We start from the raw sequence: 114,683 nt of genomic DNA on the forward strand, positions 1-114,683 counted from the left end.
GGTTGACACGGTTGACACGGTTGACACGGTTGACACGGTTGACACGGTTGACACGGTTGACACGGTTGACACGGTTGACACGGTTGCTGATGCTGATGCTGATGCTGATGCTGATGCTGATGCTGATGCTGATGCTGATGCTGATGCTGATGCTGATGCTGATGCTGACGCTACCGATAACGGTGCAGCAGACGGTGGTAGCCCGGCGAAGCCAGGCAACGGTGGAAAGGGGCAGCTACCCAACACTGGTTCGGCGCTCACTCTGCCGATCGCGGGCGCTGCTCTTCTCGTCCTTCTCGCTGGTGCGGCCGTGCTCATTGCACGTCGCAACAAGCACGAGGAAGAGCTGAGCTAGCTCAAAAAATAAACCGGGCTGGGGCTCTTGGCGGGTCCCAGCCCGGTTTTACACGCGGTGATAGCTCATCATTACACAAGCTGCAGGGGTAGCCGTTGCTGATAGGCGCGGCACGGTACAAGGGATAAGGGAACGATGTCAAAGGATTTGAGATCAAAACAGCGCAGAGGCGGTGGTGAAGCTTCGGTATTAGCTACGAGAGTCTCGGCAGTTACTGCGATGGTGCTTAGTCTCTTGGTCATGGTCGGTACGGTGATCATGGTTTTGCCTGCTGGCACGCCTATGAAGAAGGAATTGCAATCGGTGGCCTCCCCGTACTTTTCCCAGACATGGCGGGTTTTTGCGCCGAATATTATGAAGGCTAATTTTTCGCTTGAGATGCGAGCTCAGTGGTTTGATGACGATGTGATGGTGAAGTCAGACTGGGTCTCCATTACAGATCTCGAGACCAAAGTTGTTCCCGGCAACGTCATACCCTCTCGCATTCAAAAGAGCAGCTGGAACCTCAGTCAAACATTTCGTAAGCGATTCAATGCTCTCGACGATGAGCAGAAGACTCGTGTCAAAGACACCTTTATTCAGAGAGGTGAAGAAGGGTTCGAAGCGATCCCTAGCGAAGAGCTCATCGCAGAACTCGGCAAAAACGACGCTAATGTAATCCGTTTCTTGCGCATGGACTACATGACAATGCGCTATCTCTCGTTCTATGCGAGAGCAGGCTTCGGCAAAGACATAGAACGGGTCCAGTGGCGCATTGTGCTTGATCGCCCGAATGATTTTACCCATCGCTTTGATGACGAGAAGCAGTTTAAGCCGACGGTGACGACCTTTGGGTGGCGTCAGTCAAACGTGCGTGCCCCCAAAGTCGTAGTCGACGAATACCGTGCGGTGATACACCGTATGGGGGCAGAAAGGTTGTTTAAGGAGGCGGCTGCGAATGGTCAATAATTCACTCTTTGATCGAGCTGTTGCGTGGTTTACCGACCGGCAGCACAATTTGCGAAGCTTTTCGATGCTGCGCATTCTGTACGGTGTTGGGCTGTTGGCGATGCTTCTCTCAAGCTCAGCTGAACGTGCATTGCTCTGGGGGCACGCATCGTTATGGGTAGATCCAGAGGCGAAACGACGGGGTTTTCACACCTTCGACTTCATTTTCACGAAGTCATCACCAGTACTGTTTGACATAGCGTTTTTCGGCCTGATTCTTGTTGTGGCGCTCTTTATTGTTGGCTGGCGCACCCGCATAATGACGTTCGTTTTGCTGGTGATGCTCGTCTCGCTACAAGCAAACAATCCATACGTGCTAAACGGCGGTGATACGCTCATGCGCATCACGCTCTTTTTCATGCTTTTTGCAAACCTTGGCGAGTTTTACTCGTTAGACGCGAGGCGTCGTGCAAAGCAACGACGCGCAGGAAAAGTAACACGTGCCTGGTTGCCAGCGCACGTGTCGAACGCGGCGCATAACGCTGCTTTGATACTGGGCTGTTTTCAAATCATTGTGGTCTATGTCACATCAGGGGTCTGGAAACTTCTGGGCGATGAGTGGCTCGATGGTACCGCGCTCTTTTATGCGTTAAGGCTCGATGTGTTTATGGCGTACCCAATGGTTAACGAATTCATTTGGCAGTCTTCGCTCGTAATATATGTCGCGACCTTTATTGCCCTGTGGGTACAAACGCTCTTTCCGCTCATGCTTCTGTGGCGGCCCACGAGGATCTTTGCCCTGGCGAGCCTGATTTTCATGCACCTGGGTATCGCTGTTTTGTTGGGGCTCTGGCCGTTCTCGCTCGCGATGATCGCTCTCGATATGTTGTTCGTGCGGGATGCGTCGTGGGTTAGTGCTTTGGCGTGGGTACAACGCAGTAAAGCGTTCAACGCAGCCCGTGATGCCCGAAATCGCGCCATGCTCGCTATGAAACGTAGCGCCAGCGCTCGAAAGGCTGGCCGACACAAGCCTGTGCTGTAGGGCCCTGCCCACCGCACCTCCAAGCCGAGACCACCTGCTTCAACCCCCATCCCAATTCCCGAAGCAGGTGGTCTCTTTTATGCATTCACGAGCCGGGATGGAGCGAAGTTGACCGCTCATTGAATCCTGAACATTGAGTGTGAGTGACTCAAGTTTTGCGTGACGAGCTTGACATGGCCCCGGCGATCTGTAAACTTGAGTTCATCAGGCTCAACTTTAGATTTTCTAGCATGAAGGAGAAGCACATATGTCACGTGCAGTAGGTATTGACCTCGGTACCACGAACTCGGTCGTGAGCGTTCTCGAGGGTGGCGAGCCCACCGTTATTGCCAACGCAGAAGGCTTGCGCACCACCCCCTCGGTCGTTGCGTTTACGAAAGATGGTGAGGTGCTCGTTGGTGAAACCGCGAAGCGCCAGGCCGTTACGAACGTTGACCGCACGATCGCTTCGGTGAAGCGTCACATGGGTACCGACTGGACCCAGCAGATCGACGACAAGAAGTACACCCCACAGGAGCTCAGCGCTCGTATTCTCATGAAGCTCAAGCGCGATGCAGAGTCGTACTTGGGCGACAAGGTGACCGATGCGGTCATCACCGTTCCCGCATACTTCAACGACGCTGAGCGTCAGGCGACGAAGGAAGCTGGCGAGATTGCTGGCCTCAACGTGCTGCGTATTATTAACGAGCCAACCGCTGCGGCACTCGCTTACGGCCTCGACCGCGGTAAAGAAGACGAGCTCATTCTCGTGTTCGACCTCGGCGGCGGTACCTTCGACGTTTCGCTGCTTGAGGTGGGTAAAGACGACGATTTCTCGACCATTCAGGTTCGAGCAACCTCGGGCGACAATCGCCTCGGTGGCGACGACTGGGATCAGCGCGTTGTCGACTGGCTCATCGGCCAGTTCAAGAGCTCAACCGGTGTTGACGTAGCGGGCGACAAGATCGCGCTGCAGCGCCTCAAGGAAGCCGCTGAGCAGGCGAAGAAGGAACTCTCGAGTTCAATGAGCACGCAGATTCAGCTCCCCTACCTCTCACTCACTGAGAACGGGCCTGCAAACCTCGAAGAGACCCTTACTCGTGCGAAGTTCGAAGAGCTCACGAAAGACCTGCTCGAGCGCACCCGTAAGCCCTTCGAAGACGTGATTAAGGAAGCCGGCGTTAAGGTTGGCGACATCGCGCACGTCGTGCTCGTTGGCGGTTCAACCCGTATGCCTTCGGTGACCGAACTCGTGACCAAGCTCACGAACGGTCGCGAGCCCAACAAGGGTGTCAACCCCGATGAGGTTGTTGCTGTCGGTGCCGCACTGCAGGCCGGCGTGCTGAAGGGCGAGCGTAAAGACGTTCTGCTCATCGACGTTACCCCGCTCTCACTCGGTATCGAGACCAAGGGTGGCCGCATGACGAAGCTCATCGAGCGCAACACGGCTATTCCGACGAAGCGTTCAGAGACCTTCACGACGGCCGATGACAACCAGCCTTCGGTATCGATCCAGGTGTTCCAGGGCGAGCGAGAGTTCACCCGCGACAACAAGAACCTCGGTACCTTCGAGCTGACTGGCATTGCCCCGGCACCCCGTGGCGTTCCACAGATCGAGGTCACCTTCGATATTGACGCGAACGGCATCGTTCAGGTATCGGCCAAGGACAAGGGCACTGGCACCGAGCAAACCATCACGATTTCTGGTGGATCATCGCTGTCGCAAGACGACATCGATCGCATGGTGCGCGAGGCCGAGGAGCACGCTGAGGAAGACAAGCAGCGCGCCGAGACGCTCGAGAAGCGTAACGCGGCCGAGAACCTTGCCTACTCGGTAGAAAAGCTCATCTCAGAGAACGGCGACAAGCTTCCTGAAGATGTGAAGACCGAGGTTCAGGGTGACCTTGACGAGCTGAAGCAGGCGCTCGCTGGCGAAGACGAGGCTGCGGTTCAGACCGCCTTTGACAAGCTCAACGAGAGCCAGGGCAAGCTCGGCCAGGCCATCTACGAGGCCGCACAGCAGGAGGCCCCAGCGGCTGATGCTGAGGGCCAGACAGACGAAGAAGACGTTATCGACGCAGAGGTTGTCGAAGATGACGAGGAGCAGAAGTAGCCATGACACAGCACGAGGATCTCACGCCGGAGAACGGCGAGAACCCCTCAGCTGAAGAGCAGCAGCCAGGGTCGGGAGCAAGCGCTCCCGGCCCTGAGCCGCACTCGGCTGAAGAGGGCGACCTGACCGTCGAAGACATTCTTGGCGCTGAGCAGAGCGCAGAGGCTAAGGGCGAGGGTGCGGCAGCTGACGAAGCGACCGAGGAAGAAAACCCCTACCTTGAAGACCTTCGTAGGCTTACCGCCGAATACGCGAACTACCGTAAGCGCACGGAAGACAATCGTGAGCTTGAAGAGCAGCGGGCGAAGGCTAAGGTCATCGAATCACTGCTCACCGTGCTCGATGACCTCGATCGCGCAGAGGCCCACGGCGATCTTGTCGAGGGCACCGCGTTCCTCACCATCGCGCAAAAGATTCGTACCACGCTCGAAAAGCAAGGGCTCGAATCGTTCGGTGAGAAGGGCGAAGCCTTTGATCCGCAGCATCACGAAGCTATCGCGCAGGTGCCGGTTCCCGGCGCAGAGTCAGAGACGGTTCTCGATGTTGTGGAACGGGGGTATCGCATCGGCTTGGTCGAACTTCGCCCCGCGAAGGTTGCAGTGGCGGTGAGTGCCGATGGCTAGTCAAGATTGGCTTGAAAAAGACTTCTATAAGATGCTCGGTGTCTCAAAAGATGTGAGTGATGCCGAACTCAAGAAGGCCTTTCGCAAGCTTGCCAGGAAATACCACCCCGACTCGAACCCTGACGATGCAAAAGCAGAGGCCCGGTTCAAAGAAATCAGCGAAGCCTACGATGTGCTGAGCGATGCCGAACAGCGCGAAGAGTACGACCAGATTCGTGCGATGGGCGCCGGTGGTGCACGATTCACCTCGGGTGGCCAGGGCTTTGAAGACATGTTTGGCGGTCCCTTCGGGGGCGGTGGCGGGCACTTCTCTTACCAGGGTGCCCCGGGTGGCTTCGAAGATATTTTTGGTGGCATGTTCGGTGGCGGGGGCGCTCGCGCCCCACAGCGCGGGCGAGACATCGCGACTTCAACCGTGCTCGATCTGGAAACCGCGGTTGAAGGCTCGACCCTGACGCTGCGCACCTCGACGGGAGAGAGCACGCGGGTGCGTATTCCCGCCGGTGTTAAAGACGGGCAGAAGATCAAGGTGCGGGGCAAGGGAGAACCAAGCCCCGACGGCGGGCCAGCAGGCGACATCATTCTCACGGTCACGGTGCGCAAGCACCCGGTGTACCGGCGTGAAGACAACAACCTGAGGCTCACCGTTCCCATTACCTTCACCGAGGCCGTGCTCGGCGCCACGATCGAGGTGCCAACGCTTGGCGGTGGTTCGGTTAAGCTGCGAGTGCAGCCGGGAACCCCGAGCGGGCGCGTGCTGCGCGTCAAAGGTCGCGGTGTGAAAACATCGAAGGTCACCGGTGACCTGCTCGCAGAGGTGCAGGTGGCCGTTCCGGCTCATCTCACGAGTGAGCAGCGCAAGGCGCTTGACGCCTGGCATACGGTTGAACCCGAAGAAGATCCGCGCGCAGACCTTGTTTCGCGAATGAAGTAACCACTGTCGGTGGCCCTCTTGTCAGGGCCACCGACACCACACACGTAAGGGAGGTGCACCATGGCACAGCGTAAGAAACTCGTGGTCGATAAATACAGCCCCGTGTTTGCCGTCGGTGCTGCTGCAGAGCTCGCTGAAATGCACCCCCAGACACTGCGCCAGTATGACCGTATTGGCCTCGTTGTTCCCGGTCGCACAAGCGGCGGAACAAGGCGCTACAGCCTGCACGATATTGAGCGACTGCGGCAAGTCGCGAGCTACTCAGCCGAGGGACTCAGCCTCGAGGGTATTCGCCGAGTGCTGCAGCTCAACGATAAGGTTCGCGGCCTCGAAGAACGGGTTCGCGAGCTCGAACAGGCCCTCGCTCGCGAGATGCTCAAACACCCAGAACGGCGTGTGTTTGCTGCCGGTTCAGAGGGTGAGGTCGTCACGCTCAGGCGCGGCACCCGAACCCAGCGTCGCGCCGAGGTCGTTGTCTGGCGACCCGACCGCGGGTGATCGTAGCCGTGACGATTGACTACGAAGCGCTGCGGCGTGAGCCTGACCTTGAGGCCCACGATCTCATCGCGTATGACGCAACCGACCAACTGCTCGTCCAGCGGGCAGTTGAACTGCGTGACAACTTTTCTGGCGAGAAACCCGGTGACACCGTTGTTATCGGCGAACGCCACGGTGCCATAACCCTCAGCCTCGTGCTGCCCAAAGAGCAGGGCGGGCACGGTCTTAGCGGGGTGCGAGTGTTTCAGGACACCCTGCTCAACGAGCGTGCGCTCATGCGCAATGCGGCAAGGCTTGGACTCGAGGGCGAGCTCCCCTTCACGCATGAGGAGCTCGGCCGTGACCTGGTCAAAGGCGCGAAGACCGTGCTCCTGCAACTCCCCAAGTCACTCGACGAACTCGCTGAAATCGCCTACTGGGTCGCGACGAACGCCGACCCAGAGGTCACCCTCATCGCCGGGGGGCGAGTGAAACACATGACCCTCGCGCAAAACGAGGTTCTCTCACGATTCTTCACCACGGTGCGGGCCGAACGCGCCGAACGAAAATCGCGACTGCTCATCGCGACGGGGCCGGTCGATGACCCGGCCGATCCGCCGTTTCCAGTGACGGGGGTCGATGCCGACCTACCGTTTGCACTGCATGCATACGGGGCAACGTTCGGTGGGCCGACACTCGACCACGGGAGCCGGTTGCTGCTGCGACACCTCCCAGAGATCGCGCCAGATGTCACACGCATCGTCGACCTCGGCTGCGGTAACGGCTCGCTCGCGGTCGCTGCCGCCCTCGCCAGGCCGACTGCGCAGGTGCACGCGACCGATCAGTCGTGGGCCGCGGTCAACGCGACGAAAGCGACCGCCAGGTGGGCCGGGGTCAGCGACAGAGTGACGGTCACGCGCGCAGACGGGGCCGAGGCGGTCGGCGACGGCTGGGCAGAGCTCATGGTCGTGAACCCACCGTTTCACGCCGGCCAGGTGGTTTCGGAGGAGATCGCCAGAACCCTTATCAGGGGAGCCGCGAGGGCGCTGGCTGAGGGGGCAACCATACTGGTCGTCTATAATTCACACTTAGGGCATCGCGCCGTTATTGAACGTGAAATAGGCCCAACACAGCAGGTAGCGAGAGACCGCTCGTTCACCGTTGTGCGGGCAACGAAGCGTTGAAGAGTGAGGCTTTGGTCTCGCTTTCGGCCATGCCGTCATCCGCGAGTATGAGGCAGCCCGAATATCGCTAGTACCTAGGTACCAAGAATGGCTGGTCGGTGCACTTTTCGACGTGAAAGCAGTGCGACCGAACTACACTGAAAACGATTCAGTAGCCTAGTGCAGGAGAAATTTTTGGCCGCTTTACCCACCGACCGCCCGCTGCGGGTGCTTATCGGTTGTGACACGCTGACCCCCGACGTCAACGGCGCTGCGCGCTTTACCGAGCGACTCGCGGCAGGCTTGAACGAGCGCGGCGTCGAGGTGCACCTCATGGCCCCGGCTCCGAAGGGCGTGCGGCCCGGCGTGCACTACGAAACGATCGAGGGAGTCGAACTTCCCGTGCACCGTATCAAGAGCCAGAAGCTCTGGGGGCACGAGTGGGTTCGCTTCGTGTTTCCGTGGCGTGCAAAGCGTGAGGCCAAGCGCGTGATTGACGCGGTGCAGCCCGACGCGGTGCACATTCAGTCGCACCTGCTCATCGGCAGGGGGCTCGCTCGCGAGGCACACGCTCGCGGCATTCGCCTGCTCGCGACAAACCACATCATGCCCGAGAACATTCTCGACCCGAAGACTCCTAAGTTTTTCAGCGTTCCGCTGCTCAAATGGGCGTGGTGGGACGAGGGGCGGGTGCTCTCACTCGCCCAAGAAGTCACGACGCCAACCCGCAAGGCCGCCGATTTTCTTGAGCGCAATACCTCGCGCCGCGGTGTGGTTCCCGTGAGCTGTGGCATTGACCAGGCGAAGTACCGCGCAAACTTTGAGCCTCGTGGCTCGCAGCGCATCGTCTTCGTCGGGCGGCTCAACCAGGAGAAGCAGATCGACACGATTCTGCGCTCGCTCACGCACATTCCCGAAGACCTCAACGTGCACTTCGATATCGTTGGCGGCGGCGATCAACGAGAGCCTCTCACGGCGCTCGCGAACGAACTCGGCGTCGCTGATCGGGTTGTCTGGCACGGCCTGCTGCCCGACGATGAGCTACGGCTCACGCTCACGAACGCATCGATCTTTACCATCGCCTCAATTGCCGAGCTGCAGTCGATCGCGACGCTCGAGGCCATGGCATCGGGGCTCCCCATCATCGCGGCCGACGCGATGGCGCTGCCTCACCTCGTCGAGGTGGGCAAGAACGGCTACCTCTTCACCCCGGGCGATGACCGGCAGCTCGCAGCGCGCATCACCGAGATTCTGCGTCTCGACCAGCCCGAATTCGAGGCGATGCAGCGCTCGTCACTCGAGATGGTTAAGGCTCACGACATCTCGACAACTCTCGACACCTTCGAACGCATGTACCGGGGCGAGTAACGCCCGTGCACATTCTGATCGTCACCGACCAGCACCCCGACACCATCGGGGGCGCTCAGGTGTCGATTCGAGTGCAACAGACTTTTCTCGAGCGTGCGGGGCACCGCGTCACGATTGTCGCGCCAAGGCTCCTCAACCCGGGCGAAGCGAAAACTACGACGCCAGGCGTTATTGAGCTCCCGGCAATGCCCATCACGAGCGATAAAAGCTACGGCGCAAGCTGGCCGGGGCAGGCCTCGGTGCGACGGGTGCTCAGGCGTCTCGAAGCCTTGCCTCCCGTCACGCTCGTGCATGTGCAGGGCGACTTTTGGGGTGCTCTTATCGGTTACCAACTTGCGAGACGGTTGAACGTGCCCGCGGTCAACACGATGCACAATAATCTTGACGCCGGAACGCGGGCCGTCACGCCCTTTGCGCCCGCGGTATTCTGGGCGTTGCGAGCGGTGCGGCGCTGCGTGCTTGGCAGGCCGCGCTGGCCGGGTCGTCAAACCGTGGCTGCTCGCCGCCGCCCGAAGCCCCGCGGGGGCTGGGCCTACCTCGCGCAACTCGCTGCTGACTCGAATGCAGTGGTTGCGCCTTCGCGACACTTCGCGGGCGACCTTGAACGAGCGGGTGTTCCCGGCCCCTTCGCGGTCATCGCGACCGGCGTACACGACGATCTTGTTGACGAGATCAAGGCTGAGAGCTTCTCGCGAGGCCCCGGCGTGCGCATGCTGTGGTGCGGGCGAATGAGCCCCGAGAAGCGTCTCTTCGAGATGCTCGAGGCCTTCAGGCTGTTTATTGCGGCGGGAGGTAGCGCGCACCTCGTGGTCGTTGGTGCAGGCCTGCAGTACGAACAAGCGGTGCGCTTTGTGCGCGAGCACTCGCTGGGCGATCTCGTGACCTTTACGGGTGCCCTCTCACACGAGCAAACGCTCGCCGAGATCTTTCGAGCCGACGTACTCGTGCAAACCTCACGGGGCTTTGAAACGCAGGGAATGACCCCCTATGAGGCCGCGCTGCTCGGTACCCCGACGTTGTACTGTGACGCCAACATTGCGTCTGCGGTCGACGTTGCGCCGGCGTGGATCGAACCCAGCGGATCGGCGCAAGAGCTCGCCGCGGTTCTCGCGACCGCCGCGACAGAGATCGCCTCTGGCGCTCCGGGTGAGATGCGCGTGCCCGAGCTGCTCACCGAGGGGATGCGCCAGTCAAGCCGAACCGAAGAGATGCTCGAGGTATACCGGGCGTTGTGCGAAAACGCGTAACGTAGCGCGCGAAGGTACCCAGCTCCGGTACGGTTCAGGCGCTGGTGCCTGCGGTGAGAAAGGTGCGCGGCTTAGAAGCGCCAGGGCACAGCTTGGAAGCCTGCCGGAGGAATCGGAGTCCAGTTCTCCTTCTTCGTCACGAGACCTGAACCGTAGGGGTTGTTCGACTCGATGATCGTGAAGGTGCCGTCATCGTTGACCTCGGTAACGAGAACGGTGTGAACGCCCATGACCCATGCGTTGGGGGCCTGCAGGTTTTCGTACTGGATGATGTCGCCGGGCTCGACCATGTCGAGCGTGAGGCGAGCTGCGCCAACGTAGTTTGAAACGGGTGTACCGCTGCCGGTCCACTGTCCGCCGCCTGCGTGCACCCAGCGCTTTGCTGAGATGATGCACTCGCCAGGCTGGCTCCAGCCGGTGGGGCGGCTTGTGCCGACCTCGGCTTCTGCCGCGGCGATCGTCGCCTCGACGTTGTAGCCGTGGCTTGGTGCAGAATCAATGTCGACAACTTCAAGCATGGTGTCGAGGTCGTGTGACTGCGTGAGTGACGCTTCAGTGTTGAGCTGCTGGCCGATAGATGCGAGTACCTCGGTACTCGTGGCTGGCTCCATGGGAGAAGCGAGAGCTGGTGTAGCGCCGAGAGAAACCGTCAGTAGTGAGACGAGGGAGACAATGAATGTCTTACCAGTCTGTTGCTTCAAAAGTTGTTCCTTCGGTTGCCAACAAGAAAAGTCCAAGTAAATTGAACCTTCCCTAGTATGCGTTACCGTACCGTTATAAAGCAAGTTGTCGACGAAACTCACAGGCTTTGGTTGCGCGTACTGCGACTTCCCTATGGTACCCGAATTGCCGCTTCCGTGCTCGTTTGGCGGGCTCGAGGGTAGCTTCGATGGCTTCGCGGCCGGCTTTGGCGCCCGAGTCGGTGCCTACGCGCGGCCCTTGACGCTCGGCCCAGACAGGGCGCTTGCCGATCGGGTACTATTGCTCAAGTGCCGGTGTTCGCATCGGTTCAGGAGGATTCGCCTAGCGGCCTATGGCGCACGCCTGGAACGCGTGTTGGGTTCACGCCCTCGAGGGTTCAAATCCCTCATCCTCCGCGTAACGAAGAAAGCCTCTGAGAAATCAGGGGCTTTCTTTTTTGCCCAAAACTGAGATAAACAGTAGGAAGTACAGGCATCAAACACCCCACAACGAAGGTCGGGTTCAAATCTCCGCAGGTGTACTCGTAGCTGTACGTGCAAGTGTGTGTGCGTGCGATCATTAGGGTCGCTATCCCGGGCCCTTAGCCGAGGCTCAGCCGCACTTCCTCTGTGACGTGACCGAACTGCGATCGTACTCGCCCCATAGGTTCCACATCTGAACTTCATTTCTGGAGCGCGCTCAACACGGGGCTGGCGCGCACAGTGTGGTCACTTTCCACCTCGAGTGGTCAAAAAGTGTCGAAAATTCGAGAAAAATCGACACTTTTTGACCACTCGACGAGTGCGAGGGGAGGAGCGAGCGCGAAACGAGTGCGAAACGAGCGCGAAACGGCTCAGAAACCAAGAAAACAGCGAGACACTGTACTTCTGTAGAAGCGGTTACTCGCTCACACCTCCGCACACTGCTACAACAGAGATATGACTTACGAGACGCACATCGGCCACCTGAGCAGCATGAGTTCCGAAACACTCTACGAGGTACTGCGGCTGCGCACCGACATCTTTGTTGTTGAGCAGGCTTGCGCTTACCCAGAGCTCGACGGGCGAGACCTCGAGCCCGAGAGCAAGCAGGTGTGGGTGACCGAGGGTGGAACGGTTGTCGCGACGCTGCGCATTCTGCGCGACCCTGAAGCCCTGCGGATCGGCCGAGTCGCAGCACACCCGAGTGTGCGGGGCCTGGGCGTTGCAGGCCGCATGCTTGAGTTCGCCATCGAAGCGGCGAGCACAGAACCGGCGAGCACAGAACCGGCGAGCACCGGAGCGGCGACCACAGAACCGGCTGGCGAGGATCCCAAGCTGCCCATCGTGCTCGACGCCCAAGAACCACTCGAAAGCTGGTACGGCCGCTACGGGTTCGTGCGCGACGGCGAAACGTTTCTCGAAGACGGGATTGCACACGTGCCGATGCGGCGTGACCCGGTTCTGGCTTGACCCTGGCAGAGAAGCGCGAGTGGGCGTGCAGTTCAGCATCCGCTAGCAGCTCGTGACAGGGAGCGCACCGCAGACATCGCCAACAGGTGGGGCGCCGCAGGCGCATCGGCAGGGAACGCGCCGCGACGCCGCCACACAGCAGCGGGGCCCCAGCGAACCAGTCGCCGGGGCCCCGCACCGTGCGGCGCGCTTCAGTGTGCGCGCAGGAGCGTTTAGTGCTTGCCCTCTTCGTCCTCTCCGAAGCCGGGCAACGTCACGGCCTGCGTGAGTGGCCTGCCCTCGCGGGTGAGCTTGCGCTTGCGCAGCTGCCACATCGCGATGATGATGACGAACCAGACGGGGGTGCAGAGCAGCGGCATGCGGGTGTCTTCGGCGAGCAGGAGCGTGAACGCAATGAACGCGAAGAACGCGAGAATGACCCACGGCATGATCTTGTGCAGCGGCATCTTGAACTTTGAGGCCTCGTGGCGCTCGGGGTGCATGCGCGAGTAACGAATGTAGCTCACGACGATCATGCTCCAGATGAAGATGATGAAGGCCGAGGCGACCGAGGTGACAAAGGTGAAGGCCTCCATGACCGTATCGCCTGCGAGCAGCAGCGGGATCGCAGTAAAGAGGAACACTGCCGAGAAGAAGACGGCCTGGCGGGGCACGCCACGCTCGTCGACGATGCCGAAGCGCTTGGGCGAGTGGCCGTCTTTTGCGAGGGCGAACATCATGCGGGTGCCCGAGTAGAAGCCTGAGTTCGCACTCGAGGCCGCCGAGGTGAGCACGACGATGTTGATGGCCATCGCCGCGACGCCGAAGCCCGCGTAGGCGAAGGTCGTGACGAATGGGCTCGCCTCGGGGTCGAGTTCTCGCCACGGCGTGATCGCCATGATGACGGTGAGCGCGCCGATGTAGAAGATGAGTACGCGCAGCACGATCGAGTTGATCGCCTTCGGCAGGTTTTTATGCGGATCGGCGGTCTCGGCCGCAGCGGTACCGATGAGCTCGACGCCAATGAATGAGAAGATGCCGAGCTGGAACCCGAGCAGGAAGCCCGAGGCGCCGAACGGGAAGAGCCCGCCGTCTGACCAGAGGTTCGCGAGCGAGGCTGCGGTGCCGGTGTCGGGGTTGTGGAAGCCCGTGACGAGCAGCACGATACCGGTGACGATGAGCGCGAGAATCGCGATGATCTTGATGAGTGAGAACCAGAACTCGAACTCGCCGAAGAACTTGACCGGCTGCAAATTGAGCAGGAGAAGGGCGAAGGCTGCGACGAGGGCGGGGATCCACGTGGGAATCGACGCGTTAATGTACGTGACGTAGCCGGTGATCGCGACGATGTCGGCGACGCAGATGACGACCCAGGTGAGCCAGTAGGTCCATGACACGACGAAGCCGGCGCCGGGGCCGATGAGGTCTTTGGCAATGTCGCCGAAGGTCTTGTAGTTGAGGTTCGAGAGCAGGATCTCGCCGAGCGCCCGCATGATGAAGAACATCATGCAGCCGATGACGGCGTAGATAAAGAGGATCGACGGGCCGGTTAGGCTGATGACCTTGCCCGAGCCGAGGAACAGCCCCGTTCCAATGGCTCCGCCGATCGCGATGAGTTGTAGATGGCGATTATGCAGGCCGCGTTGTAGCTGCTGCTCTGATGCTGGTTCTGTCGGTGCAGACACGTGAGTTACTCCAGAAATACTGTCTTACGGGGCTCAGGGTGGGCCACGTTGCTCGTTTGAGTCCGGTTTCGCGAAACAAACGTAGGAAAGTCTAACTGTTGTGTGCGCATTCTGAGAAAAGAGCGCGAGTGAAGAAACGGTAACCATTGTTTTAGTGCCCTGCCAACGCGCACGCACATGCGCAATAATGGGCAAAATGCTGGCGAAGGTTTTCGGGCAGGGGAGGAGCACAGAATGTGGTTGAGCAAGGGCGCGTCGCGCCGGAGGCACGAACGCGCAGCGGTGCAGCAGGCCGTGAAAGATGTCGCGAATGAGGCTCAAGAGGTGACCGATAAGAAACCGAGCGTGGGAGCGTTATGGGCTGACAGCTTCGGTGTGTTCGCGACCCGTGCGGTGCAAACCATCGTGATCGTAACCTTGCTCTTTGGCCTCATCTTTGGGCTGCACGCGCTCACGATGGTCGTCATTCCTGTGCTGCTCGCACTCATCTTTGCGAGTGCTTTCGCCCCGGTCATGCGCTGGATGCGTAGCAAGGGTGTGCCGAGCCTGCTCGCGACCCTGATCGTGCTGGCTGTCGTCGTGTTCGTGTTTGGTATGGTCGGCTGGCTCATGGTGTGGGCCGTGAAAGAAGAGTCAGACCAGCTCGTCGATCAAGCGACCGAGGGCTGGGAACAGGTCATGGCCTGGGTGCAAGACCTGCCGTTTGCCCCGACCGATCAGCAGATCAAAGACTTTCAAGACACGGTCATGGATTTTGTGACGAGCGCCTCGTTTGGTTCGGGAGCACTCGCTGGCGTCGGCGCCGTAACTTCATTCATCACGAGTCTCGTACTCATGGTCGTCATTCTCTTCTTCTTCCTGAAAGACGGCCCACAGATTTGGCTGTTCCTGATCCGCCCATTCCGCGGCTCACAGCGTGAGCGCGCGCACCGCGTGGGCGATAAGGCCGTGAGCACGCTCGGTTCGTACGTGCGCGGCACGGCGACCGTTGCCGCGGTTGACGCGGTCGGTATCGGTATTGGCCTCGCCATCGTGGGGGTTCCTTTGGCGCTGCCGCTTGGCGTGCTCGTCTTCTTTCTCTCGTTCATTCCGCTCGTTGGTGCGACGCTCGCCGGCATTCTCGCAGCGCTCGTCGCGCTCGTGTCGAATGGCCTCGTTGACGCGCTCATTGTCGTCGCCATTGTGATTGGTGTGAACCAGCTCGAGGGCAACTTCTTGCAGCCGGTGCTCATGGGCCGCACGCTGAAGCTTCACCCGCTCGTGATCTTGGTCGCGTTGACCATTGGTACGCTGCTCGGCGGCGTGCTCGGCGCGGTGCTTTCGGTGCCCATTACGGCCGTCGCGTGGGGCGTGATTCAGGTCTGGGACGGCAGCGACAAGCCCGCGAACTGGGCGAGAAAGCAGCCTGAAGAAGAGCAAGAGTTCAAGTAGCGCTTGGGCCCGTCGGGGCCTCATCACCGCACGAACTGGGGCCGGGGGCCAAGAAAACTTCGCATTTACTGTGAACTTTTGCCCCTGGCCCCGAATTTTCGGCCGAGAAGCGGATTCACGCAATACGCTTTTTTCATGTGTGGAATCGTAGGATACGTAGGTTCGAAAAACACGGTTGAACGGCTGCTGCCCGGTCTCGAACGACTGGAGTACCGCGGCTACGACTCGGCTGGTATCGCCGTTGTGCCCGAGGATCCCGGCGAACCAATCGCGCTTGAGAAACGTGCGGGCAAGCTGCGCGTGCTCAAGGAAGCGCTTGAATCTCACCCACTGCCCGCTTCGAGCGCCGGTATTGGGCACACCCGGTGGGCGACCCACGGCGGGCCCACTGATCAAAACGCGCACCCCCACCTCGATGAGAGCGGCAGGGTCGCGCTCATTCACAACGGTATCGTCGAGAACTATGCCGAGCTGCGCGAAGAACTCGTGACGGCCGGGGTGCGCCTCCTGAGCGAGACCGACACCGAGGTGGTTGCTCAGCTCGTCGGCAGGGCCGTCGTTGAGACTGGCTCGCTTGAGAGCGCCTTTCGGCTCGTCGTGCCGAGGCTTCGCGGCACGTACACGCTGCTCGCGATTCACCGGGGCGAGCCGGGAACGATCGTTGCCGCAAAGCATCACTCACCGCTCGTCGTGGGCTTTGGTGAGGATGAGTTCTTTCTGGGCTCAGACGTCGCCGCGTTTGTGAGCGAGACGACCCGTGCCGCGGTGATTGATGATGACCGTATCGTCGTGGTGACCGACGCTGGCATTCGGGTGACCGATTACGCGGGTGCCGCGGTCGAGCCCGAGCGCTTTGAGATGTCGTGGGACGCTTCGACGGCAACACGCGGCGGGTGGCCGTCGTTCATGGCCAAAGAGATCAGCGAGCAGCCCCAGGCGGTCGAGCAGACGCTCGTGGGGCGCGTGCACGAAGGTGCTGACGGTGCTGCCTACGTTGAGGTTCCCGAGCTGACCGAGCTCGGCGACGACGTGCTGCGGTCGGTGACGCGCATCATCGTCATCGCCTGTGGCACCGCCTCATACGCGGGGCACGTTGCCAAGTACCTCATCGAGAGCTGGGCGAGGGTGCCCGTCGAGGTGCAGCTGAGCCACGAGTTTCGCTACTCAGAGCAGATCATTACTCCCGAGACGCTTGTCATTTCGGTGAGCCAGTCGGGCGAAACAATGGACACGCTCATGGCGGTCAAGCACGCGGTCGCGCTCGGCGCGCGAACGATCTCGGTGTGTAACACGCAGAGCGCGTCCATTCCACGAGACTCAGATGCCACGGTCTACACCCATGCCGGGCCTGAGGTGGCAGTCGCATCGACGAAGGCCTACACGGCGCAGGTGACGGCGCTCGCGCTGATCGGCCTGCACCTCGCAAGAGTGCGCGGCGAATCGCACCCGCTCGTGGTTGCGACGCTGGCCACGCTGCCAGAGCTCGTGAAGCTCGCGGTCGAGACCCACGAGTCGGTTCGCTCGGTTGCTCATGAGCTGCGCGACACGACGTCGATCATTTTTCTTGGCCGCAACGTCGGCTACCCGGCTGCACTCGAGGCGGCGCTGAAAGTCAAGGAACTCGCGTACATTCACGCCGAGGGCTTCGCGGCGGGCGAGCTCAAGCACGGTCCCATCGCGCTCATCGAAGAAGGGCAGGTCGTCGTGGTCATTGTTCCCTCGAAGGATGCCGCGCCACTCATGCACGCCAAGGTGCTCTCGAACGTGCAAGAGGTGCGTGCGCGAGGTGCCCGCGTGATCGCGATCGCGGGTCACGGTGACGCGCTCGCTGCCGACGCCTGCGACGCGGTCATCGCGGTGCAGGAGGTCGATGTGGCGCGGGTCGCCGAGACCGCTGGCCTTGCCGGTGCAACCGGTGGCGATTCGGCAGCAGAACCGCAGCTCGTCGCTTCGGGCGCCGATCTCGCCGAATCTCTCACGAAAATTGTGCCGCTGCAGTGGCTAGCCCTCGAGATCGCCGCGGCGAAGGGGCTTGACGTTGACCAGCCTCGCAACTTGGCAAAGTCAGTCACGGTAGAGTAGTCGGCATGACAGTGACGAGCGTGAGGCCGATCAGGCTGCGTACCGCAGCGGTTGTCGCCGCCCTCGCGCTCGCCTTGAGTGGTTGCGCGGCAGGCGGCGAGGCAGGCGAAGGGCCGAGCCCGCAGGCTGTGGCTGAGCTCGAGACGTTCGGGCTTGAGGGGCTTGACGCGCGCGAGGCGATCACACGGCTCGACGCAATGACCGTTGCAGACCGCCCAGAGAACCTCTTCGCTTCGATCACGCCAGCCGAACTGCAGCTGACGGTCGCCGCGGGCGAACCCGGAGAAGAGGTCGTGGTGCTGCCCATGCCCGACGACGCGTTCTACGTCTCCATCGCGCCCTTTGCGACCCAGACGCACGAGTGCTTTTACCACTCACTCACGACGTGCCTCGGTGAGTTCGGCAACCTCGACGTCGATGTAACGGTGACCGACCGCGAGACAGGCAAGGTCGTCGAGCAGACGACGCTGACGACATTCGACAACGGGTTTCTCGGTCTGTGGCTGCAGAGGGGCTCGAGCTACGAGGTCTCGATGGTGAGCGAGAAGGGCGCGGGGAAGGTCGTGGTGGAAACCGATGATGACGACCCGACCTGCATCACGACGCTGCAGCTCAGCTAGAGAGACAACCCGCTCTGTGCGGGGCTGCGATCTGTCGTATGGTTATGGCATGGCAGATTCATCGTTTGACGTAGTAAGCAAGATCGACCACATGGAGGTCGAGAACGCGACCAACCAGGCGCGCAAGGAGATCGAGCAGCGCTACGACTTCAAGGGCGTCGGCGCCGAGGTCACGCTCTCGGGCGAGACGATTCTCATCAAGGCGAACTCTGAAGAGCGCGCACTCGCAGCCCTCGACGTGCTGCAGTCGAAGTTCATTCGCCGTGGCATGTCGCTGAAAACCCTCGACTCGGGCGAACCTTTCGCGAGCGGCAAGGAGTACCGCATCGAGTCGAAGCTTAAAGAGGGCATCGACCAGGCATCGGCGAAGAAGCTCAATAAGCTCATTCGCGACGAGGGGCCGAAGGGCGTCAAGAGCCAGATTCAGGGCGACGAGTTGCGGGTGAGCTCGAAGAGTCGCGACGACCTCCAAGCGACCATCGCACTGCTCAAAGAAGCCGACATTGACGTTGCGCTTCAGTTCGTAAACTTCAGGTAGCACGCCGCCTGAGCCGCCAGGCAACGCCCGGGTGCCGCGCAATGTGCCGTAACTTTTTGAGTGGCCGCGCGGTACTCGGGTAGACTGATGCCCGTGATCGGCGAGAATTTGCTCGGCCCAGAGCCCACGAGGCTCCCTGCCGAGGTAGACGTAGTACGGGCTCTCGAGAACGAAGAAACTCTCGAGAGCGTGGTTCGAGCACACCCAGAGTCACCACTCGCGTGGGCGCTGCTCGCCGACCAGGCTGACGCCGAGGGCCGCGAGGTCGAGAGCTACGCGTTTGCTCGCGTGGGCTATCACCGCGGCCTCGATGCGCTGCGTCGCGCGGGGTGGAAGGGCCACGGGCCCGTTCCCTGGAGCCACGAGCCGAACCGCGGTGTGCTGCGCGCGCTGTACGCACTGCGCCGATCCGCCGCACACATTGGCGAGACCACCGAGGTCGAACGCCTCACCGAATTTTTAACCGGGGCTGACCCTGAAGCGGTCGCCCACATTGAAGGAAGGGGCTGAAATGCCCGCAGTTCTCATTACCGGTGCCCAGTGGGGCGACGAAGGCAAGGGCCGGGCAACCGACCTGCTCGGCAGCCGCGTCGATTACGTCGTGAAGTTCAACGGCGGCAACAACGCAGGGCACACCGTCGTCGTGGGCGACGAGAAGTATGCACTGCACCTGCTGCCCTCGGGCATTCTGACGCCCGGCGTTGTTCCCGTGATCGCCAACGGCGTTGTCGTCGATATTGAGGTGCTGAAGGGCGAACTCGATGCGCTCAGCAGCCGCGGCGTCGACGTTTCGCGCCTCAAGGTGAGCGCCAACGCGCACGTCATCACCCAGTACCACCGTACGCTCGATAAGGTCACCGAACGCTTCCTTGGCAAGCGTCAGATCGGCACGACCGGTCGCGGCATTGGGCCTGCTTACGCCGACAAGATCAACCGCGTGGGCATTCGCATTCAGGACATCTTTGACGAGGGCATCCTGCGCCAGAAGGTCGAGGCGGCGCTCACGCAGAAGAACCAGATGCTCGTGAAAATGTACAACCGTCGCGCCATCGAGGCCGACGAGGTTGTTGAAGAGCTGCTCTCGTACCGCGAACTGCTCGAGCCCATGGTCTGCGACACCGGTCTGCTGCTGCACAACGCGCTCGAAGAAGACAAGACGATTCTCTTTGAGGCTGGCCAGGCAACGATGCTCGACATCGACCACGGCACCTACCCGTTCGTTACCTCGTCAAACGCGACCGCTGGCGGCGCCTCGACGGGTTCGGGTTTGCCCCCGCACGCGATCACTCGCATCATCTCGGTCGTCAAGGCTTACGCGACGCGTGTGGGTTCGGGCCCGTTCCCGACCGAGCTCTTCGACGAATCGGGTGATTACCTGCGCAACCAGGGCTTCGAGTTCGGCACCACGACCGGCCGCCCACGTCGTTGCGGTTGGTACGACGCCCCGATCGCGCGCTACTCGGCCCGCATCAACGGTGTGACCGACTTCGTGCTCACGAAGCTTGACGTGCTCTCTGGCCTCAAGAAGATTCCCGTGTGCGTCGCCTACGACGTGAACGGCGTGCGCCACGATGAGATGCCCGTCAACCAGACCGACTTTCACCACGCGAAGCCGATCTACGAAGAGTTCGATGGCTGGGATGAAGACATTTCTGACTGCCGCGAATTCGCCGATCTGCCCGAGAACGCCCAGGCGTACATTCGTGCGCTCGAGGCGATGAGCGGCGCCCGCATCTCGGCAGTGGGCGTTGGCCCCGAGCGTGAACAGGTGGTTGAGCTGCACGATCTGCTCGGCTAGAGCGGTCACGCAGCCGGCCTCGATAAGGAGTACTGATGCCCGAAATCGATCCGCAGGCAGAGCTTGAGCGGTTGCGCTCAAGCATCGATAACATTGACGCCTCGCTCATGTATATGCTCGCGGAGCGGTTTCGGTGCACGCAGCAGGTCGGCGAGCTGAAGGCCAAGCACCAGATGCCGCCCGCCGACCTTGCTCGTGAGGCGCGGCAGACGGCGCGTCTGAAGGAGCTCGCGGCCGACGCGCATCTCGACCCTGTCTTCGCCGAGAAGTGGTTTAATTTCGTGGTCGCCGAGGTGATTCACCACCACACCCGCATCGCAGAGCAGGGCGTTCCCGAAGCATAGCGGTGCGGATCAGGCCGACTTGGCCGGCCCCCACAGCGCCTGCGCGGCGAAGACCCATGCGGCGACGATGAGAAAGCCGCCGAGCACATCGCTCGGGCGATGCCACGCGCTCACGACCGTGGCGATGCCGATGAGCGCGGCCCAGATGCCGGCGAGTGCGGTGAGTGTGCCCGCAACGTTTCGGTGCGAGGTAGAGAAGAAGAGCACTCCGGCCGCCGCCGCCGCGATCGTGACGTGGCCAGAGGGGAATGAGTTGCCGTAGACCCCGAGGTGCTCGACGAGGGTTGGCCGGTCGATGAGCACGTGCTTGAGGAGCTGAGCCGTGAGGTTTGCTCCCGCGAAGACCACGATCACCTGGGTGAGCGTGCGCATCTTGCGCTGGAAGAGCGCGATGAGGGCAACGATGACGAGCACACCGACCGCGACCGGCACGGTGGTGTCGAGCATGCTCCTCAAATACGAGGCGACGGTGCCCGTCTGCTCGCTGAGCGCGGTCATGACGTTCTGGTCGAAGCTCTGCCCTCGGGCCGTGTGAATGGCGAAGTGTTGCAGGGCAAAAACCGCCGCGAGGCATGCGAGGCACAGCACCACATAGAGTGCCCTGAGCGCAACCTGCCCTGAGCGTGCACTGCTGCTCGGGGCCAAGCGTACGCCCTGTGTTTCTCGTGCCGTGTGATTCATCGTGCTCCTCGCATACCCGTCGTATTTTTGCAGAGCAAGCTGTTAAAACCGGGCGGGAGGGTTCAGAATGCCAGCCCACGCGTGGCGTTTGCGCGGTTCGACGCTACGGCAGGCTTCGCGCGCGCACGACCTCGCCCGCCTTCACCGCGGCGACACCACCGATGATGAGGGCGGCGCCGATCCACTCGGTAGTCGTTGGAGCGATGCCGAGTAGCATGATGCTCCACGCGATGGCGAAGAGTGGCTCAGAGTAACCGGTGAAGCTCGCGACCGTTGCGCCGAGCCTGCGGGAAGCCGCGACGCCGAGCACGTACGAGATGACCGTCGAGATGAGTGCCATGCCTGCGATGGGAACCCAGAGCGGCACCTCGGCGCCGGCGAGAGTGACTGGCGCGGTTGACGTGGTGAAGGGCAGTACGCCCACGGCGCTCGCGGCTATGAGAAACAGGCTCGCGACACCGAGCCCGATGCCAACGAAGGGCAGGGGAGGGATGCCGTGCTCGGTCGTAGCCCCCGTTGCGAAGTAGGTCGCGTTGCCGACGGCCGCGATGAGCGCGAAGAAAATGCCGAGTGGGTGCAGGCTGCTGCCCACGGCGAGGCCCGAGATGGTGACGAGACCAGCGATCGCGATGACGGCGCCGAGCAACGTGAGCTGGTGTGGGGCGACGCGGGTGCGGGCCCAGAAGAAGAGCATGAGCAGCACGGGGCCCATGAACTCGATGAGTAGTGCGAGGCTCGGGGCGATGTGCTCAACCGCGAGAAAAAAGGCGAGCTGGCAGCCCGCGACCGCGAGGATGCCGAAGAGGAGCACCTGCTTCCATGCTGCGACGACGAGGCGCCACTTGCCACGCATCATGATGAGAGTCGGGGCAAGCAGAATGAGTGCCGCGAGCGTAATGCGCGCGATGACTGCCGCGCCGGGTGACCAGCCGGCGCTGATGAGCGCGCTCGCGAAGATGCCCGAGAAGGCGAAGCTGCCTGCCGAAGCAAGCGCCAGAACAAAACCCGTGAGCGGCGAGGCACCCACGGTCACGGTGGCACGATTCACGGCACTCCTTTGGGACAGCTGATATCGCCATAATATCGGGTTGTTTGTCGGGAGTCGCAGGGCAATTTGACGATGTGGCGAAGTGCATTTACAGTGGGAGCTAATCCGAAAAGTTCGGTGCACCTAACTTTAAGTTTCGCCATGACTCAAAATACCTTGCAGCCCGCGGTTCGCGTTCGTGATCTCACCGCGGCCTACCGCCACGACACCGTGCTCGACGGCGTCTCATTCGACGTGCCACGGGGCGTCGTGTTGGGCGTTGTCGGGCCCAACGGCGCCGGTAAATCAACGTTGCTCAAAGCCTCGCTTGGCCTCTTGCCAGAGTCGTCGGGGCACGTCGAATTTCTCGGGAGCCCCCTCGACGCGGTGCGCTCAAAGGTGGCCTACATGCCACAGTCGCTCACGCTCGACCCCACCTTTCCCGTCACGGTGCTCGACGTCGTGCTCATGGGAACCTACCCAGGCCTCGGCTGGGTGAAGCGCCCGCGAAAAGCGCACAAGCAGCAGGCGCGCGAGGCGCTCGAGCTCGTCGAACTGGGCGATCTCGCCGGTCGCCCCATCGGCCAGCTCTCGGGCGGCCAGCGCCAGCGTGTGCTGCTCGCGAGGGCGCTCGTGCAAGAGCCAGAGCTACTCATCATGGACGAGCCGTTTCAGGGTGTCGACGCCGCAAGCGAGCGCAACATCGTGAGTGTGCTGAAGAGCCTCAAGGCCCGCGGCGTAACCGTCGTCTTGGTGCACCACGATCTCATGACTGTGCTCGACTACTGCGACTGGGTCGCGCTCGTCAACCGGGGCATTCAGGCCATTGGCCCCGCCGAGAACACGTTCACCGCGGGCAACCTCGAGCGAGTCTTTGGCATTCCACATCTCGGCGCAGGCCACGCGCCGGCGGGAGGCGCGGCCGCATAATGCAGTTTCTCATCGATATCTTTGCCTACGAGTTCTTGCAAAAAGCCCTCGTCGTCTCGATCATCACCGGCGTCATTAGCGGTGTCATCGGGAGCCTCGTCATGCTGCGTGGCCTCGCCCTCATGGGTGACGCGATTTCGCACGCGGTCGTGCCCGGCGTCGCGGTCTCGTACCTCTTAGGCATCAACTTCTTCTGGGGTGCGATGGTCGCGGGCCTCTGCGCGGCGCTCGGCGTAGGCTTCATTCAAAACCGCACCCGCGTGAAGCAAGACGCGGCCATGGGCATTATGCTCTCGTCAATGTTTGCGCTCGGTATCGTGCTCATCGCCCACGCCAAGAGCGCGATCGACCTCAACTCGATTCTCTTTGGCAACGTGCTCGCCGTGCGCACCGAAGACATGATCGTCTCGATCGCCGTTGGCACGATCGTGCTCGTCACCGTGCTGCTGCTCTACAAAGAGCTCGTCGTCTCGAGCTTCGACCCAGCGAGTGCCGAGGTGTACGGCTTCAAGACGAAGCGCCTGCAGTATCTCGTGCTCGTCATGCTCACCCTCGTGACCGTCACCTCGATGCAGACCGTGGGCGTCGTGCTCGTCATCTCGTTGCTCGTGACCCCGGCCGCCACTGCCCTGCTGCTCGTCAAACGGCTGCCCGCGATGCTCGTGATCGCCGCGAGCCTCGGCGCCGTGAGCTCGTTCGTCGGGATCATCGTCAGCTTTGAGCTGAACCTCCCCTCGGGCCCCGTCATCGCGCTCGTGGCCACCCTCTTCTTCCTGGTCGCGCTGCTCTTCTCGCCGAGCCAGGGCATCATCACCAGAAATATTCGAACAACCGAACGAAAAGGAGTGGCGCAATGAAACGCCTCTTGGGGGCGCTCATCGCGGTGCCCATGCTCTTTGTCATGGGCTGCAGTGCGAATGCCGAGCAGAGTGACGAACCGGCCGAAAAGCTCAAGGTCATCACCTCATTCACCATTCTTGAAGACATGGTGCAGTCGATCGGAGGCGACTACGTCGAGGTACACAACCTCGTGCCCACGGGCACCGATCCGCACGAGTATGAACCGCTGCCAGACGATCTGAAGGCGGTCTCGCAGGCCGACGTGCTCTTCTACAACGGGCTGAACCTCGAGGGCGGCGACACCGGCTGGTTCTCACGCATGGAGGCCTCAGCGGCACCCGAGAAGAGCACCGTGGTCGAGGTGTCACGAGACGTCGAACCGATGCACCTCGGCGAGGGCGAAGCCGACTCGCAGGTTAACCCGCACGCCTTCATCGACCCGAACGTGGGCTTCGTCATGGCCGAGACGATTCGTGACGGGCTCATCGAGGCTGACCCCGACCACACCGACGAATACCAAAAGCAGGCCGACGAGTACCTCGAGAAGATCACCGCGATCGAGGCCGAGTACGACGCGACCTTTGCCGAGATTCCCAAGGAGGAGCGCGTGCTCGTCACGAGCGAGCGGGCCTTCCAGTACCTCGCCGATCAGTACGACATCACCGAGTACTACATCTGGGAGATCGACACTGACGAGAATGGCTCGGGCCAGCAGCTCGTGGCCCTCATCGACCAGCTCAAGGGCGTGAAAGTGGCAAACCTCATCGTTGAATCGAACGTTGACCGCCGCCCCATGGAGATGGTCTCTGCCGAGACCGGAGTGCCCATCTTCGACCGCCCCATCTACTCTGACGAGATTGGCGGCGATGACGCACCCGAGGCAAACACCTACCTGCGGTACCTCGAGTACAACCTCGGCGTGCTCGGTGATGCGCTCACCGGCAAGTAACGCTTAGTGCAGCTCGCCCCACCAGTAGGGCGTTCGCGCGGCGACACACAGGGCGCCCTCGTACTCGTAGACCACCCCGATGTTCTTGTTCGGGTGCACTGCGGCGAGGGCGCCCTCGGCGTATCGTACCTCGTGCCACTCCTCAGCAGTGAGCGAACCCGCAAGCACCTTCCAGTCGACTGGCTCGGCAGGTAGCACGAAGCAGTGACCGACCATGAACCCGTAGTGGTCAGAGGTCGTTGAGCCATCAGCGTACGTGCTCCTGAAGTCAGGGGTGTCGAAATCGAGCGCATCGCGCCCGTTTTCTAGCGGCGCGAGGGTCTCGACGCCAACCTTCTCGGTGAGATCGGTGAAGAACCCCTGAAGGTTTTCGGCACGCTCCTGCTGGGCCTCAGGATCATCGGCCGCGAGGCCCTCGGCCCGCGTCAATCCCGCGGCGTCGAGGCCGCCATCTTCATCGAGCTCTGCAGCGTTGTACGGCAGGTAGCGGGTCCACAAGATCTCGTCCCAGTCTCTGACGAGCCACGAGGCCGAGACCGAACGGAACCCGGGAAACTCGTCGGGTGCGTACGAAGCCGCGTCTATCTCGTCGACCTGTGCCTGGGCTGCCTCGTTCACCTTGTGGCGGTCACCCCACCAGGCGCGGGTTGTGAGCCGCAGCTCGGTGCCATTGGTGTGTTCTTCGACCTCGAGGGTGTTGCCCTTCGGAGTGCTCCACTGGTGACGCGTTCCGGCGCGCTCATACCCGAGCGCGGCGAGATCGTGGGCGAAGGCTTCGATGTCGAGTGATCTCTCGCCCGGAAGCGTGAAGATGAGCTCGATGCTGTACCACTCAATGCCGCCCCATAGTGGCCCTTCGAGCCGCCACAGGGGGTTGCTCCAGCGAACATCGCCCGCGAGCGCTCTGGCCCCGCTCAGCTCCTCTTGCGCTTCGAGGTAACGGCCCTCGAGCAGGCTGACCTGCTCTTCGATCGGCATCTGCATGACCTGACCAAACCGGTTACCCGCGGCGTCGCGCTTGAGACTCGTGGCCCACACCGCGGCTTGGGGCGTGGCAATGACAAGCGCCACCGCGAGCGCCGCCGATACCGCCGGAGCGGTGCGAAGCTTTGGCGCCCCAGCGACGACCATCGGCTTGAGCACAATTGCGAGCACGAGCAGGGCGATGCCGGTCGCAACCGTGAGCAGCGCGGCGCCCGCCCCGATCGTGTTCTCGATGCCGGGCAGTAACGGTTTGCCCGAAAGAATACTGAGGCCCGACCTGGTTGGTGCCGAGTCGGTCGAACCCCGCGCGCTCATCACCGCAACGACCAACAGCGCCCAGTGCAGCGGGGCGAGACACGCCATCGCCACCGGAATCACCGTGTGCCCGCGCTTGCGCAGGATGAAGCGGGGCAGCATCTCGAGCAGCCCGAGCGCCGGCACGATGAGCGGCGAGAACATCAGCAAGAAGAGCGTCTCCCACCCGCCCTCGAACAGGAAACCATGAAACGTAAAGAAGAGGGCGAGGCCCCAGCTCATCCATGGCCAGAGCTTCCAGAGGAGGTCGCGCTTGGGGTGTGTGCTGTTCATGGGCTTAGCGTAGCGAAATACCGCCCGCTCTCCGGAATGTGTCGCATAGTCGTTATGTGGTTGCCTGCGCAGCCGCAGCTGGCCCCCTTAGGCTTGGCCACCTTCAGTGCTCGGCAAACACCCTTGCCCGGTGGATCGCCGCAAGCACCCGCTCCCGCAGCGCATTGCCCCGTTGCATGAACCCGCGCTGCAGCCTCGCGTACTCGCTCTTGCCCTCTGGCGTCTCGATCGCGACCGCTGGCAGCCCGAAGCTCGACACATCGTAGGGCGAGGCCTGCATGTCGACAACGCGAATCTGCATGGCGAGCTCGAACGCGTCGAGCAGCAGCTCACCCGGCACGAGCGGGCCGAGCTTCATGGCCCACTTGTACACGTCCATGCCCGCGTGCAGGCAGCCGGCTTGCTCAAGCTCAGGCTGCGTCTCGCGCGTGGGCGTGATCGTATTGAGCGGAGCCGCTGGCGGAGTGAAGAATCGGTAAGCGTCGTAGTGCGTGCACGCGATCGGGTTCGTCTCGACGACGAAGTCGGTCGCCGCGGGGTCGAGCCTGAGCGGCAAACCACGATGGCGGATCTCTTCGGGGCTCAACCGGTACACCATCGCCCACTCGTGCAGGCCGAAGCACCCGAACGAGGGCGGTCGCTCCATCGTGCGCCGCATGAGGTCGTCGACGTAGTCGACGGTCGCCCCGCGCCGTGCAAGAAACGCGGCAGCGTCGACGGTGAGGCTGGTCGCCTCGGACCGCGGGCTTGCCGCGCGGGCATGGGGTGCCGCTGGGGTGGGCTCGCGATGATCCGCCGCGGGCTCAGGCGCAACGACGTAGTCGCGCCACTCGCGCCGCGCCTCATCACCCTGAACGCCTTCGAGCACGACGCCCGCGCCCGGATGCCAACGCCTGAGCTGCGCGGGCTTCAGGTTGTAGTAAGTGAAGAGGAAGTCTTCGATGGGGTGCTTCTCGCCCGTCTGGCGGCGAGCGCGGTGCCCGGCGGTGAGGCGGTTGGCTCGCTCAATGTGTGCTGCCTCGCGGGCACGCCAAGCATCGGCCGTGAGCGCGGTGGGCGCTACGGGCTGCGGGGCGAGCGGGGTGAGAGGGGCGTGGGGCACCCACACATGGTATCGGGCCGCGCTTTGAGCGGGCTGCCGTCTGCCGATCTCGCCCTGGCGAGCCTAGGTCCAGGCGGTAGGCTGGTCGCATGCGCGGTGAATACCAGACCATCGTGAGCCCCGTGAACACTGAGCTCGAGATTCAGCGTTCGCGCTTTCTCACGCGGCTCGTGCGGGTCGAGAGCGAGCAAGAGGCCAGGGCCGAGATCGCGAGCGTGCAACACGAGCACCCCAAAGCGAGGCATCACTGCACCGCTTTCGTGATCGGCGCGCGCAGTGACGTGCAACGCTCGAACGACGACGGCGAACCCGCCGGAACCGCCGGCGCACCCATGCTCGAGGCCCTCAACCAGGCTGAGCTGAGCGACGTCGTCGCGGTCGTGACGCGCTACTTCGGGGGAATCCTCCTGGGGGCCGGTGGCCTCACCCGCGCCTACCGGGCCGCCGTGGCCGAGGCGACGGCGAGCGCCACCCGCCTCACCCGCGCGCTGCGGCACGAAACCCAGGTGGTCGCGGCCTACGACGCTGCCCCGCAGATCGAGGCGTGGGCCAGGCGTCAGGAGCTGACGGTGCTCGGCTCGGAGTACGGGGCCGACGTGACGCTACACCTCGGGGTCGCCCCCGAGCTTGTCACGGCGCTGTGCGAGATGGCTGCCGAGCTGAGCGGGGGCCAGGCCCGCGTGACGGTCGGTGCTGCCGACTACCTCGACCTCCCCTGAGGCTCCGGGCTCGCGCAACCCACCTCCGGCTTTCCACCGGGCCTTCTGCGCCAAACTATTGCCTGATTTTTTCCTGTTTTCAGTCCAAATGGGGGCGTTTCGGCCTCAAAATCAGGCAATGGTTGAGCGCAGGCGTGCGCAGGGGTGCGCAGGCGTGCGCAGGGCGGTGGATCGGCGGGGCCGGAGGCCTGATCCGCAGCCCCCGGCCCCGCCGTCATACCCTGGTACCGTTTTTCGCGCCGAAAACGGGGGTAAGAGGGTACTCGCGGCTGATCCGCTGCGGGTGTGGGGTCTCGTAGCGTAGGGAGCGTTCAGACAACGACCATGCTCAGCAGAGAGGAAGCGACATGATTGAGACGAACGCCCTCACGAAATCGTACGGGCCGAAGCTTGCCGTCGATCACGTGAATTTCACGGCAAAGCCCGGGGAAGTGACCGGTATTCTCGGGCCGAACGGAGCGGGAAAATCGACCACGATGAGGCTCATCATGGGGCTCGACGCACCAACTTCAGGCAGTGCGACGATCAGCGGCAAGCCTCTTCGTGACCACGATGCGCCGCTGCACATCGCTGGAGCCCTGCTCGACGCGAAGGGTGTGCACCCGGGCCGCACGGCCACGAGCCACCTGCAGGCGCTCGCCGCAACGCACGGCATCGGCAACAAGCGCGTGACCGAGGTACTCGAGCTGACGGGCCTCAGCGAGGTTGCGAAGAAGCGCGTTGGCGGCTTCTCACTCGGCATGGGGCAGCGGCTCGGCATTGCGGCGGCGCTGCTCGGCGATCCGCAGACTCTCATTCTTGACGAGCCGGTGAACGGTCTCGATCCCGACGGCGTCATGTGGGTGCGAAGCCTCCTGCGTCACCTCGCCTCTGAGGGCCGCACGGTCGTGCTCTCGAGCCACCTCATGAGCGAGATGGCCCAGGTCGCCGACCACGTGGTGGTGTTTGGCAAGGGGCGCATCGTCGCAAACGCGAGCATCGACGAGTTCCTGAACAACGGCACGACGCGCACGAGCATCGTGACGCCGCAGGCCGAAGAGCTCGCGAGACTGCTGTCGTCGCCCGAGGTGACGGTGCAGTCGGCCGCGGCTGGCGCGCTGACGGTGACGGGCCTTGACGCCCCCGCGATCGGCGAGATCGCGGCGAAGCACGGTCTCGTGCTGCACGAACTCACCCCGCTCAAGACGAGCCTCGAAGACGCATACATCGAACTCACCCGTGACCACGTCGAGTACCAGACAGGAGCCGCATCATGACGCAGCAAGTTGAACAGACCATTCGCGTGCCGCAGGCGGGGCGCAATACGCTCGGCGGCGTGATTCGCAGTGAGTGGATCAAGCTCATGTCACTGCGCAGCATGCGCATCACGCTGCTGCTCACGTTTCTCGCGGGCGTAGGCATCTCGACGCTCGGCGCCATCGTGATGGTGCAGTATTCATCTGACATTACCTCGCTCGAGAATGGTGCCACGTACCTCTTGCAGGCGATGCAGCCTCCGATCATGTTCCTCGGGCTGCTCTTTGGCGTGATTGGGGTGTTCGCGATTTCGAGCGAGTACTCGAGCGGCATGATTCTCTCGACGCTCGCGGCAACGCCGAGGCGCGGCCGGGTGTTCTCGGCGAAGCTCTTTGTCGTGACCCTCATCTCGCTCATCGCGGCTGTTTTGACGCTTGGGGTCGGGCAGCTCATCGCGATTATGCTCGCGCCAGAGGCGATCAAGGGCATCGGCAATGAGCAGTACCTCACCGCCTGGGCTGGCTCGGTACTGTTTCTCGTCGCGATGACGCTCTTCGCCTTTGGCGTCGCGGGCATTCTGCGCAGCACCGCCGGTGGTATCGCGGTTGTCGCGGGGCTCACCTTCGTCGCGCCGATCGCGCTGAGCTTTGCCTCGATGGCCGGGAAAGCGTGGATCGACTGGATCATGAACCACTTGCAGCTCATGCTTGGCAACGTGCTCTCGATGGGCAACGTCGAGGTCCCGGTAGACATGGGTGGCACGGGCGTGACCTGGGGCGAGGCCGCAATCTCGATCGTGGTGTGGGCCCTCATCGCGCTCATCCCAGCATGTTTGCTCTTCCTGAAGCGCGACGCGAAGTAAACTCTGCCCTAGAGGCCTATGCAACACGTAACGCGAACTGCTCCACCTGACGCACCGCGCCCTCCCGGCGTGGTGCGTCGGTGGTTTGCCGCCCACCCGGGCGTGATCGACTGGACGATCACGATTTGCTACCTGCTGGGGTCTGCCCTCATGCTCGTTGTCGGGGCGACGGTCGACGTGCGAACCGGCATGCGGGTTCCGCTGCCGCTCGTCGTGATCTTTCACGTTCTGAGTACGGCGGTCATCAGCTACTTCCTGGTGAATCGTCGCAAGATGCACTTCGTGGGCTTCGTCGTTGTCGCCGCGATCTGTTTCTTGCAGCCGGGCAACTCGGCGCAGATCGTGGCCGATTCGACCGCGATGTTCTTTCTGCTCTACGCGGTGCCGGTGTACGGTTCGGTGCGGCTGGGGTGGATCGCATTCGCGGTGGGCGCGGTGCTCAACACCGTCAATAGTTACCTGTGGCGATTTATCGAAGACAGCGTCGCCCTTGAGGTGGCGAGCACAGGCAGCAGCATCGTGTTCATGCTCATCATCGTGCTCATCGGCATCAACATCGGTAACCGACGGCGCTACGTTGAAGCGCTCGTTGACCGCGCTGACATGCTCGAGCGCGACCGCGACCAGCTTGCGCGCATCGCGGTTGCCGAGGAGCGTGAGCGCATTGCCCGCGAGATGCACGACATCGTCGCGCACTCCCTCTCGGTCATGATCGCGCTGTCAGAGGGGGCCTCGCGCAGCGTCGAACGCGCCCCGGCCAAGGCGAGCGACGCCATGCAGCGTTCTGCCGAGACGGGCCGCACCGCGCTGAGCGAGATGCGCCGCCTGCTCGGCGTGCTCAAGGGCCAGAGCGCAGAGGCGCAGGTCGACTTTGCTCCGCAGCCGGGCGTCGGCCATCTGCCCAACCTCATCGAGAACTTTCGCCAGGCGGGCCTCGAACTCAAGACGCAAACGACCGGCCAGCCGCCGAGCGACTCGGGCTTCGGGCTCGCCGTGTACCGTATCGTGCAAGAGGCGCTCACGAACACGCTGCGCTACGCGGGCATTGGCGCGAAGGTTGACGTCGTGATCACGTATGCTCCCAATCTCACAACGATCACGGTTCGTGACTACGGAAGGGTTGCGAGCGGCTCCCGCTCGATGGACAATCTTGGGAGTGGCAATGGTTTGGTCGGTCTCGCCGAGCGGGCCCGAATGTTCGGTGGTGAGGTGCGCGCAGGTGCCCACCCAGAGGGCGGGTGGATCGTGATTGCGACCCTGCCAATGAGTGGAGTGACATGATGCGAGTAATGCTGGTAGACGACCAGGACCTCATTCGTACGGGGTTTTCTCTCGTGCTCGCGAGCGAAGACGACATCGAGGTTGTCGCTGAGGCCGCGAACGGCAACGAGGCGCTCGCGTGGCTTGCCGAGCACGATGCCGCGGTCGACGTCGTTCTCATGGACGTGCGCATGCCCGGCAAAAACGGCATCGAGACCACCACCGAGATCACCGAGCGCTACCCCCGGGTGAAGGTGCTCGTGCTCACGACCTTCGACCTTGACGAGTACGCGATGCTCGCGGTGCAGGCGGGGGCCGCGGGCTTTTTGCTCAAAGACGCTCGGCCAACAGAGCTGGTCGACGCGATCCACCGGGTGCATCAGGGCGACTCGGTCATGGCGCCGAGCATGACGAAGCGCATGGTTGAGCGGGTGCTCATGTCGGGCGACAATGCTCCACGTGAAACATCGGCGGTGAAGCCCTCGCCCGAGACCGTTGCCGAGCTCGCACAGCTCACCGAGCGCGAGTTCGAGGTGCTGCAGTGCATCGCCGAGGGGCTCAATAATGCCGAGATCTCGCAACGCATGTTTTTGACCGAATCGACCGTGAAAACGCACGTTGGCCGCGTGTTTCAAAAACTCGCCGTGCGCGACCGCGTGCACGCCGTGATCTACGCCAAAAGCCTCGGCCTGTAACCCAACGAAGAGGACATCATGACAGAACCGCACAGAATAGAAATCAAGGGGCTCTCGAAGCGCTTCGGCCCCGTGCTCGCCGTGAACGACCTCTCGTTTGTCGCGGAGCCCGGCCGCGTGACCGGCTTTCTCGGCCCCAACGGCTCAGGCAAGACGACCACGCTCTCGATGCTGCTCGGCCTCGCGAAGCCCGACGCCGGAACCGCGACGATCGGCGGTAAGCGATACCAGGACATCGACGACCCGGCCCTCCTGATCGGCTCGTCAATCTCGGCAGAGTTTCACCCGGCGCACACCGGTCGCGCCCACCTCGACATTCAGCGCCGCGCGATCGGCGCACCGGTCTCGCGCATCGACGAGATGCTCGCGCTCACCGGCATCAGCGACGCAGCCGGGCGTAAGGTCGGCGGGTACTCGCTCGGCATGCGCCAGCGACTCGCGCTCGCCGCGGCGCTGCTCGGCGATCCGCAGGTGATCGTGCTCGACGAGCCGATCAACGGCCTCGACCCTGAGGGCATCAGGTGGATCCGCATGTTCCTGCGCCACCTCGCCTCTGAGGGCAAGACCGTGCTGCTCTCGTCTCACCTGTTGAGCGAGGTCGCGCAAACGGTCGACGATGTCGTCGTGATTCGCAAGGGATCGCTCGCATACGCAGGCCCCCTCTCGGGCATTCAGGGCGAGCAAACGCAGCCGACCGCGCTCATCGACGCGGCGGATCGCCAGGCTCTCGCCGCCGCTCTCGAAGCAGCCGGGGCTCACGTCGCCGGCATGAGGGGCACCGAGGCGCTCGTCGTGACGGGGCTGGAGGCGGGACAGGCCGGCCAGGTCGCGTTTGCGGCGGGCGTTGCCCTCACCCACCTCAGCACACCACGACCCGAGCTCGAAGCGAGCTTCTTGGAACTTACCGGACAGGGGAGCGACGCATGAACCGCCTGACTCGAAGCCTCTCGGCCGAATGGCGCAAGGTTACCGCGACGAAACTGTGGTGGATTCTCGCCCTCGTCATGCTCATCTACGCGGGCATCATGGGCGGCGTGTTTGCCGGCATGTTCGCGTTTGCCGACAACCTCGACACGGGAGGCGCAGGGCTCGGCATGTCGCCCGAGCAGATGGGCAAGCTCGTGCTCTCGTCGGTTTCGGGGTTCTGCTACGTGATTCCGCTGCTGCTCGGTGCCATCATGGCGACGGGTGAGCTGCGCCACAAGATTCTCGGCCTCTCGTTCATTGCTGAGCCGAAGCGCGGTATCGTGCTCACGGGCAAGGTCATCGTGCTGCTCGTGGTCGGTGCGCTGCTCGGCGCCGCGGGGCTCATCGGTGCTGGCGTGATGGCCGCGATCCTCCTGCCAGCCGGGTGGCTCACCACCGCGACTGCTTTGCTCGGGCTGCGCACGCTCGTCGCGATCGGGCTCTGGGCCGTGATCGGCTTTGGCGTCGGCCTGCTCGTGCGCAATCAGGCGGTGACGATCGTGCTCATGCTCGTATTCACGCAGTTCATTGAGCCGACCGTTCGCGCCACGTCGATGATGTGGGAGTGGATGGCGAGCGTCGTGAAGTTCTTGCCGGGTAGCGCGTCTGACGGCTTCGTTGGCGCCTCGATTCTTGGCGGCATGGGGGTGTTCGACTCGTCGATGTCGGGCGCACCTTCGTCGGTGCTCGAGGTCGCTCCCGCGTTCTTCGTGCTCGTGGCATACGCGGTCGTTTCGGTGCTCGCCGGTTGGGCGCTGCGCTGGCGCGGTGACGTCGCCTAACGGGCGTAACGTCAGACGCTGCGGCTAGGCTTGACGCATGCACACGGTTGATCGATTTTGGAGCGAGGCGGTAGGGCAAGAAGCCGCTATCGAAACGCTTGAGCACGTCACCTCGCCCGAGGGCGCGAGTGACCTTGCCCATGCGTGGCTCATCACGGGCCCTCCCGGTTCGGGGCGCTCGAATCTTGCATACCGTTTTGCGGCGGCGCTCATTGCCCGCACCCCCGACGAGCGTGAAGAGGTCTACCGGCAGGTCAGGGCGCACACGCACCCCGACCTCGAGGTGCTCACGACCGAGGGCTCGATCATTAAGATCGACGACGCGAGGCACGTCGCCTCACGCTCGAACTACGCCCCGACGAACGGCCGGTTTCGCGTGATTCTCGCTGAAGACGCCGACCGTCTGCCCGAGCGCACCTCGAACACGATCCTCAAGGAGCTCGAAGAGCCGCCAGCGACCACGGTGTGGGTGCTGTGCGCGCCGAGCGAGGCCGACCTGCTGCCCACCATCAGTTCGCGGGCACGCTCGCTTCGACTCGTGACCCCGACGCAGGAGGCGGTCGCCCGGCTGCTCGAAGAGCGCGACAACATCGCGCCTGACGATGCGGCCAGGGCGGCGCGTCTCGCGCAGAGCCACATTGGCATGGCCAAGAAGCTCGCGACCGACGCCGAAGCGCGCGAGCGACGCGAAGACACCCTGCGCACCGTGCTCGCGATCGGCAGTCTGAGCGACGCGATGCGGGCCGCGGGTCGTCTCGCGAAGCTCGCCGAGGCCGATGCCCAGGCGCTCACCGAGAGCCGTGACGAGAAAGAGCGCGAAGAGCTGCTGCGCAACCTCGGCCTGGCCCCCGGTGCCGCGATTCCCATGAAACTGCGCGCCCAGTTCCGCGAGCTCGAAGACGACCAGAAGCGCCGTGCTAAGCGCAGCGTGACCGACGGCATCGACCGCATTCTCACCGATATCGGATCGGTACTGCGCGACACCGCCCTCGTGGCCCTCGACGCACAGCAACCCCTCATCAACGAAGAGTTTCGTACCCAAATCGAAGCCCTCGCCGCCAGCATCGGCGCCGAGGGAGTACTCTATAGGCTTGATCGCGTGGCCGCGGCCCGCGAACAGCTGCTCAGAAACGTCTCGGCTGCGCTGGTACTCGAGTCGCTCATGGCCTCATTTCTTCTCGAGGCCCCTCACCACAGAAAGGACCGTGCGTGAAACGACTCACCGCAGCCCTCGCCACGACGGCAACCCTCACCCTGCTGCTCTCAGCCTGCTCGGGGCTCACCCTGCCCTCGACCAGCGGCTGGCAGCCACCAGAAGTTCAGGTTGACGAGTCGCTTGACGGCTTCGACCGCTTCACCGAGCAAGAGCCCGAGTGGAAAGACTGCGGCGACGGCTTCGAGTGCACCCGCGTCGGCGCACCCCTCGACTGGAACGACCCCGAGAGCGAAACCATTAGCCTCGCGCTCGTGAAGAAGCCCGCGACCGGCACGAAGCTCGGCACGCTCTTCGTGAACCCGGGAGGCCCCGGCTCAGGTGGCGGCCAGTACGTGCGTGACGGCGTCGACGGTGCCGTCTCGAAGCGCCTGCAGGAGTCGTTCGACATCGTCGGCTGGGACCCGCGCGGCGTCGGCAACTCGAGTGCGGTCTATTGCTACAGCGACGAAGAACTCGACGAGATGCTCTTTGGCGACCCCCGCGAAGACTCAGGGCTTGAACCCGGCAGTGACGAGTGGATCGACGAAGCCCGCGAAGAGGCACGCGATTTCGCCGACGACTGCCTCGAGGGCACGGGCCCACTGCTCGGTCACGTCGACACCCACTCAACCGCCCAAGATCTCGACCTGCTGCGTCACCTCGCCGGCGACGAGAAGCTCAACTACCTCGGCTACTCGTACGGCACCTTTATTGGCACGGTCTATGCCGATATGTTCCCTGAGCGCGCCGGCAAGCTCGTGCTCGATGGTGCGATCGCCCCAGACGTGACCATGCACGAGGTCGTGCTCATGCAGCAGCAGGGCTTCGAGCAGGCGATGCGCGCCTATCTCGAGCACTGCCTCGCGGGCGATGACTGCTTCTTCACCGGCACCGTCGATGACGCGATGCTCGAAATCGGCGCCATGCTCGACGAGGTCGACCGCAACCCCATGCAGGCGCCCGATGGCCGCTGGGTCTCGGTCGACACCTTCATGACCGCGATGATCACGGTGCTCTACAGCGAGAGCTCATGGCCGTACCTGCAGGTGCTCTTCGAAGAGGTGAGCGCCGGCGAGACCGACACCGCTCAGCTCATCGCCGACCTCTACTACAGCCGTGAGTACGGCGAATACACCGACAACTCGACCGTCGCCTTCTCGGCGATCAACTGCCTCGACTACCCGCGCGGCGTCTCGGTTGAAGAGATGCGCAAGCAGGCGGCCGAGATCGCCGAGGCAGCCCCCATCTTCGGCAAGTATGCGGGCTACGGCGACATCAGCTGCGAAGAGTGGCCCTTCCCGGGCTTCGACGACCGCGGCCCCATGAACGCCGAGGGCTCTGACCCGATCATGGTGGTCGGCACCACGGGCGACCCCGCGACGCCGTACGCCTGGTCGAAGCGCCTCGCCGACCAGCTCGACAACGCCCGCCTGCTCACCTACAACGGCGAGGGCCACACGGCCTACAACGGCGCGAGCAGCTGCGTCAACGACACGGTCGACGACTACTTCGTGAACGGCACGGTGCCCTCGGGCCCGGTCGACTGCGACTAGCGCGCGTGGCGCGGTACGCTGCCGCGGCGCGGTGCAGCGGCGTTGCCGTGCTGCCTCCCGCTGCGCCGTGCTGTGCCGTGCTGAGCTGCACTGCCTCCCGCCGCTTGCGGCTTGAGAGTGAGGAGGCGGCGCTTGCGCCGCGGCCTTCTTCTGTTGGGTGGCTGGCCCGGGGCTGGGCGAGTGCGTTGGCTGAGTGTGTTGACCGGGTGTGTTGGCCGGGCGCGTTGGCCGGGGCGTTTACTTGACGAAAAGCAGGGTGTTTGGGCTCGATAACTCTGCTTTCTGGCAAGCAGGCTAACGGCGCACGCCCCCGCGCAATCCACTTGACGAAAAGCAGGGTGTTGAAGCGAAAACACCCTGCTTTTCGTCAAGTAGACGAGAAATCAGCGCGCACCAGTCAACCGAGCCCGCGCCAACCCCGCGCCAACCCCGCGCCAACCCCGCGCCGAACCCGAGACCGCGCACCAGCCAAACCGCCGCACCAGCCGCACCGACACCCGCCACGGCCACGCCAGCTACTGCGTATGTGAGTCCCACCCGCGCAGCTCGTCGAGCTGGCGCCGCTCCCGCTTCGAGGGGCGGCCGGTGCCGGGGTCGCGGATCACCGCGAGTGGCCGCTCGACCTTCGGCGGTGGCGGGGGAGTGAGATCTTCGTAGTACTTCGCCGCCTCGGTGGCGCTGCCGCGTTTCGTCGCGAGCCCCGTGACCCGGTAGATGCGCTCTGAATTGTGAAGTCTGACCCGCACAACGTCACCTACTCGAACGGGCTGCGCGGGCTTCGCCGGGGCATCGTTGACGCGCACGTGACCGCCCTTGCAGGCAGCGGTTGCCTGGCTTCGAGTTTTTGCGAGCCGCACGGCCCAAACCCAGCTATCTACGCGAGCCGACACGGAGTTCATATGTGAAGCGTACCGATTTCTTTCTCACGAGCAAATCGTGCTAACGTATTCTTTTGTGCGCGGAAGTTTGTGCACAGGCCGCCTTAGCTCAGTCGGTAGAGCGTTTCACTCGTAATGAAAAGGTCGCGAGTTCGATTCTCGCAGGCGGCTCAGATCATCAGCCCCCGTCTCGTTAGAGGCGGGGGCTTTTGTGTGGTTGCGGCCTAGATGGTCCGGGCGCGCGTCGTCATTGGTCTCGCCAAGAAGATAGCCAACAGTAGTGTTCAAGGCGTCTGCAACCGACACCAGCTCGTCTAGGTACCAACGTGCATGACCGTTGAGTTTCACGCTGACAGAGGAACGCCCCTTGCCAATGGCGTCAGCTAGGCCCTTAACCGTGTAGCGGTGACGCCACATCAAAGCAGCAATGCGCTCACCGGTAATACTTGGCATCGGATCTGTCTCTAATGCGTTACTCATGCCTAAATGCTACTTTAATTAGCTCGTTTATTGAACATGTGTTGAGAATATTAACTATAGTGTTAAATTTACTAACGCGCGTGTCGGTGGAAGGATATGACTAATTCAAATCTTGACGCACAACAGGAGCTGGAGGGGATGCTTGTTGCGAGAGGCCTCACAGTTGCATGTTTGGCTCGCCGAATCGAACCACGCGATAAATGGGTTTCTAGGAAGTTAAACGGCAGGAAAAGCTGACTAATGACGATTACAACTGGATGAAGTCTGCAATCTTACTTGTTCCTTCGTTAGGGGATCAGCTGAAGAAGTAAAGCCCTCCCCGGGCAGCAACTCCAGTGGTCCTATCCAAGAAAGGATATTTATGTTTCATCCGATAGACATATTCTCGCGCGCAGTTGCACCTACATCCGAGGCTTCAATTCTCTCACAGCCCCTTGATGAAGCGGTGGCGAGTATTGCGAAACAGTATGGTTTTATCATTCGGGTGGTACTCGGTATTGCCTCATTTGTGTTTGCAAGGAAAGTTACAATGCTTGCTCTGCTAGGCGCGAAGAGACTTGCAGGAGGGACAGTGTTTTCACTCCGGTCGACATTGTTTTCGTGGCGGCGTATGCCACGGTGCAGATGCCTGACATCGCGATTGGCTTCCTGCGAGAAGGAAATGTTCTCCCGTGATTGCCCTAGAGCTACTTCACGTTTGGCTTAATCTTTCGTCTGCAACCGTACTTGCTGTCGTTAGGTTGTTCGAGGGTATAGCTGCCCTACTTGACACCACTTCTGCACTGGAACGAAGCATTCAAAATCAGAGGCCAACTGCCGTACGGAAACCGGTCAAGCTTTATTGCTTCATAGGTGTGTTCCTGGCCGTTGCAGGGGTACCTGGGAATGGAAGAGGCTAATCCTGTGGGGGCATTGCTGTGAATGCCGATATGCCAATCATTCGCCCGAGGCTCACATTTGAGCAGGAATTTGGAACCCACCGGAATTGGTGGGTTCGTGACTCCCGACTGACAGGAAACCCTTTGAACATTCTCCTGTACCTGCTATCCCATGACCAGAATCATCGTGTTACACGGACGGAAGCACAGGCCTACCTTGGTCTAGACCAATCTGCGTGGCGAAGTGCTAAACGAAAGCTCATGGAAGCGGGTTTCTTAATCGAGATTCGGGACCGCTACACCGATGGGCAACGCAAAGGCCAAGTGATTTTGGCTCGTGTTCCAAGACCCGTAGCCAGGCATTTACATCGACGTTGAAGAAGTGATTCATTGATGCAGATGAACATCCGAAATCATGGATTATTTGATGGATGAAACCCACTTTAGAAAATCAAGAGTGACCTCAACATCTAGTCTTGAAAACTAAGTCTAGTGGGCTGAAGTAGGCGTTTTGGCAACTGATCTGGCCAGCCGGATCGCTGGAAAGGGAGATGAATACTGTGCCAGCCCTAGCCCAAAGAGTTCCGTGAGGAGACTCCTCGTGCCGTGCGTCCGCGAGCCCCGGTCTGGTGATCACGTAGGTCACCCATGATTTCTGTGTGCGTGGCAGAACAGGTTAGAAATGGATGCGGCATGACCTCATCGACCTGGGCGAGCAGCCGGGCGTCACCGCTGCTGAGAGCCTTGAGCTGCGTGGTAAAACACACCGTCGCTAGGAACAAAAGGTTGAGGCGCTGTGCCGCGCGACTGCGCGGGTAGACCTGCCGGGGGTGCTGGGAAGGGGCGCATATGGCGTGTTGCATAGCACAGGGAAGACACCTGATCGTTGGAATTCCGGATGGATCGGGAATGTGACACGGGGCGTGACAGGTTTCTTCGTTCGTTACGTTGATATTGATGAGGGGAGCTCTTCAAGAATGATGTTCTTCCTTCGCAATAGCGGCTAGGGCCTTTCCCCATCTGCCCGAAACCGCTGAGCCAAGGGGCACAACAACCCCCAAATGTGCCCCTTGGCTCGATACGCTGCTCGTCGCCCGAGGAATCTTGAGCGGTGACCGGCTCTCAGGCTCGGGTTTTGCTGGCCTCAACGTGCTGCGTATTATCAACGAACCAACCGCTGCGGTACTCGCTTACTGCTTTGGAAGGCAGTAGGGATTCTCCGCGTCGGTTGCTCCTGCTATACGAGAAACGCAGGTCATCCTAACTGGCCAGTGGCAAAGAAATGGCGCAAGCTGTGCGTATGACAGCCCGGTGAGCTGGCCTTGGCGATCGTGCTGAGGCAGAATAATCCGACGGATGCGTGTGGATACCCGGTGAGTGGGACGATCTCATGCTTCTCAACTCACCGTTTCATTCGGGCTCATCGCAGCCCGAGAGGTTAAGTATCGACTCAGGCATTCTGCAGCGAGAACGCTAACTCGGGGCGGCGTGTTCCTTGCGGCGTACGACTCGCGCCTAACGCATCGTTGCGTTATCGAGCAGGAGGTCGGTTAGGTCAAGCAGGTTGCCGAAACTGACCCTCTCGCTTGTAAACGCCCACAAACACTGAATAGGTTGCTGATGCGACGGCGATCCCGCCACTATGACAGGAATATCTGTCTCACTCGTTGGTATATACGGGCTTTACTTTGCCTTAGAAGGGTTCGTATGCAGTTCGAAGGGGATAAGTAACATGCTGGAACGTTCTCGAGAAGTCATAACCGGTGCAGAGATCAACCTTGAGTCTAATGTCAGGGCTTGCGAGGGGCTCGACAGCCGTACTGAACTTGACACACTCACCGCTCGAGCCCAGGCTGGTGACCAGGATGCGGTGGCTAAGGTCGTTGAGTTCCTTATTTCCGAGACTCGGCCGATGGCATTTCACCTGGCGAACGGCATTATGGACCCAGAAGATCTGCAGGGTGAGGCGATTGAGAACCTTCTTCATCTGTGGGGCCGTGGCAAGGGGCCATCTTATGGTGCTGCAGGTTATCTTATTCGGTCAATGCGCAACAGATGTATTGACGAACTGCGCTCGCCGCGTTCAAGAACCGAGAACTTCGATGCCGATATAGAGATCATAGACTTCGATGCAAGAATCGACGACATCGACCTTCATCGGGAATTTGCTTGGGTGCGTCGAGCATTGCAAACCCTGCCTGCTGACCACCAGCATGTGCTGAAAGAAATTCATGCGGCGGGCCGCAAACCGGCGGATGTCGCAGCCGATCTTGGAAGATCGGCTGACGGCGTGTACTCTCTGCACCGCCGTGCAAAGATCTCGTTAAAGCGGGCACTCCTTGTCGAGATCTTAACGGAGGATGCTCCCGACCACTGTCTTGAAGCGCTTCGAGAGCTGCCAATCCGTGTTGCAGATACGCCAGAAGAGACGAAATGGGAGGGTGTAGGCCATCGCCACTTCGAGACGTGTCAACGCTGTCGCAAACAGTGGAAGAGGTTTGGAACGATTGGCTCAGCTCTCGGTATTGGTGGGCTTATCGCTATTGGTGCGAACTTGTTTGAGGCTGCTCCAGCCGTCGCGGCTGCGGCACCGGAAGATTCCACGAGGGTGCAAGAAAAAACCGGGCCTGACAGCACTCTCGAGGAGGCGAGACCGCGAACACACCGTATTGTCGCATCAAGCATCGCGGCAGGTCTTGCCTTCGGGATTCCGGGAGGCTATCTCGCATGCCAGACGAATCATGTGGAGGGGAGTGTTGATTCACCTGGAACAATCATTGTCACGCTCTCGCAAGATGAACGACTTCACGTCGAATATCAACTCGACATCGTTGATGATGAGTGGCGGCAAGATGACTTTGTGTTGGATTATCCGAAGGGCCTGCAATTTATTGATGCCTCAGCTGAGATGGACTGTACCGACATCGAACAACAAGTCAGATGCTCCGATCCTGGAGAGAGGCCCATTGTTGCATCACTTGAGTTCGAGGGCTCCGCACTTCCTACCGATCAGATCATCCTCACGGTGACCGCATCAACAGACACACAAACTTTTCACGGTTCGGCATCAGCGGCCATGCCGGCGCCGTTCCACGCAGTTTCGACGCGAGCGGATGTGCGCTAGGTAGAGTGAGTGTTCAGGAACGCTCTAGTTTACAGTAGCGGTACAAGCGTGTGCGTGGCTTGTGAATCAAGAACGAATGTGGGGCTCAGGAAAGGGGGAGCCGGTCATGCATTGGTGGCACCCGAACCGGCAGAAAACTGAACAGGGGATGCTCGTGTATCGAGAACGATTCGAAGATACCTGGAGCAACCTGCCTCCGCTGACAGTATTGGCGGCTCTTCCAGGCTGGGGTAAGAGCGTGTGGATCGCTCAGTGTCTCGCCTATCTCGCGTTATGCGATATTTCGCTATCTGTAACGCGTGTGCGTAATCTGCAAGAGCTGGAGGGCCTATGTCGCGATACGGTCACCGCTGACCGCCTTATCTCATGGGATGCTGAGCAGCCCAGTGACGAAGATTGGGAGGGGATTGCCCGGTTCCTTCAAACGCAGCCTGCGGTGCGACTGATCGTGACAACACTCGACGAACCGCCGCGTGATGCGCTAACCGAAGAAACACTTGTGCTCAGGGAGGGTGACCTTGCGTTTTCTGAAGAGGAACTCGAAGGACTCGAGCGTCTGCTCACCGACGAAGGCATGCTCTTCGATCTCACTCTGAGAAGTGGATCAGTGCTCGGTTGTCCGTATCTCGTCGGGCAGCGTATTCGAGGGCTACGCGCTCATGCTCACACAGGGGTATGGAAAGCCGCAAACGATGGTGACGTATTGTTACTCCATGCTCACCTCTGGTCGCGCATGAAGCGGCTCGACGTGGCGCACACGCAGATTGCGAAACTTTTCGATACTTTATCGGCCCTGCGCACGATCCCTTTCGATATCGTCGAAACGCTGACCGAGTCTCCCGAAATCTCGCTGATTTTCTGGGAGAGGCTTCAGCATGTGCCGCTGTTTGAGAGCGGCACTGACGATGAAGGGCGTTGCAAAAAACTTACCTGGAAACCCGCAGCGTGGAATGCATTCACAGCGAGTGAACTGCTGGCGGATACTCGGCAGCGGCTCAGGCAAGGACTCGAACGCATTACAGAAACCGGGCGCATTGCTGCTCGCCTGCTATACCTCCTTGAACTGGATGAGCTAGCTACTGCCGAACATCTTGTGCGCAGCGAATACCGCTGGTTTCTTGTGTATATTGATGTTGAGACAGCGAATGCGCTTGAGCAGCTCTCGTCTATTTCTGCCCGCAGAGAGCCTGCGCTCACACTCATACGCACGGAAATGCGTTTGCGCAGGCAGGGCTTTTCAGTTCAGCTTCGAGCCGATGCTGAAGAAGCCTGGCGTTCACTTGCTTCTCAAACGGGTTTAACTGTGCAGACGGAGCTTGAGCGCGCTGGGCTTCTCGCTTATGCGGCAGCGTTAGCGGGCCTTAGGGCTCATGTGTTGAGGGCAATTGTGCACGTACAGGAGCTCGTTAATGAAGCTGAATTTGTGTCCGAAAATGGTGATTCCCGTGACCGAGTGCGTGCCATCGGGGCGTTGTATCTTGCGTACTGATCGGCTCTGCAAACCGATCACCATGCACGCGCGCTCACCCTTGCCGCACGGATGAGTGACTGGAGCATGCCCACCGATCTTCTCTACATGATGGAGCGTGTGAGTCTCACCACCGAAATGGATCTCGCTGGGCTGAGGTCTATGACGCCTAATCTTTTTGAACGCATCGAGAGTAACCATAGTCAGGCTGAGGCGTTGCTTCATCTTGAGAATGGAAAGCTTTATGAGGCGATTGAGTTCATGACACCGCTTCTTGCGCGCGACGAACCGACGATGTCGCGGTCGGCGATTGATGCGCTCGTCATTCTGGTTCAGGCTCTCGCGGAGCCAGAGGCTCTTAAAAGGCACGTGATTGAAGCTACTCTGCAACGTAGCGCTGAGCTGTGGCAGGATGGGGAGCCGAGCGGTTTCGTGCTTTGGGCGTCGATGGTAGCGTTCGTCGCTCAGGGAAACCTCGTGGCAGCGACACGGTGGCGCGAACACGCTGCTGGGCGTTCAGATGAGTTTGGGCTGCTCGCACGGGCTACTTTTGAACTCGGATTCGGTGATGCTACACGCGTGCACGAGGTGCTGGTGCACTACCCGAAAGATGCATTTGTGCGACTCACTCATGTCGCCAGCGTACTTCGCGCCGTCGCGTGGCTGTACAGGGAAAATGAGGAGCGGGCACTCCTTGAGATTGAGGCGATCTGGAGAGAGCATACGGCTCCCAAACTCATGTTTTTTGCGCTCCTCTTTGCCTCGACTGAACTCGTTGAGTGTCTGCTTGACGCGTCTGAGAAGTACTCGTGGCGCCTCGCTGAGGTTATTGATCGCGCCCGCGGTATGCGGTTGCCGCTCATGCGGGCTCAACGGTACCCGCTGACCGAGAGCGAGTGTGCAGTACTGAGAGGTATTTACGATGGGCTCACGAATCAGGCTATTGCTGAGGAGCGCTTCGTCACCCTGGGTACCGTTCGCAGTCAGATCAAGTCAATCTATCGAAAGCTCAACGTCTCGGGACGCGAAGAAGCGATTGCCGTGGCGCTTCGGCGCGAACTGCTGTAACTTCGTGGTTTCGTCACGTCTGGTCCGACCCTCTGACATGTAGCAACGTGTGATCAGTTTTCGTATTTCAGGGGGGGGGATGCGGCGGGGTGAAAAAACGCCCCTCAGCTAATCGATAGTCTGTTTCGCTCCTATGGTGAGTTCAGGAAACCGCGATTCTCGCGGGACTGGAACTAGGGAATGAAATATTGGGCAATTTCGGGGAGCCAAGAATGCGGCTTTTCACGAACGATCTGCTGAACGATCTGCTGAGGACTGCGTACTTTCTTGGTGGAACTGGCCTGGAGGGAGAGGACCTTCTTTCAGAGGCCTTGCTTCGACTCTTTCGGGCTTGGGCTCGAGGTAGAGGGCCAGAGCCGGAGGCTATTGCGCCCTACGTCGTAGGCACTATGCGTAACCTGCGCATAGATATTCTTCGTTCTGCTCGTATGAAGTGGCAGCATGTTGCACTCGACAATGATGTGCCAGCGGATGCCTCCATTGAGGAACATGTTGTGCAAGTCGAGGAGAGCCAAAGAATGCGGTCGCTATTCAATGAGCTCTCTGCCCCTTACCAAGAAGTCCTGATGGCAATGCATGTCGATGGCATAAAACCAGCAGTGCTAGCAGAAGCCTGGGGCACGACATCCAACGCTGTTTCGCTGCGAGCATCCCGAGCTCGCCGTCAGCTGCGAGACAAGTTACGGTGCTCGCTGTGTGACCGCTATGCAAAGGGCGAACACGCGTGCCTGGCCTCGGAGGAGTCAGTAAATCGAGCAGCTTGAGTGCTGCAAGCGATTACGGCATGCCTGCTGCTGTCTCGTGTGACAGGTTTTTGGTGGCCTCTCGTTGTTAGTAATTGAAGGCTTCAATTGCGGCTTACAAACACTGGTTGCGGTTCACCCGAGATTTGCGGCGCAAGGTTTTAGGCATAGGGCAAGGGTGTGAAATGCGACAGGGAAACATGCAAGGTTCTAGCGATGTGTGGAGGGAAGACAACGTGAAACAAACACTTGGACTTCGACTGCAAGGGCGGTTCGGTCGGGGATGGGCCGGATTCGTTGCGGGTATTTTAACAATTCTGCTCTTGGTTCCAGTCTTTGCTGATTCGACTGCCTTCGCGGTAGAACCTGAGAGCGCTCACGTTGAAACCGAGTCCTTGGAGGCCGAAACGGTAGATGAAGGTCAGTCTGAGGCAATGGCGTCGCCTGAAGACGAACCAGATGTTGAAGAAGGAGTTGCGAAACCAGAAGAGGCTGATGCAGATAAGGTACCGCTGGAAGAGCCAGAGCATGATTCATTGCCTGAGCTTCAGAATGAAGAGCCTGTAGAGCAGGTCTTCGAGCTGAGAGCTACCACTACGCCTCTCCCAGAAACGACGCAGCTCCAGCAATATGTCGGCATCGCTACAGGTACGAGCAACCCTTCGATCAATACCCAGTCAAACAACTACCTCGGTCGAAACGCTCAGGCGAAATCTGCTACCGGGGCTGCACCTACCTTCACTGGCATCGACTGGAGTGGCAACTTAACCAGTATTCAGACCGCGGGGAAGAGTTGGAGCTCTGATGCCACAGAGGTATACGCGGAGCGGGGCTATGTGTCGAGGGCGAGCAACCCAAACAATAATGTGAGTTCGAGTACCAAGTACTATCCGGGCGGAAGCAAAGCGGGTAACACCTTTTCGAGTACTTCTGGTCGTGGGTACGTACAGGACGTCGCGGCCATGAACACTCTTCAGAGCGAACTCGCAGGTATGCGTTCAAGTATGTGCAACGCGGAGACTGAAGCAACAGGCGTGCTTCCAAACGGCGACATCAAAGGCATGCGCACCATTAACGTTGATCAGTACGACATAAATGGAGACGGCATCGCAATCATTGAGGTCGGTAAGAAAGGCACCGATAGTCAACTCGATGGGGCGACCTTGATCATTGAAGGGTCGGGCAACGTTCTTCCTGTTTTCCGTGTTGCCGACGGTATTCACTTTAAAGCGAATAATTCGAGCGTGTTACTCGGAACGACTTTGGGGCAAGCCCTGTCGACGCGCACGTCACCGGATGACGGCTCACCGAACGAGGCAGGAGCAGTTTTTGTCAAATGTAATTCTGGCGGTAAAAATTTTGACTTCAGCAATGCTCACGTAAACGGAATCGCGTTTTGGGATTTGACTAGTGGTAATTCTCCCGCCATGCAGCTCAGCAATGTGACCGGTTGCGGCCAGTTCGTGGCGCCAAAGCACGAATGGTCGAATGTCGAACTCACACGCTGCGCGATTGGGGTAGCCAGTTCAGAAGCTCAAACGACAAAAATTATTGTACGCGTCTCAGGAGACAGGACGCCCGGGCAAGAAGGTGCTGGCACCCCTGTCGAAGGTGTGCAACTACGCTTAGCGCCGCAGAAGGTCGGGAACTCCGTCGATCAGTGGGCGAATTATGATTGGGCAACGTGTACTTCGAACGCTGCAGGTGATTGTGTATTTGAGGTTCCTCTGAAGAGTTCCGGAATCACAGATGCTTCTGGAATGGCAAGCAATCAAAGGCCGTGGGTTGTCGGGGTGTCCGCGCCCGAGGGATGGTCAATGTTTGAAGCCTGGACTAACGGGAACAGAATCGGCAACGAATATGTGTATGGATTCCAGGTAGACGCCAGTCTTTCGGGCGGCCAAGTCATCCGCTCCAACGACCCCACGAACACCGATTTTATGCGAACGACTCGAACGGCAGATTATGCCAGCCGTGAAGACAAAGACCAGTCATCGTCAAACTATGATCAAAACTTTGGGTGGCCGTCATTCGGCCAATGGGCTGTACTTCGCGACAATCCTGTTGCAGACCAAATGTGTGGGGCTGACGTAGCGATACTTATGGACTTGTCGTCATCCATTGGCAGTGCACTTCCGAAAGCCAAGGCCGCTTTGGATGTGACTGTGGATGCATATGTGGGAACGCCGAGTAATCTCGCGTTATTCACTTTCTCGCAGAAAAGTCCGTCAACTGGTAGCAGTTCTAGCCAGAAGACTCAAAATTATCCTGAACTGAGGGCAGTGCGCACAAGCAGTCAGGCGAATCAGTTCAAACAATTGTATAAAAGCTGGACTCTCGGAAGTGGTACTAACTGGGATGCGGGTCTACATGCTGTAGCGACTGCTGAGCAACAGTATGACACTCTTATCGTGATAACTGATGGTGACCCCACAGCTTATGGAACTCCCGGTTTTGAAGGGACGTCCGTTTCTAACCCCCGGCTTAAAGATGTTGAGGCGGCAATTTTTTCAGCCAACCTCCTCAAAGGTAAAGGTACTAGGATTGTCAACTTTATGGTCGGCGATTATGTAAAGCCAAGCTCTCATAATCTCAATGTTCCTTTGATCTCAGGCCCCGTGCAAAATGAAGACTGGTTCGTTTCGTCAAACTACGACCAGGCGGCTCAGCAGCTGGCTAAATTTGCTAAGAACAGCTGTCAGGGAACTGTAGAAGTTACGAAGCGTGTTGTCGATGCGCAACGATATTCAGTCGGGATGACACAGACTCAACTCGACGCAATCTCTGAACCCGCTGCGGGGTGGGAGCTTAGTGCTACACCTACGGCCCCATTGACGATCCCGGCAGGGGCTGAAGAGCAAGAGACAAAACACAACGGCAAAGCACTCTTTCCGGTGAAGTTCACTGATCCGGCAACGTCGGGAGACATCACGATAAGGGAAACGCAAAAGGACGGATATTCAATTGTTCCGGTGAATGGTAAGAACCTTGCTTGTGTGGAAGCGAACGACGGAGTGCAAATCTCTGTGACAGATGTAGTTTCACAGAGTTCGCCTGGAGCTACCTTCACCGCACGAGACGGCGTAGCCATTGAGTGCACTCTGTACAACCTGGAGGAGCAAACAGACCCGATGAATGGAGAAGTCTCGTGGAAGAAGACGGGCGAGCACGCATCATCATCTGAAGACGTTGATCTGCTCGCCGGTTCTGAATGGTTACTCGAAGGCCCGAATGGCTACGAACAGGTCGTTCTCGACTGCGTGACCGCGACAGCAGAAGAATGCGAGAACGCGATCGACAATGATCATCGTGAGGGGCACTTTAATATCAAGCAGCTCGCTTGGGGTGACTATACCCTTACCGAGACAAAGGCTCCGGCCGGATACATCAAGCTCGACGAATCGTTGGAATTTACGCTCGATGAAGACAACCTCGTAATCGACCTTGGAAACATCCCGAACAAGCAACAACCCCCGCTGACGATTCCACTCACGGGCGGCATCGGGACTTTCTGGTTCATGCTCATTGGTGGCGGCCTCCTCGGGATATTACTCGTTGCTGCAAGTCATCGTATGCGTCAACGACGCACATCGTTGAACGCTATCTAGCGGCAACCCCATACACCTCACAATCTCCTGCGACCCCCCGCAGAAGCAATGAAAGGAAAACCATGACTGACACGATCAGAAATCGGCGCGGCCGAGTGATCGCGGCCACGGGTGCACTCGCGCTCGGATTTGCCGGCCTGTTCACCGGGTCAGCAGCCTTCGCTGCCCCGGCAAGCTACGGCAACATCGATGACAGCAAGACCGGTAGCATCATCATCAATAAACACGAACACCAGGGCGTTGGCGCGGTGAATGGAAAGCCCGATGGCGAGTCGGTGCCCACATCACCTGGCATTGAGGGTGTTGAGTTTACCGTTTATAAGGTCGAGGGTATCGACGTCAAAGATGCTGAAGATTGGAACGCGCTCGAAGCACTGTCGCCAAACAACAACTGTTCTGTTGACGGATATGACATCACCGAGGTAGATACCGTCGTCACCGGTGAAAATGGCAAGGTTACTGTGCCGAACCTCGAACTTGGGGCATACCTCGTCTGTGAGACTGACGCACCATCGACTGTTGTTGACCGTGCACTGCCGTTCATCGTCACCATCCCGCTTCCCTTTGAAAACGGTTGGCTTTACGACGTAAACGTGTTCCCGAAGAACGGCCTCAAAGCAGGAATCGCGAAGAAGAACCTGCCGCAAGAACAGCTGAAGGTTGGCTCGACCGTCAAGTTCGAGGTCGTAGCCGATGTTCCGACACTTGCAAAAGGCACCCACTGGGAGTACTTCCGCATCGTTGACCCAATGGACGCAAACCTTGAAGATATCAAGGCAGCAAACGTTACGCTCGGCGGCACCGCTCTCGCTGAGGGCACCGACTACAAAGTCGTTACCGTTGGGCAACAGCTCATCGTACAGTTCACCGTTGCTGGCATGAAGAAGCTTGAAGCAGCAGCACCAAGCCAGGTTCGTGTCGAGTTCTCGGGCAAGATTAAGCAGGTTCCTGCTGACGGTGTCATCGCCAACTATGCCTTCACCGATACGAAGACCTACGTTGACCCGGACCCTGAAAACCCTGAAGAGCCTGAAGAACCGGAAGAGCCTGAAGAGCCTGTTGATCCCCCGACAGACCCCGAAGAAGTAACCCCCGATGTTTACAGCAACTGGGGCGACATCAAGGGTCTGAAATACACCGACGGCAAAGAGGGCGTCAAGACCTCACTCGCAGGCGCGACCTTTGCTGTTTACGCAGCAGCGGATCCCTATGCAGAAGAGTGCGTCGCAGATGTGACCGGTGAGCCCGTCGACACCGGGACGTCAGACGCAGCAGGTCTCATCCACTTTGAGGGTCTCTTTGTCTCGCAGGGCATCGAAGATGAAGAAGGAAACAAGGTCGACGAGCACGACTACCGCTGCTACGTCATCGTCGAGACCGCAGCTCCCGCGGGCTACGTGCTTGACGAAACCCCGCGCCCCGTTAAGGTGAACATCGGCCAGACCACCATTGTTGAAGGTGCCGGGTACGATGCCGAAATCAAGAACACCCAGCAGGAGGTGCCTGAACTGCCACTCACCGGTGGTACAGGCCAGCTCCTCGTGCTCGGTGGTGGCCTCGCGCTGATTGCACTCGCGATCGGTCTGTTTGCTGCACGCCGTCGCACACAGACGCAGGCATAATCAGCCACTGATATACCACGTGAAGCGGCGGGACACGGCACAGCCCTCCCGCCGCTTCACCTATTGCTGAGAGACACATGACAACCACATTTACCACGAGGCGGGAACGCAGGTATCAGGAACAGAAAATACGTACCTGGCGCCCAGCCCTGCTCACCTGGATCATGGCCGTCACTGGTCTTACAGGAATGATCTTCTTGCTGTATCCGACCGCTTCAGCATGGCTGTCGCAGTACAACCAATCGCAACTCATTCGAGATTATGGAAGTAGTCTGCAAGACGTGCAGCCAGACGCAAAAGAACAGTTGCGGCTTGCGAAAGAATACAACGATCAGCTTGTTGCAGGCGTGCTTCTCGAAGAAAACGCTAACGTGCCAACCGGTACGGGGACCGGAGCCGAAGGTCTCGACTATCAGAAGCTCCTCATTGCGAGAGATGACGGAATGATGTCGCGCCTCATCATCCCCGGCATAGATGTCGATATTCCGGTCTATCACGGCACAGATGATGACACGCTCAAGAAAGGTGCCGGTCATCTCGAAGGTTCTCACCTTCCAATCGGGGGCGTTGGCACACATTCTGTGATAACAGCTCACCGGGGTCTTGCCTCGGCACGAATGTTCACAGACCTCGACCAAGTAGATGTGGGAGACACATTTACCCTGAGCACCTTCGGAGAAGTTCTTACATATCAGGTCACCGAAACAAAGGTCGTCGAACCTGATCAAACTGATTCGCTTCGGGCAGTTGCAGACAAAGACATGGTAACGCTGATCACTTGCACGCCCCTCGGGGTCAATTCACATCGAATTCTCGTCACCGCTGAGCGAATCAGTCCCACGCCCGAATCAGACCTGCGGCGTGCCAACGATGATCCTTACCTCCCGCACTTCCCCTGGTGGCTTGTGCTTCTGATGGTAGGCACAACCGGTCTTGCTGGATATACCTGGCGAGCCGGATACACTGACGCAGCCGTGACAGCACGCAAAGCCCAACACGGGCACTTGCAAGTAGAAGAATAAGCTCTAGGGGATGCTAATAGGATCACCGTGCGAACCAGAAGCGCTTTCGATAAAAGTACGCTGAGTTGTTGAGCCGTGAAGAAACACCTCTGAACCCACTCGGCGGATCACGCCAGCACCACCGCAGCCCCGTTTTCCTTGCGTCAGACGCGGGTCTGTGCAAGCCTGTAAAGAGAGCGTCACGCGGTCGTGACACGGCTTGTCAGGGCTCGTGGCCTCAGGAAGCGCGGGGGTTCCCGCGGCATAACGAGAGGCCGGGAGAGCAATGTCCAGTGAAATCACGACCAACCGAGAGCTCGCGAAGAAGATGCGCAACTGGGCGATTGGCCTGCTCGTCGGCGGGGTCATCGCGCTCTTGCTCATGAACGAGGTGCTCTTTTCGTTCGCGCCTCAGAATCAGCTGCTGTTTGCCCTGGTGCAATGGTTCGTGAAGCTGTTGGGCTTCTTCGGGTTGCCGCTCGCGGCGAGCCTTATCGCGGGGTCCATCGTGGTGGGCAGGCTGCCAGAGCAGGCAGCGCAGTAGGTCTCACACCAGGGGCGCGCTCACGAACTCGGGGTTGTCCCACTGAGCGGGGCGACCCAGCGTAGCGCTTTCGAGTGAGACGGCGGGGCCAGCGGGATCCGCCGTAATCTCTGCCACGCACACGAGCAGCGACGCGGTCGGGAAGCCGTGCGCGGTGTTGTCGCGAATGATGGCCCGGTCGTCGTCGATCGGGAGCTGGGCTGAGGTGGCGAGTAGGGAGATCCACTCGTCGCGCCAGCGTTCGGGGGCGGCGTGAGTGAGCTCGCGAAAGCGGGGCAGCCACGCGGCAATGCGGGCGGTGTCAGGGTCGTCGACGTCGTCGTGGGCGAGCATGTGCACGCCGGGGTCGAGGGTTTCGCGGGCGAGGGCTGAGCCGTCCCAGCGGATGACCGTGACGGTGGACCCTTCGACTGTGACGAGGTTGAAGGGAGCCGTCTCGGGGTTGGCGCCGGGTTCAGATCCCTGCGCGGCATCGAGCACGATCCCGCCGCGTGAGCGTGGCCAGGCGCGGGTGGGAAACCCCGGGTTCGCCCCGGGCTCGGCACGGTTGAGAATGACCGAGAGCTTGTCATCTTGAGTTGCGAGCCATGCTCCGCCCGCTCGGCGATCGCGCACCCCGGTGAGGCCTGGAAGTTCTGGCCACCACTCGCCTGGAGCGTCCCAGGCGCGGGCCGGGTCTTCATCGCGAACCGCGAGCAGCCGAACCGGGCCTGACGGAGTCTCTGGAACTTGAACGATGACGGTGCACATACCCTCGATCGTAACCGTTTCTCGATGGGTGAGCACCCGCCGGGCAGCTTCGGGTGCGATGATGAGGGTATGAAAATCGTGGTGGGAGTCACAGGCGGCATCGCGGCCTACAAAACGGTGCATCTCGTGCGGCTCATGGTCAAGGCGGGGCACACGGTCACGGTGGTGCCGACCGAGAACGCGCTCGAGTTCGTCGGCAAGCCAACGTGGGAGGCGCTGAGCCGAAACCCGGTCACGACGAGCGTGCACGAAGACGTACCCGAAGTGCGGCACGTGCGGCTGGGGCAGGAGGCCGACCTTATCGTGGTTGCGCCCGCCACGGCGAACACGCTCGCAAAGATGGCGGCGGGTATCGCCGATGACCTGCTCGGCACCACACTTATCGCCTCGAAGGCTCCCGTGCTCGTGGCCCCGGCGATGCACACCGAGATGTGGCAGCACGCATCGACCCAGGCGAATGTGCACACGCTGCGTGAGCGTGGCGTGCACTTCGTGGGGCCTGAGGCGGGCGAACTCACTGGCGCTGACAGCGGGCTCGGCCGCATGACCGAACCCGAGCAGATTTTTGAGCGGGCGATGGCGCTCGGCTCGGTCGCGCAAGATCTCACCGGCTGCCGGGTGCTCGTGACCGCGGGCGGTACCCGCGAGCCGATCGATCCGGTGCGCTATATCGGCAATCGGTCGAGCGGCAGGCAGGGCATCGAGGTCGCGGCTGAGGCGGCGCGGCGCGGTGCTGCGGTGACGCTCATTGCGGCGAATATCGAGCAACGGCTGCTTGAGGGCTTGGCTTCGTCGATCGAGGTTTCGCGCGTGGGCTCGACCGCCGAGCTTGAGGCCGCGGTGCACCTACTGGCAGCGAGCGCCGACGCGATCGTTATGGCCGCGGCCGTGTCAGATTACCGGGTGGCCGAGGTTGCCGATGGCAAGCTTCGCAAGGCGGATCAGGGCGAGTCGCTGCACCTGAACCTCGTCGAGAACCCCGATATTCTGCGGGGTCTCGTCGACGCCAGGGGCTCATCGAACCTGGCGAAGCCCGTGCTTGTTGGCTTTGCGGCCGAGACGGTCGCGAGTGATGAAGAACTGCTCGAGCGTGGTCGTGCGAAGCTTGCGCGTAAAGGCTGCGATCTGCTCGCGGTGAACGCGGTTGGGTGGAGCCAGGGCTTTGAGAAAGAGCACAACCACCTGTGGCTGCTCGAAGCGGGAGGATCGCTCATGGGTCAGGCCGAGGGACCGAAGGGCGAGACCGCACGGGCGCTTGTTGACGCCCTGGTGCCGCTCATTGGGGAAATCAAAGGCCTTGCGCTGTAACCGACCGCTCAGGGCGAGCCGAGATAACCTTCGACGATGGGGGCGAGGCGCTCGATGAGCTGCTCACGGGGAATCTCAGCGATGAGGGGCACCTGCAAGACGTAGCGCGAGAGACCCACGCCGAGCAGGTGGGCCGCGAGCAGCTGCGTGTTGAGCTCGAACTGGTCTGGCTCGTGCACTGTTACGGTGTTGCCGGCCTCGGCCTGGTGCTCGGCGAATGCCTGGAGGCCGGCGCTCAGGTTCTGCGAGATGATGCCTTGCAGCCGGGTGAGCATTTCGTCTGACTCGAGCGCCACACGAAAGAGGGCGCGAATCGTGAGGGCAGTGTCGGGGTTCTCCCACATTGAGAAGTAGAGCTCGAGGAGCGCTTTCGCGGGGTCGCTGCCCGCTGGAGCATCGATGACCATGCGAATGTTGCTGCTCGCCTTGTTCATGACGGCCTCTTCGAAGAGCCCCTGCTTGCCGCCAAAGAAGTGGCTCACGAGGGCGACGTCGACTCCCGCCCTGCTCGTGATGGCTCGAAGTGAAGCGCCCTCGTACCCTTTTTCGGCGAAGACCTCGACGGCCGCGGCGAGAATGAGCTCGCGGGTTGAGGTGTCACCGGGGCGCCTTCCGCCTGCACGCTTCGGGGGCGGGGTGGGTTCTGAGTCAACCATGCCATTAGTGTATCCGCAAAAAATATCTCAACGTGTGTTGAATTCAACGGGCGTTGAGTTTATGATGAGTGGGTAAGACAGACACGAACCCTATGAGAGGTACACACCATGAACGCAGGCGAACGCGAGCAACAGAGCGGCCGCAGTGCATCGTCAGGCTGGGCAAAAGCGATCGTGCCGGGGCTCCTGGTCACCCTGGTCAGCGCCCTGTTCGCGACGGCTTTCATCTGGCCTATGACGCAGGCTGATCCGCATGATATTCCGATGGCTGTTGCCGGGCCAGAAGAGCAGCGTGCCGCGATCGAGCAGGGCATCGCAGCGCAAAAGCCTGACCTGTTCGACCTCACCGAGGTGGCAGACCGTGACGCCGCCGTCGAAGCCATCGAACAGCGAGAGGTCGCAGGCGCCGTTGTCGTCGGCGACGAGGGCGTCGAATTCTTGACCGCATCAGCGGCAGGGCCGCAGATCGCGCAGTTGCTGAACCAGGCGGCCGGTGGGCTCGAGCAGAAGATCACCCAGCAACGTGAGCAGGCAATGAACGAGGCTTTTGAAACGGCCAAGGAACACGGGGCGACGGCCGACGAACTGCTCATGATACAGGAGCAGGGGCGTGCCCAGCAAGAGAAGTCGCCCGTCGTGGTGACCGACGTGGTGAGCGGTGGCGAGAACGCCTTTGCTGCAAATCTCACGATGCTTCCGGCGCTCATCGGCGGCATGATGGGCGGTGCGCTCTCGATGCTCATGGTGAAGCGACCGCTACGACGAATCGCCACGATCGTGACTGCAGCCGCCGGTTCAGGTCTCATGGGGGCTGCAATTCTCGGGCCATGGTTTGACCTAGTGCCAGGTGATTACTGGTTGCACGCGCTCGCACTCGGAGCCGGAGCACTCGCGATCTCATCGGTGATCAGCGGGCTGGGCTCGCTCTTTGGCTACGCGGGCATGGGGATCGGCGTGCTGGCCGTGCTGCTGATAGGAACCCCGTGGGGCGGCATCATGGTCGCGTCAGAATTCTTGCCGGGCGGCATGGCGAGCCTCGGCGCGAGCATGCCGACCGGCACCATGGTGAGCCTCATGAAGTCGTTGAGTTACTTTCCCGCGGCTGCAACCGGAGGCCAGTGGGGCACCCTGGGGTTGTGGATTCTCGGAGGCCTCACCGCGATCGTCATTGGCGCGGTGGTCTTTGCGAAACGAAACGCCTCAGCCGAGCCGGCCAGCCTCGAGGCGCCGCTCACGGGAGACGCCGGCCCACGCGCCTAGTAGCAGCCCAAGAGCCGCCGCTGCGAGGGCAAGCGTGAGCGCTGCCGCAAGGGTGCTCGTGTACGAGAGCGTCACGAGCACCCAGCAGGCGATCGTGCCAGCCCACGAATATGGAAGCGCGCGTCGGTGCACGCGTCGCCAGGCCTCGGGGCTCGCGAGCGATCTGCGCACCCTGATGCCGAGCAGCCGGTTGGGGCCAACAAGGCCCGCCGCGGGTAACTGTACCGAGGCGAGCGCGATGAGGCTTAAAGCGATCGTGACGATGGCCATGGGGCTACCGTACCTTACCTTGTCGATGGTGGTCTCCAACGGAACCCATAGGGCAAGAGTTCGCCTGTACCCCTGAAAACCGAGGCCGTTGTCAATAGCTTTGCCGTTACCTATCACTCGTGGCGTAGGTAACGGCAAAGCTATTTGCGATGGAGCTGATTACGTTGACATCGCTTCGGGTAGCCAGAGCGCAATGTCAGGGAATATGAAGATCAGTAGCGCTAGTACCAGAATGAGAATAACTACTGGAAAGGCGCCGCGGAAGATTTCAGAGATTTTGCTTCCGGGAGATGAAGCACTGATGATGTAAAGAACGATGCCGACAGGCGGTGTGATTTGCCCGAGTTCGATGAAGAGCACGAGGAGCACCCCGAAAAGGTAGGGATTGAAATCGACTGCGTGCATCAGAGGGATCACGACGGGCAACGTTACGAACATTAGGGAGAGCCCGTCGATGAACATGCCGAGAACTACATACACGATTGCCATGCAGATGAAGAGAGTCCAAGGTGAGGTCATGAAGCTGCTTGAGGCTTCAAGGACTCCACGGACTACACCGCTTTGTACAAGCGCCGCCGAGAAGATATGGGCTCCGACGACAATGAACATCAGCGCTGAAGTCACCTTCGCCGTTGATACGGCTGTATCAACAATAATGCGCCATGAAAGGCCGCGAATCGCGAAGCCGATAACGACCGCGCCACCGGCACCGATTGCTGCTGCCTCTGTTGGGGTTGCAAGTCCTGAGTAGATTGAACCAAGGACAATGAGTACGAGAACCAGGCCCGGCAACATACGCAACAGAGTCGCGAGGCGGGCACCTGTCGTTGTACCCACCCGGGTATCGCTCGTCGGTGCCAGCGCAGGGTTCATGCGCGTACGAATGAAAAGGTAGGCGCTAATCATAAGCGCGAGCACGATGCCTGGCACGAGACCAGCCATGAAAAGACGGCTTACCGAGAGCTCTGCGTAGGCGCCGTACAACAAAGCTCCAAGGCTTGGCGGGATGAGCATGCCCAGGCTGCCGCCTCCAGCAATAGAGGCAAAAGAGAGCTTTCGGTCATATCCGTCTCGCTCCATTTGGGGTAGCGCGATACGAGCCATCGCGGCAGCCGTGGCACTACTCGAGCCTGACATAGCGGCAAGTACTGCCGAAGCGCCGATGTTTGCGTGCAGCAGGTTGCCGGGCACTTTACGCAAGACGACGAGAATGCCGTCGTAAAGACGTTGGGTGAGCCCGCTTCTGGCAATGACCTCTCCCATGAAAATAAACAGGGGCACAGCAGTCAATACAAAGGAGTTCAGTGTTTCCCATGCGATGCCCCCGATTGGCAGGGGACGTTCCCAGCCGCCGGTGAGGAAGAGGAAGATCACCGAACTGCTCACCAGAGCAATCGAGACCCACTGCCCGGCGAGTAAGAGAATGGCGAGTAAGGCGATAATGATCAGCAGGGCTGCTGACCAGTCGAGTCCAAACATAATAATTCCTATTCAGTTGTGGCTACGAGGTTGCTTCGGCGTTCGCCGTCGACGGAGTAGGGGTCGGGCCCAAGAGCTCGATAATGAGGTCGAGCAGCATCTGGAAGATGAAGAGAAGCAGCCCGAGGCAAAGAACAGCCTGGGGCAAATGCAGCGGTACGCGAAGCACTCCGATCGATACGATCTCGTGGGTGTACGAGTTGAGCATTGTCTTCCATGAGAACCAGAAGATAATGCCGACCGTCAGTACCGAAACTGTCTTAACACTGATGCTGCGTACTCGTTCTGCCCGACCTTTAAAGCGCTCAAGTAACAGGTCCATGCGAATGAACGATCCATCTTGGTAAGCGAAAGCGAGCCCCAGATACACGAGAGCTATTTGGAGATAATTCGCGAGTTCGCTGAGGCCAGCAATGTTGAAAATATGGAGGTTTCTCACTGCCACATCAAAGATGACGATGGCGACGAGTGCGAGGAGACAGGCTGAGCTGAGCCACTTCGAAACACGTGAAGTAGCATGGCTGATGCGGATTAATCGGTTCATGATTTCCTTCAGAGAATGTGCATGGCCGGGTGCACGGAGGGCGTTGCGACCCGGCCATACGCGACTTACTGACCGAGAGCAGCTCGTAAGGTTGCGAGCGCATCGGTTCCTTCAGAACCAGCCAAGCTTGAGGCCCAGGATTCCCAGCCGTTTTGTGCGATCGTCAACGCTTTAGCTCTGTCAGTATCTGCGGGTGTGACTATGGTGACCCCGAACTCGTCTTCGAGCGCTTGGAGTGCTGCGTCGTCGACTGATGCGAAGTGTTCTGATGTTTCGGCCTCGTACCGTTGAGAGACTTCGTTGAGACCTTCTTTTGCATCAGCTGGAAGCGCCTCAATGGTGGTGGCGTTTGCGATCGCGTACTCAGTGAGCACCCCGACATCGAGCATAAACACCCAATCGATTTCTTCGCCCCACCGCGACTTAACGGTGTCGGCGCTACTGATTACTGCGTCAATAACGCCCTGTTGTAGAGCGCCACCCACCTCAGCAGTTTCGATTGTGACGGGGGTCGCCCCAATACCTTTAATCCATTCAGACCATTCGGGGCCTGTTTGGCGAATTTGTAAGCCCTGGAGGTCTTCGATTGACTTAGGTGGTGTCCCTGAGCCGAAGATCTGCATCGAGGGGTATCCGTAAGACCAGAGCTCAGTGACGCCATACTTAGTGAGACATGGTTCAAGCGCAGCGGAGGCAGCGTCATGCATTGCTGACCATTCAGCGTGGTCGGTTGCGAGCATCGGCAAACCGAATACGCCTGCTACCGGGCACTCACCGCTCATGAATGAGCTCAAAGCACCGGCCATATCGATACTCCCGTCGCCAACACGTTGAACGTACTCCGACGGTTTATAAGGTAGCTCGCCCTCGGGGCGTATGAGCAGTTCGACAGTTCCGTTGGTCGTGTCAAGTACGTCATCGGCGAACTCAACATATCGTTTCGTATAAGCGCTTACGGGAGATCCGTAATAAGCAAAGTCAAGCTTTTTTGTAGCGCCCTCTTCAGCTGAGGTGGCGCCAGCGCAACCTGTCATAAGGATAAGAGCGCTAGCAGTGAGGCCTGCTATGGCGATTGGTTTCTTCATCAGAGTTACTCCTTTGTAGTGGTGAGAAACAAGTGGTACTGCTGGGTAATACATGTGTTAGAGAGCTGTCAGCCACGAGATGGCCTCGAGCTTTGCGAGCCCCGCTTCGTTCGGCACACTCACACGTACCGTGCCGGGGAGCCCGAGAGAAGAGCCCGGCCGTACCCGCACACCCTCGTCTGCCAGGCGTCGAACGAGCGCGGGTTCTTCACTGGTAACGACGAGTACGAAGTTTGTGTGCGAAGGGATAACTTCGTAACCCGCGTTCTTGAACAGGGACGTGAGTCTGTCTCGAACGTGCGCGTTGGTTTCGCGCACGGTGTTGCCGTGACTGCTGTCGGTGAGCGCGATGGAAGCAGCGGTCTGCGCGATACGGTTGACCCCAAACGGGAGCCTGATCGCGGTGAGGGTTGAGATGATTTCAGGAGCAGCAACGAGGAAACCGATGCGCAACCCCGCAAGCCCATAAAATTTTGAGAACGTACGCAACACCGCGAGTTCGCCCGCTGCAGCCTGACGAATAAGTGAGGGGTCGGCTGCTCCAGCCGGTTGGGCATACTCTATGTAAGCCTCGTCGACGACGGTCAGCCTGCTCGATGAAGCCCTTGCAAAATGTGTAATCGCCTCGGCCTCGAGCAGTGTTCCTGTGGGGTTGTGCGGGTTGCATACAAACGCTAACTCGGCATCAACTGTAGCCATGGTGCTGAGATCATGGGTGAAGTTGGTTAGCGGAACTTTGGTAACCGAAGCCCCGAGCATTGCTGGCAGCTTCTCATGTAACTGGTATGGAGGGTCAGCGCAGACTACCCGGCCGCCAAAAGCGGCATATGCGGTGACAAGTAGCTGGATGAGTTCATCCGAGCCGTTGCCTACGAGTACGCTTTGTTCACTCACCCCGTACTTCTTAGCGATTTCGCTGACGAGCTCGTTCGAGAGTGCATCTGGGTAACGGGCTAGATCTGCAAGCGGCTCTTCAAGGGCGCTCACGACCTGAGGGCTGGGGCCAAGCGGGTTCTCGTTTGACGCGAGCGATCCGAGCGGGTCGAGCGCGGGTTCACCGGGAATGTACGGGTTAAGCGCAGAGAGCCACGGTCTCGGCGTAGGTAAAGTTGGGCTGTTCGAAGTCATCGAATGCTCCTCATCGAGACCTGCGCGATAGTTTCTCGTGCAACGTTCGAGAGCACCTGTGCTGCATGCTCAACTTCTATGGCTCCAGTGAGAAAGCTCACACCAATTGAACCTGAGAAGTGTTCAGGGCTTGAGATCGGCACAGCGACCGTTGTGACGCCAGCGATCAGTGAGCCGTGATCGACTGCGAAACCGATGCGGCGAGCTTCAGTGAGCTGCTGTTCTAAGAGATCGAGGTCTATAGCTTCAACGCCCTCGGCCGTGGCGTATCGCATAAAGCGTTGCAGGCGTGGGGTTGGAAGCTGCATAAGGCAGGCGCGTCCCGCAGCCGTAAGGTGTGCCGGGTGCCTGGTCCCGATCGCGCTGGCGAGCTTGATTTGGTTGCCAGCGGGGTCAAGCTTGTGAAGGTAGAGCACACTAGGCCCGTCGAGCGAGGCAAGGTGAGCGGTCACGTTGAGCTCATCAAGGATAAGCTCGAGTGCGCTTCCAAGATCTTGGCTGAGGTCGGTTGAGTCCAGATATGCGTTGCCGAGTGCCAGTGACGCAATATCAAGCGTAAATACGCCGTGCCGGTCTTGCTTGATGTAACGTTTTTCTTCGAGCGCCGCGAGAAAAGAATGCAGGGTACTCTTCGGAATTTCTAGTTGCTCAGCTATGCGTGCTTGGTTAATGCCGCCCTTTACTTCGGCGATGAGCTCGAGCACCCCGAGGGTGCGTTCAACCGTGCGGTTTTTCATAGCGTTATCTCCTTTCGATGGTGTTTTCAGCGGCGATTGCCTCAGAGAGGATTCGCATGCCTCGTTCGAGTAGCGCATTGGGAATATTGACCGCTGGAATCAGTCGCAATATGTTTTTTTCAGCCCCGCAATAATCAATAAGTAAGCCGTTGTCACGAGCGCGGCGGATTACTCTGGCAACGAGTTCGGGATCTGGTTCGCGGGCCTCACGTGATCGCACAAACTCAAGTCCAAAAAACGGACCCAGCTGGCGTGCTTCGCCGATGCTCTCATGCTCGGCGCAGAGCGAAGTGACGAGTTCGCTCAAACGCTCCTCAACGCGAGAGGCCGATAGCATCATCGGCTCTTCGCGAGCTGCGGTTAGCATCGCTACCGCAGCAGCTGTTGACATTGGAGTGCCGCTAAAAGTGCCGCCGAGACCACCGGGCCTCACTGCGTCAAGCAGTTGAGCCCGGCCGGTCACAGCTGATAGCGGAAGGCCGCCGCCGAGCGACCCTCCGCTTATGAGAAGGTCAGGCTGAACGCCCAGCGAATCTGCAGCCCATAGGTTGCCAGTTCGGAGTAGGCCGGTTTGGGTCTCATCGAACACGAGGAGAATGCCGTGCATATCGCAAATCTCGCGAACTCCCGTAAGGAATTCAGGGCTCATGGGTATGAGCCCGCCTTCGCCTTGCACCGGTTCAATGATGACGCAGGCTACGTTGTTTGGATCGATGCGGGTGACGAACATATCGACGAATGAGCGGAGTGCCCGTTCGTCGCTCACTCCTCGATAGGGGTATGGCGCTTCGGCTTGGTAGATATCAGGGGCAAAAGGCCCAAAGCCCTTTTTATAGCGAGTGAAACCCGAGAGTGACATGCCGAGGAGCGTGCGCCCGTGGAATGAGCGGTCGAAAGATATCACTCCAGTGCGGCCTGTCGCAGTTCGTGCGATTTTCACAGCATTTTCAACAGCCTCTGCGCCTGTAGTCGAAAGAATCGATTTTTGGCCGGTGGGGTGCTCATCGTGCTGCTCGCCTTCAGCTGACGTTCCTCTGCGACATGGCGAGACTTCAGAGAGCAGCCTGCAGACCTCTCCGTAGCTCTTGTGCTGACCTATGATCATGAATTGATGCAAGAACAGCTGTGCCTGCTCGTGGATCGCCTCGACTACTGGCGCGAAGCGGTGGCCGAAATTCACACACGAAATGCCGCTCACGAAGTCGATGAGTGCTAACCCATCGGTAGTCGTCACGATCGACCCTTGCGCCTCAGCGACCTCGACTGCTCCTTCGGTCAGGCTGCTCGAGACCCACTCTTTGTTCATGTACTTGGCTCCTTGCTGCGCTTAACCGACGACCTGCTCGAAGACACGGAGGAAATTCTCGCCGAGAATCTTGCGAACCGCGTCATCGGTGTAGCCCCGGGCCACGAGACCACGGGTGATGTTCGGCAGGTCTCGGTAGTCATCGAAACCGACAAGATTTTTCTTGTCATCGAGGCCGTGTTCTTTGCGCCACCCAAGGCCACTCGTCGTTGTTGCGGGTTGCGTTACGTTCTCGAGCGCCCACTTCGGCAGTTGCAAAGGCCAGTCGAGACCGATGCCAACATGGTCGACACCAACTACTTTCACCATATGGTCAATATGATCGAGCAACGAGTTGATGGTCGGATCTTCGTCTGACGAGAGGAAGACAGGGATAGCGAAAACACCCACGACGCCACCCGTCGCAGCGACTGCTTCCATTGCTTCGTCTGACTTGTTGCGCTGGTGAGAGAAGACTGAAGCTGCACCGCAGTGCGATGCGAGCACGGGTGCCTCAGAGTACTTGCATGTGTCGAGAGTGGTTTGCTCGCTTGAGTGGGCAGTGTCGACGATGATTCCTTTTTCGTTCATAAAACGAATGACGTCACGCCCGAACTCGGTGACGCCGAGGTTTTTGCCCGATGTACAACCGCCGCCAAGCGAGTTGTCTTCGTTGTACGTCATCAGCATCATGCGCATTCCCATCTCGTAGGCGAGGTTCATGCGGTGAATGTCGTCTTCAAAGTAGCTTGCCTTCTGAGTCGCAAGAAATTGGACGTGGGTGCCGTTTTTCTTAGCGCTGCGGAAATCCTCTGCCTTCAGCGCTTTATTCAGCCAATCGAAGCTGTCGAGTAGCGCCTGCGAATGGGTGAGGGCCTCGACCATGCCCTGTGTGTTGTGCCAGAAAAGATCACGGGTGCCTGCGGTGAGTCCACTTGCGTCCCATTGTTCTTTGAACTCAGGCAGTAGCCCGGCCATAGCGAGCCGCTCGGGAACCTCCATGCCGAATTCCCATGCGGTGAGTCGATCTCCTGTGACATTGAGCGTTTGTTCGATAGTCTTTGTCATTTCTTCGGTCCAGACCCGGTAGCCGGTGGGCCCGTGAAAAAGCATGTCAACGATCACTGACTCATCATGGAGCGCGCGTGCCCGTTGTTCGTTTTCTGCAGTCATGCCATCAAACTCGAAGTTGCCAAACGCAGTCATAGATACCCCTTTGTTCGTATTTACGAATCATGTTCGTGATTCTGTGCGAGTTAGCATAAGCCTGTTTTGATCCATCCGACAAGCAAAAGCGAACAAGATTCGCATAGACGAACTTCACCTGATTTATGCGCCACTTTTAGCGCTTTTGTTCGTAATGGTGTCTTCCAGTGAATGCAGGAATCGTCACGAAAAGTGTGGAAAACGAGAGGCCACTCCTACAGTTGACTCATGGCTAATGACCCGATGTGGCTCACGGTGTGACGCCTGGCCCGACGCGACCCACGGTGCGACGCAGTATGGCACCCAGGTGCAATGCCAGTGCGTGACCTTCATACCCTGGCCCGATGTGGGTGAGGGGCCTCTCGGGCCAGAGTAGAAGCATGAAAGCAACGTCACACAAAACCGGTTCTGTCGCTCTCGCAATCGTCGGTGCGGCTATCGGTGTTACCGTTCTTGCAAGCTGCTCACTCGCCGAGGCGGCCCTGTCCCCGCTCAAGCAAGACGCCTGGAGCGTCACCTACGAAATTAACGTCGAGGGGCAGACCGAGTCGAGCTTGGCCGAGGTCTCGTACGCAAACCAAGAGAAGCGCGGTAAAGAACCCAAGATGGGCAAGACCGAGAGCGTGCGGGTGCAGCCAGTAGCCCCCGGTTGGAGCGCCGATGCGATCATCGACACCACCAATACCGCGACCGTGCGTGCCGTGCCAGAAGATGGGCTTGTGGCTCACTGCCGCATTCTGCTCGACGGCGAAAATGAGATCGCCTCGGCTTACGGCCTGCCGGGCGAAGAAGTCGAGTGTAGCGTCGAGACCCCCGAGTTTGATTAGAGGGGTGCGGATCGGCTCCGCGGGCTTGCGCGACCTCGAGTGAGTATCTTAATCGCGGCGGTTCCATACGTGTTCCGGGAAACGATATTCACTCGGCGACATGGGTGCGTTGGCTGAGGGCGTGCGCGGGGTGATCCGCTGCGAACGTGTCAGTGGTGAGGGCTACACTCAAAGCAATCAGCCGAGAGAATTAAGGTCACGTTTGCTTACGCAGTTTGCGCCCCGATTGCGGGGTCCCGCCTTCGGCATCGCACTCGCGGTGCTGGTCTCGCGGCTGCTCGGCTTCGTGAAGGTCGTCGTGCTCGTCGCGGTCATTGGCGGCACGGCGGCGCACGTTGGCGGCCAAGCGTTCGAGGTTGCGAGCTCGGTGCCGCAGTATGTGTTCACGCTCATCTCGAGCGGGGTGCTCGGGGCGGTGCTCTTACCGAGCCTCGTGAGGGCGATGCAGCAGGGCGAGCAGGGGCAACGGTTCGTCAACCAGCTCTTCACGATCGCACTGTGGGGCGGCCTCGCGGTCACGGCGCTGCTCATGATCGGTGCGCCGCTGCTCGTGAACCTCTACGCCTACCAGTGGAGCCCTGCGTGGAAGGGGCTCACGGTACAGATGATGTACTGGTGCATTCCACAGCTCTTCTTTCTCATCGTGTTTGCGGTGCTCTCACAGGTGCTCAACGCCAACAAGCGCTTTCAGGCAGCGGCGTGGGCGCCCGCCTGCTCGAACCTCGTCGGCATTGCTGGGCTGCTGGTCTTTGCCTGGCTGCTGCCCTCGGGTCTCGGACCAGTCGAGAGCTGGAGCCCCACGATGGTCGCCGTGCTGTGCGGGTCGGCGACGCTCGCAACCGCCGTGCAAACCGCGATACTCATCATCGCGACCGCGCGCTCGGGCATTCGCCTGAGATTGCGTTTCTCGGTTTCGGGCATGCGGCTCGTCTCAGAGCTCGCAGGGTGGACCTTCGCTGGAGCGATCTTCGGCCAGGTCGCGACCATCACGATCGCCAACGTGGCAAACGCTGCGGGCGAAGCCATCAACGTCGCGGGCGCCGACGGTGCGAGCTTCAACACGCTCGCGACGGCAACGCTCATCGTGCTCGTTCCGCACGGGGTGTTCACGGTCGCGCTCGTAACCAGCGCGTTTCCCGACATCGCCCTGAACGCTTCGACGCCGAACGATCCACGATTCATCGACGGGGCGGCCTCGGTGAGCCGCAAGATCAACAGCCTCATGCTCTTCGCCGTCGTCGTGATCGTGCTGACAGCGCCAACGCTCTCGCTTATCGCCTGGGGCACCCCGCACGTCGGCACCGTCGCCCAGATACTCGCAGTCGGGGTGCTCGCCATTAGCCAGACCTACCTGCTCAACCGCGTGAGCCTCGCCCGCAACAACGCGAAGGCGCCGTTCTACGCCCAGCTCACGGTCGCTTCGGTCACCGTTACCGGAACCATCATTGCCTCGTTCACCCTGCCGTCGCACCTCGTGGTTCCGGCGATTGCCGCGACCATTGCCCTCGCGAACATCTCTGGGTGGATCGCAAGCAGCCTCCACCTGCGCTTCGTTTCGAAGGTCACCTACCCGACGATGCTGCCCCTCAGCGATTGGCCGCCCGTCGCCGCCGCTCTCATCACGCTCGTGAGTTTCGCGCTCTGGGGCGTGGCCATCTTGCGCGATGCCCCGCGCATTGTGCCGCTGCTCATCTTCTGCGCGGCAGCCACGCTCTGCTACTTCGCGTGCCTCGCCGGTGGCCGTGCGCTGCAGCGCCACTGGCGCGCTGCAGAGGCGTAGCTCGCCGTCCCTCCGCTACCGCCGAGCACGCATACTCACTCAGTGAACCTCATTTTTTGAGGAGACACCGGGCCCTCATCGCTGTGGTGGCTGCCCAAGAAATAATTTCGTTTCCCGCCAGGCGGAAACTATTGCCAAATGACGGCAAGAGTTTGTTAATTTTCCTGTATTCATTCAAAGGCGATGGAGGGGAAATGCAAACTGCTCATCTGAGAGGTCATAGTGTTGACCTCGCGATTATCGGGGCCGGAATCGTTGGCACGTCAATCGCGGTGGCCGCGGCTCAACGTGGCTTGAGCGTTGCCGTCATCGACGCGAACCCCACGCCGGGGTTTGGGTCGACGAGTGCTTCGGCTGGAATCGTTCGTGTTCATGCCGGTGACCTTGCAAGCAGTCTTATGTCGCATGAGTCAGTATTTGCGTGGAAGCACTGGCGCGATTTTGTGGGGGTTCCTGCGAGCGAAGCTGCTGCAGAGTTTGTCCAATGCGGCACGTTCATTCTTGAGGACCACAACGAGACTCTCGATAAGTATGCTGCGGTGCTCGAAGCAAACGGCATTGGCTTTTCCTTTCTTGACCACGACACGTTGCAAGAAGAACTGCCATGGGCAGACCTTGATAAGTTTGGGCCGCCGGCTCACCCCGACTCCGAAGAGTTCTGGAAAGAACCCGATGGCGTGATCGAACGGGCGTTGCATACCGCGAGCTCAGGCTACGTCGCTGACCCCGCTCTCGCGGCGCAGAATCTTGCGCAAAAAGCTCGCAGGTTAGGTGCACACTTTGTTATGGGGCAACGCGTTGTGGGCGCTTCTCGCGGTGCAGGTGGGCACTGGCAGCTGAGTTTACAGGATGGCGATGTGCTCGAGTCGGCGAGCGTCGTCAATGCGGCTGGACCTGCTTCGATAGAGGTTAATCGGTTGCTCGGCGTCGGTAACGACTTTACTGTTGGGCAGCGCATTATTCGTCAAGAGCTACACCATGTAACGGCCTCTGACGAAATCAAAAACCCGGCCCATATTGTCGACGGTGACCTGGGTATTAACTTTCGACCAGAGGGTAAAGACGGGTTCATGGTCGGTTCATCGGGAGACCCGGTTGACGGTGAAGAGCTCATTTCTGACTCGAACACATATCGGAGCGATGCAACTCGCGAAGGCTGGTACCGCCAGGCCGGGAGAGCTGCAAGACGCATTCCTTCGCTCGCGCTGACGGCGATTCCAAAGGGCGTTGCTGGTCTCTATGACGTTACTGATGACTGGCTACCGATTTTTGATAAGACTGATCAGCCAGGTGCCTTCGTAGCGATCGGTACGAGTGGAAATCAGTTTAAAACGGCTCCTGTTGCTGGTGATTTTTTGGTCGACCTGATCGTTGCTCAGATGAACGGAGTGAACACCGACGAGCACCCACTCGAGGTGCGTCTTGAAGAGGCTGGCCAGAGTATTCAGACTTCAGTTTTCTCACGCTTACGCACGGTGAATGATGGAGGTATGCGCGGATGAGTGAACAACAGAGGCAGACAGATATTGATCTGGTGCTGCGTACTTTTTGGGCTGACGGGGTTCCAAAGAACTTTGTGAACGGCGGCTGGGTTGAACCCGTTGAGAGTAAACCGGTGTTTAATCCTTCGACGGGTCTTGAATTCAGCTCCGCTCCTGAGAGCAACCGAGAAGAGGTCGGCGTTGCGGTTGATGCGGCTCTGGTTGCTCAGCGCGAGTGGCGGGCCCGTACTCCTGCGGAACGAGCGCTCGTGTTCTCGCAAATAGGCGAGAAACTGTCGGCGCTAGCTGAAGATTTTGCTTTCCTTGAGTCTGTTGACAGCGGCAACCCGCTTGCTTCAACTCGTCGGGATGTCGGGCTCGCCTTGAAATACCTTGCTGAGTGGCCAGGCATTGCTGCTGCACAACACGGACGTTTTACGAAGTCTCACCGTGACGGTTTTTCACTCGTCTCAGCAGAGCCATATGGCGTTGTGGGAAAAATTATTGCGTACAATCATCCGTTGCTTTTCGCTCTTGCAGGTGCCATTTTTCCGCTCATGGCGGGTAATGGGCTCGTGATTAAGACCTCTGCACAGACGCCGCTTTCGACACTCGCTCTCGGTGCAGTGTTGAAGGGAACGTTGCCTGATGGGCTGGTCAATATTCTTGGCGGAGGCGCTGAAGCAGGAGATGCCTTGGTGACCCATCCTGAAGTGAAACGTATCGCTTTTACTGGCAGCGATAGAACCGCGCTTGCGATTCAAGAACGACTTCCAAAGAGCGGCACAGTGAAGCACTTTAGCGCAGAGCTCGGTGGTAAGAACCCGTTTGTAATGTTTGATGATTGCGATGTCGCTGAGGCAACTGAGGCAGCCTTTGCTGGGCTGAGCTTCACCGTGAGTGCAGGCCAAAGCTGCCAGTCGACTGCGAAAATTCTCGTTCAACAAACGATCTTTGACGAGGTCGTCACTGCGTTAAGCCGCAGGATGGAGGGACTTCGTGTAGGGCCGGCTTATGAAGAGAACACTGAAATGGGGCCGGTCGTCTCACTCGAGCACCTTCGAACGGTGCGCGGCATGATTGACAAGGCCGTTCATGAGGGTGCAACGCTGGTGACCGGTGGGCCGGGTTGCGAAGACGAAGCGGTAGGAGAGGGCTCGCAAGAACACCATGCGGGGGGCTACTACCTCAAACCCACTTTGGTAACCGGTGTGACCGAGCAGATGAGTTTGTTCTCTCAAGAGGTGTTTGGTCCGGTTGCCGTTGTGATGCCGTTTGCAGATGAGGCCGAGGCTGTGCGACTTGCGAACGAGACTGAGTATGGTCTTTCAGCGGCGGTGTGGACCCGTGATCTTGATCGGGCGCTGCGAGTCTCTGAATCGATACAGGCCGGATATATCTGGGTGAACGATGCTAATCGGCATTACCCTGGTTCACCGTTCGGCGGTATGGGCAAGAGTGGTGTCGGCCGAGAAGAATCGGCTGACGAACTCGCGAGCTTCGTTGAACTGAAATCGGTGAACATCAAGGTGCGTGCGTCATGACGAACCGCATTGTTGTTGGTATTAGTGGTGCGAGCGGCGTTCAGTACGGGGTGAGGTTGCTTGAGGTTCTTCGTGAGCTTGAGATTGAGTCGCACCTCGTGATTTCCAAAATGGCCGAGCTGACGCTTTCATATGAGCTTGATATGACCGCGAAAGAGGTGAAAAACCTCGCCAGTTACGTCCACTCCCCGAGAGACATGGCTGCGAGTATCGCATCAGGATCGTTTCAGACCCGCGGAATGATCGTGGCTCCGTGCTCGGCGCGATCGATCGCAGACATCGCGAACGGCGGGGGAACAACACTCCTCGCGAGGGCCGCCGATGTGACGTTGAAAGAACGGAGACCACTTGTGCTTTTGCTGCGCGAGTCGCCGCTCAACCTGATTCACATCAGGAATATGGAGACCGTAACACTCGCAGGAGCCACGGTGTGCCTTCCGGTGCCTGCGTTTTATAACAGGCCGACCAGTATCGACGAGGTTATCGACGAAGGGGTGGGCAGAATGCTCGACCAGTTCGGTATCGAGACACCGCTGGTGACGCGGTGGACCGAATAAATGATCTTCACACTTCAGAAAGGACAATGATGTTTCAACACATTCTTATTAGCACGGCAAAAGCAACACTCGATGACTTGCGCTTGCCTTTTGAAGGCCCGGTCACCGTTGAACTCTCGAACGAAACCAGAGAACGTATTGAACGAGCTCACAAGGTCATCACCGATCTGGTTGCTCGTGGCGACGTGATCTACGGTGTCAACACAGGGTTTGGCAAACTCGCTGACCGGCGTATCAGTAAAGACGAGCTACTCGAACTCCAGCGCAGAGTTGTTGAGTCTCATATGGTTGGCGTCGGCCCATCGTTTGGTGAGGCAACGGTGCGGGGAATGATGGTGGTAAAGCTGCTGTCATTGTGTCAGGGGCATTCGGGTCTAAGGCTTGAAGTCGTTCAGTTGCTGCTCGACATGATCAACCACGATGTGCTCCCAGTGATTCCAAGTCAGGGTTCTGTCGGGGCTTCTGGTGACCTGGCACCTCTCTCGCACATGGCAGGCGTCATGACAGGGCACGGGCAGGTGCGTATTGGGCGCAAAACCTATAACGCCGTTGAGGGGCTGCGCAGTGTTGGCCTCGAGCCGGTCGAACTGGGCCCGAAAGAGGGTGTTGCACTCATCAACGGTGTTCAAGCTTCAACGGCTCTTGCGCTTCAAGGGCTTTTTGCCGCAGAAAAGGTGTTGAACGCCGCGATTACAGCGGGGGCGCTCACCCTCGAAGCAACAGCGGGGCGGCAGGAGGCGCTTGACGCCCGTATCCAAGCGATTCGTGGTCAGGTTGGGCAGATAACCGTTGCAGCTTCGCTTCGAAACCTCGTCGCTGAAAGTGAGATTCTTGCACACGAATTTGAAGGCCGCAGGCTCCAAGATCCGTACAGCTTGCGTTGCATGCCTCAGGTTTTTGGAGCTTCGCTCGACCTGCTAGAACAAGCAGCACGAGTCTTGGAGCGTGAGGCCAACGCAGTTTCAGATAATCCGCTCGTCTTTCCAGACGACGAGGTCGTGCTCTCTGGAGGTAACTTTCACGGTGAGCCGGTTGCGTTTGCTTCAGATATGATCGCGATGGCGTTGTGCGAAATCGGCTCGATCACTGAGCGGCGCACGGCAATGATCGTCGATACCTCGATGTCTGGACTACCGCCTTTCCTGGTCGAGGGCGCCGGGCTGAACTCAGGGTTTCTGATGGCACAGGTCACCTCGGCGGCGCTCGTTGCTGAAAACAAGACCAAAGCTTTTCCCACGAGCGTTGACAGCATCCCGACTTCTGCCGGGCAAGAAGACCACGTCAGTATGGCGACGCACGGCGGCGTTCGTCTGCAGCCGATGGCCCAAAACGCGGCATACGTTGTCGCAATCGAGCTTTTGGCAGCAGCCCAGGGATCAGAAATGCGTGATGGTGGGCCGAGTGCCCCAGCGTTGAAGCCGGTGTTTGAGCTTGTCCGTGCCCGTTCATCGTATCTCGATCAAGATCGGGCCCTTGCGAACGATATGGAGGCTGTAGCGGCCGATATTTTGAGCGGATCATACCTTCCCCACGGAGCGGTACCACTCGTAGGCAATGCATCATGAGCCCGAATCTTCAGGAGTACCTTTCGACGCTCGAAGAGAGCGGCGAGCTCTTCAGAGTGCGCCGTCAAGTAACCAAGGGGCCGGAGATCCTGTCGGTTGTTAAGGCCCTCGAGCCTTATGGGGCGCCGGCGGTGCTGTTCGAATCGGTCGCTGGCAGCCCGTGGCCGGTGGTGATGGGAACGTTCGGCACTCGAGCACGGCTCGCTCACTCGCTCGGCGTTGCGAAAGGCGAGCTTGTCGAAAGAGCTATCCAGCTGCCGTTCGAGCGACTCCCTGAGCCCATAACCGTGTCGAATGCTGCAAGCCAAGAAGTGGTGTTGCAAGAGGCCGAAATTGATCTCAAAGCGATGCCTTTTGCGCAGCATTCTAAGTCAGACGCTGGTGAGTATATTACGGCTGGGGTAGTACTCGCTCGTGACCCGAGAACCGGAAAACTTAATACCGGTATGTATCGCATGATGGTGACGGGCTCTCATACGATCACGGTAAACGCTGCTCCAGACCATGACCTTGGCCGTATTTTTGCGGCGGCACGGGAGCGCCAAGAGAAGGTTCACATTGCGGTTATCATCGGGCACCACCCGGCATATTTGGTGGGGTCACAGGTGAAAAATACTGTCGCCGTCGATAGTCACGAAATCGTCGGAGGGTTGCTGAACGAAGCGTTACGGGTGACACCGGCGGTTTCGGTAGACCTACCGGTGCCGGCTGACGCAGAGATGGTACTCGAAGGAGTTGTCGACCCGAATGATCTGTTGAGTGAGGGGCCATTCGGAGAGTTCTCGTATCACTACGGTGAAGCAAAAGCTCCGGTATGTACGATCACCGCGGTAACGCATCGCCGTAACCCGATCTTTCTTGACCTTCACCCCACGCACGCTGAGCACCTTTGCCTTTGGCTGTACCCCGGCCGTGAGGCGCGCCTGCTCGAGGGAGTACGCCGATCGGTTCCTGGAGCTGTTGCTGCTCGAATTCCGTTTCATGGGGGCTCGTTTAGCGCCTATATTTCGGTGAACAAACGCAAAGAGGGCGACGGAAAACAAGCTATTCTTGCCGCCTTCGCAACCGATCACTTCTTAAAAAACGTGATCGTTGTCGATGACGATATTGATGTGCTCGATACAGGAAGGGTGCTCTGGGCCGCCGATGTTCGGGTGCAAGCCGACGTTGACACCGTCAGGCTCGAAGGCATGAAGGGCATCCGTATGGACCCGAGTGCAAAACAGTTCTTCACCCCCATTGGCTCAGACACGCTCACTGCAAAGGTAGGGGTCGATGCCACGAGACCACTCACAGGGTTTCCTGAGCAGGCTGACCTGCCCCATCCTGGGTTCGAAAATCTTCATTTTGAAGCGTACCTTTCCCCGGAAGACACTGCGAAGATCATTAAACGGAAAGGGCTCAGGGAAGACTTTATGGAGTAGAGCACTTTCACACGAACAACGATAAACATACAACGGTGTATTGGGGTTGCAATGGAGCAGATCAAGGATTCGCTGTCGGGCGTGAGCACGCTCGACGACGAACAGAAAACGAGAAACAGTGTTGATAAGGCACTCGATATTTTGCGCATCGTCGCGGAATCTGATGAGGGGCTCACCCTCAGTGATGTAGCGCGCAGCACCACGCTTCCGGTTACGACGGTTGCGCGGCATCTGAAAACGCTTGAACGCGCTGAATTTCTTTTTCGTGGTGACTCTGCAACCTACCGGCCTGGCCGCGTACTCGTGCAACTCGGGGCTCAAACACTGAGCCGGTACTCGCTGTATGAGCTGGCCGAGAAGCACCTGAAAGCAATTTCTGAGTACACCGGCGAGACAGCCTACCTAGCGGTTATTTCGGGTAAGCGAGAAGCCGTTTATTTGCGACAGGTTGAAAGTTCGCGCGCTATTCGGCACGCGAGTTGGGCCGGTAAAACGATCGATACTACCGGCACCGCGATCGGTGCCGCGCTCGAGAACGACGTGGGGCCGCGGGGCTTTGCGTGCTCTCGAGCCACCAGAGTCGAACCCGATGCCGCGGCTGTTGCAGCCCCCATCATGAATTCGTCTGGAGAAATTGTGGCTGCGATTAGCGTGATCGGGCCATCGTTTCGCCTTTCTGAACAAGACCTACAAACCTATGGCGTGTTCATTCGTAAGCACGTCGTAGAACTCAGTAAACAACTCATCTAGTTGCTCACCTCAATGACGAGGAACGCGACAAGAAAAGGAACCATCATGTTTGAAAGATCATTACGTAAAACACGGGGCTGGCTCAGTATCGTCGGTGCCGCTGCCGCCGTAGCGCTCATTGTGACCGGGTGCGGATCGACGGGAGACAACGGTGCGCAATCTCCGAAGGCCGACCAGAGCGATAACGAGCTATTTCAGCTTCTTCCGGAAGAAGTGCAGAAATCGGGAGTGCTCATCATCGGAACTGATCCTGGCTACCCGCCGTGTGATTTCGTCGATAACTCGACGGGTGAAATTGCTGGCTACAATCATGACATTCTCGAGGTTATGGAGCCGCACCTTGGGGTCGAAATTCGGCAGGAGGCCCTGCAATTTGACGGTTTGATTCCTGGCGTGCAAAGCGGCAGGTTCCACGGTGCCATGGAGTGTATTTCTGACAACGAAGAGCGGCGAAAGGTTGTGACCTTCGTCGATAACGCGTTCGGGGCAAACGGCCTGATGGTCATGAAAGCTAACCCCGCGGGAGTGACTGAAAACCCGCTGAGCATGTGCGGTGTGAAAGCGGGGGTGCAGACTGCCACGAACTTTGTACAGAACGCAGAGGTGTTCTCACAAAACTGCGAAGCAAATGGCTTGCCCCCGCTTACAGTGACCGAGTTTCCTTCTGCGGCAGACGTGTCAACGGCTCTTGAAGCAGGCCAGATCAATGCAACCTTTACCAGCCTGGCGACTGCACGGTGGCAGGAGTCGCAGGGAAGGGAAGTACAAAGCTTCGCGAGCCCGCTCATTCCGTCTGATTATCACGGGATTGTCGTTGGCAAAGACGAAACCGACCTTGCAAAAGCGCTCACCGGCGCCCTTGAAGCTGCTATTGCCGATGGGACATACCAAGAGGCCCTGAAGAAATGGAATCTTGAAGAGCTTGCGCTGCTCGAGCCGGGAATCAACCTCGGTGAGACTCGACCGCTTGAAGACCCAGAGCTCTGTGGAGCCTGCGGGCTCGAATAACAGCATGGGAGGGGCCGCGGTAGCAGGCCCCTCCCTCGCAACTTTGAGAAAGGGAAGACAATGGACAACGGAAAGTCTGTAGAAACTCGTCGTACCCCTGTGACTCGGCAGATTAACTGGGCAAGCATCGATGCTGCGCAAGCACCGATCAAACGCCAACGGCCAGATCACTGGATTGTGGGCGCCGCGATTGTGGGTCTGGTCGGTTGGGCTGCCTGGGCGTTCGCATCAAACCCGAGGGTCCAGTGGGATGTTTTCGGAGAGTTCTTTTTCTCTCCGATGATTATGCAGGGGCTCTGGAAAACGATTCAGCTCTCGCTGATCGGTGTGACGATCGCAATCATCCTCGGGTTTATGGTCGCCATGATGATGCGATCAGAGAACCCGGTACTGCAACTCTTCGCGAAGGGCTACGTGGGGTTCTTTCGCGGCCTACCGCTCCTTGTACTGTTGCTCTTCACGTACAACCTGGCGCTTTTTGCACCGAACATTGTTCTCGGGTTTCCCCCGGTGTTCGGGCTCTCAATTGACACCAATGCTTTTATTACTGGTTTCACCGCCTCGATCATTGGTCTTGGTCTTCACGAATCGGCATTTATGGCCGAGATTATTCGAGGTGGTTTGCTCGCGGTCTCTCCGGGCCAGGCTGAAGCAGCGCAAGCCCTCGGTATGAGAAGGCGGCAGGCGATGATCCACATCGTTATGCCCCAGGCAATTCGAGTGATCATTCCTGCCACCGGTAACCTTTTCATCTTGCTTTTGAAGGCAAGCTCCCTTGTCGCGGTGATCGGCGGCGGCGATCTCCTTACTATGGCTCAACGCATTTATGGGCAGAACTTTCAAGTGGTACCCCTGCTTTTGGTTGTCTCAGCCTGGTACTTGATTCTGGTGTTTGTTGCCTCTCTCGGTCAGAGAATGCTCGAAAAACGTATGTCCCGAAGTGTCGCTGGCGCGGCACAACTGTCTGTTTCTGAGGAGTGAACGTCATGACTATCGATTGGCAAACCCCACTTGTTGAGATGAACAACATTCATGTCAGTTTTGGTGAGAACCATGTTCTCCGCGGCGTAAACCTCGACGTTCACGAGGGTGAGGTGCTGTGTCTTATTGGTGCCTCAGGCTCTGGCAAGTCGACGCTGCTGCGCACGATTAACGCCTTGCAGCCACTCGACAAAGGGTACGTCTCTGTCGATGGGCGTTTGGTAGGCGCGACCGAAGACAGAGGGCGCTTGTACGAAGCGACCGACAAGGAGCTTGCAGCGTCGAGGCGGCACATTGGAATGGTGTTTCAACACTTCAACCTGTTTCCGCACCTCAAAGTCGTTGACAATGTCACGATTGGCCTGAAAAAAGTACTGCGTGTTTCGGGCTCTGACGCCAAGAAAAAAGCGCTGCGGTATCTCGAACGGGTGGGTCTTTCAAACCGAGCAAACCACTATCCCTCGCAGCTCTCAGGCGGTCAGCAGCAAAGGGTGGCCATCGCCCGTGCCCTTGCGATGGAGCCAAAACTCATGCTGTTCGACGAACTAACCTCTGCTCTTGACCCTGAGCTTGTCGGAGAAGTGCTGCATGTTATGCGAGAGATTGCTGAAGAGGGCATGACGATGATTGTGGTGACGCACGAGATGCACTTTGCGCAGCACGTTGCAGATCGAATCGCTTTCATGCGTGACGGGGTGATCGAAGAGCTCGGAGAGGCAACGAGAATGATCGCAGAGCCGCAGTCGCCACATCTGCAACAGTTCCTCTCGCATCTCAGCTCCTAAGCAATTTTATGACGAGGCTGTAAGGGGCTTCTGAGGTTCACAAGACGGTGCCAAATGAAAACCGTTTCGCCGACTGAGTATCGTTTATCGACTGAGCATCGAATCGACGCGTTTTTCATGCTCAGTCGGCGAAAGCACACTGGCTCAGTGAACCGGGGGCATCAGGGAGACCCGGACGCAGGGTGCCACCGGGTCAGTGCGTGCGAGGGTGGGCGTAGCGACGTAGCCTGGGGCTCGAACCCCGCCACATTCGTGCCACGCCGCGCAATATTTCGCCATGTTACGTCAGGTGACATCGTGTGACACCTGCATTCGACGGCCCAGCCCAGGGTCGGGCATCTTATTACGTATGTTGCAAGAAGCCACCACCACAGCGGGCCCAGATGGGGCGCTAGAGAGCGCCGCCGGGCGCGTGCAGATCACCGACGTTGAGCGTACCTTCGTGGGCAAGCACGGCGCCCGCACGGTGCTGAGCGACGTGACGCTCGACGTCGAGGCTGGCGAGATCATCGCGATCGTCGGGCCTTCGGGGTGCGGTAAATCGACGCTCCTGCGGCTCATCGGCGGGCTCGATGTGCCGACGGCGGGAGCGATCCGCATCGATGGCGAAGCGATCAAGGCACACGACGAGACGACCGCGATCGCGTTTCAGGAGCCGCGACTGCTGCCATGGCGCACGATTGAACACAACGTTGCGCTGGGGCTTGCGCGGGGAGTGCGCGGCCGTGAAGCGACGAAGCGCGTCGCAGAGCTGCTCGACCTCGTCGGGCTCGGGCACGCCGCCAAGCAGCGGCCGAGCGAGATCTCGGGCGGCATGGCGCAGCGCGTTTCGCTCGCGAGGGCGCTCGCCCGAAACCCGCGGGTGCTGCTGCTCGACGAGCCGTTTGGGGCGCTCGACGCACTCACGCGGCTCAAGATGCACGACCTGTTGCTCGACATTCACCGGGCGCAGCCAACGACGATTGTGCTCGTGACGCACGACGTTGAAGAGGCAATTTACCTCGCCGATCATGTGCTGCTCCTGCGCAACCTGCTCGATGAGCGTTCTCGGGAGCAAGCGAAGGCTCCGCAGCCGCGTGTTGTCGCGCTCGGTTCGAGTTCGGGCATCGGGGCGCTTGGCCCCGCGCGAGCAGCTGAATTTATCGGTGGCCCCGAGGGTGGCCCCGAACGCAGGAGCGCGTCGATTGCGCGCTACGTGACGGTCGCCGGCGAACGGCCGAGAGACCGCGGCGCTCGCAGCTTTACCGACCTTCGTGCGGGGCTCCTCAACGGACTCGGCGTGCACGCGGGCTAAACCGGCCCCCATCACGCCGCAACACACCACTCGAACATCACCAGGAGAATCATGACCAGCTCGACCATTCGAACCAAAACTTCGGCCCTCGTGAAGGCCGGCGCGGCGCTCGCCGCAGGCCTCACCGCACTCGCGCTCTCGGGCTGCGTGCAGGGCGAGAACGCCGCCGACAAAGCTCCTGCCGAGGGCAGCGACTGGTCGACCAGCACGCTGTCGATCGACTGGGCCACCTACAACCCGCTGAGCCTCGTGGTGAAAGACCAGGGGCTCATCGAAGAAGCGCTCGGCGATGACGTCACGGTCGAGTGGGTGCAGTCGGCGGGTAGCAACAAGGCGAACGAGCTGCTGCGCTCTGGCGCAATTGACGTGGGATCGACCGCTGGCTCGGCTGCGCTGCTCGCTCGCGCCAATGGCAGCCCGATTCAGGTGATCGACATCTTCTCGCAGCCCGAGTGGTCGGCGCTCGTGGTCGCCGGCGACAGCGACATTACCGAGGTGAAGGACCTCAAGGGCAAGCAGGTCGCAGCGACGAAGGCCACCGACCCGTACTTCTTCCTGCTGCAGGCGCTTGGCGAGGCGGGGCTCAGCCTTGACGACGTCGAGGTGCAGAACGTGCAGCACGCCGATGGCCGGGCGTTGCTCGATAGCGGATCAGTCGCGGCCTGGAGCGGCCTCGACCCGATCATGGCGGCGGCCGAGGTCGAGTCGGGCGACACCCTGCTGTACCGCAACGTCGACTTCAACACGTATGGTTTCTTGAACGCGACCGAGCAGTTCATCACCGATCACGGCGATGTGGCGCAGGTGGTCGTTGACGCCTACGAAGAGGCGCGCGCGTGGGCGCTCGAGAACCCCGATGCGGTGGCCGAGCTCTTGGCCGATGCGGCGTCGATCGACCTTGAGGTCGCGAAGACCGTCGTGAATGAACGCTCGAACCTTGACGTCTCGGGTGTTCCGGGCGAAGCACAGGTCGCGGTGCTCGAGGCGATTGCGCCAATCATTGCCGACTCAGGCGACGTGAAGGGCGGCGAAGAAGCGCTGGCCGAGGCCATCTCAACGATCGTGCACGACACCTTCGCGCTGAAGGCGAGCAAGTGAGCAACGCGCAAACGGTTGGGCAGCTCGAAGCGGTACCAGCGGTAAAACCACGCGAGCCCCTCTGGTCACGCACGTCAGTGCGCGTGGCCGCGGGTTTCGTGGTGCCGCTCGCGCTGCTCGCGGTGTGGCAGTGGGTGACGGCGTCGGGCCTGGTGCCCGATTACCGTCTGCCCGGCCCGTGGGCGGTCGTCGAGGCGGGGGTTGAGCTCGCCGAGAAGGGCGAGCTGTGGCTACACGTCGCGATCTCGGTGCAGCGTGTCTTCATCGGTTTTGCGATCGGTGCGCTGATCGCGCTCGTCGCGGCAGCGGTCGTGGGGCTCTCGCGGGCCGGCAGCGCTCTTCTCGCGCCGATTCTCGTGGCGATCCGCGCGGTGCCGTCGCTCGCGTGGGTTCCGCTGCTCATTCTGTGGCTCGGCATTGGCGAGCAGTCGAAAATCACCCTCATCGCGATCGGTGCGTTCTTTCCGGTCTTCACGACGGTCGCCGACGCCCTGCAACAGGTGAACCCCCAGCTCGTTGAGGTGGGCCGCACGTTTGGGCTGAGGGGCTGGTCGCTCTTTCGCACGGTACAGCTGCCGGCCGTCGTGCCCGCGGTCGTGTCGGGTTTGCGGCTCGCGCTCGCGCAGGCCTGGCTTTTTCTTGTCGCTGCCGAGCTGCTCGGCGCCTCGATGGGCCTTGGATGGATGCTCGATGATTCGCAGCAGACCGGCCGCGTCGACCGTATTCTTCTCGCGATCGTGCTGCTCGCGCTGCTCGGAACCCTGACCAACGCGATACTCGTGTTCTTTGAAAAGGCGGTGCTCAAACGATGGCTGTGACCGAAGAGCTGAGGCTCAGCGAAGAGCGGGTATACCCGCCCGCGCCGGCCTTTGCCGCGCAGGCGAATGTCGATGCGTCGATCTATGCCGAGGCCAATGCCGACCCGGTCGCGTTCTGGGAGGCGGCGGCGAGGCGATTGACGTGGATCACTCCGTGGCACACTGCCCACACCTGGAACCCGCCGGCGCCCGGTCCCGAGGGGTTGAGCGTTCCGAAAGCGACGTGGTTTGAGGGCGGCACGTTGAACGTGGCGGTGAACTGTGTTGACCGCCACGTCGACGCGGGGCGGGGCGAGAAGGTCGCGCTCTTGTTCGAGGGCGAGCCCGGTGACCGTGAGGCGGTCACCTACGCCGAGCTGCAACGGCGCGTGAGCCAGGCAGCGAACGGACTCACCGCGCTCGGCATTGAGGCGGGTGACCGAGTCGTGGTGTACTTGCCGGTGCTCGTCGAGACGATCGTGATTGCGCTCGCCTGCGCGCGCATCGGGGCGGTGCACTCGCTCGTGTTTGGTGGCTTCTCGGCCGAGGCCGTGCGTTTCAGGCTTGAAGACACGGGGGCGAAGCTGCTCGTCACGACCGATGGGCAGAACCGTCGGGGCGCAGCCGTCGAGATCAAGAGCGCTGCCGATGAGGCGGCCAGGGGCCTCGATCACGTCGAACACGTGCTTGTCGTGCGGCGCACGGGCCAGGACGTCGAGATGACTCCTGGGCGTGACGTCTGGTGGCACGATGTCATTGACGTGCAGCCCGACACCCATGAGGCGCAGCCCTTCGACGCCGAGCACCCGCTCTTCATCATCTACACCTCGGGCACGACGGGCAAGCCCAAGGGGCTCGTGCACACCTCGGGCGGTTACCTCACGCACGCGAGCTGGGCGCACTGGGCTCACTTCGACGCAAAGCCTGACGACGTTCACTGGTGCACCGCCGACCTCGCGTGGGTCACGGCGCACACCTATGAGATCTACGGGCCGCTCTCGAACGGCCTCACACAGGTCATCTACGAGGGAACGCCCGACAGCCCGAACCGCGAGCGACATCTTGAGATCATCGAGCGCTACGGCGTCACGGTCTACTACACGGCACCCACGCTCATTCGCTCGTTCATGACCTGGTTTGGTGACGAGCTGCCTGGTGGCCACGACCTGTCGACGCTCAGGCTGCTCGGCACGGTCGGCGAGGCGATTAACCCCGAGGCCTGGGTGTGGTTCAGGCGTCATTTTGGCCGCGACGAGGTTCCGGTCGTTGACACCTGGTGGCAGTCAGAGACCGGAGCCGCGATGCTCGTTCCGCTGCCCGGGGTCACCGCGTTGAAGCCAGGCTCAGCGACGGTGTCGCTGCCGGGCATCGACATGGCCGTCGTCGACGAGCACGGCGAACCGGTGGCGCCGGGCCGCTCGGGAACCCTCGTCGCCCGGAGGCCCTGGCCCGGCATGGCCCGCACGGTGTGGGGCAACCCCGAGCGTTACCGCGACTCGTACTGGGCTGCCTACGCGGGTCACGGCGAGCACGGCGGCTTCTATGTCGCCGGTGACGGGGCGACCGTCGACGCCGACGGCTACGTGTGGATTCTCGGGCGCCTCGACGACGTCGTGAACGTCTCGGGCCACCGCCTCTCAACCATCGAGATTGAATCGTCGCTCGTGACGCACCCCGCAGTCGGAGAGGCCGGCGTTACCGGAGTCTTCGACGAGATCACGGGGCAGGCAATTGCGGCATTCGTGGTCGACGGTGCCGCGGGCGAGGCCTCGCACGACGAGCTGCGCGAGCGGGTGCGCCGAGACATTGGCCCCATCGCAAAACCCAAGCACATTGTGCGGGTGGCCGAGCTTCCGAAAACCCGCTCTGGCAAGATCTTGCGCCGGTTGCTCGCCCAGATTTGGCAGGGCGACGATCTTGGTGACACCACGAGCCTGCAAAACCCATGGGCCGTCGAAAGCGTGCGCGAAGCTGTGCGCGTGGCCCGCACGAAGGAGAACATATGAGTGAGCACCAGTTCGGGTTTCGCACCCGGGCCCTGCACGCGGGCGGAACGCCCGACGCGACCACGGGCGCCCGCGCGGTTCCGATTTACCAGACCACCTCGTTCGTCTTTGACGACGCCAAAGACGCCGCGAATCTGTTTGCGTTGCAAAAGTACGGCAACATCTATTCGCGCATCGGCAACCCCACGGTCGCTGCCTTCGAAGAGCGCATTGCCTCGCTCGAGGGCGGCATCGGCGCGGTCGCGACCGCGAGCGGCATGTCGGCAGAGTTCATCACCTTCGCTGCCCTCGTCGGGCAGGGCGACCACGTGGTCGCCTCTGCGCAGCTCTACGGCGGCACGGTCACCCAGCTTGACGTGACGCTGCGCCGCTTCGGCGTCGATACCACGTTCGTCGCGAGTTCTGATCCCGAGGCGTTTCGGGGCGCGATTCGCGCCAATACCAAGGTGCTGTACGTCGAGGTCATCGGCAACCCCGGCGGCGAGGTCGCCGACCTTGAGGGGCTTGCTCGGGTGGCGCACGATGCGGGCATTCCGCTCGTCGTCGACGCGACGCTCGCGACCCCCTACCTCGTGCGGCCCATCGAGCACGGCGCCGACATTGTCATTCACTCGGCCACGAAGTTTATTGGCGGCCACGGCACGACCCTCGGCGGGGTTGTGGTTGAGGCTGGCACCTTCGACTGGGGCAACGGTAATTTCCCGGCGATGACCGAGCCCGTTGACTCCTACGGCGGCATCAGCTGGTGGGGCAACTTTGGCGAGTATGGGTTTCTCACGAAGCTGCGCAGCGAGCAGCTGCGCGACATCGGCCCGACGCTCAGCGCGCAGTCGGCCTTCACCCTGCTGCAGGGCGTCGAGACGCTGCCGCAACGCATCGACGCGCACGTCGCGAATGCGCGGGTTGTCGCCGAGTGGCTCGCGAGCGACCCCAGGGTCTCGTTCGTGACCTGGGCTGGGCTTGAGGGGCACCCGCACCGCGAGCGGGCACAGAAGTACTTTCCGCTCGGCCCCGGCTCGGTATTCGCCTTTGGGGTGCGACCGGCGGGCGAGTTCGCGACCGAGGGCGAGCGCGCCCAAGCCGCACGCGAGACGGGCGAAACCTTCATTGAATCGCTGCAGCTCGCGAGTCACCTCGCCAACATCGGCGATGCGCGCACGCTCGTGATTCACCCGGGCTCGACCACTCACCAGCAGCTCACGCCAGAGCAGCTCGAGGCCGCGGGAGTTCCCGCCGACCTCATTCGCATCTCAGTGGGCATCGAAGACGTTGAAGACATTGTGTGGGATCTTGACCAGGCCCTCACCCGAGCGACAGGAGCAAGCCGATGAGCGACGCCAAGGAATACACGCAGCCGAGTGCGGGTGAGCGCCTCGCGATCTTGCGCCGCGCCAAAACCGTGGCCATCGTCGGCGCGTCAAATAACCCGGCGAGGGCGAGCTACTTCGTCGCGACCTACCTGCTCTCGAGCTCGCCGTACGAGGTGTTCTTCGTGAACCCGATGGCCGATGAGATCATGGGGCGCAAAGCCTACGCCTCGCTCGCCGACCTGCCCGTGGCGCCCGACATCGTCGACGTGTTTCGCAAAGACGCCGACCTGCCGGGCGTCGCCCGTGAGGCCGTCGAAGCGGGGGCGCAGACGCTCTGGTTGCAACTCGGTTCGAGCAACGCCGAGGCCGCTGAGATCGCCTCGCAGGCTGGCCTCAACGTCGTGATGGATCGCTGCATCAAGATTGAGCACGCCCGCTTTCACGGCGGCTTGCACCTCGCCGGCTTCAACACGGGTGTTGTCTCGGCGAAGCGGCAGGTCATCTCTCGCTAGTCGTATGCCGCTTAACCACAGCTGCCCGGTTAAGCGGCGCGGGTCGCGGCTGTCTCGGCATCGAGCGTCGCGGCCTCGCGCACGGCAATGGCGCCCGCAGCCTCTGCAAGCGCGAGCCCCGAAGCGCTCGCCGAGACGAGGTGTTTTACCGCGCGGGTGAGGGGCCTGAAGCCCTCGGCGGCAACGGCGACGTCGGGCGCCGAGTGATCGATGCCGAGCGCCGTGAGCGCGTCGGCGAGCGCCCCTGCAGCGAGGTAATCATCGACGGCGAAGCCCCCATCGTCGCCCGCGAGCACGAGGTTGATCGAGGTGCGGCCGCCGCGGGCGAGCTGCTCGTCGTAGATGGCTCGAGCCGTCGCGGTCGGGTTGCGCAGCGTGCCAACGAACACCGTGGGTTCGTGGGCGAGGGCTTTCGCATTGGCGACGAGACTAGCTGGGTCGCCGACCGCGTCGACGATGACGACGATGCCCGAACTTGCGAGCCGGTCGAGGCCCTGCTGGCCCCAGCCAAGGCGTACCTGATAGGTCGTTTGTGCGTGGTGAGAGGTCATGCGCACCAGTGTAGGTGGAGCGTGTGACGGTCGGCTCGAGGCCCGTCACACGACGTCATAAATGAGAGTGCGATCAGGCTTCGCCGCTACTCTGAGAGGCATGTCGTACGAAGTTTCAAAGTCAGAAGAAGAGTGGCGCGAAGAGCTCGGTGAAGAGCGGTATGCCGTGCTGCGTGAGCAGGGTACTGAGCGTGCCTGGACGGGCGAGCTGCTCGATGAAGAACGTGCCGGGGTCTACACCTGTGCGGCGTGCGGCAACGAACTGTTCGTGAGTGGCACGAAGTTCGATTCGAACTGTGGGTGGCCGAGCTTTTATGAGTCGGTGCGCCCCGAAGCGGTCGAGCTCATCGAAGACACCTCGCACGGCATGGTGCGCACCGAGGTGCGTTGTGCTCGCTGCGGTGGCCACCTGGGCCACGTGTTTCCCGATGGCTTCGGAACACCCACTGGCGACCGCTACTGCATGAACTCGCTCTCGCTGAACTTCGAGGCTCAGGAGTAGCCGCGGCTTATTCGAGCGTATCTTTGAGAAAGCCGGTCACGGCGCTGATGTGAGCCGACATGGCTTCAGCGGCGGCGTTGGGATCGCCCTCTTTGATGGCTTCGAAGATCGCGCGGTGCTGCTCGCAGAGTGTTTCGCGACTGACCTCGGAGTCGACCACCCGGGTTACCCACACCGAGAGCAGCGATTTGATGCCAACGAGCATTGAAGCGAGTGGCTCGTTGCGGGCCGCCCTCGCGACGGTGAAGTGAAACTCGGTGTCGGCTTTCGTGAAAGCCTCGGTTGAACCCGCGTACTCCATTTGCGCGAGGTAGCCAGCAAGCTGCCCGAGCTCATCACTCGAACGGCGACTCGCTGCGAGTTCTGCAAGCGCGACCTCGAGGTAGTGTCGGCTCTCGATGAGCTCGTCTGCCTGGCGACTGCCGAGCAAGAGGCCCCACGAGACAGCCTGCGAGAGCATGGCTCCCGGGTCAGAGGCGAGGTAGGTGCCGTCGCCCTGGCGAATCTCAATGAACCCCAAGATGTCGAGGCATTTGAGGGCTTCGCGAAGGGGTGAGCGGCCGACGCCGAGCAATTCGCCGAGGCGTCGCTCAGGCGGAAATTTGTCGCCGGGCTGCATATCGAGCTCGACCGTGCTCTGCACGACGTGCTGCACGATGTCGGCGACGGAGCGGTGCCGAGCGTCGTCAAGCGCCGGAAAATGAACGGTTGGCACGGTTCGGCCCCTCTCTTTCTTTACAGCATGGTACCCGGCTGCGCTCGGTTTGGGCGTGCGCAGCCGGGTCGATCCGCTCGGGTTAAAACCAGCGGTGGCCGACGGTCTCGTTGCCGAGGGCGCTCGCCATCTCTTTCATCTGGCGAATCATGAGGCCGATGTCTGAGCCGAGCGACACCATGCCGAAGCCCTGGTCTCGGCGCATGATCGCCTCGTCGGTGTTGCGGGCCACGATGCCCGAGCTGATGCCGCGCTCGGTCGCCCGACGCAAGATGTCGAGGTTAAGCTCGGTGACACCCGGGCCCTCCCACTCGCCAACGGCCCCACGGCTTGCCGACATGTCGCCCGGGCCGAGAAAGATGTGCTCGATCTTTTCGACCGAGAGAATCTCGTCGAGGTTGTCGTATGACTTTTGAGTCTCAATCATCGGGATGAACATGAGCTCGTCATTCGCGCTCTGAACGTAGGCCTCGAGGTCGAGCCCCCACTTGACGCTGCGCTCGCCGCCGATGCCGCGGCGCCCGAGGGGTGGGTAGTAGAAGTGGTCGTATGCGGCGCGCACCTCGGCGGCGTCGTCAACGAGCGGCAGAATGATGCCGTGGGCGCCGACATCGAGGGCGCGTTTGATCGGTTCGAGGTCTTGCGAGGGTGGGCGCACGAGCACGGTCATGTCGGTGCCGCGGGCCGCCTGCAGGTGCCCCTGAATGTCTTTGAACGTGAGGTAGCCGTGCTCCATATCGATGCAGATCCAGTCGATGCCGAGCATGCCAGCGACCTCGGTCACGGCTGAGGCCTCAGAGGTAACCCAGAGACCGAAAGCGGTCTCGCCGGCGGCGAGTTTCGCGCGAAGTTTCTCGTTCACAAGTGTCCTTTCACGGTGAAGCGGTGTGATGAATGGGTGTGGGTGGGTACGGATGAAACGTGGGTGTCAGATCAAGCCGCCACGCGGGCGCGGGCGCGGGCCTCAAGCTCGCGACGAACCTCAACAGCGATGGTGTCGGCGGGAAGCGTGACGTCATCCCAGCTCACCGGTTGCCCCTTGGCAACGGGACGAACGACGGTTGCGCCGTGCGCGAGCCCCATGGGCAGGCAGCGTCCTTCGAGTGAACGCTCGGCGCTGGTGAGTGCGCCGCGAACGGTGTACCCGCCTTCGCCGTCAAGAACGTCGCCCGGCACGAGGTCTTTCTTTGCGACGCTAATCACGTCACCAATGAAATCAACAGGGGCGCCAGTTGCCTCACCACGCAGCACGGCCGAGGCAATGCTCACTCCAAGCTCCATGCCGATCATGTGGTACGGCCTGAAGAGCGAAGCGTACTCGCCGCTGTCGTCGGTGATGACCCCGTACTCTGAGAAGCATGCTGCCGCGTAATCGGTGCGCGCTTTGAAGGTGACGTACACGCCCCAGCGCAGGTCGCGATCGACGTCTGATCCATCTCTGTTCTGGCTTGAGATGACCTCGACGGTGCCGGTGTGGGGCAGTAGGCCACCTGCGCTATGCGGAATGAGGCGCTTCGAAAGATCGTCGACGTCGACGGCCGGAAAGGTGAGACCGTCGGCTGCGGGCACGAGACCGGTGGCATTGGCAACCGCGGCCATTTCGATTGCCGACTTGGTGCCATCGATGAACGAGTTGAACATTTGCGGGTTCATGCCGCCTGCTCGCGCCTGTTCTTCGGTGAGGCCGTAGTAGCCCCACACGGTCTCGGGGGTCGACTGCTCGTACTCTGGCAGGTACTTCGTTCCCTTGCCCGCGGCGACGACCTCATAGCCTACCGTGCGACACCAATCGACCATCTCGGCGATGAGCGCGGGCTGGTCGCCGTAGGCCATCGAGTAGACGACGCCGGCCTCGTCGGCCTTCTCTTTGAGCACAGGGCCAACCATGCAGTCGGCTTCAACGTTGACCATGATGATGTGTTTGCCGTGCTCGATCGCAGCAAGCGCGTGACGGGTGCCGACGAGCGGGTTGCCTGTGACCTCGAGAATCACTTCGACGTGTGGGCTCTCGATGAGCTGCATCGAATTGGTGACAATGGCGGTGCGCCCTGAGGCCCGAGCTTCGTCGAGGCTCATCTCACCAAACCGATCGGCGCTCCAACCAGTTCGCGCGAGCGAATCAGCCGCGCGTGCCGGGTCGAGCTCTGCTACCCCGATGACGTGAAACTCTGGCTGGCCCGCCGCCTGGGTGAGGAACATCGAGGCGAACTTTCCTGCGCCGATGACGCCCACGCGAATCGGGCCATCGCTCGCAAGCCGCTCTTGCATGAGTCGGTAGAGATTCATGATGCGACCCCCTGCCCGAAGGTGAACGCGTTGGGGCCTTCGTCACCGAGAGCGCCGGGGGCAACCGGCAGCTCACGAATTGGTGAGAACGAGGTGGGGCTCATGATCGTGTTGTCCCAGCGGGCAATCATGGGCCGCACGACCTTGATGCACTCCTGCCACTGCGCGTCGGCTGCGAGCTCTGCGCGTCGGCGTTGTCGCTCATTGAGATCGGTGAAGGCCCAGAAGTGGCGCACTTGGTTTTGCGTGCCGATCTCGGTTACAAAATAGCCAAGAAAGCCTTCGAGTATGCGCTTCTGCGTTGGTAAGCCCAGGCGTTCGTAGGCCTCGAGAAATTCTGGCATGGGAATGCCCGGGTCGATGTCGTACGTGCGCATCTCAATGATCATGCGCGCCTCCTTGTGCGTCGTTGCAGGTGTGGTGCCGGCACTCACCACAAAGTGGTCTACCGGTCGACCTTTAGCGTAAGGCATCGATGACTCGGCGTCAATCCTGGCGGGCAGGAGCGCACTAACCGACGCTCGGTGGTAATTGAGCAGATGTGATTTAGGTAAGGCTACCCTTGCTTTTGGCGGTCGGGGGATCCCGCCGCATACGCTCGATAAACAGGAGTTCAAGATCATGCGAAGAGGGTCATTCGCCCGTGCCGTGACAACCGTAACGGCGGCTGTAGCCGCCGGAGGCCTGCTGCTAGGGTGCTCTCAGAGCGCCCCAACAGGCGACGCGAGCGCTGAGACAAAAGCCGACGCCATTACCGTGACCGATCAGCGCGGCAAAGAGGTAACGCTTGACGCACCCGCTGAAACGATCGCCTCAGCTGTCATTCCCGCCCCCGCGATTATCGCGGCGGTTGACGGGTCTTGGGATCGCATCGTCGGCATTAACCAGTCGCTGCTTGACGCCAACAAGCTCGGCATCATCAGCAAGATTTTTCCCGAATCGGTAACGACCCCCGTCATCTCGGGGCGCGACTTCGTGCCCAACATGGAAGAGATTCTGACGCTCGACCCAGACCTCGTCGTGCAGTGGGGTTACTTGGGTGACGACTTCACGGCCCCGATCGAAGACGCTGGCATGCCGCTCGTCGGTCTCGAGTACGGCACGCAGGAAGACCTTGAGACGTGGATCACGTTGTTCGGCGATCTCATTGGCAAGAGCGATCGTGCTACCGAGATGATCGATTGGATGCACACCGAGGCAGCCGACGTGACGAAGCAGGTCGAGTCGCTGGATGCGAAGTCGCCGCGCGCGCTGAGCCTCTCGTACAACGACACCGGGCTGGGTGTGTCGACGGGGTCAGACTACGCGCAGTACGTCTTTGACCTCACGGGCCTCACGAACGTGGCTGAGAACGCACAGGTTTCTGAGGGCGTCGCGAGCGCCGAGCAGATTCTCGACTGGGACCCCGAGATCATTTTCCTCTCGGCCTTTGACGAGGCAACGCCCGAAGATGTCTACGCTGATGACCGCTTCGCGAACGTTTCTGCGGTGAAGAACAAGCGCGTCTACCGCGCGCCTCTTGGCGTGTACCGCTGGCAGGTGCCGAGCGCGGAGTCGCCACTGTTCTGGAACTGGGTTGCAGCGCTCGCTTACCCTGGTGAGTTCGAGGTCGATCTGACCGCTGAAATGAAGCAGCAGATCTCGTTCCTCTACAACTACGAGCTCACTCAGGAAGACATTGATTTGGTGCTGCGCACCGACATCAATGAGCAGAGTGCGCACTACGATGTCGTCAGTAACTAACACCGGCACACCAGGCTCGACGGCTTCGGGCGTGAACGCTGCCCGGGCCGTCGAGCGCGGCGGTCGCCGTGACCGCTGGTTCACCGCCGCGCTCGCGCTTGCTTTGCTCGTGCTCGTCGTGGTTTCGCTCGGGCTCGGTCGCCTGTATGTCGCGCCCGCAGACGTGATCGGCATTTCGCTGCATGAACTCGGTTTCACCGGCATTCCGGTGACGTGGGATGACAAGGCTCACACCGCCGTCACCCTGATTCGCGCCCCGCGCGTGCTCACCGCGGTGCTCGTGGGTGCGGCTCTCTCGGTCTCTGGTGCGGTGCTGCAGGCGCTCTTCCGCAACCCGCTCGTCTCGCCTGACGTGATTGGCGTCTCGTCGGCGGCCTCGTTCGGAGGAGTGCTCGCCATTCTCATTGGCGGCGGAGGGCTGATGCTCATGGGCGGCGCTTTCGTGTTTGGGCTGTTGGCCGCCGTGCTCGTGATGGCGCTCGGCAAGATCCGCACCGGTTCTCCCGTGCTCACGATCGTGCTGGGAGGTATTGTCGTGGCCGCGTTCTTCAACGCCCTCGTGTCGCTCGTGACGTATCTCGCCGATCCGTACACCACGCTTCCGTCGATCACGTTCTGGCTCATGGGCTCGTTCGCGTCGGCGAGTTGGGGCAAGCTGCTGCTGCTCACGGTGCCCGTGTTTGTGGGGCTCGTGTTGGTCATGGCGCTGAGGTGGCGCATCAACGTGCTCTCGCTCGGTGACGAAGAGGCGCAGGCCTTGGGGCTCAATCCCGGGCGGCTGCGCGGGCTGCTCATCGTTGCCGTTGCCCTGCTGACCGCGGCGACGGTCGCGGTCGCTGGCGTGATTGGCTGGGTCGGTCTCGTGATTCCGCATCTCGTGAGGCTCATTATTGGGCCCGACCACCGCGTGCTCATTCCGGCCTCGGCCCTCTTGGGTGGCGTGTACGTGCTCGGCATGGACACCCTCGCGCGCACTCTCTCAGAGGTCGAGGTGCCCGTCGGTATTCTCACCGCGGTGATCGGTGCGCCGGTGTTCGTGACGGTACTCCTTCAGCGCACGAGAGGGGGCCGCACCCTTGCATAATCTGACTCAGGAGGCCGGTGCAGCGAGACTCGCTGCGCGCGGCATCGGTTTTCATTATCCGGGCGGCGACTGGCTTTTTCGCGACCTGACATTTGCCGTGGATCCCGGCGAGATCGTCGCCGTGCTTGGGCCCAACGCCCGCGGCAAGACGACCCTGCTCACCTGCCTCGCGGGAGTTCGGGAGCCTCGCGAGGGTAACCTTTCGCGGCAAACCGAGATTGGCTACGTGCCGCAAACGCACTCTGCCGAGCATCCGTTTAGTGCCCACGAGATGGTCGTCATGGGGCGTGCGCGCAAGGTGCGTGCGTGGTCGAGCCCCTCGGCGAGCGACCGTGATGCTGCCTGGGCGGCGCTCGAACGGGTGGGCCTTGCCGATTATGGCGACCGCCCCTTTCGGGCGCTCTCTGGGGGCCAGCGGCAGCTCGTGCTTATGGCCAGGGCGCTCGTGTGCGAGCCGGGCCTACTCATTCTCGACGAGCCGACGAGCGCGCTCGACCTGCGCAACCAGCGCCGCGTGCTCACCGTGATGCGTGACCTCGCGAGCGAGGGTATGAGCGTACTGTTCACGACGCACGATCCGACGCACGCGCTGCACGTCTCGGAGCGAACCCTGCTCATGGATCGTGACGTGAGGTTTGACGAGACCCAGGGGCTGCTCACGGCCGAACGCCTGGGCGAGCTCTACCAGACCCCGGTCAAGACGGCCGAGGTGTTATTTGAAGCGGGGCCACGCACCGTCGTGGCGCCCGACCTGCTGACGAAAGGAAGCCACGAATCATGACCCGAGTGGTAACCCTCACGGGGCATGTGCCGGCGCCGAATAGGCCCGGCACAACCAGCGAGCACTCGTTTCGCGACGTGTACGACCTGCCCGACCTCGATCTCCATGAGACGCGTGGCCTCGTCGTGAGTAGCGGCTGCGACCGCCGCTTTCTCGCCTCCCTTCGACCGCTCCTGAGTGACTGGGTGCGCGGGGGCGGGCGCATGCTCGTGAACGGTCACCCGGTGCTGCGCATCGTCGACGGTGAGCCCGAGTTTCGCAAGATGGAGTTTCACACCCCGCGAGACCTCTGGCTCACCGCGTGCGATGAGCACCCGATCTGGCGAGACATCAACCGCACCGAGTTGCTCTTCCAAACCGGAGTTCCGGGCGATCACACGTTTGAGACCCTCGAGCGCATCGGGGTCGCGGGTTTTTACGCGCGCGGTTATCTCGCCGGTTTGCCAGAGCACAGCACGATCGTCACGGGCATTGGCCCTGGCCGTCTACCCGTTGACATCAGCTACCCGCTGGGCCTCGGCGAGGTCATCGTGCACGCCGGCAATGACCTGACGGCGTTTTCGATGACCGACTCGGCCGAAACGAGGCTCGGCGAGCAGTCGAGGGCGTACCTTGCCGAGGCCCCCGAGCCCCAGACGACAGGAGATGAACGATGAGGCGCACCGGCTTTCTTCACGGGGCAACCTTCTTTCACGAGGCGACGCTGCAAGACCCCGCGGTTATCGCGAACGATCTCGTCGATCTCTATGGGCCTGGCCTCACAGCCGGCCAGCTCGACGAGGTCGACGCCCTCTACGTGTCATCGCGGCTGCACGAGAGTGTGCTTGAACGGGTCACCCCGCACGTGCTCGAATTTCTCGACCGTCCCGGCACCCGCGTGTACATCGACGGTGTGAACCGGGTGGGCGAGTGGCTTCCCGGCACCACCGAGACGGTTCGCGGAACGAACTTCTGGGCCTGGCGCGTGGGCGAAGACGTGGGCAGGCGCTCACGCAACCAGGAGCACCCGGTGTGGCGCTACCTCAGTGAGCGCTCGGTGCACTGGCACTACCACGGCGTGCTCGATCACCCCGAGGCCGCGGTGCCCCTCGTCTCGCTCGAGCCGGTCGCGAACCCTCCGCAGGAGGTCGACCCGTGGGGCCTCGGCTACCGTGCCCTGCCGGGGCACCCGAACACGGTGCTCTACTGCGACGATGCGACGTTTGAGAGCGAGCTCATCGTGAGCACGATGGACGCCTCGTACCACCACGGTTCGGGCTTCATGCCCGGCGCAACTCAGCTCATGTACCGCATGATGCGCTGGCTCGCAGAGCCCGCCGCGTGAGTGCCACGGCTCGGTCTGCGCGCTCGATATTGCGTGCGGATCGGGCCGCGAGATCCGCCGCAAACGAGTCGCCGAGGAGCGGCTTCTGCGGGCCCGGCGAAGCACGGTTTTGCGGCCGCCGGGCCCTTTTGTTGGTTGTGGGGCACACCGTACAACAAACATTGATGGTTTCAACAATGTGGTTCTTCGAGTCTTTGCGCTATGAGGTTTTCCCCTACTATAGGCAGTGGTCAACCATTAGCGGTCCACAAGACCTGGTGTTGCAGAGAGGCACAACATGTTCAAGAAGGTACTGGTAGCGAACCGTGGCGAGATCGCCATTCGGGCATTTCGCGCGGCATACGAGTTGGGGGCGCGCACGGTCGCGGTCTTTCCCTATGAAGACAGGAACTCGCTTCACCGCTTAAAGGCTGACGAGGCGTACCAGATCGGTACGGTTGGGCACCCGGTTCGGGCATACCTCGACGTTGACGAGATCATTCGCGTGGCGAAGGAATCTGGCGCTGACGCCATTTACCCGGGCTACGGTTTTCTCTCAGAAAACCCGCACCTCGCCGAGGCTGCGCGCGACGCCGGCATCACGTTCATCGGGCCGAGCAAAGAAGCACTCGAGATGGCCGGCAACAAGGTTGCGGCAAAGAATCACGCGATTGAGGCCGGCGTTCCGGTCTTGAAATCGACCCCACCGACGACCGACATTGAGGCGCTCATCAAGGGCGCCGAAGAAATCGGGTACCCGCTCTTCGCAAAGGCGGTAGCGGGCGGCGGCGGCCGCGGCATGCGTCGCGTCGAGAAGCCAGAACTCCTGCGCGAGGCACTCGAGAGCGCAATGCGTGAGGCCGACAGCGCCTTCGGCGACCCCACCATGTTCATCGAGCAGGCGGTGCTTCGCCCACGTCACATCGAGGTGCAGGTACTCGCCGATCGCTCGGGCGAGACGGTGCACCTCTTCGAGCGTGACTGCTCGGTGCAGCGCCGCCACCAGAAGGTCGTCGAGATCGCACCCGCTCCCAACATCTCGCAGGAGAAGCGCGACGAACTCACCCGCGACGCCGTCGCGTTCGCACGCTCGATCGGCTACGAAAATGCCGGCACCGTCGAGTTCTTGCTCGACACTGAGGGTGAGCGCAAGGGCGAGCACGTGTTCATCGAGATGAACCCGCGCATTCAGGTTGAGCACACCGTGACCGAAGAGATCACCGACATCGACCTTGTGCAGGCGCAGATGCTCATTGCGTCTGGCTCATCACTCGCAGAACTTGGGCTCACGCAAGACAAGATCAAGATGCACGGTGCCGCACTGCAGTGCCGCATCACGACCGAAGATCCCGCCGACGGGTTCCGCCCCGACCTCGGCCGCATCACCGCCTACCGCTCACCGGGCGGCGGCGGCGTGCGTCTCGACGGCGGCACGATCAACCCCGGCTCACAAATCAGCCCCCACTTCGACTCGATGCTCGCCAAGCTCACGAGCCGCGGCCGCGACTACCAGCAGGCGGTCACCCGCCAGCGCCGCGCCCTCGCCGAGTTCCGCATTCGCGGCGTCGCCACGAACATCCCGTTCCTCATGGCCGTGCTCGACGACGAAGAGTTTCGCGCAGGCGACGTCTCGACCGCTTTCATTGAAGAGCGCCCCGAGCTGCTGAGTCTCAACCGCCCGCAAGACCGCGCTTCGAAGATTCTGCAGTACGTCGCTAACACGACGGTCAACAAGCCGAACGGTGAACGCCCGACGCGCCTGCAGGTTGCCGACAAGCTGCCCATCATCGACACGAACGCCGACATTCAGCCCGGCTCGCGCCAGCGCCTCGAACAGCTCGGCCCCGAGGGCTTCGCGAAGGCCCTTCGCGAGCAGAAGGAGCTCGCGGTCACCGAGACGACCTTCCGCGACGCACACCAGTCGATTCTCGCGACCCGCGTGCGCACCCGCGACCTGACGGCCGTGGCCCCCCACATCGCGATGCTCACCCCTGAGCTGCTCTCGGTCGAGGCCTGGGGCGGCGCGACGTACGACGTGGCCCTCCGGTTCTTGGGAGAGGATCCCTGGGAGCGACTCGCAAAGATCCGCGAAGAAATGCCAAATATCGCGGTCCAGATGCTGTTGCGCGGCCAGAACACGGTCGGTTACACGCCATACCCGGCCAAGGTTGCCCGCGCCTTCGTGCAAGAGGCGGCAGAGACCGGCGTTGATATCTTCCGTATCTTTGATGCACTGAACGATGTCGAACAGATGCGCGTCGCGATTGACGCGGTGCGCGAGACCGGCAACACGGTCGCCGAGGTGGCGCTGTGCTACACCGGCAACCTGCTTGACCCGGCTGAAGACCTGTACACGCTCGATTACTACCTGAAGCTTGCAGAGCAGATCGTTGACGCTGGCGCACACGTGCTCGCGATCAAAGACATGGCTGGCCTCTTGCGCCCAGCCGCTGCCACGAAGCTCGTCACCGCGCTGCGTGAGCGCTTCGACCTGCCAGTGCACCTGCACACGCACGACACCCCCGGCGGCCAGCTCGCGACCCTGCTCGCTGCCTCGGCCGCTGGCGTCGACGCGGTTGACGTTGCGAGCGCACCGCTTTCGGGCGGCACGAGCCAGCCTTCGCTATCGGCCCTCGTCGCGGCGCTCGCCAACACCGAGCGTGACACGGGACTGAACGCCGACAACGTGCTCGCTCTCGAGCCGTACTGGGATGCGGTGCGCAACATGTACGCACCCTTCGAGTCGGGCCTGCCCGGGCCCACGGGTCGTGTCTACACGCACGAGATTCCCGGTGGCCAGCTCTCGAACCTGCGCCAGCAGGCGATCGCGCTGGGCCTCGCCGACCACTTCGAGAAGATCGAAGACATGTACGCGGCAGCGAACCGCATTCTGGGCCGCGTGCCCAAGGTGACCCCGTCGTCGAAGGTCGTGGGCGATCTCGCGCTGCATCTCGTTGCGGTCGACGCCGACCCTGCCGACTTCGAGCAGAACCCCGGCAGCTACGACATTCCCGACTCGGTTGTTGGCTTCATGGCCGGCGAACTCGGCGACCTGCCTGGCGGGTGGCCTGAGCCCTTCCGCTCGAAGGTGCTTGAGGGGCGCTCGGTGAAGCTCTCAGAGGCCGAGGTCTCGGCCGAAGACGAGCAGGCCCTCGCAGAGTCTGGCACCACGCGCCGTCGCGCGCTCAACCGTCTGCTCTTCCCAACGCCGACGAAGCAGTACCTCGACGCACGCGACCAATACGGTGATCTCTCGATTCTTGAGACCAACGATTACCTCTACGGGCTCATCCCGGGTGAAGAGCATGTGATCGACCTCGAGCGTGGCGTGCGTCTGTTCGTGGGCCTTGAGGCGGTCGGCGAGGCCGACGAGAAGGGCGTGCGCTCGGTTATGGTGCGCGTCAACGGTCAGGTTCGTCCGGTGTATGTCAAGGACGAGTCGATCAAGGTCGAGGTTGCCCTGGCAGAGAAAGCCGATCGAACTGACCCGCAGCACGTGGCGGCTCCCTTCGCGGGTTCGGTCACGCAGCGCGTTGCCGTCGGCGATCAGGTTGCCGCGGGTCAGCCCGTCGCGACGATCGAGGCCATGAAGATGGAGGCCGCGATCACCGCGAACGTGACCGGAACCGTCACCCGTCTCGCATTCACGGGCACTCGCTCGGTTGAGGCTGGCGATCTCGTGCTTGTCGTCGAGGTCGACCACTAGCGGCGACGCGATAGAGCGAAGAGGGCCGGCACCGCGTCATGCGGTGCCGGCCCTCTGTCGTTGGTGCTGCGGTCTCGTTAGCGTTCGAACACTGCCACGGTCTCGAAGTGGTGGGTGTGCGGGAAGAGGTCGAAGGCGCGCAGCGTAGTGAGCGCGTAGCCTGCCTCTGTGAGCGCCTGGGTATCGCGGGCGAGTGCCACGGGGTCACAGGCGACGTACACGATGTTGCGCGGCTCAAGCGTGGTGAGCGCTTTCGTGACGAGGCTGCCTGCGCCAGAACGCGGCGGATCGAGCACGACGGTCGCCTGCCGCATACGCTCTCGCGACGACGCGTTGCCGTTTTTGATGACGTCGCGCAGGTAGGCATCGACTTTGCCGGTGACGGCCATCGCACCAACGAAGTCTGAGAGGTTCTCGGCCGCGTCGTCGGTTGCGCCTGCGTCGGACTCGACGCTCGTCACCTTCACGCGTGGGCCACCGGCCTCGATCATGGCCGCGCCGAGTAGGCCGACGCCGCCATAGAGGTCGAGGTTTGTTGCGAGCGGATCGAAGCGATCGCCAAGAGCGGTGATCTCGTCGCGTACGGCTTCGAAGAGGGTGACGGGGGCCTCGCGGTGCACCTGCCAGAAGCCGCCGGCGCGCACGACGAAGCCGCGGCCGCCGACCGACTCGAAGACACGATCGTTCTCGCCGATGCGCTCGCCCGACTCAACGTCGACGATGAGTGCGCGAGGGTCATCGCTACTCGGGGCCACGACATCAATGGCAGCCGCATCGGGAATGTACTCGCCGAGCGGCGCGATCATGTTGATCTCGGCGTTCGCGAGCGGCAGCCCTTCGACGTTCACGACCCGGCGGCTGCGAGCGGCGTAGGGGCCGACAATGCCGGTCTCTTCATCGACGTGCAAGCGCACGCGTGACCGCCAGCCAAGGCCGCCCAGCTCGTCGTCGCCCTCGGACGCCTCGACCGTTGCGCGCGCTTCGATCTTGCCGAAACGGAGCATGGCGTCGGTGAGCACGTCTTCTTTGAGAGCCCGCTGGCGAGGCAGGGCGATGTGGCCAAACTCGGCGCCGCCCACGCGCTCATCGGGATCGCGATCGACCCCGGCCTCTGCCCAGATGTGCGCGACACGGTCGGCAGACGCCTCGACGACGTTCGTAACGCTCGCCCGCGCAAACTTCTTCTTGCGGGCCTCGGTGACGCGTGCGGTGACGGTCTCGCCCGGAATCGCGTCAGAAACGAAGACGACGCGCCCCTCGTGCCTCGCCACGCTAATGCCGCCGTGTGCGATGCCGGTGACCTCAAGTTCTATTTCGTCACCAACGGAAAGGGTGCTCTCGTGCTCTGTCATGGTTCCATTCTCCCAGGAATCGCGGCGCACATCGCTGAACGTTGTGTAAAACTCGGTGCGCTGGGCCGTGCAGGCCGCCCTGTCACCCCATTCAGTGCGTACGATGGCTGCATGAGACTTATTCTTGCTTCGACGTCACCCGCCAGACTCTCGGTGTTGCGCGCCGCAGGCATCGAGCCGGTGTGTTACTCGCCAGAGGTCGACGAGGAGGCCGAGGTCGCTGCCCGCGAAGCGGCGCTGGGCCGAGCCATGACGGCTGCCGAGATGGTCGAGTACCTCGGAATGCTGAAGGCCGAAGACGTGGCGAGAAGGCACGGCCCCGAGCTCGACGGCCTCATTCTCGGTGGCGACTCTGCGTTTTTGCTCGACGGCGAGACCCTCGGCAAGCCGCACCTGCCCGAGGTTGCGCTTGAACGTTCGAAAGCGCACCGCGGCCGCACGGGTGTGCTGCACTCGGGGCACTGGCTCATCGATCACCGCGGTGGCAAACGCCACGCTGCCGTCGGCGAGGTCGATACCGCGACGGTGACCCTCGCGGCCGATGTGAACGACGAAGAGCTCGCGGCTTACGTCGCCACCGGAGAACCGCTCGAATTGGCCGGTGGCTTCGCGATTGACGGGCTCGCGGGGGCGTTCATCGAGCGCATCGAGGGGGCGCCGTCGTGCGTGATCGGGCTGTCGCTTCCCGCGCTGCGTCGCATGGTGACGAGCCTCGGTGCCGCGTACCCAGAGCTCTGGAACGCAAAGGGCGGGTCGAACGAGTAACCCCGCTCGGCCCGCCCGGTACTGCTTAGCAGCAGCGCCCCTGCGGGTTGCGCTCTTGCCAGTCGCGGTAATCACGCCAGAATTCGCGCTCACTCATGGGTGCTGCTTCTGGGTGGGTGCTCGCGTGGTGGCGCAGGTATGTCGTGTACTTGTCGCCGCCCAGCACGCCGTTGAGGTAGCGGCCAAGGCTCAAGGCCAACGTGCGAAGCCTCGTCACGGTGTGCTCCCCTCGCCGCGCATGGGGCCGGGCTGCGCACCGGCCTGCTGTGTGGCCTCGTGATAGGCCTTCCAGTCAGCCTCGAGCGCTTTCTCGGCCGGGGTCGCGAGGAAACCGGCCGGGGCGAAGATCTTCGACTCGACGCGAGGGTCTTCGGTGTTCTCGCCGCCACCATTGCGGTAGGCCTTGATGCAAGCAACCACCGCTGCCACGATGACGATGATCGAGAGCACGAGGAAGATGACCGAGAGCCACCCCTGCACGCCCGTGTTGCGCACGACCGCCTGCATAGCCGCGACATCGCCGGCCGCGCCAAAGCTTGTCTGGCCGTCGGCGAGGGCCGCCTTAAACGCGTTGTGGTTCGCAAAATAGCCGACCTTCGGGTCGCTCGAGAAAATCTTCTGCCAGCTTGCGACAAAGGTCACGACGACGGCAAAAGCGAGCGGCACAATGACAACCCACAGATGCTTAAAGTTGCCGCGCTTTGCGACGATCGTCATGACGATCGCGAGCGCGATGGCTGCGAGCAACTGGTTCGAGATGCCAAACAGCGGGAAGAACGTGTTGATGCCGCCGAGAGGGTCGGTTACGCCGAGGATGAGAATGTAGCCCCAGCCCGCGACCATGAGCGCGGTGCAGAGCCATGCCCCAAAGGTCCACGACGTGTCCTTGAACTTCGGCACGAAGTTGCCGATCGCGTCTTGCAGCATGAAGCGTGCAACGCGGGTTCCGGCATCGACCGCCGTGAGAATGAACAGTGCCTCAAACATGATCGCGAAGTGGTACCAGAAGCCCATCATCGCGGTGCCGCCAAACCACTGGTGCATGATGTGGGCGATACCGACGGCGAGCGTTGGGGCGCCGCCCGTTCGCGACACGACCGACTCTTCACCAATGTTGTTTGCGAGTTCGGTGAGCGTTGAGGCGTCGAGGTTCACGCCAGAGAGCCCAAGCGAGTTCACGAAGGCGACGGCTCCCTCAACGGTTCCGCCGGTTGCGGCCGCCGGAACGTTCATAGCGAAGTAGATGCCCTGGTCAATCGAGACCGCGGCAACGAGCGCCATGATCGCAACGAACGACTCCATGAGCATGCCGCCGTAGCCGAGAAAGCGCGTCTGCTTCTCTTTCTCGACGAGCTTCGGGGTCGTGCCAGATGAGATGAGCGCGTGAAAGCCTGATAGGGCGCCGCACGCGATCGTGACGAACAGGAACGGAAAGAGCGAGCCCGACACGACCGGGCCGTCAGATCTCGTCGCGAACTCGCTGAACGCCGGCGCCGTGATGTGGGGCTGCACGAAAACGATCGCGACCGCGAGTAAGACGATCACGCCGATCTTCATGAACGTTGACAGGTAGTCACGCGGCGCGAGCAAGAGCCACACGGGCAACACCGCGGCAATGAAACCGTAGACAATAATGCTCCAGGCGATCGTTGTGCGGTCGAGGTGCAGTACCTCGCCGAAGCCTGACTCCGCCACCCAGCGTCCCGAGACGATCGCAAACATGAGCAGTGCGAAGCCGATGATCGAGATCTCGAGCACCTTGCCGGGGCGAATGAAGCGCAGGTAGATACCCATAAAGAGGGCGATCGGAATCGTGAGCGCGACCGAATACACGCCCCACGCTGATTCGCCGAGGGCGTTGACCACGACGAGGGCGAGAATCGCGACGATGATGATCATGATGGTGAGCGTCGCGATGAGGGCAGCGGTGCCGCCGATCACGCCGAGCTCTTCGCGAGCCATCTGGCCAAGCGACCTGCCGCCGCGGCGCATCGAGAAGAACATGACGAGGTAGTCTTGCACCGCGCCGGCGAGCACGACGCCCACGATGATCCAGATCGTGCCGGGCAGATAGCCCATCTGGGCGGCCAATACGGGGCCTACGAGGGGGCCTGCTCCGGCGATCGCCGCGAAGTGGTGGCCGAAGAGCACGCGCCGCTCGGTCGGTACGAAGTCGCGCCCGTTGTTGTTGTACTCGGCGGGCGTCGCGCGAGTATCGTCTGGCTTTGCGATGCGCCGTTCAATGTACTTCGAGTAGAAGCGATAGGCGATGAAATAGGTGGCCAGCGCGGCAAAGACGAACCAGATTGCATTGATGGTTTCACCGCGGTGAAAGGCGAGCATCGACCAGGCGACACCACCAACGAGCGCAATGATGATCCACAGAATAATTTTGAAGGGCGTCCAGCGCCTCGACTCAGCCTCGGCAACAGCGGCGTCTACCGCTGCGGGTGGGCGAGAAATGGTAGTGCTCATGCGTACGAACCTCCTTGTTGCTCGCAGAGCTGTTCGGGCGGGGCACGCCGATTGTGACCGCGAACCCCACCTTCGACACTACGTGTTTTCTCGCCGATATCAATGGTTGCCCTCATGCTTGCGCGTAGCGGATCACGATCGATACCGGGTTGTTATGAAGCCGACACGTGGCGAACATCGCTGGTTCGGGCGCCTGGCCGACACGTTACGTGATCAATTCGTGAGGTGTCTACTGCCCGCTCATGCCGCGGGAGAGGTGCGGTTCTGGCAGAATGAATTTGGCGCTACCAATGGGGCAGCGCCTTACACACGTAAGCTTCATTGCGGAAGGACGTACAGCATGAAACGTCAAGTACTCGCGGGCATTGCCCTCGCGGCTGCGGGCGCTCTCGCGCTTGTCGGCTGCTCATCAGCCGAAAAACCGGCAAACTCAGGCGACGACGCCAAGTTTACGATCGGGATTAACCAGTTTGTGCAGCACGGAGCACTTGACGCGGCGACCGCCGGCTTTAAGAAGGCCTTCGAAGACGCTGACATCGATGTCACCTTCGAAGAGAAAAATGCGAACGGTGAACAGGCCACGGCCGTGACCATCGCTCAGGGTTTTGCTTCAAAGAAGCCAGACCTCGTGCTCGCCGTCGCAACGCCTTCGGCGCAGGCCTCGGCACAGGCACTTGCCGACGTTCCGGTACTCTTCACCGCTGTGACCGACGCCGAAGAGGCGAAGCTCGTCGAAACGAACGCGAAGCCGGGCGGCAACGTGACCGGTACGAGCGACCTCGCGCCGATCGACAAGCAGCTCGAGCTCATTCAACGGATCGTTCCCGACGCGAAGAGTGTCGGCATCGTCTACGCGTCTGGAGAGGTTAACTCTCAGGTGCAGGTCGATACAGCCATCGAAGCGGCGAAGCCCCTCGGCATTGAAATCGTCTCAAAGACGGTCACCACCCCCAACGACATTCAGCAGGCGACCGAGTCACTCGGAGACGTTGACGCGATTTACGTGCCCACCGACAACATGGTCGTTGCGGGCATCGCTGCGCTCGTGCAGGTCGCAGAGGCGAAGCAGATTCCCGTCATTGGCGCCGAGAGCGGCACCGTTGAAGGAGGTGCCGTCGCGACGGTCGGCATCGACTACTTCAAGCTCGGTTACCAGACCGGCGAGATGGCGATTCGCGTTCTCAAAGACGGCGAAGACCCGGCCGAGATGTCGGTCGAGGTGGCGAAGGAGCACGCTTATGTCGTGAACCCCGGAGCCGCTGAGCGCATGGGTGTAGAACTGCCGAAGAGCATTCTCGACCAGGCTGATATCGTCGAATAATCACTGTGCGGGGGTCGGTACGGCCCCCGCACTCCCCTATTTATAAGGAATACCCATGTTTGGTGCACTCGAGCTCGGGCTTATTTACGGTGTCATGGCCCTTGGCGTGTATCTCACGTTTCGCGTGCTCAACTTTCCTGACCTCACCGTCGACGGCAGTTTCACGACCGGTGCGGCGCTCGCCGCGATGCTGATCACCAACGGGGTCAACCCCGTGATCGCGACGGCTGCTGGTGCCGGGGCGGGTTTCGTGGCTGGCATTATCACCGGGTTGCTCTACACGAAGGGTCATATTGATGGCCTGCTCGCGGGTATTCTCACGATGATCGCCCTGTGGTCGATCAACCTGCGCATCATGGGAACCTCAAACCTGGGCCTGCTGCGCACGAACACCGTCTTTTCACCGCTCGGCGATAACAACCTGCTCGGCACTTGGGCCAGCATCATCAGCATTTTTGCCGGTGTGCTCGTCTTGAAGTTCATCGTCGACTGGTTCCTCTCGACCGACCTGGGTCTCGCGATTCAGGCGACGGGCGATAACGGCCCGATGATCCGCTCATTTGGTGTTTCAACCGACAAGACCGCGATTTTGACACTCGCCATCTCGAACGGGTTCGTGGGGCTGTGCGGTGCGCTCGTCGCTCAGTACAACGGCTTCGCCGAGATCTCGATGGGCGTCGGGCTCATTCTCACCGGCCTCGCCTCGGTTATTCTCGGCCAGGCGGTGTTCGGGCAGAGCCGCATCTGGATAGCGACACTCGCGGTTGTGCTCGGTGCCGTGCTGTACCGCGTCATCATTTACGGCGCATTGGCGGTAGGGCTCGACCCGCAAGATATGCGTCTCGTGACCGCCGTGCTCGTGATCGCCGCATTACTTTTGCCCCGATGGAAGTTCTTGAAGAGGCTTCCTTCTTGGGATCTCAAGAGCTCACGGCCCAAGCCCAAAACGCCCGCTCCAGAACCGGCCGCTGCTGGTGCCACCGACCGGGCCGTTGGCTCAACGAAGTAGGTCATGATGCTCTCGATTAACGCAATCTCCAAAACCTTCTTCGCCGACACTATCAATGAGCGTCGCGCGCTCAATAACCTCAGCCTCACGCTCGCAGAGGGCGACTTCGTCACGGTCATCGGTTCAAACGGTGCGGGCAAGTCGACCCTCTTGAACACCATCTCGGGCCGGTACACGGTCGACTCGGGCGACATTGAGATCGACGGACGCCGCGTGAACGGGCTCAAAGAGTTCAAGCGTGCACGCCACATCGGTCGCGTCTTTCAAGACCCCATGGCGGGCACCGCGCCCAACCTGACGATCGAACAAAACCTCGCTCTCGCCGCAAAACGGGGTCAGCGCCGAGGCCTCGGCCGCGCACTCAACAAGACCAAGCGCGAGTACTTTCGCGAGCAGCTCACCTCGCTCGAGTTGGGGCTCGAAAATCGGCTCACTGCCAACGTGGGGCTACTCTCGGGCGGCCAGCGTCAGGCGCTCTCGCTGCTCATGGCCGGCTTTACCCACCCCTCGATTCTGCTGCTCGATGAGCACACCGCGGCGCTCGATCCGCAGCGTGCTGCGCTTGTGACCTCGCTCACCGAGCGCATCGTCTCGCAGGGCAACCTCACGACGCTCATGGTTACTCACAACATGGAGCAGGCGCTCGCCCTCGGCAACCGCCTCATCATGATGCACGAGGGCCGCATCGTCTTCGAGGCCGGCCCCGAAGAGAAAAAGAACCTCACGGTTCAGGGGCTGCTCGACGAGTTCTCGAAGATCAAGGGCGCGCAGTTCGACGACCGCGCGCTGCTCGGCTAGCGAGGCTTGGGCTCGAACTGCGCATGATTGGCCTCAGCTCTTAACCTTTGCCTGATTTTTGCGCGGTTTTGCCCTGAAAAGCACCGAAAAGGGCATTGCATCAGGCAATCGTTAATCGATCGGGTCCTGGGCCGGGAGCGGATCCTGGGCTGGGGCGGGTGCCACGATCGGGAAGGCCCGCGTCGCTTCGAAGGCGCGCGGGGTTCCGTCGACCGGATCGTCGAACCGCAACGAGTGAGCGAGCAACTGCAGCGGCACGGTGAAGTCGTCGACTGAGACCGGCAGAATCTCGGGGTAGAGCGGGTCACCCGTGATCGGAACCCCGAGGGTGAGCATGTGCTGGCGCAGCTGGTGCGTCTTGCCGGTGTGTGGCGTGAGCCGGTAGACCGCGCGCTCGTGGCCCTCGTGCACCGTGTCGTGCGAGTGCTCGATGAGCGAGCGCGAGTTGGCGGGCTGACCGGCGAGGTGCTGCACGCGCCGGCTTCCGTGCTGTTTGCGCAGGTGGTTCTCGACGGTCGCGGGCAAGCGATCGGCCGGCAGCCGGTCGGCGACGGCAAGGTAGGTTTTCTGCACGGTGCGCGACTGGAAGAGTTCTTGGTAGGGGGCGCGCCACCGCCGCTCGGTCGTGAGTAGCAGCAGCCCGCTCGTGAGCCGGTCGAGCCGGTGCGCCGGCGTGAGCTCGGGCAGGCCGAGCTCTGCGCGAAGCTTGACGACGACGCTCTGCATGACGTGACGCCCACGCGGAATCGTCGAGAGAAACGGCGGCTTATCGATCACGATGATGCGTTCGTCGCGGTGCACGATGTCGATTTCGCCCGGCACCTCGGTCTCGTCGCGCAGGTCGCGGTGAAACCAGAAGAAGGTGTTGGCTTCGTACGCGTCGTCGTGCCCGAGCGGCGTGCCGTCGTGCCCCACGAAGCGCTCGTCGCGAATGAATTCGGCGACGTCGATGTGCTCGCCGAGCTTGGCATCGAGCCAGTCTCGCATGGTCGCCCATGGTGCCGGGTGATGCGGATCGCGGTCTGGCGTTCGTACCCAAGCGGCGTCGAGGCCGTTGCGCTGGGGCAGGGGCGAGCGTGGTGGCATGCTTAGGAGTGTAGGCCATGCGCGGTGAGCGCAACCGTGAGCGTTGTGATGGTGCCGCCGTCGCTGAGATCGACGCCGAGCAGCTCTTCGATGAGGGCGAGCCGCTGGTAGAAGACCGAGCGCGAGAGCCGGGCCCTGGTTGCCGCGAGGGAGCGGTTCGTCGGGGTCGCGAGGTAGGCGGCGAGCACCTCGGTCAGGTCGCCGGTGTGGCCCGGCCCGCGGCCGCGATCGTGGTCGAGCACGGGGCCTAAGACACTATCGACAAAGTGTTGCAGCGACTGCGAGCCCTCGAGGTCGCGCAACAGGTACGCGAGGGGTTGGCCCGTTGCCTCCTGCACGGTGACGCGGCCTGTCGTGGCGGTGGCCGGGAGCGTTCCCGCGGCACGTACTCCCTCGATCGAGGTGAGGAGGCCGCGAAGCGTCGCGGCGCTCCGTTGGTCGCCGCTTCGCGTGCCGAGCGAGAGGTGCGCCCGCCACTCGGCCGGCGTCGATCCGGGAACGAGCATGTCGAGCTCGCGGTCGAGCCGCTCGGCGATGAGGGGCGGGACGCCGCGCTCGGCGACAAGGTGCGCGCGCTCGTCGTTGTCGGGCAGAGAGACAAGGGCGAGCAGGCTCACCGCCCCCTGCGCATCAGGATCGTCGGCGATCATGGCGAAACCCTCTGGTGCGATCGCCCTGCGCAGTGCCGTTTCGAGAATCGCGCGCTCGAGCGAGACGTGCGAGCCGAAGTCGCCCGAGCCGGTGAGTGCGAGCCCGAAGAGACTGCGTTTCTCGAACGGCAGCCCCGCGGCGGTGAGCTGAGTCATGAGCTCGGTGTCGTTGCGATACCGGCCGCCGAGCAGGGTGTCGAAGAGGTGCTTTGCGCTCAACTGCAGCCACTCATCGGTTCCGTCAGCGAGACGCCTGAGCGCGACAGCGGTCGCGCCGAGCTCGAGCACCGTGTGGCGGCCGGCCGGGTGTGGTGGCCCCTCGAGCGCGGTGAGGGTGCCCCAGCGTACCCCCTGCGCCTCGACGGGAACGCGTAGAGTAATGGCTTCGCTGGTGGTCTCGCCACGCCCATAAGTTTCGTAACGCCCTCCGGCCCAAGGCGCGAGTACGCTCTCGGCCGGGGCGCCCGTGCGGGGTGATGACCAGGCGATGACCTGGCCCGAGGTGTTTTCGAGCACGACCGGGGCCTGCATGGTGGCGGCGATGTGCTCGATCATGTAGTCGACCGGGCTGCGGTTGAGGCCCAACTCGGTGAAGAGGTGGTGCACGTGCTCCTTGGCCTCGAGCGCCTCGTGCTGAGCGCTCAAGATGCGGCGGTGAATGGCCTGAGTGAGCTGCACGAACTTGACCTGCCGGTGCAGCGCGACGAAGGCGATGTCTCGGGCCTCGAGCACCTCGCGGAGCTCTGGGGGAGGCGTGTGAAAGCGTGTACCGAGTTCGAGCACGAGGGCGCTCACGCCGGCATCGCATAGCTCGGTCACGAGGCGCTTGAGGGCAGGGCCTCCCGTTGGCCAATCGGCGCCGGTCGTGAGGAGAAACTCCTGGCCGTCAAGCAGGTCGGCTGAGACGCGGCCCGCGACGACGTGCGCCCAACGCACTGGCCGTTCGCTCGCTGAGGGGCTCGCCCACACCTCCGGTTTACCGCGTTCGAGCTCGGCGAGCTGTAAGAGTTCGTGCACCCGGGGCAGGGTCACACCGTCGATGGTTTCTGACACGGGTCTCCTTCGCAGCAGGGCCCGGTCGTAGGGCCTCGTAACCTCAATCATACAGAGTGTATGAAACATGCCCGACTCTGCGATGATGTGTCGGGTGCGAGCGGTGGTTCACGCTGTCAGACTGTTCGTGACGGGCAGATCAAGCCCAAACATACTGACCGAAATGGTCGAGCAGAGAGAAAGTGAGAGCCACATGGCGCGCATTCCACACGTGATCGCTGGCGAGAAGATCGATACCGCCGAGCGTTACGCCCCCGTGTTCAACCCCGCAACGGGCGAACAGCAGCACGAGGTGCCCCTCGCGAGCACCGAGCAGACTGAGGCTGCGATCGCTGCGGCCAAGGCAGCGCTGCCAGGCTGGCGTGCAACGAGCCTCACGAAGCGCGCCGACGTGTTCTTCAACCTGCGCCAGCTGCTCAAGCAGCGCACCCCCGAGCTCGCGGCCATCATCACGAGTGAGCACGGCAAGGTGCTCTCAGACGCTGCAGGCGAGATCTCACGTGGCCTCGAAAACGTCGAGTTCGCGGCTGGCTTGCTGCACCACCTCAAGGGCGAGTACTCAGAGCAGGTTTCGACCGGTGTCGACGTGCACCAGGTCAAGCAGCCCGTCGGCGTTGTCGGCTGCATCACCCCCTTCAACTTCCCGGTCATGGTTCCGCTGTGGATGGTCGCCTCGGCAATCGCCTGCGGCAATACCGTCGTGCTGAAGCCCTCAGAGCGCGACCCATCGGCATCGGTGTACATCGCCGACCTCTTCCGCGAGGCTGGCCTGCCCGACGGCGTGCTCAACGTCGTTCACGGTGACAAGGGTTCGGTCGACGTCATTCTCGACAGCCCCGACGTGAAGGCCGTCTCGTTCGTCGGCTCGACCCCCATCGCGAAGTCGATCTACGAGCGCGCCGCCGCCAACGGCAAGCGCGTGCAGGCACTCGGCGGAGCCAAGAACCACATGCTCGTCATGCCCGACGCCGACATCGAGTCGGCAGCCGACGCTGCGGTTTCGGCAGCATACGGCTCGGCCGGCGAACGCTGCATGGCCGTCTCGGTTCTCGTCGCGGTGGGCGACTCAGGCGACAAGCTCGTCAAGGCGATCGAAGAGCGCATTGGCGGTCTCGTGATTGGCGATGGCACCGATCCATCATCAGAAATGGGCCCGCTCATTACGAAAGAGGCGCGCGAGCGCGTCGAGTCGTACGTCGCAGGCGCAGCTGCCGAGGGCGCGACGGTCGTCGTCGACGGTCGCGAGAAGCAGTTCGACCTGCCAGGGTTCTTCACGGGCGTCTCACTCATTGACCACGTGAAGGTCGGCAGCAAGGTGCACAGCGACGAGATCTTCGGCCCCGTGCTCGCGGTCGTTCGCGCCGAGAGCTACGAAGAGGGCCTCGAGATCATCAACGAGCACCAGTACGGCAACGGCACGGCGCTCTTCACGCGCGATGGCCGCACCGCACGCCAGTTCGAGTTTGATGTTGAAGCGGGTATGGTGGGCATCAACGTGCCGATTCCCGTGCCGGTCGGTTCGTTCTCATTCGGCGGGTGGAAGGACTCGCTGTTTGGCGACACCCACATTTACGGCCCCGAATCAATTCACTTCTACACTCGGAGCAAGGCGATTACGACCCGCTGGCCAGATCCGTCAGAGTCGCAGATCGACCTCGGCTTCCCGAGCAACGACTAGTCACACGCAGAAAGTGAGAGACATCAATGGCTGATTACACAGATCTCAACGGCGCCGAACAGAGCTTCGGCGACAACGCTGCCCAGCGCGAAGTGCGCGAGAACGACCGCAACTACGTGTTTCACTCGTGGTCGGCACAGGGCAAGATCGATCCGCTGCCCATCGCAAAGGGTGAGGGCGTGCGCTTTTGGGATTACGATGGCAACGAATACCTTGACTTCTCGTCACAGCTCGTAAACCTCAACATCGGGCACGGGCACCCGAAGATGATCAAGGCGATTCAGGACCAGGCTGCACGCCTCGCGACCATTCAGCCCGCCTTCGCCAACGACGTGCGCGGCGAGCTCGCGAAGAAGATCGTCGAGAAGTCGTTTGACGGCGCCCGCTCGGTGTTCTTCACGAACGGCGGAGCCGAAGCCATCGAGTACGCCGTGCGCCTCGCGCGCCACCACACCGGCCGCCAGAAAGTCATGACGCGCTACCGTTCGTACCACGGCTCGACCGGCACCGCGATCATGATGACGGGCGAGCCCCGCCGCTGGGCCAACGGCATCATCGACGGATCGGTCGTGCACTTCTTCGGGCCCTACGCCTACCGCTCGGCATTCTTCGCCGAGACCCCGGAGCAGGAGTCGGAGCGCGCACTCGCACACCTCGAACAGCAGATCGAGGTCGAGGGCCCCGGAACCATCGCCGCGATCGTGCTCGAAACCGTCACCGGCACCAACGGCGTGTTCGTGCCGCCTCCGGGCTACCTCGAGGGCGTTCGCGCGCTGTGCGACAAGTACGGCATCATGATGATCTGCGACGAGGTCATGGTCGGCTTCGGCCGCACCGGCGAGTGGTTCGCCTACCAGGGCTTCGACGTGAAGCCCGACCTCGTCACCTTCGCGAAGGGCGTGAACTCGGGATACGTGCCGCTCGGCGGCGTCGTCATCTCAGAGGCTGTGCACAACAGTTTCGTTGACCGCCCCTTCCCGGGCGGCCTCACCTACTCGGGCCATCCGCTCGCCTGCGCCGCGGGGCTTGCGACCTTCGACATCTTCGAAGATGAGCGGATCATCGAGCGCACGCGAGACCTCGGCGAGCGCGTCGTCGCTCCCCGGCTCGCCGAGATGCTCGAGAAGCATCCCTCGGTTGGCGAGGTGCGCGGCAAGGGCCTCTTCTGGGCGATCGAGCTCGTGAAGAACAAGGAGACCCGAGAGGCGCTCGTGCCGTTCAACGCGGCCGGTGACGACGCTGCGCCCTTCAACGCCGTTGTCGCGGCGTGCAAGAAGGCGGGCCTCTGGCCGTTCGCCGCGGGCAACCGCCTGCAGGTCGCGCCGCCGCTCATCATCAGCGAAGAAGACCTCGTGAAGGGCCTCGACATCATCGACGAGGCACTCACGGTCGCTGACGGCTACACCGTTTAGAGGCGCTGCGGCGGCGGTTGCTGCCGCAGCTTCCCCGCTGCTGCCGCCGCTTCCACTGCTGCCGCTTCCCCGCTGCTGCCGCTGCGGGGCTCAGGCGGATCGGGGGCTTTCGCACCGCGATCCGCCTGAGGTGGCTGTTGCCGCCGCTGTCGCCGCTACTTCCGCGAACGCGCGGGGAACAAGCTCTTGTGGGCTTGCGCCCTGCGCGTTTTGCGTTCTTGCGGCGCGATTTCTCGTCGTTTTCGCGCCTACTTGACGAAAAGCAGGGTGTTGCGCGGCAAACACCCTACTTTTCGTCAAGTGGATCGGCGGCGCCGGCCCCAACACCGGTCACCGGCCCGCAGCCGCGAGCCGCCGGCTGAGCCTGGCACCCCGCCCCTACCGCTCGTCGATGCTGATCGGCCCGGTCTCGTCGACGAGGAAGTGGCGCTCGCGCCCCTTGCCCTTGCAGAACAGCTGGTAGCTCGCGAAGAGAATGAGCACCCACACGACGCCCACGATGAGCGCCGGGCGGGTCGACTCGACGAGGCCGATCATGATGATGACGAAGCCGATGAACCCGATCGTGAGGTACGAGGCGAGCGGCCACAGTGGCACAGGGAATTCGCTCGGCAGGAGGCCTTCGCGCGCGATCTCGCGCTTCATGCGCACGTGTGAGATGAGGATCATGAGCCACACGAGCACGGTCGCGAAGGTCGCGAGGGCGGCGATGAGGAAGAAGATTTGGTCGGGGAAGAGGGCGTTGAGCACGACGCCAACGAGCAGCGCCGAGACCATCGTGACGACGGTGAGCCAGGGCACACCGTTGCGGGTGAGCTTCATGAAGGCCTTGGGCGCCTGGCCCTGTTCAGCGAGGCCGTGCAGCATGCGGCCGGCGCCGAAGATGTCGGCGTTGATGGCCGAGACGGCGGCGGTGATGACGACGACGTTGAGCACGTGGGCCGCGCCCGAAATGCCGAGCGATTCGAAGATCGACACAAAAGGGCTCTTCTCGCCCGTGATCGTGTTCCACGGCTGCAGCGACATGATGACGCCGAGGGTGAGTACGTAAAAGAGCAGGATGCGCATGGGCACCGAGTTGATAGCCTTCGGAATCACCTTGCGCGGCTCCTGTGCCTCGCCAGCGGTAATGCCGATGACCTCGATGCCGCCGAACGCAAACATGACGATCGTGAACGACGCGAGCAGCCCCCACAGCCCGTTTGGCATGAAGCCGCCGTGTGACACGAGGTTCTGAATGCCCGCCGCGTTTTCGCCCTGGTTACCGAGGCCGAAGATCATGATCGCGATTCCCCCGACGATCATGAGCACGATGGCCGTGATTTTGATGAGCGAGAACCAGAACTCGAGCTCGCCGAACACCTTAACGCTAATGAGGTTGAGCGCCGCGATGAAGAAGACGATCGCGAGCACCCAGATCCACCGCTCTACATCGGGAAACCAGAAGCCCATGTAGAGCCCGAACGCGGTGACGTCGGCGAGAGCGACGACAAACATCTCGAACGTGTAGGTCCACCCCGCGACGAAGCCCGCGAAAGGGCCGACGTAGCGCGAGGCGTACTGGGCGAATGAGCCCGAAACGGGGTGGCGCACGGCCATCTCGCCGAGCGCGCGCATCACCATGAATACGGCGGCGCCGCCCACGATGTATGCGATGAGCACGGCGGGGCCCGCACTTTGAATGGCGCCGGCCGAGCCCATGAAGAGACCGGTGCCGATGGCCGACCCGAGGGCCATCCAGCGAATGTGTCGCGCGGTGAGGCCACGTTTCAGCGTGGCCGGTGGGCTGGTCTGAGTCTGAAGGTTCATGATCATCCTCGTTCGTCAGTGAATGGGGGGATATGCGCGTAAGCGCAACCCTCACCGTAATCACGTGTGACGTTCGGTATTGCGAAACCGGCCTGAAATCTGGCACCCCAGACAGGAAATGGATGCGGATCGGGGCCCGACCGCAAACGCTTTCGCGCCCCGAAAGCCGAGCCGTCGCATCGGCAGTAGCGACCCGGCCGCGGGCCCGGGGCAAACTGGCGCGGCCGGAGCCGCCGCCGGTGCCGGAGCCGCCGCCCGTCGCCTAGATCAGCGCAGTCAGTTGCTCGAGCTCGTGGCGCTCGCGTGGGCTGAGCTCCTGCTCGAGCTGCTTTGGGTTGAGCCCGGCCTCGTGCGGGTCGGTCGTCTTGCCGATCGCGGTGCACGACACAATGCGGTGCGCGTCGGTGAGGTCGAGGGCGTCGTGCATGCCCTCGGCGTCGAAACCGCCGACCTGGTGCAGGTGAAAGCCCTGCGACTGAACCTGCAGTGTGAAGTACGCGACCGCCTGGCCGAGGTCGTACACGGCCCAGGGGCGGTCGTTGCCCTCGGTGTCGCGCACCGTCGCGATGTTGGCCACGAGCGCGCTCGCGTGCTGCGCCCATTCGGCGTTCACAGGCACGAGGTGCTGAAGAATGATGTCGAACTCGCGGGTGCCACGCTTTGCCACCACGAAGCGGGCGGGCTGGCTGTTGTTCGCCGAGGGCGCCCAGCGTGCAGCCTCGAGGGCGGCAACCACGATGTCGTCGCTCAACTCGACACCCGAATCAAAGGCCCTGGGGCTCCAGCGTTCTTTGATCATGTCCAAGACTGGAACAGAGGTGACGGCGTGCTTATGCGACATGGTTCTCCTGGTGTTGTGTGGGCCTCAAAGCGGCCCATTGAGTGTATCCGAGCAAACTCGGAGTGTTCTTGGTGTTCGGCGCCTGGTGCCGGCCCGGGATCAGCGCGGGCGGCATCTGGCGTAACTGGCGCCGGGTATTACTGGGCCGATCCGCCGCCGGTCGCGAGCTTCATGAGATCAGAGCTCAGGTCGATGCCGAGCTCGGTGCCACCGGCCGATCCGTAGGAGTGCTGGTAGCTCTGCCACGAGGTGTCGCGCACGCCCTCGGCGAAGCCGGCCTCGATGAGCAGCGCGAGCTCGGTCGCGGCGCGGTCGATGCGGGTGGTCATGTCGGGCGAACTCCAGTCTTCGGCGGTCGCGAACAGCGCCGTCGGAACCGTCAGCGTGCGCAGGTACGCAAAGAGCGGCCGAACCTGGTCGTCGACCACGAGTGCGTGGCGTGCGGTGCCCGCGGTCGCGGCGAGAATCACGGGCTTGCCGATGAGCAGATCGTTGTCGAGCACCTGGAAGAAGCCGGTAAAGAGGGCGCTCGGCCCCGCCTTGTAAATCGGAGTGCTCGCGATGATGCCGTCGGCGGTGCGCAGCGTCTCGCTGGCGCGCTCGAGCTCGGGCGTGAGCAGTCCCGTCGTGAGGGCCGTCGCGATGTCGTTTGCGAGCGGCTTGAGGCTCACCACCTTGGCGGTCGCGGTGACGCCGCGCTGCTTCGCGACCTCCATGACGCGCGCCGCGATCTTGTCTGAGAGCATGCGGGTGGTCGAGGGGTCGCTCGTGCCCGCGTCAACGATCACGAGCTGCTTGGTGTGCTGTTGCATGGGATAAACCTTTGGGTGTTGGCGGCCGTGCCGCGGGGTGGTCGGGTTACGTTACTCTGGGCGGGTCGACTGTGCGAGCTTCTCGCAGATTCGCTGCAGTTCACGCATCTCGTCGTCATCGAGTGCGCGCATGCCCCGCGCGACGTCGGCGGCGTGGGCCATGCCGGCGATCCGCTGCACTTCGCGCCCCTCGTCGGTGAGCGCGAGGCGCACGGCCCGCCGGTCGCTGTCGTCGGTCACGCGCGAGATGAGCCCGCGGCACACGAGCCGGTCGACGAGCCGCGACAGTGCCGGCTGGCTGAGCAGCACCCCCTCACGCAAGTCAGCGAGGCGAATCGCATCCCGCTGCTTCGAGAGCGTGTAGAGCACGTCGTACTCGCTCATGCTCACCTCGCTCCAACTGTCGGCCTCCTTGAAGCCCCGCATGAGCGCGGTGTGGGCGGTAAAAAGCGCCTCCCACGAGGCATTCGCGAGTTTCACGTTCGTGTTCATCGGGGCTCCTAGGGTGTTGTCGTTGCGTGCTTTCGTGCGGATCGGGCCCAGCCTGGGCCCACGCGGTCTAGAGACCGAACGCGCTACCGCCTGCCGAAGTGCTGTCCTGGTAGGGCGATCCGCCGGTCACGTTGTCGCCGCGGTTGGCGTTCGGGCGAGGCTGGCGTGGCTCGGCGTCGCCGTACTTCGCCTTGACGCGATCGGCGTGCGACGGCGTGTTCGGAACCTCAGGGTCACGGCGCGACGCGAGCTCCTTGCGCAACACGGGCACGACCTCTGAGCCGAGAAGCTCGATCTGCTCGAGCACGATCTCGATGGGGAGCCCGGCGTGATCCACCAGGAAAAGCTGGCGCATGTAGTCGCCAAACGAGTCGTGGAACGTGAGCGTCTTGTCGATCACCTCTTGCGGGCT

At 61.4% G+C, this 114,683-nt stretch carries 104 protein-coding genes and 2 tRNA genes (1 of these 106 running past the window's edge); 73 read left to right on the plus strand and 33 right to left on the minus strand.

Features of this window, described 5'->3' with window-relative positions; translation table 11 throughout:
• From KTJ78_RS11095 to KTJ78_RS11140, 10 genes are all read left to right on the plus strand, one after another.
• Positions 1–355: LAVTG motif-containing sortase-dependent surface protein (locus tag KTJ78_RS11095; RefSeq protein ID WP_217135754.1), on the plus strand; the 355-nt coding region annotated here is incomplete at its 5' end.
• A gap of 135 nt (positions 356–490) precedes the next feature.
• Entirely contained in the window at positions 491–1,303 is an 813-nt protein-coding gene (locus KTJ78_RS11100; protein ID WP_217135756.1) for a DUF5819 family protein, read from the plus strand.
• Positions 1,293–2,324, plus strand: coding sequence for an HTTM domain-containing protein (locus KTJ78_RS11105; protein ID WP_217135757.1), 1,032 nt, complete (start codon positions 1,293–1,295; stop codon positions 2,322–2,324). Before KTJ78_RS11100 ends, KTJ78_RS11105 begins: the two co-directional genes overlap by 11 nt.
• 247 nt (positions 2,325–2,571) lie before the next feature.
• Positions 2,572–4,416: a molecular chaperone DnaK gene (dnaK, locus tag KTJ78_RS11110; RefSeq protein ID WP_217135759.1), complete on the plus strand. Its 1,845-nt coding sequence runs from the start codon at positions 2,572–2,574 to the stop codon at positions 4,414–4,416.
• A gap of 2 nt (positions 4,417–4,418) precedes the next feature.
• The gene (locus tag KTJ78_RS11115) at positions 4,419–5,039 is read left to right on the plus strand and encodes a nucleotide exchange factor GrpE (protein WP_217135760.1); all 621 of its coding nucleotides are present in this window, start codon (positions 4,419–4,421) and stop codon (positions 5,037–5,039) included.
• A complete protein-coding gene (locus KTJ78_RS11120; RefSeq protein ID WP_217135762.1) occupies positions 5,032–5,973 on the plus strand; it encodes a DnaJ C-terminal domain-containing protein in 942 nt (313 codons plus the stop codon). Before KTJ78_RS11115 ends, KTJ78_RS11120 begins: the two co-directional genes overlap by 8 nt.
• Before the next feature lie 60 nt (positions 5,974–6,033).
• Positions 6,034–6,471 carry a heat shock protein transcriptional repressor HspR gene (locus KTJ78_RS11125; protein WP_217135764.1) on the plus strand — a complete coding sequence of 146 codons (438 nt, stop codon included), beginning with the start codon at positions 6,034–6,036 and terminating at the stop codon, positions 6,469–6,471.
• 8 nt (positions 6,472–6,479) lie between these two features.
• Positions 6,480–7,634 carry a class I SAM-dependent methyltransferase gene (locus KTJ78_RS11130; protein WP_217135765.1) on the plus strand — a complete coding sequence of 385 codons (1,155 nt, stop codon included), beginning with the start codon at positions 6,480–6,482 and terminating at the stop codon, positions 7,632–7,634.
• 174 nt (positions 7,635–7,808) lie between these two features.
• Positions 7,809–8,981, plus strand: coding sequence for a glycosyltransferase (locus tag KTJ78_RS11135; RefSeq protein ID WP_217135767.1), 1,173 nt, complete (start codon positions 7,809–7,811; stop codon positions 8,979–8,981).
• Positions 8,982–8,986: 5 nt separating this feature from the next.
• Positions 8,987–10,228: a glycosyltransferase gene (locus KTJ78_RS11140; RefSeq protein ID WP_217135768.1), complete on the plus strand. Its 1,242-nt coding sequence runs from the start codon at positions 8,987–8,989 to the stop codon at positions 10,226–10,228.
• 71 nt (positions 10,229–10,299) lie between these two features.
• On the opposite strand, the gene KTJ78_RS11145 is transcribed toward KTJ78_RS11140, so the two are convergent.
• On the minus strand, positions 10,300–10,929 hold the full coding sequence (locus KTJ78_RS11145; protein ID WP_254259638.1) for a CHAP domain-containing protein: 630 nt from the start codon (positions 10,927–10,929) through the stop codon (positions 10,300–10,302).
• A gap of 311 nt (positions 10,930–11,240) precedes the next feature.
• On the opposite strand from KTJ78_RS11145, the gene KTJ78_RS11150 reads away from it, so the two are divergent.
• A tRNA-Ser gene (locus KTJ78_RS11150) sits at positions 11,241–11,325 on the plus strand.
• Positions 11,326–11,847: 522 nt separating this feature from the next.
• The gene (locus KTJ78_RS11155) at positions 11,848–12,360 is read left to right on the plus strand and encodes a GNAT family N-acetyltransferase (RefSeq protein WP_217135770.1); all 513 of its coding nucleotides are present in this window, start codon (positions 11,848–11,850) and stop codon (positions 12,358–12,360) included.
• 212 nt (positions 12,361–12,572) lie between these two features.
• Here KTJ78_RS11155 and KTJ78_RS11160 read toward each other — a convergent pair whose 3' ends face one another.
• On the minus strand, positions 12,573–14,024 hold the full coding sequence (locus tag KTJ78_RS11160) for an amino acid permease (protein WP_217135772.1): 1,452 nt from the start codon (positions 14,022–14,024) through the stop codon (positions 12,573–12,575).
• Between the two features lie 234 nt (positions 14,025–14,258).
• Between KTJ78_RS11160 and KTJ78_RS11165 the strand changes: the two genes are divergently transcribed.
• The 7 genes from KTJ78_RS11165 to KTJ78_RS11195 all read left to right on the plus strand — a co-directional run bounded on the left by KTJ78_RS11165 (position 14,259) and on the right by KTJ78_RS11195 (position 20,837).
• Entirely contained in the window at positions 14,259–15,455 is a 1,197-nt protein-coding gene (locus KTJ78_RS11165) for an AI-2E family transporter (RefSeq protein ID WP_217135773.1), read from the plus strand.
• 135 nt (positions 15,456–15,590) lie between these two features.
• The gene (glmS, locus tag KTJ78_RS11170) at positions 15,591–17,537 is read left to right on the plus strand and encodes a glutamine--fructose-6-phosphate transaminase (isomerizing) (protein WP_217135776.1); all 1,947 of its coding nucleotides are present in this window, start codon (positions 15,591–15,593) and stop codon (positions 17,535–17,537) included.
• A 5-nt stretch (positions 17,538–17,542) separates the two neighbouring features.
• Positions 17,543–18,157 carry a CueP family metal-binding protein gene (locus tag KTJ78_RS11175; protein ID WP_217135778.1) on the plus strand — a complete coding sequence of 205 codons (615 nt, stop codon included), beginning with the start codon at positions 17,543–17,545 and terminating at the stop codon, positions 18,155–18,157.
• Between the two features lie 49 nt (positions 18,158–18,206).
• Entirely contained in the window at positions 18,207–18,695 is a 489-nt protein-coding gene (locus tag KTJ78_RS11180) for a YajQ family cyclic di-GMP-binding protein (protein ID WP_217135781.1), read from the plus strand.
• Between the two features lie 87 nt (positions 18,696–18,782).
• Positions 18,783–19,205, plus strand: a complete 423-nt coding sequence (locus KTJ78_RS11185) for a DUF3151 domain-containing protein (protein WP_217135783.1) — start codon at positions 18,783–18,785, stop codon at positions 19,203–19,205.
• Position 19,206: 1 nt separating this feature from the next.
• Positions 19,207–20,493: an adenylosuccinate synthase gene (locus KTJ78_RS11190; RefSeq protein ID WP_217135785.1), complete on the plus strand. Its 1,287-nt coding sequence runs from the start codon at positions 19,207–19,209 to the stop codon at positions 20,491–20,493.
• Between the two features lie 35 nt (positions 20,494–20,528).
• The gene (locus KTJ78_RS11195) at positions 20,529–20,837 is read left to right on the plus strand and encodes a chorismate mutase (protein ID WP_217135787.1); all 309 of its coding nucleotides are present in this window, start codon (positions 20,529–20,531) and stop codon (positions 20,835–20,837) included.
• Positions 20,838–20,846: 9 nt separating this feature from the next.
• Here the strand turns inward: KTJ78_RS11195 and KTJ78_RS11200 are convergent, their stop codons facing one another.
• Together KTJ78_RS11200 and KTJ78_RS11205 are read right to left on the minus strand one after the other, a co-directional pair.
• Positions 20,847–21,518: a phosphatase PAP2 family protein gene (locus tag KTJ78_RS11200; RefSeq protein WP_217135791.1), complete on the minus strand. Its 672-nt coding sequence runs from the start codon at positions 21,516–21,518 to the stop codon at positions 20,847–20,849.
• 103 nt (positions 21,519–21,621) lie between these two features.
• The gene (locus tag KTJ78_RS11205; protein WP_369808079.1) at positions 21,622–22,566 is read right to left on the minus strand and encodes an EamA family transporter; all 945 of its coding nucleotides are present in this window, start codon (positions 22,564–22,566) and stop codon (positions 21,622–21,624) included.
• Between the two features lie 141 nt (positions 22,567–22,707).
• Between KTJ78_RS11205 and KTJ78_RS11210 the strand changes: the two genes are divergently transcribed.
• From KTJ78_RS11210 to KTJ78_RS11220, 3 genes are read left to right on the plus strand one after another with little or no spacing between them, the layout of a single operon-like run.
• Positions 22,708–23,475: a metal ABC transporter ATP-binding protein gene (locus KTJ78_RS11210; RefSeq protein ID WP_217135793.1), complete on the plus strand. Its 768-nt coding sequence runs from the start codon at positions 22,708–22,710 to the stop codon at positions 23,473–23,475.
• Entirely contained in the window at positions 23,475–24,332 is an 858-nt protein-coding gene (locus tag KTJ78_RS11215; protein WP_217135795.1) for a metal ABC transporter permease, read from the plus strand. The genes KTJ78_RS11210 and KTJ78_RS11215 overlap by 1 nt, the downstream gene beginning before the upstream one ends.
• Positions 24,329–25,264, plus strand: a complete 936-nt coding sequence (locus tag KTJ78_RS11220; protein WP_217135797.1) for a metal ABC transporter substrate-binding protein — start codon at positions 24,329–24,331, stop codon at positions 25,262–25,264. Before KTJ78_RS11215 ends, KTJ78_RS11220 begins: the two co-directional genes overlap by 4 nt.
• Before the next feature lie 3 nt (positions 25,265–25,267).
• On the opposite strand, the gene KTJ78_RS11225 is transcribed toward KTJ78_RS11220, so the two are convergent.
• Positions 25,268–26,836 carry a hypothetical protein gene (locus KTJ78_RS11225; RefSeq protein ID WP_217135799.1) on the minus strand — a complete coding sequence of 523 codons (1,569 nt, stop codon included), beginning with the start codon at positions 26,834–26,836 and terminating at the stop codon, positions 25,268–25,270.
• Positions 26,837–26,939: 103 nt separating this feature from the next.
• The gene (locus tag KTJ78_RS11230; RefSeq protein WP_217135801.1) at positions 26,940–27,938 is read right to left on the minus strand and encodes a 3-methyladenine DNA glycosylase; all 999 of its coding nucleotides are present in this window, start codon (positions 27,936–27,938) and stop codon (positions 26,940–26,942) included.
• A gap of 89 nt (positions 27,939–28,027) precedes the next feature.
• Between KTJ78_RS11230 and KTJ78_RS11235 the strand changes: the two genes are divergently transcribed.
• From KTJ78_RS11235 to KTJ78_RS11275, 9 genes are all read left to right on the plus strand, one after another.
• Positions 28,028–28,657: a YigZ family protein gene (locus KTJ78_RS11235; protein ID WP_217135803.1), complete on the plus strand. Its 630-nt coding sequence runs from the start codon at positions 28,028–28,030 to the stop codon at positions 28,655–28,657.
• 347 nt (positions 28,658–29,004) lie between these two features.
• Positions 29,005–29,913: an ATP-binding cassette domain-containing protein gene (locus tag KTJ78_RS11240; RefSeq protein ID WP_217135805.1), complete on the plus strand. Its 909-nt coding sequence runs from the start codon at positions 29,005–29,007 to the stop codon at positions 29,911–29,913.
• Complete coding sequence (locus KTJ78_RS11245; RefSeq protein WP_217135807.1) at positions 29,910–30,755, plus strand: ABC transporter permease; 846 nt, start codon at positions 29,910–29,912, stop codon at positions 30,753–30,755. The genes KTJ78_RS11240 and KTJ78_RS11245 overlap by 4 nt, the downstream gene beginning before the upstream one ends.
• A gap of 18 nt (positions 30,756–30,773) precedes the next feature.
• A complete protein-coding gene (locus KTJ78_RS11250; protein WP_217135809.1) occupies positions 30,774–32,036 on the plus strand; it encodes a sensor histidine kinase in 1,263 nt (420 codons plus the stop codon).
• Positions 32,033–32,710 carry a response regulator transcription factor gene (locus tag KTJ78_RS11255; RefSeq protein ID WP_217135811.1) on the plus strand — a complete coding sequence of 226 codons (678 nt, stop codon included), beginning with the start codon at positions 32,033–32,035 and terminating at the stop codon, positions 32,708–32,710. Before KTJ78_RS11250 ends, KTJ78_RS11255 begins: the two co-directional genes overlap by 4 nt.
• Before the next feature lie 18 nt (positions 32,711–32,728).
• A complete protein-coding gene (locus KTJ78_RS11260; protein WP_217135812.1) occupies positions 32,729–33,637 on the plus strand; it encodes an ATP-binding cassette domain-containing protein in 909 nt (302 codons plus the stop codon).
• A complete protein-coding gene (locus KTJ78_RS11265) occupies positions 33,634–34,458 on the plus strand; it encodes an ABC transporter permease (RefSeq protein ID WP_217135813.1) in 825 nt (274 codons plus the stop codon). Before KTJ78_RS11260 ends, KTJ78_RS11265 begins: the two co-directional genes overlap by 4 nt.
• A 37-nt stretch (positions 34,459–34,495) precedes the next feature.
• Positions 34,496–35,671 (plus strand): DNA polymerase III subunit delta', encoded by a 1,176-nt coding sequence (locus KTJ78_RS11270; protein ID WP_217135815.1) that lies wholly within the window; start codon positions 34,496–34,498, stop codon positions 35,669–35,671.
• Positions 35,668–37,206 (plus strand): alpha/beta fold hydrolase, encoded by a 1,539-nt coding sequence (locus tag KTJ78_RS11275; protein ID WP_217135817.1) that lies wholly within the window; start codon positions 35,668–35,670, stop codon positions 37,204–37,206. The genes KTJ78_RS11270 and KTJ78_RS11275 overlap by 4 nt, the downstream gene beginning before the upstream one ends.
• A gap of 515 nt (positions 37,207–37,721) precedes the next feature.
• Here KTJ78_RS11275 and KTJ78_RS11280 read toward each other — a convergent pair.
• Complete coding sequence (locus KTJ78_RS11280; RefSeq protein ID WP_217135819.1) at positions 37,722–38,105, minus strand: RNA-binding S4 domain-containing protein; 384 nt, start codon at positions 38,103–38,105, stop codon at positions 37,722–37,724.
• A gap of 77 nt (positions 38,106–38,182) precedes the next feature.
• Between KTJ78_RS11280 and KTJ78_RS11285 the strand changes: the two genes are divergently transcribed.
• A tRNA-Thr gene (locus KTJ78_RS11285) sits at positions 38,183–38,255 on the plus strand.
• Here the strand turns inward: KTJ78_RS11285 and KTJ78_RS14005 are convergent.
• Positions 38,211–38,564, minus strand: coding sequence for a helix-turn-helix domain-containing protein (locus KTJ78_RS14005; protein ID WP_217136041.1), 354 nt, complete (start codon positions 38,562–38,564; stop codon positions 38,211–38,213). The two genes, KTJ78_RS11285 and KTJ78_RS14005, sit on opposite strands and share 45 nt — an antisense overlap.
• A gap of 1,982 nt (positions 38,565–40,546) precedes the next feature.
• Here KTJ78_RS14005 and KTJ78_RS14010 point away from each other — a divergent pair.
• The 9 genes from KTJ78_RS14010 (at position 40,547) to KTJ78_RS11335 (ending at position 52,620) form a co-directional block, all read left to right on the plus strand.
• The gene (locus KTJ78_RS14010; protein ID WP_217135821.1) at positions 40,547–40,654 is read left to right on the plus strand and encodes an Hsp70 family protein; all 108 of its coding nucleotides are present in this window, start codon (positions 40,547–40,549) and stop codon (positions 40,652–40,654) included.
• A 520-nt stretch (positions 40,655–41,174) separates the two neighbouring features.
• Positions 41,175–42,566, plus strand: coding sequence for a sigma-70 family RNA polymerase sigma factor (locus KTJ78_RS11300; RefSeq protein WP_217135822.1), 1,392 nt, complete (start codon positions 41,175–41,177; stop codon positions 42,564–42,566).
• Between the two features lie 106 nt (positions 42,567–42,672).
• A complete protein-coding gene (locus KTJ78_RS11305; protein WP_217135824.1) occupies positions 42,673–44,055 on the plus strand; it encodes a hypothetical protein in 1,383 nt (460 codons plus the stop codon).
• A gap of 66 nt (positions 44,056–44,121) precedes the next feature.
• The gene (locus tag KTJ78_RS11310) at positions 44,122–45,102 is read left to right on the plus strand and encodes a helix-turn-helix transcriptional regulator (protein WP_254259639.1); all 981 of its coding nucleotides are present in this window, start codon (positions 44,122–44,124) and stop codon (positions 45,100–45,102) included.
• 212 nt (positions 45,103–45,314) lie between these two features.
• Positions 45,315–45,866, plus strand: coding sequence for an RNA polymerase sigma factor (locus KTJ78_RS14015; protein WP_217135828.1), 552 nt, complete (start codon positions 45,315–45,317; stop codon positions 45,864–45,866).
• A 215-nt stretch (positions 45,867–46,081) separates the two neighbouring features.
• Positions 46,082–49,453 carry a SpaA isopeptide-forming pilin-related protein gene (locus tag KTJ78_RS14020; protein ID WP_217135830.1) on the plus strand — a complete coding sequence of 1,124 codons (3,372 nt, stop codon included), beginning with the start codon at positions 46,082–46,084 and terminating at the stop codon, positions 49,451–49,453.
• Positions 49,454–49,515: 62 nt separating this feature from the next.
• A complete protein-coding gene (locus KTJ78_RS11325; RefSeq protein ID WP_217135832.1) occupies positions 49,516–51,075 on the plus strand; it encodes a SpaH/EbpB family LPXTG-anchored major pilin in 1,560 nt (519 codons plus the stop codon).
• 77 nt (positions 51,076–51,152) lie between these two features.
• Positions 51,153–52,097 carry a class C sortase gene (locus tag KTJ78_RS11330; protein ID WP_217135834.1) on the plus strand — a complete coding sequence of 315 codons (945 nt, stop codon included), beginning with the start codon at positions 51,153–51,155 and terminating at the stop codon, positions 52,095–52,097.
• A 265-nt stretch (positions 52,098–52,362) separates the two neighbouring features.
• The gene (locus KTJ78_RS11335) at positions 52,363–52,620 is read left to right on the plus strand and encodes a hypothetical protein (protein WP_217135836.1); all 258 of its coding nucleotides are present in this window, start codon (positions 52,363–52,365) and stop codon (positions 52,618–52,620) included.
• Between the two features lie 3 nt (positions 52,621–52,623).
• On the opposite strand, the gene KTJ78_RS11340 is transcribed toward KTJ78_RS11335, so the two are convergent.
• The gene (locus tag KTJ78_RS11340) at positions 52,624–53,370 is read right to left on the minus strand and encodes an NRDE family protein (protein ID WP_217135838.1); all 747 of its coding nucleotides are present in this window, start codon (positions 53,368–53,370) and stop codon (positions 52,624–52,626) included.
• A 69-nt stretch (positions 53,371–53,439) separates the two neighbouring features.
• On the opposite strand from KTJ78_RS11340, the gene coaBC reads away from it, so the two are divergent.
• On the plus strand, positions 53,440–54,678 hold the full coding sequence (coaBC, locus tag KTJ78_RS11345) for a bifunctional phosphopantothenoylcysteine decarboxylase/phosphopantothenate--cysteine ligase CoaBC (protein ID WP_217135847.1): 1,239 nt from the start codon (positions 53,440–53,442) through the stop codon (positions 54,676–54,678).
• 8 nt (positions 54,679–54,686) lie between these two features.
• Here the strand turns inward: coaBC and KTJ78_RS11350 are convergent, their stop codons facing one another.
• Positions 54,687–55,334, minus strand: a complete 648-nt coding sequence (locus tag KTJ78_RS11350; protein ID WP_217135849.1) for a TetR/AcrR family transcriptional regulator — start codon at positions 55,332–55,334, stop codon at positions 54,687–54,689.
• 108 nt (positions 55,335–55,442) lie between these two features.
• Here KTJ78_RS11350 and KTJ78_RS11355 point away from each other — a divergent pair, with 108 nt between their 5' ends.
• A complete protein-coding gene (locus KTJ78_RS11355) occupies positions 55,443–56,594 on the plus strand; it encodes a hypothetical protein (protein ID WP_217135851.1) in 1,152 nt (383 codons plus the stop codon).
• On the opposite strand, the gene KTJ78_RS11360 is transcribed toward KTJ78_RS11355, so the two are convergent.
• The 8 genes from KTJ78_RS11360 to KTJ78_RS11395 all read right to left on the minus strand — a co-directional run bounded on the left by KTJ78_RS11360 (position 56,535) and on the right by KTJ78_RS11395 (position 64,328).
• Positions 56,535–56,864, minus strand: coding sequence for an SdpI family protein (locus KTJ78_RS11360; protein ID WP_217135854.1), 330 nt, complete (start codon positions 56,862–56,864; stop codon positions 56,535–56,537). The two genes, KTJ78_RS11355 and KTJ78_RS11360, sit on opposite strands and share 60 nt — an antisense overlap.
• Before the next feature lie 159 nt (positions 56,865–57,023).
• Entirely contained in the window at positions 57,024–58,343 is a 1,320-nt protein-coding gene (locus KTJ78_RS11365) for a TRAP transporter large permease (RefSeq protein WP_217135856.1), read from the minus strand.
• 22 nt (positions 58,344–58,365) lie between these two features.
• Positions 58,366–58,887 (minus strand): TRAP transporter small permease, encoded by a 522-nt coding sequence (locus tag KTJ78_RS11370; RefSeq protein ID WP_217135858.1) that lies wholly within the window; start codon positions 58,885–58,887, stop codon positions 58,366–58,368.
• A 65-nt stretch (positions 58,888–58,952) separates the two neighbouring features.
• Positions 58,953–59,972 (minus strand): TRAP transporter substrate-binding protein, encoded by a 1,020-nt coding sequence (locus tag KTJ78_RS11375; RefSeq protein WP_217135860.1) that lies wholly within the window; start codon positions 59,970–59,972, stop codon positions 58,953–58,955.
• A 57-nt stretch (positions 59,973–60,029) separates the two neighbouring features.
• Entirely contained in the window at positions 60,030–61,100 is a 1,071-nt protein-coding gene (locus KTJ78_RS11380; protein ID WP_217135862.1) for a pyridoxal phosphate-dependent aminotransferase, read from the minus strand.
• Complete coding sequence (locus KTJ78_RS11385; RefSeq protein WP_217135864.1) at positions 61,097–61,837, minus strand: IclR family transcriptional regulator; 741 nt, start codon at positions 61,835–61,837, stop codon at positions 61,097–61,099. The genes KTJ78_RS11380 and KTJ78_RS11385 overlap by 4 nt, the downstream gene beginning before the upstream one ends.
• A 4-nt stretch (positions 61,838–61,841) precedes the next feature.
• Positions 61,842–63,143, minus strand: a complete 1,302-nt coding sequence (locus KTJ78_RS11390) for an aspartate aminotransferase family protein (RefSeq protein ID WP_217135866.1) — start codon at positions 63,141–63,143, stop codon at positions 61,842–61,844.
• Positions 63,144–63,164: 21 nt separating this feature from the next.
• Positions 63,165–64,328, minus strand: a complete 1,164-nt coding sequence (locus tag KTJ78_RS11395; RefSeq protein WP_217135868.1) for a dipeptidase — start codon at positions 64,326–64,328, stop codon at positions 63,165–63,167.
• A gap of 380 nt (positions 64,329–64,708) precedes the next feature.
• Here KTJ78_RS11395 and KTJ78_RS11400 point away from each other — a divergent pair, with 380 nt between their 5' ends.
• The 17 genes from KTJ78_RS11400 to KTJ78_RS11480 all read left to right on the plus strand — a co-directional run bounded on the left by KTJ78_RS11400 (position 64,709) and on the right by KTJ78_RS11480 (position 84,047).
• Positions 64,709–65,155 (plus strand): hypothetical protein, encoded by a 447-nt coding sequence (locus KTJ78_RS11400; protein ID WP_217135869.1) that lies wholly within the window; start codon positions 64,709–64,711, stop codon positions 65,153–65,155.
• A 202-nt stretch (positions 65,156–65,357) separates the two neighbouring features.
• Positions 65,358–66,935 (plus strand): murein biosynthesis integral membrane protein MurJ, encoded by a 1,578-nt coding sequence (murJ, locus tag KTJ78_RS11405; protein ID WP_217135871.1) that lies wholly within the window; start codon positions 65,358–65,360, stop codon positions 66,933–66,935.
• A 194-nt stretch (positions 66,936–67,129) separates the two neighbouring features.
• Positions 67,130–68,437: an NAD(P)/FAD-dependent oxidoreductase gene (locus tag KTJ78_RS11410; protein WP_217135873.1), complete on the plus strand. Its 1,308-nt coding sequence runs from the start codon at positions 67,130–67,132 to the stop codon at positions 68,435–68,437.
• Positions 68,434–69,960, plus strand: a complete 1,527-nt coding sequence (locus KTJ78_RS11415; protein ID WP_217135875.1) for an aldehyde dehydrogenase family protein — start codon at positions 68,434–68,436, stop codon at positions 69,958–69,960. Before KTJ78_RS11410 ends, KTJ78_RS11415 begins: the two co-directional genes overlap by 4 nt.
• Positions 69,957–70,517, plus strand: a complete 561-nt coding sequence (locus KTJ78_RS11420) for a UbiX family flavin prenyltransferase (RefSeq protein WP_217135877.1) — start codon at positions 69,957–69,959, stop codon at positions 70,515–70,517. The genes KTJ78_RS11415 and KTJ78_RS11420 overlap by 4 nt, the downstream gene beginning before the upstream one ends.
• Positions 70,518–70,543: 26 nt before the next feature.
• Entirely contained in the window at positions 70,544–72,082 is a 1,539-nt protein-coding gene (gene hutH / locus KTJ78_RS11425) for a histidine ammonia-lyase (RefSeq protein ID WP_217135879.1), read from the plus strand.
• On the plus strand, positions 72,079–73,506 hold the full coding sequence (locus tag KTJ78_RS11430) for a UbiD family decarboxylase (RefSeq protein ID WP_217135880.1): 1,428 nt from the start codon (positions 72,079–72,081) through the stop codon (positions 73,504–73,506). Before hutH ends, KTJ78_RS11430 begins: the two co-directional genes overlap by 4 nt.
• A 51-nt stretch (positions 73,507–73,557) precedes the next feature.
• The gene (locus KTJ78_RS11435) at positions 73,558–74,256 is read left to right on the plus strand and encodes an IclR family transcriptional regulator (RefSeq protein ID WP_217135882.1); all 699 of its coding nucleotides are present in this window, start codon (positions 73,558–73,560) and stop codon (positions 74,254–74,256) included.
• Between the two features lie 45 nt (positions 74,257–74,301).
• On the plus strand, positions 74,302–75,264 hold the full coding sequence (locus KTJ78_RS11440; protein WP_217135884.1) for an ABC transporter substrate-binding protein: 963 nt from the start codon (positions 74,302–74,304) through the stop codon (positions 75,262–75,264).
• 60 nt (positions 75,265–75,324) lie between these two features.
• Positions 75,325–76,245, plus strand: a complete 921-nt coding sequence (locus KTJ78_RS11445) for an amino acid ABC transporter permease (protein ID WP_217135886.1) — start codon at positions 75,325–75,327, stop codon at positions 76,243–76,245.
• A 5-nt stretch (positions 76,246–76,250) separates the two neighbouring features.
• Positions 76,251–77,030, plus strand: a complete 780-nt coding sequence (locus tag KTJ78_RS11450; protein WP_217135888.1) for an amino acid ABC transporter ATP-binding protein — start codon at positions 76,251–76,253, stop codon at positions 77,028–77,030.
• Positions 77,031–77,379: 349 nt separating this feature from the next.
• Positions 77,380–78,324: an ABC transporter ATP-binding protein gene (locus KTJ78_RS11455; protein WP_217135889.1), complete on the plus strand. Its 945-nt coding sequence runs from the start codon at positions 77,380–77,382 to the stop codon at positions 78,322–78,324.
• Positions 78,325–78,375: 51 nt separating this feature from the next.
• Positions 78,376–79,422 (plus strand): aliphatic sulfonate ABC transporter substrate-binding protein, encoded by a 1,047-nt coding sequence (locus tag KTJ78_RS11460; protein WP_217135891.1) that lies wholly within the window; start codon positions 78,376–78,378, stop codon positions 79,420–79,422.
• Complete coding sequence (locus KTJ78_RS11465; protein WP_217135893.1) at positions 79,419–80,240, plus strand: ABC transporter permease; 822 nt, start codon at positions 79,419–79,421, stop codon at positions 80,238–80,240. Before KTJ78_RS11460 ends, KTJ78_RS11465 begins: the two co-directional genes overlap by 4 nt.
• Positions 80,231–82,225 carry an acetate--CoA ligase gene (gene acs / locus KTJ78_RS11470; protein ID WP_217135896.1) on the plus strand — a complete coding sequence of 665 codons (1,995 nt, stop codon included), beginning with the start codon at positions 80,231–80,233 and terminating at the stop codon, positions 82,223–82,225. Before KTJ78_RS11465 ends, acs begins: the two co-directional genes overlap by 10 nt.
• The gene (locus tag KTJ78_RS11475; protein ID WP_217135898.1) at positions 82,222–83,556 is read left to right on the plus strand and encodes an O-acetylhomoserine aminocarboxypropyltransferase/cysteine synthase family protein; all 1,335 of its coding nucleotides are present in this window, start codon (positions 82,222–82,224) and stop codon (positions 83,554–83,556) included. Before acs ends, KTJ78_RS11475 begins: the two co-directional genes overlap by 4 nt.
• Positions 83,553–84,047, plus strand: coding sequence for a CoA-binding protein (locus tag KTJ78_RS11480; protein ID WP_217135900.1), 495 nt, complete (start codon positions 83,553–83,555; stop codon positions 84,045–84,047). The genes KTJ78_RS11475 and KTJ78_RS11480 overlap by 4 nt, the downstream gene beginning before the upstream one ends.
• A gap of 29 nt (positions 84,048–84,076) precedes the next feature.
• On the opposite strand, the gene KTJ78_RS11485 is transcribed toward KTJ78_RS11480, so the two are convergent.
• Positions 84,077–84,598 carry a 2-phosphosulfolactate phosphatase gene (locus KTJ78_RS11485; protein WP_217135902.1) on the minus strand — a complete coding sequence of 174 codons (522 nt, stop codon included), beginning with the start codon at positions 84,596–84,598 and terminating at the stop codon, positions 84,077–84,079.
• 100 nt (positions 84,599–84,698) lie between these two features.
• Here KTJ78_RS11485 and msrB point away from each other — a divergent pair, with 100 nt between their 5' ends.
• Positions 84,699–85,100: a peptide-methionine (R)-S-oxide reductase MsrB gene (gene msrB, locus KTJ78_RS11490; RefSeq protein WP_217135904.1), complete on the plus strand. Its 402-nt coding sequence runs from the start codon at positions 84,699–84,701 to the stop codon at positions 85,098–85,100.
• A 7-nt stretch (positions 85,101–85,107) separates the two neighbouring features.
• Here the strand turns inward: msrB and KTJ78_RS11495 are convergent, their stop codons facing one another.
• The 4 genes from KTJ78_RS11495 to KTJ78_RS11510 all read right to left on the minus strand — a co-directional run bounded on the left by KTJ78_RS11495 (position 85,108) and on the right by KTJ78_RS11510 (position 88,490).
• Positions 85,108–85,815, minus strand: coding sequence for a FadR/GntR family transcriptional regulator (locus tag KTJ78_RS11495; RefSeq protein WP_217135906.1), 708 nt, complete (start codon positions 85,813–85,815; stop codon positions 85,108–85,110).
• 82 nt (positions 85,816–85,897) lie between these two features.
• A complete protein-coding gene (locus KTJ78_RS11500; protein WP_217135908.1) occupies positions 85,898–86,677 on the minus strand; it encodes an HpcH/HpaI aldolase family protein in 780 nt (259 codons plus the stop codon).
• Positions 86,678–86,748: 71 nt separating this feature from the next.
• The gene (locus KTJ78_RS11505; protein ID WP_217135910.1) at positions 86,749–88,101 is read right to left on the minus strand and encodes an NAD(P)H-dependent oxidoreductase; all 1,353 of its coding nucleotides are present in this window, start codon (positions 88,099–88,101) and stop codon (positions 86,749–86,751) included.
• Entirely contained in the window at positions 88,098–88,490 is a 393-nt protein-coding gene (locus KTJ78_RS11510; RefSeq protein ID WP_217135912.1) for an NIPSNAP family protein, read from the minus strand. The genes KTJ78_RS11505 and KTJ78_RS11510 overlap by 4 nt, the downstream gene beginning before the upstream one ends.
• Before the next feature lie 232 nt (positions 88,491–88,722).
• On the opposite strand from KTJ78_RS11510, the gene KTJ78_RS11515 reads away from it, so the two are divergent.
• From KTJ78_RS11515 to KTJ78_RS11540, 6 genes are all read left to right on the plus strand, one after another.
• Complete coding sequence (locus tag KTJ78_RS11515; RefSeq protein ID WP_217135913.1) at positions 88,723–89,844, plus strand: ABC transporter substrate-binding protein; 1,122 nt, start codon at positions 88,723–88,725, stop codon at positions 89,842–89,844.
• On the plus strand, positions 89,828–90,928 hold the full coding sequence (locus KTJ78_RS11520; RefSeq protein ID WP_217135915.1) for a FecCD family ABC transporter permease: 1,101 nt from the start codon (positions 89,828–89,830) through the stop codon (positions 90,926–90,928). Before KTJ78_RS11515 ends, KTJ78_RS11520 begins: the two co-directional genes overlap by 17 nt.
• Complete coding sequence (locus KTJ78_RS11525; RefSeq protein WP_217135917.1) at positions 90,921–91,709, plus strand: ABC transporter ATP-binding protein; 789 nt, start codon at positions 90,921–90,923, stop codon at positions 91,707–91,709. The genes KTJ78_RS11520 and KTJ78_RS11525 overlap by 8 nt, the downstream gene beginning before the upstream one ends.
• The gene (locus KTJ78_RS11530; RefSeq protein WP_217135919.1) at positions 91,706–92,365 is read left to right on the plus strand and encodes a hypothetical protein; all 660 of its coding nucleotides are present in this window, start codon (positions 91,706–91,708) and stop codon (positions 92,363–92,365) included. The genes KTJ78_RS11525 and KTJ78_RS11530 overlap by 4 nt, the downstream gene beginning before the upstream one ends.
• Positions 92,362–93,033: a hypothetical protein gene (locus tag KTJ78_RS11535; protein ID WP_217135921.1), complete on the plus strand. Its 672-nt coding sequence runs from the start codon at positions 92,362–92,364 to the stop codon at positions 93,031–93,033. The genes KTJ78_RS11530 and KTJ78_RS11535 overlap by 4 nt, the downstream gene beginning before the upstream one ends.
• 277 nt (positions 93,034–93,310) lie before the next feature.
• Complete coding sequence (locus KTJ78_RS11540; RefSeq protein WP_217135923.1) at positions 93,311–96,718, plus strand: pyruvate carboxylase; 3,408 nt, start codon at positions 93,311–93,313, stop codon at positions 96,716–96,718.
• Positions 96,719–96,795: 77 nt separating this feature from the next.
• Here the strand turns inward: KTJ78_RS11540 and KTJ78_RS11545 are convergent, their stop codons facing one another.
• Positions 96,796–98,070 (minus strand): class I SAM-dependent RNA methyltransferase, encoded by a 1,275-nt coding sequence (locus tag KTJ78_RS11545; RefSeq protein WP_217135925.1) that lies wholly within the window; start codon positions 98,068–98,070, stop codon positions 96,796–96,798.
• 111 nt (positions 98,071–98,181) lie between these two features.
• Between KTJ78_RS11545 and KTJ78_RS11550 the strand changes: the two genes are divergently transcribed.
• The gene (locus tag KTJ78_RS11550) at positions 98,182–98,835 is read left to right on the plus strand and encodes a Maf family protein (RefSeq protein ID WP_217135927.1); all 654 of its coding nucleotides are present in this window, start codon (positions 98,182–98,184) and stop codon (positions 98,833–98,835) included.
• Between the two features lie 25 nt (positions 98,836–98,860).
• Here the strand turns inward: KTJ78_RS11550 and KTJ78_RS11555 are convergent, their stop codons facing one another.
• Both KTJ78_RS11555 and KTJ78_RS11560 read right to left on the minus strand, forming a co-directional pair.
• Complete coding sequence (locus KTJ78_RS11555) at positions 98,861–99,052, minus strand: YbdD/YjiX family protein (protein WP_217135929.1); 192 nt, start codon at positions 99,050–99,052, stop codon at positions 98,861–98,863.
• Complete coding sequence (locus KTJ78_RS11560) at positions 99,049–101,310, minus strand: carbon starvation CstA family protein (protein ID WP_217135931.1); 2,262 nt, start codon at positions 101,308–101,310, stop codon at positions 99,049–99,051. Before KTJ78_RS11560 ends, KTJ78_RS11555 begins: the two co-directional genes overlap by 4 nt.
• A gap of 340 nt (positions 101,311–101,650) precedes the next feature.
• On the opposite strand from KTJ78_RS11560, the gene KTJ78_RS11565 reads away from it, so the two are divergent.
• From KTJ78_RS11565 to KTJ78_RS11575, 3 genes are read left to right on the plus strand one after another with little or no spacing between them, the layout of a single operon-like run.
• Complete coding sequence (locus tag KTJ78_RS11565; protein ID WP_217135933.1) at positions 101,651–102,631, plus strand: ABC transporter substrate-binding protein; 981 nt, start codon at positions 101,651–101,653, stop codon at positions 102,629–102,631.
• A 55-nt stretch (positions 102,632–102,686) separates the two neighbouring features.
• Entirely contained in the window at positions 102,687–103,640 is a 954-nt protein-coding gene (locus KTJ78_RS11570; protein WP_217135935.1) for an ABC transporter permease, read from the plus strand.
• 6 nt (positions 103,641–103,646) lie between these two features.
• Positions 103,647–104,438: an ABC transporter ATP-binding protein gene (locus tag KTJ78_RS11575; RefSeq protein WP_217136043.1), complete on the plus strand. Its 792-nt coding sequence runs from the start codon at positions 103,647–103,649 to the stop codon at positions 104,436–104,438.
• A 111-nt stretch (positions 104,439–104,549) separates the two neighbouring features.
• Here the strand turns inward: KTJ78_RS11575 and KTJ78_RS11580 are convergent, their stop codons facing one another.
• Together KTJ78_RS11580 and KTJ78_RS11585 are read right to left on the minus strand one after the other, a co-directional pair.
• Positions 104,550–105,524 (minus strand): pseudouridine synthase, encoded by a 975-nt coding sequence (locus tag KTJ78_RS11580; protein WP_217135937.1) that lies wholly within the window; start codon positions 105,522–105,524, stop codon positions 104,550–104,552.
• 2 nt (positions 105,525–105,526) lie between these two features.
• Complete coding sequence (locus KTJ78_RS11585; protein WP_369808080.1) at positions 105,527–107,227, minus strand: PucR family transcriptional regulator; 1,701 nt, start codon at positions 107,225–107,227, stop codon at positions 105,527–105,529.
• A gap of 193 nt (positions 107,228–107,420) precedes the next feature.
• Here KTJ78_RS11585 and KTJ78_RS11590 point away from each other — a divergent pair, with 193 nt between their 5' ends.
• Positions 107,421–108,905, plus strand: a complete 1,485-nt coding sequence (locus tag KTJ78_RS11590) for a CoA-acylating methylmalonate-semialdehyde dehydrogenase (RefSeq protein ID WP_217135947.1) — start codon at positions 107,421–107,423, stop codon at positions 108,903–108,905.
• 26 nt (positions 108,906–108,931) lie between these two features.
• A complete protein-coding gene (locus tag KTJ78_RS11595) occupies positions 108,932–110,317 on the plus strand; it encodes an aspartate aminotransferase family protein (RefSeq protein ID WP_217135949.1) in 1,386 nt (461 codons plus the stop codon).
• Between the two features lie 378 nt (positions 110,318–110,695).
• Here the strand turns inward: KTJ78_RS11595 and KTJ78_RS11600 are convergent, their stop codons facing one another.
• The 5 genes from KTJ78_RS11600 to KTJ78_RS11620 form a co-directional block, all read right to left on the minus strand.
• Positions 110,696–112,126 (minus strand): amino acid permease, encoded by a 1,431-nt coding sequence (locus tag KTJ78_RS11600; RefSeq protein ID WP_254259640.1) that lies wholly within the window; start codon positions 112,124–112,126, stop codon positions 110,696–110,698.
• A 262-nt stretch (positions 112,127–112,388) separates the two neighbouring features.
• Complete coding sequence (locus KTJ78_RS11605) at positions 112,389–112,967, minus strand: nitroreductase family protein (protein ID WP_217135953.1); 579 nt, start codon at positions 112,965–112,967, stop codon at positions 112,389–112,391.
• Between the two features lie 137 nt (positions 112,968–113,104).
• Entirely contained in the window at positions 113,105–113,779 is a 675-nt protein-coding gene (locus KTJ78_RS11610) for a CE1759 family FMN reductase (protein WP_217135955.1), read from the minus strand.
• Positions 113,780–113,830: 51 nt separating this feature from the next.
• Positions 113,831–114,271, minus strand: coding sequence for a MarR family winged helix-turn-helix transcriptional regulator (locus tag KTJ78_RS11615; RefSeq protein WP_217135957.1), 441 nt, complete (start codon positions 114,269–114,271; stop codon positions 113,831–113,833).
• 67 nt (positions 114,272–114,338) lie between these two features.
• On the minus strand, positions 114,339–114,683 hold the 3' portion of the coding sequence (locus KTJ78_RS11620) for a CE1758 family FMN-dependent luciferase-like monooxygenase (protein ID WP_217135958.1). It continues 840 nt past the right edge of the window; 345 of the gene's 1,185 nt are visible here — the last part of the coding sequence; its start codon lies off the right edge, out of view; its stop codon occupies positions 114,339–114,341.

The organism is Leucobacter chinensis, assembly GCF_019049105.1.
Classification (GTDB): Bacteria; Actinomycetota; Actinomycetes; order Actinomycetales; family Microbacteriaceae; genus Leucobacter_A; species Leucobacter_A chinensis.

Bases quoted from the DNA above. Each gene is read 5' to 3' on its own strand.
- KTJ78_RS11100 (WP_217135756.1), top strand. From the start codon at position 491: ATGTCAAAGGATTTGAGATCAAAACAGCGCAGAGGCGGTGGTGAAGCT.
- KTJ78_RS11105 (WP_217135757.1), top strand. From the start codon at position 1,293: ATGGTCAATAATTCACTCTTTGATCGAGCTGTTGCGTGGTTTACCGAC.
- dnaK (WP_217135759.1), top strand. From the start codon at position 2,572: ATGTCACGTGCAGTAGGTATTGACCTCGGTACCACGAACTCGGTCGTG.
- KTJ78_RS11115 (WP_217135760.1), top strand. From the start codon at position 4,419: ATGACACAGCACGAGGATCTCACGCCGGAGAACGGCGAGAACCCCTCA.
- KTJ78_RS11120 (WP_217135762.1), top strand. From the start codon at position 5,032: ATGGCTAGTCAAGATTGGCTTGAAAAAGACTTCTATAAGATGCTCGGT.
- KTJ78_RS11125 (WP_217135764.1), top strand. From the start codon at position 6,034: ATGGCACAGCGTAAGAAACTCGTGGTCGATAAATACAGCCCCGTGTTT.
- KTJ78_RS11155 (WP_217135770.1), top strand. From the start codon at position 11,848: ATGACTTACGAGACGCACATCGGCCACCTGAGCAGCATGAGTTCCGAA.
- KTJ78_RS11165 (WP_217135773.1), top strand. From the start codon at position 14,259: ATGTGGTTGAGCAAGGGCGCGTCGCGCCGGAGGCACGAACGCGCAGCG.
- glmS (WP_217135776.1), top strand. From the start codon at position 15,591: ATGTGTGGAATCGTAGGATACGTAGGTTCGAAAAACACGGTTGAACGG.
- KTJ78_RS11175 (WP_217135778.1), top strand. From the start codon at position 17,543: ATGACAGTGACGAGCGTGAGGCCGATCAGGCTGCGTACCGCAGCGGTT.
- KTJ78_RS11180 (WP_217135781.1), top strand. From the start codon at position 18,207: ATGGCAGATTCATCGTTTGACGTAGTAAGCAAGATCGACCACATGGAG.
- KTJ78_RS11185 (WP_217135783.1), top strand. From the start codon at position 18,783: ATGCCCGTGATCGGCGAGAATTTGCTCGGCCCAGAGCCCACGAGGCTC.
- KTJ78_RS11190 (WP_217135785.1), top strand. From the start codon at position 19,207: ATGCCCGCAGTTCTCATTACCGGTGCCCAGTGGGGCGACGAAGGCAAG.
- KTJ78_RS11195 (WP_217135787.1), top strand. From the start codon at position 20,529: ATGCCCGAAATCGATCCGCAGGCAGAGCTTGAGCGGTTGCGCTCAAGC.
- KTJ78_RS11200 (WP_217135791.1), bottom strand. From the start codon at position 21,518: ATGAATCACACGGCACGAGAAACACAGGGCGTACGCTTGGCCCCGAGC.
- KTJ78_RS11210 (WP_217135793.1), top strand. From the start codon at position 22,708: ATGACTCAAAATACCTTGCAGCCCGCGGTTCGCGTTCGTGATCTCACC.
- KTJ78_RS11215 (WP_217135795.1), top strand. From the start codon at position 23,475: ATGCAGTTTCTCATCGATATCTTTGCCTACGAGTTCTTGCAAAAAGCC.
- KTJ78_RS11220 (WP_217135797.1), top strand. From the start codon at position 24,329: ATGAAACGCCTCTTGGGGGCGCTCATCGCGGTGCCCATGCTCTTTGTC.
- KTJ78_RS11225 (WP_217135799.1), bottom strand. From the start codon at position 26,836: ATGAACAGCACACACCCCAAGCGCGACCTCCTCTGGAAGCTCTGGCCA.
- KTJ78_RS11235 (WP_217135803.1), top strand. From the start codon at position 28,028: ATGCGCGGTGAATACCAGACCATCGTGAGCCCCGTGAACACTGAGCTC.
- KTJ78_RS11240 (WP_217135805.1), top strand. From the start codon at position 29,005: ATGATTGAGACGAACGCCCTCACGAAATCGTACGGGCCGAAGCTTGCC.
- KTJ78_RS11245 (WP_217135807.1), top strand. From the start codon at position 29,910: ATGACGCAGCAAGTTGAACAGACCATTCGCGTGCCGCAGGCGGGGCGC.
- KTJ78_RS11250 (WP_217135809.1), top strand. From the start codon at position 30,774: ATGCAACACGTAACGCGAACTGCTCCACCTGACGCACCGCGCCCTCCC.
- KTJ78_RS11255 (WP_217135811.1), top strand. From the start codon at position 32,033: ATGATGCGAGTAATGCTGGTAGACGACCAGGACCTCATTCGTACGGGG.
- KTJ78_RS11260 (WP_217135812.1), top strand. From the start codon at position 32,729: ATGACAGAACCGCACAGAATAGAAATCAAGGGGCTCTCGAAGCGCTTC.
- KTJ78_RS11265 (WP_217135813.1), top strand. From the start codon at position 33,634: ATGAACCGCCTGACTCGAAGCCTCTCGGCCGAATGGCGCAAGGTTACC.
- KTJ78_RS11270 (WP_217135815.1), top strand. From the start codon at position 34,496: ATGCACACGGTTGATCGATTTTGGAGCGAGGCGGTAGGGCAAGAAGCC.
- KTJ78_RS11280 (WP_217135819.1), bottom strand. From the start codon at position 38,105: ATGAACTCCGTGTCGGCTCGCGTAGATAGCTGGGTTTGGGCCGTGCGG.
- KTJ78_RS14005 (WP_217136041.1), bottom strand. From the start codon at position 38,564: ATGAGTAACGCATTAGAGACAGATCCGATGCCAAGTATTACCGGTGAG.
- KTJ78_RS11300 (WP_217135822.1), top strand. From the start codon at position 41,175: ATGCTGGAACGTTCTCGAGAAGTCATAACCGGTGCAGAGATCAACCTT.
- KTJ78_RS11305 (WP_217135824.1), top strand. From the start codon at position 42,673: ATGCATTGGTGGCACCCGAACCGGCAGAAAACTGAACAGGGGATGCTC.
- KTJ78_RS11310 (WP_254259639.1), top strand. From the start codon at position 44,122: ATGCCCACCGATCTTCTCTACATGATGGAGCGTGTGAGTCTCACCACC.
- KTJ78_RS14015 (WP_217135828.1), top strand. From the start codon at position 45,315: ATGCGGCTTTTCACGAACGATCTGCTGAACGATCTGCTGAGGACTGCG.
- KTJ78_RS11325 (WP_217135832.1), top strand. From the start codon at position 49,516: ATGACTGACACGATCAGAAATCGGCGCGGCCGAGTGATCGCGGCCACG.
- KTJ78_RS11330 (WP_217135834.1), top strand. From the start codon at position 51,153: ATGACAACCACATTTACCACGAGGCGGGAACGCAGGTATCAGGAACAG.
- KTJ78_RS11335 (WP_217135836.1), top strand. From the start codon at position 52,363: ATGTCCAGTGAAATCACGACCAACCGAGAGCTCGCGAAGAAGATGCGC.
- KTJ78_RS11340 (WP_217135838.1), bottom strand. From the start codon at position 53,370: ATGTGCACCGTCATCGTTCAAGTTCCAGAGACTCCGTCAGGCCCGGTT.
- coaBC (WP_217135847.1), top strand. From the start codon at position 53,440: ATGAAAATCGTGGTGGGAGTCACAGGCGGCATCGCGGCCTACAAAACG.
- KTJ78_RS11350 (WP_217135849.1), bottom strand. From the start codon at position 55,334: ATGGTTGACTCAGAACCCACCCCGCCCCCGAAGCGTGCAGGCGGAAGG.
- KTJ78_RS11355 (WP_217135851.1), top strand. From the start codon at position 55,443: ATGAACGCAGGCGAACGCGAGCAACAGAGCGGCCGCAGTGCATCGTCA.
- KTJ78_RS11360 (WP_217135854.1), bottom strand. From the start codon at position 56,864: ATGGCCATCGTCACGATCGCTTTAAGCCTCATCGCGCTCGCCTCGGTA.
- KTJ78_RS11365 (WP_217135856.1), bottom strand. From the start codon at position 58,343: ATGTTTGGACTCGACTGGTCAGCAGCCCTGCTGATCATTATCGCCTTA.
- KTJ78_RS11370 (WP_217135858.1), bottom strand. From the start codon at position 58,887: ATGAACCGATTAATCCGCATCAGCCATGCTACTTCACGTGTTTCGAAG.
- KTJ78_RS11375 (WP_217135860.1), bottom strand. From the start codon at position 59,972: ATGAAGAAACCAATCGCCATAGCAGGCCTCACTGCTAGCGCTCTTATC.
- KTJ78_RS11380 (WP_217135862.1), bottom strand. From the start codon at position 61,100: ATGACTTCGAACAGCCCAACTTTACCTACGCCGAGACCGTGGCTCTCT.
- KTJ78_RS11385 (WP_217135864.1), bottom strand. From the start codon at position 61,837: ATGAAAAACCGCACGGTTGAACGCACCCTCGGGGTGCTCGAGCTCATC.
- KTJ78_RS11390 (WP_217135866.1), bottom strand. From the start codon at position 63,143: ATGAACAAAGAGTGGGTCTCGAGCAGCCTGACCGAAGGAGCAGTCGAG.
- KTJ78_RS11395 (WP_217135868.1), bottom strand. From the start codon at position 64,328: ATGACTGCGTTTGGCAACTTCGAGTTTGATGGCATGACTGCAGAAAAC.
- KTJ78_RS11400 (WP_217135869.1), top strand. From the start codon at position 64,709: ATGAAAGCAACGTCACACAAAACCGGTTCTGTCGCTCTCGCAATCGTC.
- KTJ78_RS11410 (WP_217135873.1), top strand. From the start codon at position 67,130: ATGCAAACTGCTCATCTGAGAGGTCATAGTGTTGACCTCGCGATTATC.
- KTJ78_RS11415 (WP_217135875.1), top strand. From the start codon at position 68,434: ATGAGTGAACAACAGAGGCAGACAGATATTGATCTGGTGCTGCGTACT.
- KTJ78_RS11420 (WP_217135877.1), top strand. From the start codon at position 69,957: ATGACGAACCGCATTGTTGTTGGTATTAGTGGTGCGAGCGGCGTTCAG.
- hutH (WP_217135879.1), top strand. From the start codon at position 70,544: ATGATGTTTCAACACATTCTTATTAGCACGGCAAAAGCAACACTCGAT.
- KTJ78_RS11430 (WP_217135880.1), top strand. From the start codon at position 72,079: ATGAGCCCGAATCTTCAGGAGTACCTTTCGACGCTCGAAGAGAGCGGC.
- KTJ78_RS11435 (WP_217135882.1), top strand. From the start codon at position 73,558: ATGGAGCAGATCAAGGATTCGCTGTCGGGCGTGAGCACGCTCGACGAC.
- KTJ78_RS11440 (WP_217135884.1), top strand. From the start codon at position 74,302: ATGTTTGAAAGATCATTACGTAAAACACGGGGCTGGCTCAGTATCGTC.
- KTJ78_RS11445 (WP_217135886.1), top strand. From the start codon at position 75,325: ATGGACAACGGAAAGTCTGTAGAAACTCGTCGTACCCCTGTGACTCGG.
- KTJ78_RS11450 (WP_217135888.1), top strand. From the start codon at position 76,251: ATGACTATCGATTGGCAAACCCCACTTGTTGAGATGAACAACATTCAT.
- KTJ78_RS11455 (WP_217135889.1), top strand. From the start codon at position 77,380: ATGTTGCAAGAAGCCACCACCACAGCGGGCCCAGATGGGGCGCTAGAG.
- KTJ78_RS11460 (WP_217135891.1), top strand. From the start codon at position 78,376: ATGACCAGCTCGACCATTCGAACCAAAACTTCGGCCCTCGTGAAGGCC.
- acs (WP_217135896.1), top strand. From the start codon at position 80,231: ATGGCTGTGACCGAAGAGCTGAGGCTCAGCGAAGAGCGGGTATACCCG.
- KTJ78_RS11475 (WP_217135898.1), top strand. From the start codon at position 82,222: ATGAGTGAGCACCAGTTCGGGTTTCGCACCCGGGCCCTGCACGCGGGC.
- KTJ78_RS11480 (WP_217135900.1), top strand. From the start codon at position 83,553: ATGAGCGACGCCAAGGAATACACGCAGCCGAGTGCGGGTGAGCGCCTC.
- KTJ78_RS11485 (WP_217135902.1), bottom strand. From the start codon at position 84,598: ATGACCTCTCACCACGCACAAACGACCTATCAGGTACGCCTTGGCTGG.
- msrB (WP_217135904.1), top strand. From the start codon at position 84,699: ATGTCGTACGAAGTTTCAAAGTCAGAAGAAGAGTGGCGCGAAGAGCTC.
- KTJ78_RS11505 (WP_217135910.1), bottom strand. From the start codon at position 88,101: ATGAATCTCTACCGACTCATGCAAGAGCGGCTTGCGAGCGATGGCCCG.
- KTJ78_RS11510 (WP_217135912.1), bottom strand. From the start codon at position 88,490: ATGATCATTGAGATGCGCACGTACGACATCGACCCGGGCATTCCCATG.
- KTJ78_RS11515 (WP_217135913.1), top strand. From the start codon at position 88,723: ATGCGAAGAGGGTCATTCGCCCGTGCCGTGACAACCGTAACGGCGGCT.
- KTJ78_RS11520 (WP_217135915.1), top strand. From the start codon at position 89,828: ATGTCGTCAGTAACTAACACCGGCACACCAGGCTCGACGGCTTCGGGC.
- KTJ78_RS11530 (WP_217135919.1), top strand. From the start codon at position 91,706: ATGACCCGAGTGGTAACCCTCACGGGGCATGTGCCGGCGCCGAATAGG.
- KTJ78_RS11535 (WP_217135921.1), top strand. From the start codon at position 92,362: ATGAGGCGCACCGGCTTTCTTCACGGGGCAACCTTCTTTCACGAGGCG.
- KTJ78_RS11540 (WP_217135923.1), top strand. From the start codon at position 93,311: ATGTTCAAGAAGGTACTGGTAGCGAACCGTGGCGAGATCGCCATTCGG.
- KTJ78_RS11545 (WP_217135925.1), bottom strand. From the start codon at position 98,070: ATGACAGAGCACGAGAGCACCCTTTCCGTTGGTGACGAAATAGAACTT.
- KTJ78_RS11550 (WP_217135927.1), top strand. From the start codon at position 98,182: ATGAGACTTATTCTTGCTTCGACGTCACCCGCCAGACTCTCGGTGTTG.
- KTJ78_RS11560 (WP_217135931.1), bottom strand. From the start codon at position 101,310: ATGAGCACTACCATTTCTCGCCCACCCGCAGCGGTAGACGCCGCTGTT.
- KTJ78_RS11565 (WP_217135933.1), top strand. From the start codon at position 101,651: ATGAAACGTCAAGTACTCGCGGGCATTGCCCTCGCGGCTGCGGGCGCT.
- KTJ78_RS11570 (WP_217135935.1), top strand. From the start codon at position 102,687: ATGTTTGGTGCACTCGAGCTCGGGCTTATTTACGGTGTCATGGCCCTT.
- KTJ78_RS11575 (WP_217136043.1), top strand. From the start codon at position 103,647: ATGCTCTCGATTAACGCAATCTCCAAAACCTTCTTCGCCGACACTATC.
- KTJ78_RS11580 (WP_217135937.1), bottom strand. From the start codon at position 105,524: ATGCCACCACGCTCGCCCCTGCCCCAGCGCAACGGCCTCGACGCCGCT.
- KTJ78_RS11590 (WP_217135947.1), top strand. From the start codon at position 107,421: ATGGCGCGCATTCCACACGTGATCGCTGGCGAGAAGATCGATACCGCC.
- KTJ78_RS11595 (WP_217135949.1), top strand. From the start codon at position 108,932: ATGGCTGATTACACAGATCTCAACGGCGCCGAACAGAGCTTCGGCGAC.
- KTJ78_RS11600 (WP_254259640.1), bottom strand. From the start codon at position 112,126: ATGAACCTTCAGACTCAGACCAGCCCACCGGCCACGCTGAAACGTGGC.
- KTJ78_RS11605 (WP_217135953.1), bottom strand. From the start codon at position 112,967: ATGTCGCATAAGCACGCCGTCACCTCTGTTCCAGTCTTGGACATGATC.
- KTJ78_RS11610 (WP_217135955.1), bottom strand. From the start codon at position 113,779: ATGCAACAGCACACCAAGCAGCTCGTGATCGTTGACGCGGGCACGAGC.
- KTJ78_RS11615 (WP_217135957.1), bottom strand. From the start codon at position 114,271: ATGAACACGAACGTGAAACTCGCGAATGCCTCGTGGGAGGCGCTTTTT.